The organism is Symbioplanes lichenis (genome assembly GCF_030709675.1).
GTDB lineage: Bacteria > Actinomycetota > Actinomycetes > Mycobacteriales > Micromonosporaceae > Actinoplanes > Actinoplanes lichenis.
This window is the reverse complement of sequence record NZ_JAUZQD010000001.1, coordinates 746439-861477: the sequence shown is the minus strand read 5'-3', so window position 1 is coordinate 861477 and position 115039 is coordinate 746439. Positions and strand designations below refer to the sequence as shown.

Annotated in this window: 92 protein-coding genes, 3 tRNA genes and 2 pseudogenes (2 of these 97 only partly in view); 59 read left to right on the top strand and 38 right to left on the bottom strand. The window is 72.4% G+C overall.

Annotated elements, in window-relative coordinates; genetic code table 11:
• Together RAN62_RS03875 and mce are read right to left on the bottom strand one after the other, a co-directional pair.
• Positions 1-1170: the 5' portion of a DivIVA domain-containing protein gene (locus tag RAN62_RS03875; RefSeq protein ID WP_305783013.1), read on the bottom strand. 180 nt of this gene lie to the left of the window's left edge; 1170 of the gene's 1350 nt are visible here — the first part of the coding sequence; it begins with the start codon at positions 1168-1170; the stop codon falls past the left edge of the window.
• A 219-nt stretch (positions 1171-1389) separates the two neighbouring features.
• A complete protein-coding gene (mce, locus tag RAN62_RS03870; RefSeq protein ID WP_305783012.1) occupies positions 1390-1842 on the bottom strand; it encodes a methylmalonyl-CoA epimerase in 453 nt (150 codons plus the stop codon).
• Between the two features lie 68 nt (positions 1843-1910).
• Here mce and RAN62_RS03865 point away from each other — a divergent pair, with 68 nt between their 5' ends.
• From RAN62_RS03865 to RAN62_RS03850, 4 genes and pseudogenes are all read left to right on the top strand, one after another.
• Entirely contained in the window at positions 1911-3092 is a 1182-nt protein-coding gene (locus RAN62_RS03865) for an acetyl-CoA C-acetyltransferase (RefSeq protein ID WP_305783011.1), read from the top strand.
• Positions 3089-4048: a methylmalonyl Co-A mutase-associated GTPase MeaB gene (gene meaB, locus RAN62_RS03860; protein WP_305783010.1), complete on the top strand. Its 960-nt coding sequence runs from the start codon at positions 3089-3091 to the stop codon at positions 4046-4048. Before RAN62_RS03865 ends, meaB begins: the two co-directional genes overlap by 4 nt.
• A gap of 170 nt (positions 4049-4218) precedes the next feature.
• Complete coding sequence (locus tag RAN62_RS03855) at positions 4219-5154, top strand: tetratricopeptide repeat protein (protein WP_305783009.1); 936 nt, start codon at positions 4219-4221, stop codon at positions 5152-5154.
• Between the two features lie 138 nt (positions 5155-5292).
• Positions 5293-6429, top strand: a pseudogene (locus RAN62_RS03850) (arginase family protein); the annotation flags it as partial.
• Between the two features lie 288 nt (positions 6430-6717).
• On the opposite strand, the gene RAN62_RS03845 reads toward RAN62_RS03850, so the two are convergent.
• Positions 6718-8646, bottom strand: coding sequence for a penicillin-binding transpeptidase domain-containing protein (locus RAN62_RS03845; protein WP_305783007.1), 1929 nt, complete (start codon positions 8644-8646; stop codon positions 6718-6720).
• A gap of 211 nt (positions 8647-8857) precedes the next feature.
• Here RAN62_RS03845 and RAN62_RS03840 point away from each other — a divergent pair, with 211 nt between their 5' ends.
• A complete protein-coding gene (locus RAN62_RS03840) occupies positions 8858-13789 on the top strand; it encodes an NAD-glutamate dehydrogenase (RefSeq protein WP_305783006.1) in 4932 nt (1643 codons plus the stop codon).
• On the opposite strand, the gene RAN62_RS03835 is transcribed toward RAN62_RS03840, so the two are convergent.
• On the bottom strand, positions 13767-14543 hold the full coding sequence (locus tag RAN62_RS03835) for an alpha/beta fold hydrolase (RefSeq protein ID WP_305783005.1): 777 nt from the start codon (positions 14541-14543) through the stop codon (positions 13767-13769). The two genes, RAN62_RS03840 and RAN62_RS03835, sit on opposite strands and share 23 nt — an antisense overlap.
• Positions 14544-14596: 53 nt before the next feature.
• On the opposite strand from RAN62_RS03835, the gene RAN62_RS03830 reads away from it, so the two are divergent.
• Positions 14597-15229, top strand: coding sequence for a TetR/AcrR family transcriptional regulator C-terminal domain-containing protein (locus RAN62_RS03830; protein ID WP_305783004.1), 633 nt, complete (start codon positions 14597-14599; stop codon positions 15227-15229).
• Here the strand turns inward: RAN62_RS03830 and RAN62_RS03825 are convergent.
• The gene (locus RAN62_RS03825) at positions 15156-16301 is read right to left on the bottom strand and encodes an MFS transporter (protein WP_305783003.1); all 1146 of its coding nucleotides are present in this window, start codon (positions 16299-16301) and stop codon (positions 15156-15158) included. The genes RAN62_RS03830 and RAN62_RS03825 overlap by 74 nt on opposite strands.
• A 50-nt stretch (positions 16302-16351) precedes the next feature.
• Between RAN62_RS03825 and RAN62_RS03820 the strand changes: the two genes are divergently transcribed.
• The gene (locus RAN62_RS03820) at positions 16352-18460 is read left to right on the top strand and encodes a heavy metal translocating P-type ATPase (protein ID WP_305783002.1); all 2109 of its coding nucleotides are present in this window, start codon (positions 16352-16354) and stop codon (positions 18458-18460) included.
• Between the two features lie 372 nt (positions 18461-18832).
• Here the strand turns inward: RAN62_RS03820 and icmA are convergent, their stop codons facing one another.
• The 5 genes from icmA to RAN62_RS03795 all read right to left on the bottom strand — a co-directional run bounded on the left by icmA (position 18833) and on the right by RAN62_RS03795 (position 27292).
• Positions 18833-20506, bottom strand: coding sequence for a coenzyme B12-dependent isobutyryl-CoA mutase large subunit (gene icmA / locus RAN62_RS03815; protein ID WP_305783001.1), 1674 nt, complete (start codon positions 20504-20506; stop codon positions 18833-18835).
• A gap of 44 nt (positions 20507-20550) precedes the next feature.
• Entirely contained in the window at positions 20551-23052 is a 2502-nt protein-coding gene (locus RAN62_RS03810) for a putative bifunctional diguanylate cyclase/phosphodiesterase (protein WP_305783000.1), read from the bottom strand.
• Between the two features lie 72 nt (positions 23053-23124).
• On the bottom strand, positions 23125-24237 hold the full coding sequence (locus RAN62_RS03805) for a sugar ABC transporter substrate-binding protein (RefSeq protein ID WP_305782999.1): 1113 nt from the start codon (positions 24235-24237) through the stop codon (positions 23125-23127).
• A gap of 69 nt (positions 24238-24306) precedes the next feature.
• Positions 24307-25821, bottom strand: coding sequence for a GGDEF domain-containing protein (locus RAN62_RS03800; protein WP_305782998.1), 1515 nt, complete (start codon positions 25819-25821; stop codon positions 24307-24309).
• Between the two features lie 64 nt (positions 25822-25885).
• The gene (locus RAN62_RS03795; RefSeq protein WP_305782997.1) at positions 25886-27292 is read right to left on the bottom strand and encodes a glycoside hydrolase family 3 N-terminal domain-containing protein; all 1407 of its coding nucleotides are present in this window, start codon (positions 27290-27292) and stop codon (positions 25886-25888) included.
• Between the two features lie 93 nt (positions 27293-27385).
• Here RAN62_RS03795 and RAN62_RS03790 point away from each other — a divergent pair, with 93 nt between their 5' ends.
• The 3 genes from RAN62_RS03790 to RAN62_RS03780 all read left to right on the top strand — a co-directional run bounded on the left by RAN62_RS03790 (position 27386) and on the right by RAN62_RS03780 (position 30372).
• Positions 27386-28567: an ROK family transcriptional regulator gene (locus RAN62_RS03790; protein ID WP_305782996.1), complete on the top strand. Its 1182-nt coding sequence runs from the start codon at positions 27386-27388 to the stop codon at positions 28565-28567.
• Positions 28568-28646: 79 nt separating this feature from the next.
• Positions 28647-29471, top strand: a complete 825-nt coding sequence (locus RAN62_RS03785; protein WP_438874456.1) for an ABC transporter ATP-binding protein — start codon at positions 28647-28649, stop codon at positions 29469-29471.
• Between the two features lies 1 nt (position 29472).
• On the top strand, positions 29473-30372 hold the full coding sequence (locus RAN62_RS03780; protein ID WP_305782994.1) for a ribokinase: 900 nt from the start codon (positions 29473-29475) through the stop codon (positions 30370-30372).
• 53 nt (positions 30373-30425) lie between these two features.
• Here RAN62_RS03780 and RAN62_RS03775 read toward each other — a convergent pair whose 3' ends face one another.
• The 4 genes from RAN62_RS03775 to RAN62_RS03760 form a co-directional block, all read right to left on the bottom strand.
• The gene (locus RAN62_RS03775; RefSeq protein WP_305782993.1) at positions 30426-31355 is read right to left on the bottom strand and encodes a methyl-accepting chemotaxis protein; all 930 of its coding nucleotides are present in this window, start codon (positions 31353-31355) and stop codon (positions 30426-30428) included.
• A complete protein-coding gene (locus RAN62_RS03770; RefSeq protein WP_305782992.1) occupies positions 31352-31894 on the bottom strand; it encodes a PAS domain-containing protein in 543 nt (180 codons plus the stop codon). The genes RAN62_RS03775 and RAN62_RS03770 overlap by 4 nt, the downstream gene beginning before the upstream one ends.
• An 87-nt stretch (positions 31895-31981) precedes the next feature.
• On the bottom strand, positions 31982-32350 hold the full coding sequence (locus RAN62_RS03765; RefSeq protein ID WP_305782991.1) for a DoxX family protein: 369 nt from the start codon (positions 32348-32350) through the stop codon (positions 31982-31984).
• Complete coding sequence (locus RAN62_RS03760; RefSeq protein ID WP_305782990.1) at positions 32347-32811, bottom strand: DUF6232 family protein; 465 nt, start codon at positions 32809-32811, stop codon at positions 32347-32349. Before RAN62_RS03760 ends, RAN62_RS03765 begins: the two co-directional genes overlap by 4 nt.
• A gap of 87 nt (positions 32812-32898) precedes the next feature.
• On the opposite strand from RAN62_RS03760, the gene RAN62_RS03755 reads away from it, so the two are divergent.
• Together RAN62_RS03755 and RAN62_RS03750 are read left to right on the top strand one after the other, a co-directional pair.
• Positions 32899-33672 (top strand): enoyl-CoA hydratase/isomerase family protein, encoded by a 774-nt coding sequence (locus tag RAN62_RS03755; protein ID WP_305782989.1) that lies wholly within the window; start codon positions 32899-32901, stop codon positions 33670-33672.
• Between the two features lie 724 nt (positions 33673-34396).
• Complete coding sequence (locus tag RAN62_RS03750; RefSeq protein ID WP_305782988.1) at positions 34397-36505, top strand: Hsp70 family protein; 2109 nt, start codon at positions 34397-34399, stop codon at positions 36503-36505.
• A 397-nt stretch (positions 36506-36902) separates the two neighbouring features.
• On the opposite strand, the gene RAN62_RS03745 is transcribed toward RAN62_RS03750, so the two are convergent.
• The 3 genes from RAN62_RS03745 to RAN62_RS03735 all read right to left on the bottom strand — a co-directional run bounded on the left by RAN62_RS03745 (position 36903) and on the right by RAN62_RS03735 (position 38155).
• Positions 36903-37241 (bottom strand): PLDc N-terminal domain-containing protein, encoded by a 339-nt coding sequence (locus RAN62_RS03745; RefSeq protein WP_305782987.1) that lies wholly within the window; start codon positions 37239-37241, stop codon positions 36903-36905.
• Between the two features lie 39 nt (positions 37242-37280).
• The gene (locus RAN62_RS03740; protein WP_305782986.1) at positions 37281-37628 is read right to left on the bottom strand and encodes a DUF202 domain-containing protein; all 348 of its coding nucleotides are present in this window, start codon (positions 37626-37628) and stop codon (positions 37281-37283) included.
• Between the two features lie 185 nt (positions 37629-37813).
• Positions 37814-38155, bottom strand: coding sequence for a YidH family protein (locus RAN62_RS03735; protein ID WP_305783065.1), 342 nt, complete (start codon positions 38153-38155; stop codon positions 37814-37816).
• 341 nt (positions 38156-38496) lie between these two features.
• Here RAN62_RS03735 and RAN62_RS03730 point away from each other — a divergent pair, with 341 nt between their 5' ends.
• The 6 genes and pseudogenes from RAN62_RS03730 to RAN62_RS03705 all read left to right on the top strand — a co-directional run bounded on the left by RAN62_RS03730 (position 38497) and on the right by RAN62_RS03705 (position 44826).
• On the top strand, positions 38497-39276 hold the full coding sequence (locus tag RAN62_RS03730; protein WP_305782985.1) for an electron transfer flavoprotein subunit beta/FixA family protein: 780 nt from the start codon (positions 38497-38499) through the stop codon (positions 39274-39276).
• 12 nt (positions 39277-39288) lie between these two features.
• The gene (locus tag RAN62_RS03725; protein WP_305782984.1) at positions 39289-40221 is read left to right on the top strand and encodes an electron transfer flavoprotein subunit alpha/FixB family protein; all 933 of its coding nucleotides are present in this window, start codon (positions 39289-39291) and stop codon (positions 40219-40221) included.
• Positions 40222-40353: 132 nt separating this feature from the next.
• Positions 40354-41532: a cysteine desulfurase family protein gene (locus RAN62_RS03720; protein ID WP_305782983.1), complete on the top strand. Its 1179-nt coding sequence runs from the start codon at positions 40354-40356 to the stop codon at positions 41530-41532.
• 157 nt (positions 41533-41689) lie between these two features.
• Positions 41690-42751, top strand: a pseudogene (mnmA, locus tag RAN62_RS03715) (tRNA 2-thiouridine(34) synthase MnmA); the annotation flags it as partial.
• 227 nt (positions 42752-42978) lie between these two features.
• The gene (locus RAN62_RS03710; protein WP_305782982.1) at positions 42979-44031 is read left to right on the top strand and encodes a methionine synthase; all 1053 of its coding nucleotides are present in this window, start codon (positions 42979-42981) and stop codon (positions 44029-44031) included.
• Positions 44032-44472: 441 nt separating this feature from the next.
• Positions 44473-44826, top strand: a complete 354-nt coding sequence (locus RAN62_RS03705) for a VOC family protein (RefSeq protein ID WP_305782981.1) — start codon at positions 44473-44475, stop codon at positions 44824-44826.
• Between the two features lie 107 nt (positions 44827-44933).
• Here RAN62_RS03705 and RAN62_RS03700 read toward each other — a convergent pair whose 3' ends face one another.
• The gene (locus RAN62_RS03700) at positions 44934-45383 is read right to left on the bottom strand and encodes a type II toxin-antitoxin system PemK/MazF family toxin (protein WP_305782980.1); all 450 of its coding nucleotides are present in this window, start codon (positions 45381-45383) and stop codon (positions 44934-44936) included.
• 127 nt (positions 45384-45510) lie between these two features.
• Here RAN62_RS03700 and ligA point away from each other — a divergent pair, with 127 nt between their 5' ends.
• From ligA to RAN62_RS03670, 6 genes are all read left to right on the top strand, one after another.
• Positions 45511-47763 (top strand): NAD-dependent DNA ligase LigA, encoded by a 2253-nt coding sequence (ligA, locus tag RAN62_RS03695; protein WP_438874455.1) that lies wholly within the window; start codon positions 45511-45513, stop codon positions 47761-47763.
• 350 nt (positions 47764-48113) lie between these two features.
• Positions 48114-50216: a putative bifunctional diguanylate cyclase/phosphodiesterase gene (locus tag RAN62_RS03690; protein WP_305782979.1), complete on the top strand. Its 2103-nt coding sequence runs from the start codon at positions 48114-48116 to the stop codon at positions 50214-50216.
• A gap of 39 nt (positions 50217-50255) precedes the next feature.
• A complete protein-coding gene (gatC, locus tag RAN62_RS03685) occupies positions 50256-50555 on the top strand; it encodes an Asp-tRNA(Asn)/Glu-tRNA(Gln) amidotransferase subunit GatC (RefSeq protein WP_305782978.1) in 300 nt (99 codons plus the stop codon).
• A gap of 23 nt (positions 50556-50578) precedes the next feature.
• Positions 50579-52036, top strand: a complete 1458-nt coding sequence (gatA, locus tag RAN62_RS03680) for an Asp-tRNA(Asn)/Glu-tRNA(Gln) amidotransferase subunit GatA (RefSeq protein WP_372338819.1) — start codon at positions 50579-50581, stop codon at positions 52034-52036.
• Positions 52037-52261: 225 nt separating this feature from the next.
• The gene (gatB, locus tag RAN62_RS03675; RefSeq protein ID WP_305782976.1) at positions 52262-53755 is read left to right on the top strand and encodes an Asp-tRNA(Asn)/Glu-tRNA(Gln) amidotransferase subunit GatB; all 1494 of its coding nucleotides are present in this window, start codon (positions 52262-52264) and stop codon (positions 53753-53755) included.
• 680 nt (positions 53756-54435) lie between these two features.
• Entirely contained in the window at positions 54436-54762 is a 327-nt protein-coding gene (locus RAN62_RS03670) for a DMT family transporter (RefSeq protein ID WP_305782975.1), read from the top strand.
• A gap of 267 nt (positions 54763-55029) precedes the next feature.
• Here RAN62_RS03670 and RAN62_RS03665 read toward each other — a convergent pair whose 3' ends face one another.
• The gene (locus RAN62_RS03665) at positions 55030-56634 is read right to left on the bottom strand and encodes a metallophosphoesterase (RefSeq protein ID WP_305782974.1); all 1605 of its coding nucleotides are present in this window, start codon (positions 56632-56634) and stop codon (positions 55030-55032) included.
• 51 nt (positions 56635-56685) lie between these two features.
• Positions 56686-57795, bottom strand: coding sequence for a PQQ-dependent sugar dehydrogenase (locus tag RAN62_RS03660; protein ID WP_305783063.1), 1110 nt, complete (start codon positions 57793-57795; stop codon positions 56686-56688).
• Positions 57796-57923: 128 nt separating this feature from the next.
• Between RAN62_RS03660 and RAN62_RS03655 the strand changes: the two genes are divergently transcribed.
• Complete coding sequence (locus RAN62_RS03655) at positions 57924-58844, top strand: 2-hydroxyacid dehydrogenase (protein WP_305782973.1); 921 nt, start codon at positions 57924-57926, stop codon at positions 58842-58844.
• On the opposite strand, the gene RAN62_RS03650 is transcribed toward RAN62_RS03655, so the two are convergent.
• Complete coding sequence (locus tag RAN62_RS03650) at positions 58819-59202, bottom strand: PH domain-containing protein (RefSeq protein ID WP_305782972.1); 384 nt, start codon at positions 59200-59202, stop codon at positions 58819-58821. The two genes, RAN62_RS03655 and RAN62_RS03650, sit on opposite strands and share 26 nt — an antisense overlap.
• A 60-nt stretch (positions 59203-59262) precedes the next feature.
• On the opposite strand from RAN62_RS03650, the gene RAN62_RS03645 reads away from it, so the two are divergent.
• The 4 genes from RAN62_RS03645 (at position 59263) to RAN62_RS03630 (ending at position 64881) form a co-directional block, all read left to right on the top strand.
• Positions 59263-60348, top strand: coding sequence for a WD40/YVTN/BNR-like repeat-containing protein (locus RAN62_RS03645; RefSeq protein WP_305782971.1), 1086 nt, complete (start codon positions 59263-59265; stop codon positions 60346-60348).
• Positions 60348-60623 carry a ubiquitin-like small modifier protein 1 gene (locus RAN62_RS03640; protein ID WP_305782970.1) on the top strand — a complete coding sequence of 92 codons (276 nt, stop codon included), beginning with the start codon at positions 60348-60350 and terminating at the stop codon, positions 60621-60623. The genes RAN62_RS03645 and RAN62_RS03640 overlap by 1 nt, the downstream gene beginning before the upstream one ends.
• Positions 60624-60807: 184 nt before the next feature.
• Complete coding sequence (locus RAN62_RS03635) at positions 60808-62004, top strand: MFS transporter (RefSeq protein ID WP_305782969.1); 1197 nt, start codon at positions 60808-60810, stop codon at positions 62002-62004.
• Positions 62005-62289: 285 nt separating this feature from the next.
• On the top strand, positions 62290-64881 hold the full coding sequence (locus RAN62_RS03630) for a putative bifunctional diguanylate cyclase/phosphodiesterase (RefSeq protein WP_305782968.1): 2592 nt from the start codon (positions 62290-62292) through the stop codon (positions 64879-64881).
• A gap of 138 nt (positions 64882-65019) precedes the next feature.
• Here RAN62_RS03630 and RAN62_RS03625 read toward each other — a convergent pair whose 3' ends face one another.
• From RAN62_RS03625 to RAN62_RS03605, 5 genes are all read right to left on the bottom strand, one after another.
• Positions 65020-66039 (bottom strand): LacI family DNA-binding transcriptional regulator, encoded by a 1020-nt coding sequence (locus tag RAN62_RS03625; RefSeq protein ID WP_305782967.1) that lies wholly within the window; start codon positions 66037-66039, stop codon positions 65020-65022.
• A 60-nt stretch (positions 66040-66099) separates the two neighbouring features.
• On the bottom strand, positions 66100-67443 hold the full coding sequence (locus tag RAN62_RS03620) for a methionine--tRNA ligase (RefSeq protein ID WP_305782966.1): 1344 nt from the start codon (positions 67441-67443) through the stop codon (positions 66100-66102).
• A gap of 324 nt (positions 67444-67767) precedes the next feature.
• Positions 67768-68958 (bottom strand): FAD-dependent monooxygenase, encoded by a 1191-nt coding sequence (locus RAN62_RS03615; protein WP_305782965.1) that lies wholly within the window; start codon positions 68956-68958, stop codon positions 67768-67770.
• Between the two features lie 146 nt (positions 68959-69104).
• Positions 69105-69842 carry a PadR family transcriptional regulator gene (locus RAN62_RS03610; RefSeq protein WP_305782964.1) on the bottom strand — a complete coding sequence of 246 codons (738 nt, stop codon included), beginning with the start codon at positions 69840-69842 and terminating at the stop codon, positions 69105-69107.
• Between the two features lie 121 nt (positions 69843-69963).
• The gene (locus RAN62_RS03605; protein ID WP_305782963.1) at positions 69964-70578 is read right to left on the bottom strand and encodes a TetR/AcrR family transcriptional regulator; all 615 of its coding nucleotides are present in this window, start codon (positions 70576-70578) and stop codon (positions 69964-69966) included.
• A gap of 90 nt (positions 70579-70668) precedes the next feature.
• On the opposite strand from RAN62_RS03605, the gene RAN62_RS03600 reads away from it, so the two are divergent.
• Positions 70669-71418, top strand: a complete 750-nt coding sequence (locus tag RAN62_RS03600) for an SDR family NAD(P)-dependent oxidoreductase (RefSeq protein WP_305782962.1) — start codon at positions 70669-70671, stop codon at positions 71416-71418.
• A 349-nt stretch (positions 71419-71767) separates the two neighbouring features.
• Here RAN62_RS03600 and ilvD read toward each other — a convergent pair whose 3' ends face one another.
• Positions 71768-73615, bottom strand: a complete 1848-nt coding sequence (ilvD, locus tag RAN62_RS03595; RefSeq protein ID WP_305782961.1) for a dihydroxy-acid dehydratase — start codon at positions 73613-73615, stop codon at positions 71768-71770.
• A 149-nt stretch (positions 73616-73764) separates the two neighbouring features.
• On the opposite strand from ilvD, the gene RAN62_RS03590 reads away from it, so the two are divergent.
• The 6 genes from RAN62_RS03590 to serA all read left to right on the top strand — a co-directional run bounded on the left by RAN62_RS03590 (position 73765) and on the right by serA (position 82682).
• Entirely contained in the window at positions 73765-76053 is a 2289-nt protein-coding gene (locus tag RAN62_RS03590) for a putative bifunctional diguanylate cyclase/phosphodiesterase (protein ID WP_305782960.1), read from the top strand.
• Between the two features lie 151 nt (positions 76054-76204).
• Positions 76205-78034: an acetolactate synthase large subunit gene (locus RAN62_RS03585; RefSeq protein WP_305782959.1), complete on the top strand. Its 1830-nt coding sequence runs from the start codon at positions 76205-76207 to the stop codon at positions 78032-78034.
• Positions 78035-78039: 5 nt separating this feature from the next.
• Entirely contained in the window at positions 78040-78555 is a 516-nt protein-coding gene (gene ilvN / locus RAN62_RS03580; RefSeq protein WP_305783062.1) for an acetolactate synthase small subunit, read from the top strand.
• 27 nt (positions 78556-78582) lie between these two features.
• The gene (gene ilvC / locus RAN62_RS03575; RefSeq protein ID WP_305782958.1) at positions 78583-79596 is read left to right on the top strand and encodes a ketol-acid reductoisomerase; all 1014 of its coding nucleotides are present in this window, start codon (positions 78583-78585) and stop codon (positions 79594-79596) included.
• Between the two features lie 175 nt (positions 79597-79771).
• Positions 79772-81034, top strand: a complete 1263-nt coding sequence (mpgS, locus tag RAN62_RS03570) for a mannosyl-3-phosphoglycerate synthase (protein WP_305782957.1) — start codon at positions 79772-79774, stop codon at positions 81032-81034.
• A 58-nt stretch (positions 81035-81092) separates the two neighbouring features.
• Positions 81093-82682, top strand: a complete 1590-nt coding sequence (gene serA / locus RAN62_RS03565; RefSeq protein ID WP_305782956.1) for a phosphoglycerate dehydrogenase — start codon at positions 81093-81095, stop codon at positions 82680-82682.
• A 1-nt stretch (position 82683) separates the two neighbouring features.
• On the opposite strand, the gene RAN62_RS03560 is transcribed toward serA, so the two are convergent.
• A complete protein-coding gene (locus tag RAN62_RS03560; RefSeq protein WP_438874463.1) occupies positions 82684-83019 on the bottom strand; it encodes a hypothetical protein in 336 nt (111 codons plus the stop codon).
• Between the two features lie 378 nt (positions 83020-83397).
• Here RAN62_RS03560 and RAN62_RS03555 point away from each other — a divergent pair, with 378 nt between their 5' ends.
• Both RAN62_RS03555 and RAN62_RS03550 read left to right on the top strand, forming a co-directional pair.
• Positions 83398-84435 (top strand): 3-isopropylmalate dehydrogenase, encoded by a 1038-nt coding sequence (locus RAN62_RS03555; RefSeq protein WP_305782954.1) that lies wholly within the window; start codon positions 83398-83400, stop codon positions 84433-84435.
• 848 nt (positions 84436-85283) lie between these two features.
• Complete coding sequence (locus RAN62_RS03550) at positions 85284-86381, top strand: branched-chain amino acid aminotransferase (RefSeq protein ID WP_305782953.1); 1098 nt, start codon at positions 85284-85286, stop codon at positions 86379-86381.
• On the opposite strand, the gene RAN62_RS03545 is transcribed toward RAN62_RS03550, so the two are convergent.
• Entirely contained in the window at positions 86378-87106 is a 729-nt protein-coding gene (locus RAN62_RS03545; protein ID WP_305782952.1) for a tyrosine-protein phosphatase, read from the bottom strand. The two genes, RAN62_RS03550 and RAN62_RS03545, sit on opposite strands and share 4 nt — an antisense overlap.
• 17 nt (positions 87107-87123) lie before the next feature.
• Positions 87124-87318 carry a hypothetical protein gene (locus RAN62_RS03540; protein ID WP_305782951.1) on the bottom strand — a complete coding sequence of 65 codons (195 nt, stop codon included), beginning with the start codon at positions 87316-87318 and terminating at the stop codon, positions 87124-87126.
• Positions 87319-87553: 235 nt separating this feature from the next.
• On the opposite strand from RAN62_RS03540, the gene cimA reads away from it, so the two are divergent.
• A complete protein-coding gene (gene cimA, locus RAN62_RS03535; RefSeq protein WP_305782950.1) occupies positions 87554-89143 on the top strand; it encodes a citramalate synthase in 1590 nt (529 codons plus the stop codon).
• A 121-nt stretch (positions 89144-89264) separates the two neighbouring features.
• Here the strand turns inward: cimA and RAN62_RS03530 are convergent, their stop codons facing one another.
• Genes RAN62_RS03530 through RAN62_RS03515 form a run of 4 tightly spaced genes read right to left on the bottom strand, consistent with a single transcriptional unit; the run spans position 89265 to position 94288 of the window.
• Positions 89265-90269, bottom strand: coding sequence for an endonuclease/exonuclease/phosphatase family protein (locus RAN62_RS03530; RefSeq protein ID WP_305782949.1), 1005 nt, complete (start codon positions 90267-90269; stop codon positions 89265-89267).
• Positions 90270-90327: 58 nt separating this feature from the next.
• On the bottom strand, positions 90328-91617 hold the full coding sequence (locus RAN62_RS03525; RefSeq protein ID WP_305782948.1) for a glucosidase family protein: 1290 nt from the start codon (positions 91615-91617) through the stop codon (positions 90328-90330).
• A 29-nt stretch (positions 91618-91646) separates the two neighbouring features.
• A complete protein-coding gene (locus RAN62_RS03520) occupies positions 91647-92981 on the bottom strand; it encodes a M16 family metallopeptidase (RefSeq protein ID WP_305782947.1) in 1335 nt (444 codons plus the stop codon).
• On the bottom strand, positions 92978-94288 hold the full coding sequence (locus RAN62_RS03515) for a M16 family metallopeptidase (protein ID WP_305782946.1): 1311 nt from the start codon (positions 94286-94288) through the stop codon (positions 92978-92980). The genes RAN62_RS03520 and RAN62_RS03515 overlap by 4 nt, the downstream gene beginning before the upstream one ends.
• Positions 94289-94360: 72 nt before the next feature.
• Here RAN62_RS03515 and RAN62_RS03510 point away from each other — a divergent pair, with 72 nt between their 5' ends.
• Genes RAN62_RS03510 through RAN62_RS03485 form a run of 6 tightly spaced genes read left to right on the top strand, consistent with a single transcriptional unit; the run spans position 94361 to position 101102 of the window.
• The gene (locus RAN62_RS03510; RefSeq protein ID WP_438874454.1) at positions 94361-95362 is read left to right on the top strand and encodes an AAA family ATPase; all 1002 of its coding nucleotides are present in this window, start codon (positions 94361-94363) and stop codon (positions 95360-95362) included.
• Positions 95359-96291: a DUF58 domain-containing protein gene (locus tag RAN62_RS03505; RefSeq protein WP_305782945.1), complete on the top strand. Its 933-nt coding sequence runs from the start codon at positions 95359-95361 to the stop codon at positions 96289-96291. Before RAN62_RS03510 ends, RAN62_RS03505 begins: the two co-directional genes overlap by 4 nt.
• Complete coding sequence (locus RAN62_RS03500; RefSeq protein ID WP_305782944.1) at positions 96288-97229, top strand: VWA domain-containing protein; 942 nt, start codon at positions 96288-96290, stop codon at positions 97227-97229. The genes RAN62_RS03505 and RAN62_RS03500 overlap by 4 nt, the downstream gene beginning before the upstream one ends.
• A gap of 14 nt (positions 97230-97243) precedes the next feature.
• Complete coding sequence (locus tag RAN62_RS03495; protein ID WP_305782943.1) at positions 97244-97921, top strand: response regulator transcription factor; 678 nt, start codon at positions 97244-97246, stop codon at positions 97919-97921.
• The gene (locus RAN62_RS03490; protein WP_305782942.1) at positions 97918-99087 is read left to right on the top strand and encodes a sensor histidine kinase; all 1170 of its coding nucleotides are present in this window, start codon (positions 97918-97920) and stop codon (positions 99085-99087) included. Before RAN62_RS03495 ends, RAN62_RS03490 begins: the two co-directional genes overlap by 4 nt.
• 38 nt (positions 99088-99125) lie before the next feature.
• A complete protein-coding gene (locus RAN62_RS03485) occupies positions 99126-101102 on the top strand; it encodes an ATP-binding protein (protein WP_305782941.1) in 1977 nt (658 codons plus the stop codon).
• A 3-nt stretch (positions 101103-101105) separates the two neighbouring features.
• On the opposite strand, the gene RAN62_RS03480 is transcribed toward RAN62_RS03485, so the two are convergent.
• Complete coding sequence (locus RAN62_RS03480) at positions 101106-101993, bottom strand: LysR family transcriptional regulator (RefSeq protein WP_305782940.1); 888 nt, start codon at positions 101991-101993, stop codon at positions 101106-101108.
• A gap of 66 nt (positions 101994-102059) precedes the next feature.
• On the opposite strand from RAN62_RS03480, the gene RAN62_RS03475 reads away from it, so the two are divergent.
• Entirely contained in the window at positions 102060-102917 is an 858-nt protein-coding gene (locus RAN62_RS03475; protein ID WP_305782939.1) for an EamA family transporter, read from the top strand.
• A gap of 36 nt (positions 102918-102953) precedes the next feature.
• The gene (gene arfB, locus RAN62_RS03470; RefSeq protein WP_372338814.1) at positions 102954-103391 is read left to right on the top strand and encodes an alternative ribosome rescue aminoacyl-tRNA hydrolase ArfB; all 438 of its coding nucleotides are present in this window, start codon (positions 102954-102956) and stop codon (positions 103389-103391) included.
• Here the strand turns inward: arfB and RAN62_RS03465 are convergent.
• A complete protein-coding gene (locus RAN62_RS03465) occupies positions 103388-104341 on the bottom strand; it encodes a 3-methyladenine DNA glycosylase (protein WP_305782937.1) in 954 nt (317 codons plus the stop codon). The two genes, arfB and RAN62_RS03465, sit on opposite strands and share 4 nt — an antisense overlap.
• Before the next feature lie 141 nt (positions 104342-104482).
• On the opposite strand from RAN62_RS03465, the gene RAN62_RS03460 reads away from it, so the two are divergent.
• From RAN62_RS03460 to RAN62_RS03445, 4 genes are read left to right on the top strand one after another with little or no spacing between them, the layout of a single operon-like run.
• Entirely contained in the window at positions 104483-105406 is a 924-nt protein-coding gene (locus RAN62_RS03460; protein WP_305782936.1) for an ABC transporter ATP-binding protein, read from the top strand.
• A complete protein-coding gene (locus tag RAN62_RS03455) occupies positions 105403-106251 on the top strand; it encodes an ABC transporter permease (protein ID WP_305782935.1) in 849 nt (282 codons plus the stop codon). Before RAN62_RS03460 ends, RAN62_RS03455 begins: the two co-directional genes overlap by 4 nt.
• A gap of 10 nt (positions 106252-106261) precedes the next feature.
• Complete coding sequence (locus tag RAN62_RS03450; protein ID WP_305782934.1) at positions 106262-106510, top strand: helix-turn-helix transcriptional regulator; 249 nt, start codon at positions 106262-106264, stop codon at positions 106508-106510.
• Between the two features lie 40 nt (positions 106511-106550).
• The gene (locus RAN62_RS03445) at positions 106551-107354 is read left to right on the top strand and encodes a fumarylacetoacetate hydrolase family protein (protein ID WP_305782933.1); all 804 of its coding nucleotides are present in this window, start codon (positions 106551-106553) and stop codon (positions 107352-107354) included.
• A gap of 3 nt (positions 107355-107357) precedes the next feature.
• Here RAN62_RS03445 and RAN62_RS03440 read toward each other — a convergent pair whose 3' ends face one another.
• A complete protein-coding gene (locus RAN62_RS03440) occupies positions 107358-108116 on the bottom strand; it encodes a TetR/AcrR family transcriptional regulator C-terminal domain-containing protein (protein ID WP_305782932.1) in 759 nt (252 codons plus the stop codon).
• Between the two features lie 55 nt (positions 108117-108171).
• Here RAN62_RS03440 and RAN62_RS03435 point away from each other — a divergent pair, with 55 nt between their 5' ends.
• The 5 genes from RAN62_RS03435 (at position 108172) to RAN62_RS03415 (ending at position 111001) form a co-directional block, all read left to right on the top strand.
• Positions 108172-108975 carry an NAD(P)H-binding protein gene (locus RAN62_RS03435; RefSeq protein WP_305782931.1) on the top strand — a complete coding sequence of 268 codons (804 nt, stop codon included), beginning with the start codon at positions 108172-108174 and terminating at the stop codon, positions 108973-108975.
• Positions 108976-109087: 112 nt separating this feature from the next.
• Positions 109088-109159, top strand: a tRNA-Gln gene (locus tag RAN62_RS03430).
• Positions 109160-109259: 100 nt separating this feature from the next.
• A tRNA-Glu gene (locus RAN62_RS03425) sits at positions 109260-109332 on the top strand.
• A gap of 526 nt (positions 109333-109858) precedes the next feature.
• A tRNA-Glu gene (locus RAN62_RS03420) sits at positions 109859-109934 on the top strand.
• Positions 109935-110296: 362 nt separating this feature from the next.
• On the top strand, positions 110297-111001 hold the full coding sequence (locus RAN62_RS03415) for an N-acyl homoserine lactonase family protein (protein WP_305782930.1): 705 nt from the start codon (positions 110297-110299) through the stop codon (positions 110999-111001).
• A gap of 157 nt (positions 111002-111158) precedes the next feature.
• On the opposite strand, the gene RAN62_RS03410 is transcribed toward RAN62_RS03415, so the two are convergent.
• Positions 111159-111845: an IclR family transcriptional regulator gene (locus RAN62_RS03410; RefSeq protein ID WP_305782929.1), complete on the bottom strand. Its 687-nt coding sequence runs from the start codon at positions 111843-111845 to the stop codon at positions 111159-111161.
• Between the two features lie 49 nt (positions 111846-111894).
• Here RAN62_RS03410 and leuC point away from each other — a divergent pair, with 49 nt between their 5' ends.
• From leuC to RAN62_RS03395, 3 genes are all read left to right on the top strand, one after another.
• On the top strand, positions 111895-113340 hold the full coding sequence (leuC, locus tag RAN62_RS03405) for a 3-isopropylmalate dehydratase large subunit (RefSeq protein ID WP_305782928.1): 1446 nt from the start codon (positions 111895-111897) through the stop codon (positions 113338-113340).
• Positions 113341-113351: 11 nt separating this feature from the next.
• On the top strand, positions 113352-113939 hold the full coding sequence (leuD, locus tag RAN62_RS03400; RefSeq protein WP_305782927.1) for a 3-isopropylmalate dehydratase small subunit: 588 nt from the start codon (positions 113352-113354) through the stop codon (positions 113937-113939).
• Positions 113940-114461: 522 nt separating this feature from the next.
• On the top strand, positions 114462-115039 hold the 5' portion of the coding sequence (locus RAN62_RS03395; RefSeq protein ID WP_305782926.1) for an HU family DNA-binding protein. It continues 223 nt past the right edge of the window; 578 of the gene's 801 nt are visible here — the first part of the coding sequence; its start codon is at positions 114462-114464; its stop codon lies off the right edge, out of view.

Below are 115039 nucleotides of genomic sequence, written 5' to 3'. Positions count from 1 at the left end.
GGGCACCAGGCCGGAGAGGCCGGAGAGCATCTGGCCGAGCTGGTTGGTGACGGCGTCCTTCTGCCGGGTGAGGTCCTCGACCTCGCGCTTGGCGGCCTGCGTGGTCAGCTCGGCCTCGGTGCGGGCCTCGTTGAGCAGCCGCGTCGACTCGCTGCGGGCCTCGGTGACCGTCTTCTCCGCGAGGGCGCGGGCCTTCTCCACCGTGTCGGCCGAGTGCCGCTCGGCCTCGAGCCGGCGGGTCTCCGCGCGCTGCTCGATCTCCTTGGCGCGGTCCTCGGCGGCCCGGGCGCGCTCCTCGGCCTCGGCCACCATCCGCTGGGCGGCACTGACCTGGGCGGCGTGCCGCTCGGCGTCCTCGCGCTCCGACTTCTCGCGGCGCTCGGCGACCTCGATGGCCAGCGACTGCAGGTCCTTGTCGCGCTTGTCGCGGGCGTCGGTGAGCAGCTTGGTCGCCTCGGCGCGCTTCTCCTCGGCCTCGCGGGAGGCCTTGGCCCGCAGCTGGGTGATCTCCCGCTCGGCGGTGGCGCGCAGCGAGGCCACCTCCCGCTCGACGGTCGACTTGAGCTCGGCGACCTCGTGCGCGGTGACCGTGCGCAGCTGCTTGGTCTCGCGGTCGGCGTCGGAGCGCAGCGTGTCGGCCTCCCGCCGGGCCTGCACCCGCGCCTCCGCGGCCTCGCGCTCGGCGTGCGTCCGGACCTGCCCCGCGTCGCGCTCCGCCGACGCCTTCATGGCGGCCGCCTCGGCGCGCGCCTTGTCCGTGATCTCCCGCGCCTCGAGCCGCGCCGCGGAGAGGATGCCCTCGGACTCCCGCTTGGCCTCGCTGCGGTGGTCGTTCGCCTGCTCCTCGGCCAGCCGCAGGATCTGCTCGACCCGGGTGCCCAGCCCGGACAGAGTCGGTCTGTTGTTCTCTTCCAGCAGCTTGTTGCTGTCGGCGAGCTTCTGCTCGAGCGCGTTGAGCCGCTGCTCGGCCTGGCGCAGGCGGCGCTGCGCGTCGTTCATGCGCTGCTCGGCCTCGCCGCGCGCCTGCTCGGACTGGTTGAGGGCGGCGATCAGCCGGCCGAGGTGGGCATCGACCTGCCCGCGGTCGTATCCACGCAGGACAACGGTGAAGTCGTGCTGCGAATTCGCGGTTTCGAAGAAGGCGAGATTGGCATCCTGCTGCTGGGGCATTGCGCCATATTGGCAGACCCCCCAGGGGGCTACGCAAGACTGTCCGGGCCGGAGTATTCCGGGCGAAGATCACCTTCGTCCTGCTCGCCGAGGCCCTCGCTCGGCCGTTCGGGTGGCCCCCGCCGCGCACCCCGAACAGCGTGTGGCCGCATCACTACGACCTGTGCCGATCAAGCGCGGGAAGGCGCCTCTTGATCCTGCCAGCCCCCGGCCGTCCCGTCAGGATGTTTCACCCGCAGGTTGACAAAACGGCTCGACCAGTTCGACGAGTACGCCGCCCGCGTCCTTCGGATGCACGAAATTGATCCGCGATCCCGCCGTGCCGCGCCGGGGCTTGTCGTAGAGCAGTCGCAACCCGCGGGCGCGCAGAGCCGCGCTCGCCGCCTCGACGTCCCGCACGGTGTAGGCGAGCTGCTGCAGCCCCGGGCCCTTCTTGCCGAGAAAGGCGGCGATCGTGGAATCGGGGCGCAGCGGGGCCAGCAATTGGATCCGGGCGCCGTCGTCGCCCGCGGTGAGCATGGCCTCGCGTACGCCTTGTTCCTCGTTGACCTCCTGATGCGCGCACCGCAAGCCGAACGTGTTCTCGTAGAAGGTGATCGCCTCGTCGAGATCGGGCACGGCGATGCCCACGTGGTCGATTCGGACGACGCCCACATCCGGTAGGGAGTTCATGCCCGAGAGTGTGACATTGTGAAAGTTGTTCCGGCAGATCCTCCCGGCGAATGTGAAGCGGAGACCCCGTGACCAGTTCGGTGATCGTGAGCGGCGCTCGTACCCCGATGGGCCGCCTTCTCGGCAATCTCAAGAACGTTCCCGCCACCGCGCTCGGTGGCCACGCCATCGCCGCCGCCCTCGAGCGCGGCGGGGTGGCCCCGGAGCAGGTGGAGTACGTGATCATGGGCCAGGTGCTCCAGGCGGGCACCGGTCAGATCACCGCCCGCCAGGCCGCCGTGGCCGCGGGCATCCCGATGGGCGTGCCGGCGCTGACGGTGAACAAGGTGTGCCTGTCCGGGCTGGACGCCATCGCGCTCGCCGACCAGCTGATCCGCGCGGGCGAGTTCGACATCGTGGTCGCCGGGGGCATGGAGTCGATGACCAACGCCCCGCACCTGCTGATGGGCCAGCGCCAGGGCAAGAAGTACGGCGACATCCTGGTCCGCGACCACACCGCCTACGACGGGCTCATGGACCCGTGGCTGGGCATCTCGATGGGCGAGTCGACCGAGCAGTCCGGCCGGGGCCTCGGCATCTCCCGGGCGGAGCAGGACGCCTTCGCCGCGCTGAGCCACCAGCGGGCCGCCGCCGCCCAGACCTCGGGCCGCTTCGCCGAGGAGATCGCCCCGCTGCGGGCCGGGCAGCGCGACACCGACCCGCTCATCGACACCGACGAGGGCGTACGCCCGGAGGCCACCGCCGAGTCGCTGGCCAAGCTGCGCCCGGCGTTCGCCAAGGACGGCACGATCACGGCCGGGAGCGCCTCACCGATCTCCGACGGCGCCGCGGCGGTCGTGGTCATGAGCCAGGCGAAGGCCGAGGAGCTGGGCCTGAGCTGGCTGGCCGAGATCGGCGCGCACGGCAATGTCGCCGGGCCGGACAGCTCGCTGCAGGCGCAGCCGGCCCACGCGATCCAGCACGCGCTCGGCAAGGCCGGGCTGGCGGTCGGCGACCTCGACCTGATCGAGATGAACGAGGCTTTTGCCCAGGTGGTCATCCACTCGATGCGCGAGCTCAAGGTGACCGAGGACATCGTCAACGTCAACGGCGGCGCGATCGCGCTCGGCCACCCGATCGGCATGTCGGGCGCGCGGCTGGTGCTCACGCTGGCCCTGGAGCTGAAGCGCCGCGGCGGCGGCACGGGCGCGGCCGCGCTGTGCGGCGGTGGTGGTCAGGGCGACGCGCTGATCATTACAGTCCCGGCATGAGAAAGGACGTGCCCGCGCTGGTGGCCGGCGCGCGGAACGGGGAGCCCCGATCCGTCGCCCGGCTGATCAGCATGGTGGAGGACGGCGACCCGCGGCTGCGCGAGGTCGCCGCGGCCCTGGCCCCCTATGCTGGCCGGGCCCAGGTCGTGGGGCTCACCGGGTCACCCGGCGTGGGCAAGTCCACCACCACGAACGAGCTGGTCCGCGCGCTGCGGGCGGAAGGTCACCGGGTCGGCGTGCTCGCCGTCGACCCGTCCAGCCCGTTCACCGGGGGCGCGATCCTCGGCGACCGGATCCGGATGCAGGAGCACACCACCGACCCGGGCGTCTACATCCGGTCGATGTCGAGCCGGGGCCAGCTCGGCGGGCTGGCCGCGGCGACCCCGCAGGCCGTCCGCGTGCTGGAGGGCGCCGGCTGCGACGTGATCCTGGTCGAGACGGTCGGCGTCGGGCAGGCCGAGGTGGAGATCGCCACGCTGGCCGACACCACGCTGGTGCTGCTGGCGCCCGGGATGGGCGACGCGATCCAGGCCGTCAAGGCGGGCATCCTCGAGATCGCGGACGTCTTCGTGGTCAACAAGGCGGACCGCCCGGGCGCCGACGCGACCTACCGCGACATCCAGGGCATGCTCGGCCTGGGGGAGCGGGCCCCCGGCGACTGGCGGCCGCAGGTCGTGCGGGCCACCGCGGTCAAGGGCGAGGGGATCGATGAGGTGGCCGCCGCGATCGCCAAACACCGCGCCTGGCTGGGCGCCGGCGACCGGCTGCGCGCCGCGCACGAGCGGCGGGCCGCCGTCGAGGTGGAGGCGATCGCGCTGGGCACGCTGCGCGCGCGCCTGGGCGACCTGCACGAGGGTACGGGCCTGAGCAAGCTGGCGGCCCAGGTCGCGGCGGGCGAGCTCGACCCTTACGCGGCGGCGGACACGCTCGTGGCCGACCTCGGCGACCGCTCCTGAGCCCCGGCTGGACACCACGGCGGACTCGCTCGTGACCGGCCGCGGCGACCGCGCGTGAGGCCCGGCAAAAGGTGCACTTCGCCCGGTTCGGCGGGGGCGGCTGTGACGTCCGATATCGCTCGCCCGGCGGCGCGGCGGACCGGGGGTTCAGCGTGCGAGACTAGGTAACCATGAGCGACCCACGGACCACTCCGTCGATCTTCACCCGCGGCGCGGTCGACCTCGGTGCCCTGCGCCCGGCGAGCAAGCCCGCGCAGCCCGCTCCCGCGAGCCCCGCGGGTGGCGCTGCCCCGGCCGGTGCCGCCCCCGCCGGCTTCCCGGGCGCCCCGGCCGCCGGTGCCTCGATCATCGACGTGACCGAAGAGAATTTCCAGACGACGGTGCTGCAGCTCTCGCTGACCACCCCCGTCATCCTCGATTTCTGGGCCGAGTGGTGCGAGCCCTGCAAGCAGCTCTCCCCGGTGCTGGAGAAGCTGGCCGCCGAGGGCGGGGGCAGCTGGATCCTGGGCAAGGTCGACGTCGACGCCAACCCGCGGCTGGCCCAGGCGCTGCGCGTGCAGGGCATCCCGATGGTCGTGGCGATCGTGGGCGGCCAGCTCGTCGAGGGCTTCACCGGCGTGCTGCCCGAGGTGGAGGTCCGCCGTTACGTCGACGCGGTGCTCAAGGCCGGCGGCGTGGAGGTGGCGGCGCCGGAGGACCCGCGGCTCGACGCGGCCGACGACGCGCTCATGACCGGCGACCTGGACGAGGCCGAGGCCGCGTACCGGAAGATCCTGGCCGAGTCCCCGCAGGACCACGCGGCCGAGTCGGGCCTGGCCCAGGTCGAGCTCTACCGGCGGATCACCGGGGTCGACCCGACGACCGCGCTGGCCAAGGCCGACGCCGACCCCGACGACGTCGCCGCGCAGCAGCTCGCCGCCGACATCGAGGTCCTCAGCGGACAGGCGCCCGAGGCCTACGAGCGGCTGGTCGCCGTGGTCAAGCGCACCGCGGGAGACGAGCGCGACGCCGTCCGCAAGCACCTGCTGTCTCTGTTCACCGTCGCCGGGCCGGACGACCCGGCCGTGGCGAGCGCGCGCCGCGCTCTCGCCCGCGCACTCTTCTAGAGAGGAGCCTCGTGGGCCATTGAGGCCGCCGGGAACGGGTATTGACCAGATCGCCGCAGCTCAAAAGACTGGTCAACGCCGAAACTCGAGCCGGGTCGCCGTGGTCCACGAGGTGATCTTCTTCGTTACGGGGGCTCCATGCGCCGGATAGCCGTACTCGACGCACCGTCCAACCTCGGCCTGCGCCCGCCCACCGCCACCTCGGTCCCGGGCGTCGCCAAGGCGCCCGGCGCCCTGCGCGACGCGGGGCTGCTGCGCCGGCTCGACGCGCGCGACGCCGGGTGCCTGACGCCGCCCCGCTACGACCCCGGCGACTGGCGCCCCGGCGACGGCGTCGCGCACGCCCGCGAGATCGGCGTCTACTCGCGCCGGCTGGCCGACCGGATCGGGGCCATCATCGACCAGGGCGAGTTCCCGGTCGTGCTCGGCGGCGACTGCTCGATCGTCCTCGGCTCGGCCCTGGCCATGAACAGGCTGGGCGAGGCGGTCGGCGGGCGCGTCGGGCTCGTCTTCGTGGACGGTCACTCCGACTTCCGGCACCCGGGCAACGCCTCCTACGTGGGCGCGGCCGCGGGCGAGGACCTGGCGCTGGTCACCGGGCGCGGCCAGGCCAACCTGACGGCGTTGGAAGGCCGCCGCCCCTACTACCGCGACATCGACGTGGTCGTCATGGGCATCCGCGCCCAGGACGAATACCGGCTCGACCTCCAGGCCGCCGGCATCGTCACCCGTCCGGTCCCGGCGCTGCGGGCCGAGGGCGCCGCCCGCAGCGCGCAGTGGGCGCAGGAGCAGCTGCTCGACTGCGCCGGTTACTGGGTGCATCTCGACGTGGACGTGCTCGACCCGGCCGTGCTGCCCGCGGTCGACGCGCCGGAGCCGGGGGGCATCGCCTTCCCGGAGCTGGAGATCCTGCTCTCCGGGCTGGTCGGCTCGCCGCACTGCCTCGGCGTGGAGATCACCGTCTTCGACCCGGACTACGACCCCGACGGCGTCTACGCCGAGGAGATCACCGCCGCCCTGGTGGCGGGTCTGCAGTCGGCGCACGCGGTCGACCTGCGCCCCGACCTCGTGGCGGCGCGGGCCGACCTGCTCGCCCCGGAGGCCCCCGGCGTGCTCGCGACGGCCGCGGTCCCGGTCCCCGACCCTCCGACGGTGGCGATGCCCCGCGACCCCGCGCCCGCGCGAGAAGAGCACGAAGAGTCGCAGCCGCAGGCCGCCTGGGAGCCCGAGCCGCAGGCCGCCCCGGAGCCGGAGCCGGTGGACGAGACATCCGAGCCGGCGCCCGAGGAGCCCGAGCCCCAGCCTGAGCCCGAGCCGCCGGCGGAGGAGGAGCCGGAGCCCGAGTCGCCGGTCGCGCTGCTGGAGCCGTCGGTCGAGGAGCCCGGGCCGGTGTCCGAGGAGGACGAGCACGAGCTGCGCCCCCTCGGCTCCCACCCGCTGCTCGACTCCGAGCCGCTGCCCGCCACCATGCCCGGCATGCTCCGGCCCCGGCGGACAGAGGACTTCTCCTTGCCCGCCCAGCGCCCCGCCTTCGAGATCAACCCCGAGGCGCTGACGTAAGCGCTACTTGTTCAGCGCGGTGAGGAAGCGCTGCACGATCGGCACGGCCGCCTCCGACCCGGCGCCGCCGTTCTGCACCATCACGGCGAAGGCGACGTCACCCTGCCAGCCGACGAACCACGAGTGCGTGTCCTCCGAGCCGGTCTTGAACTCGGCCGTCCCGGTCTTGCCGGAGACCGGGCCGCCGGGGACGGACTTGAGCTTGGTGCCCGTACCCTTCGTCACCACCTCGCGCATCATCGTGCGCAACGCCTGCACCGAGCCGTCCTTGAGGGCGGGCCCGTCGGCGGCGGGCGCGGCCGGCGCCGGGTCGAGCACCAGCCGGGGCTGCTTGAACTGGCCGCGGGCCACGGCGGCGGTCGCGGCGGCCAGGGCGAGCGGGCTCATCGCCGTGGCGCCCTGGCCGAAGGAGGCGGCGGCCAGCTCCTGCGGGGAGTCGGCCGGCGACAGCTTGCCGCTGAAGGACTCCAGGCCCAGGTCCCATTTGCCCTCCAGGCCGACCTCGGCGGCGGCGGCCTTCAGCCCGTCGGCACCCAGCTTGGACGACAGGCCGACGAAGGCGGTGTTGCACGACTTGGCGAAGTCGGTGCGGAACGGGACGGACCCGAGGGCCATGTCGTGCGAGTTGCCGAACTCCTGCCCGCCGACCTTGGCCGTCTTGGGGCACTCCACCTTGGCGTCGAGCGACACCGCGCCCTTGTCGAGCAGGCCCAGCGCGGTGACCATCTTGAACGTCGAGCCGGGCGGCACCTGACCGGTCATGGCGGTGTTCACGCCGGCGCCGTCGGGGCCGTTGGTGACCGCGAGCACCGACGAGTCGCTGATCCGGATCGCGACGAGGGCGCTCGGCTGCTTCTCGGGCACGACCGCGGCGTCGGCGGCGGTCTGGGTCTTCTCGTCGAGGGTCAGCTTGATCGGCTGACCGGCCACGGGCGCCGAGGTGAACAGGGCCGCGTCGTCCTCGACCTGGTCGTCGGGCGTCTTGCGGGCGATGACCACGTTCAGGCCGGCCGTGCCGCGCAGCCGGTCGTCGTACTTCTCCTGCAGGCCGCCGTGGCCGGCCTGGTCGCCCTGCGCGATCCGGTCGGGGTGCGCGTTGATGTCGTCGCGGGTCGCCGGGTCCGCCGTGCCGAGCACCGCCCGGGCGAAGGCCCGGTTCGGCGCCAGCTCCCGCTGTTCCTTCCGGAAGCGGGTGCCCTTCAGGTCGTACACCTGGGATCGGATCTTGGCGTAGTCCGCGTTGCGCAGCGTGATCACGTCGACGAAGGCGCCGGGATCCGCGTTGCGCAGCCGGGTCGTGAGGTCCTTCTGGTCGAGGTCCACCTTGACCGTCTTGAGCGCGGTGGCCAGGGCCTTGACCAGTTTCGCCTGGTCATCGACCGCCTGGGGCTCGATGCCGATCGTGGTGACCCCACGGGCGGTCACGAGCGCCTGGCCGTCGGGCCCGAGGACGTCGGCGCGGTCCGAGGTGGTGCGCCGCAGCTCCAGCCGGTCGCCGGCGGTCAGCTTCTCGTGCAGCACGGTCGGGTCCCAGACCACGCGCCAGCCGTCGGTGTTGCGCTTGGTGAGGCGCACGGTGCTCTGGTAGGACCACGGCACGTTGCCGGGCAGCGTCCAGTCCAGCTTGATCGGCTCGGTCGCGTCGTCGCCGGTCGCCTTGGCGTCGCCCGCGGCGCTGACCTTGAGCGCGGACTTCGTCAGGTCGCCGGTGAGCGCCTTGAGCTCGGTCTGCACGTCGGCGGCGGCGATCCGGCCGCCGGCGGCGGTGACGAAGCCGATCTTGCTCAGGTCGCCGCCCTGCCAGCCGGCGAGGAAGGTGTCGACCGTGTCCCCGGGCTTGTCCCCGCCCGAGCAAGCGGCGAGCCCGGCCCCGGCCAGGAGCAGGCTCGTAACGGCCGCGAGGGGTCGGCGGACCTTTCCGCTGCGGTGCATCAAGCTGCCCCTTTCCGGGTACGGCACAGAAACCGTACGGAACGGTAGCGCCTGGTGTCTCGTCCTGAGGTCCCCTGTTACCGGAGATGAAGCAAACCGTGTCCGGATCTTCTCCCGCACCCCCGGTCCGCACGCATGATCGAACGGGGGAACTAGGCTGAGGGCCGACACGTCGAACCCACAGTGTGGTGGGTGAGGGGAGCCGTCTGCCATGCCCGCAACCGACGAGGCTGCTCACGAAACCGATCCGGAGCTCGACTTCGGTCCCGGCCCCGGTCTCGCCCTGACGGGCCGGCTGGGTGCGTCCGAAGAAGAGCTCGACGAGCCGCTGCCCAACGCCGAGCGCCTGGTGGCGCAGGCGGTGGCCCGGGCCGGCGAGGACCACGCCACGGCCACCCTGGTCGACCGGTTCTGGCGCTTCGCCCCGGACGAGGAGCTTGTCGGCTACACGCCGGAGGAGATGTTCGACGCCGCCCGGGAGCACCGGGAGCTGGCCGCCGCCCGCCTCCCCGGCGAGCTGAAGCTCGACATCAGCGCGCCGTGCGAGGACCAGCCGCACACCGTCATCTCGATCGTCACCGACGACATGCCCTTCCTGGTCGACTCGACCACGGCGCTGCTCACCGCCCACCAGCTCCAGGTGCACCTGCTCGTTCACCCGCTGATCGTCGTGCGCCGCGAGCCGCTGGGCGCCCTCGCGCAGGTCGAGGCCAACGTCGAGCCCGACGACGCGATCGAGGGCGACCTCGTGGAGAGCTGGATCCGGGTCGAGATCGACCCCGTGCGTACGGTCGAGGCGCGCGACCAGCTGCACAACGAGCTGCGCCGGGTGCTGACCGACGTGCGGGACGCCGTCGACGACTGGCCCCGGATGCGCCAGCGGGCCCTGGTGATCGCCGACGAGCTGGCCACGGCTCGGGGCACGGAGTCGAAGCTCCCGGTGCCCGACAAGGACGTCACGGACTCGGTCGAGCTGCTCAAGTGGCTCGCGCACGATCACTTCACGTTCCTCGGCTACCGCGAGTACCACCTGGACGGCGATCTGCTGTCGGCCGTACCCGGGAGTGGTCTGGGCATTTTGCGGGGTGACCAGAGCACGCCGCGCAAGCTGTCGTCGATGGCGCCCGAGGCCCACCAGCGCGCGCTGGAGAAACGGCTGCTGGTGATCACCAAGGCGAACTCGCGGGCCACGGTGCACCGGTCGGCCTATCTGGACTACATCGGCGTCAAGGTCTTCAACGAGCGCGGCGAGGTGTGCGGCGAGCGGCGCTTCCTCGGGCTCTTCTCCAGCTCGGCCTATCGCACGAGCGTGCGCGAGCTGCCGGTCGTCCGCCGCAAGGTCATGGAGGTGCTGGACCGCTCGGGCCTGTCGCCGCGCGGGCACTCCGGCAAGGACCTGCTGCAGATCCTCGAGACCTATCCGCGCGACGAGCTCTTCCAGATCAAGACCGACGACCTGTACGAGGCCGTGATCGGCGTGCTCCGCATGGCCGGCCGCCGCCAGCTGCGCCTCTTCCTGCGCCGCGACGGCTACGGCCGGTTCATCTCGTGCCTGATCTATCTGCCGCGCGACCGCTTCACGACCGGCAACCGGCAGGCCATGCAGGAGATCCTGCTGCGCGAGCTGAACGGCGTCGGCGTCGACTACACGACCCGGGTGACCGAGCGGATGCTGGCCCGGGTGCACTTCATCGTGCGCACCGACCCGGCCGACCCGCCGGGCGGCGTCGACCCCAACGTGCTGGCCGAGCGGCTGGCCGACGCGACCCGGATGTGGGACGACGACTTCTCGCTGGTGCTCGAGCGCAAGGTGGGCGAGGAGCCGGCGAAGGAGCTGTTCCAGCGCTACACGGCGGCCTTCCCGGACAGCTACAAGGACGGTCACACGCCGTACGAGGCCGTGCTCGACATCGCCAAGCTGGAGTTGCTCGAGGAGTCGGGCCAGCTCGAGATGCACCTCTATCGCAAGCGGCGGCTCGACCGGGACGGCTGTGCCGAGCCCGACGACAGCGACGTGCGCTTCAAGGTCTTCCGCTACGGCGAGCCGATGATGCTCTCCGCCGTGCTGCCCGTGCTGCACTCGCTCGGCGTCGAAGTGGTCGACGAGCGGCCCTACGAGGTGCGGCGGGCCGACGGCACGGTCTATCTCTACGACTTCGGGCTGCGGCCGCCGTCGTCGCATCACGAGCTGGCCGAGGTACGCCCCCAGGTCGAGAACGCCTTCGCGGCGGCGTGGCAGAACGAGACCGAGGTCGACGGCTTCAACGAGCTCGTCCTGCGGGCGGGGCTCACGTGGCGGCAAGTGGTGGTGCTGCGCGCCTACGCGAAGTACCAGCGGCAGACCGGCAACGTGTTCTCGCAGCGCTACGTCGAGTCGACCTTCGTCGCGTACCCCGAGATCACCCGTCTGCTCGTCGAGCTCTTCGAGACGCGCTTCTCGCCGCAACTGGAGATCGGCGAGGAGGAGCGCACCCGCCGGGCCGAGGACCTGGTCGAGCGGATCACCGAGCTGCTCGACGGCGTGGAGAGCCTCGACCAGGACCGGATCCTCCGCTCGTACCTGCGGCTGATGCAGGCCACATTGCGCACCAGCTTCTTCCAGCGCGGTGCCGACGGGCGGCCCAAGTCCTACGTCGCCTTCAAGCTGGACCCGACGGCGATCCCCGACCTGCCGCAGCCCCGGCCGAAGTTCGAGATCTTCGTCTACTCGCCGCGCTTCGAGGGCGTCCACCTGCGCTTCGGGGCCGTCGCCCGGGGCGGCCTGCGCTGGTCGGACCGGCGCGAGGACTTCCGCACCGAGGTGCTCGGCCTGGTCAAGGCGCAGATGGTCAAGAATGCCGTGATCGTGCCGGTCGGCGCCAAGGGCGGCTTCGTGCTCAAGCAGCGGCCGGGCGACCGCGACGAGGCCGTGGCCTGCTACAAGCTCTTCATCGGCGCGCTCCTCGACGTCACCGACAACATCCACAGCGGCAAGATCGTGCCGCCGGTGGACGTGGTGCGCCACGACGGCGACGACCCCTATCTGGTGGTGGCCGCCGACAAGGGCACCGCGACGTTCTCGGACACGGCCAACGAGATCTCGGTCGGCCGCGACTTCTGGATGGGCGACGCGTTCGCCTCCGGCGGGTCGGCGGGCTACGACCACAAGAAGATGGGCATCACCGCCCGGGGCGCCTGGGAGTCGGTGAAGAAGCACTTCCGCGATCTCGGCACGGACACGCAGACCCAGGACTTCACGGTGGTCGGCGTCGGGGACATGTCCGGTGACGTGTTCGGCAACGGCATGCTGCTCTCCGAACACATCAAGCTGGTCGCCGCCTTCGACCACCGGCACATCTTCCTGGACCCGGATCCGGACCCGGCTGCTTCGTACGCGGAACGCCGTCGGGTCTTCGATCTGCCGCGCTCGTCGTGGGCCGACTACGACCCGGCCGTGATCAGCGCGGGCGGCGGCGTCTATCCGCGGTCGGCCAAGTCGATCCCGGTGTCCCCGCAGGTCCGGGCCGCTCTGGAGCTCGGCGACGCGACAGCGGTCAGCCCGGGCGAGCTGATGCGGGCCATCCTCGCCGCGCCGGTCGACCTGCTGTGGAACGGCGGCATCGGCACCTACGTCAAGGCCACCACCGAGACCCACGCCGAGGTCGGCGACAAGGCCAACGACGCGATCCGGGTCAACGGCGCCGACCTGCGGGTCAAGGTGGTCGGCGAGGGCGGCAACCTGGGCCTCACCCAGCGCGGCCGGATCGAGTTCGCCCGGGCCGGCGGCCGGATCTTCACCGACTTCATCGACAACGCGGCCGGCGTCGACTGCTCCGACCACGAGGTCAACATCAAGATCCTGCTCGGCGGCGCGGTGACCGACGGGGAGCTGACCATCCCCGAGCGCGACGAGCTGCTCGCGGCGATGACCGACGAGGTCGGGGCGCTGGTGCTGCGGGACAACTACGAGCAGGCCACGGCGCTCGGCAACGCCCGCCAGCAGGCCCACTCCCTGCTGCCCGTGCACCGCCGCATGCTGCTCGCGCTGGAGCAGTCGGGCCAGCTCAACCGCGAGCTCGAGGCCCTGCCCACCGACAAGGAGCTGGCCGCCCGCTACGACAACGGCGAGGGGCTGTCCACGCCGGAGTTCGCGGTGCTCCTCGCGTACGTGAAGATCTCGCTGGAGCGGCAGGTCCTGGCCGACCCGATCGTCGACGAGGAGTGGACCAGCGACGTCCTCGCGCGCTACTTCCCGACGCCGCTGCGCGAGCGCTTCGCCGCGCGCATGGCCGGCCACCGGCTGCGCCGCGAGATCATCTCGACCAGCCTGGTCAACGAGGTGGTCAACCGGGGCGGCACGTCGTTCGTCTTCCGCGCGATGGAGGAGAGCGGCGCGTCGGCGGCGGACGTGATCCGGGCCTATGTGGTGGTGCGCGACGTCTACGGCCTGAGCGACCTGTGGGCCGCGGCGGAGAAGCTGGACAACCAGGTGCCGACCTTCGCCCAGACGCTGGTCTATCTGGAGACCCGGCGGCTGCTCGACCGGGCGGTCCGCTGGCTGGCCGGCAACCGCCGCTCCCCGCTCGACGTGGCCGGCGAGATCGAGCGGCTGCGCCCCGGCGTCGCCTCCCTGCTCGAGCGGCTGCCCGAGGTCGTCATCGGCGCCGAGCGGCGCTCGCTCGAGGCCCACGCCGAGATGCTCGTCGGCAACGGCATGCCGGAGGAGCTGGCCCAGGGCGTCGCCCGCGTCGTCTACGGCTTCGGCATGCTCGACATCCTGGAGACGGCCAAGGCCACCGGCCGGGACCTGCGCGACGTCGCCGACGTCTATTTCGTCCTCTCCGAGCGCTTCCAGATCGACGTGCTGCTGTCGCACATCTCGCGGCTGCCGCGCGGCGACCGCTGGCAGACGCTGGCCCGCATGGCGCTGCGCTACGACCTCTACTCCGCGCTGGCGGGGCTGACGGCCGAGGTGCTGCAGACGGCCGCGCCGGACGCCTCGCCCGAGGACAAGGTCGCGGAGTGGGAGCAGGTCAACGCGGCGTCGCTGGCCCGCGCCGGGAACGCGATGGGCGACGTCGCCGAGTCCCCGGCGGACCTGGCGGCGCTCTCCGTCCTGCTCCGCCAGATCCGCACCCTGGTCAAGACGTCGTCGGCGGGCTGATCGCAGAGTCGACGAACCGCTCGATCGCCGCGGCCACGCGCCCCGGCGCCCGCATCTCGGCGTTGTGGCCCTGCCCGTGCATCACCAGTCGCGTGGTGCGCGGCAGGGCCCGCTCGAGGGCGTCCAGCCGGTCGCTCAGGTGGGCCGGTGACTTGTCGCCGCCGACGAGCAGCACCGGCAGATCCAGCTCGGCATAGGCCGGCAGCCGCACGCCCAGCGCGTCGATGGCGTCGTTGTCGTCGAGCTGCCGGACCACCCGGTCCCGGTAGCGGCTGTGGCCGATGATCCAGCCCAGCGTGACCGCCTGCCACGCGGGCGCCCCGACGATGTCGCGCGCGAAGATCGAGATCGCCCGGCCGGGGCTGCCCCGGTCGAGGGCAGCCCGGGCCGCGACCTGCGCCGCGCCGCCCAGCGGCTCTTTCACCACGACGGGCGGCTCGTAGAGCACCGCGCCCGCGTAACCCCGCGGATCGGCGGCCATCGCCTCCAGGGCCAGCACGGCGCCGGACGAGTGCCCGATCAGCACCGGCGGCCGGCCGAGGGTGCCGGCGACCTCCGCCACATGCTCGACCTCCTCGGCCATGGTCACCGGCCGGGGCAGATCCATCCGGTATTGCCGCCGGTGCAGCCGCACGGTCCGGAACCGGGGCCGCAGCCGGTCGGTGACCCGGTGCCAGGACGACGGGTCGCCCATGCCGCCGTGCAGCACCAGCAGGGGAAAGCCCAGCCCCTCGTCGATCGCTGTCGCTTGCATCAGAAGCCTCCTTAGCAGCGCTAAGGAAAATTTAGCACTGTTAAGGTGACGGCGTGAAGGGACTGAGCCGCGATGTGATCGTGCGGACAGCGCTGCGGCTGCTCGACGACACCGGCCTCGACGGGCTCACCGTGCGCAAGCTGGCGGCGGAGCTCGACGTGCAGTCGCCCGCGCTCTACTGGCACTTCCGCACCAAGCAGGAGCTGCTCGACGGCATGGCCGACGAGATCATCCAGCGGGCCGGGATGGGGCCGCCGCGCGCCGGGGAGTCGTGGGAGGACTGGCTGCGGCGGCGGGCCGGGGCCTATCGGGCGTCACTGCTGGCGAGTCGCGACGGCGCCCGGGTCGTGTCGGCGTCCGCCCGGGGCGGGAGCGCGGCCGGCGAGTTCGAGCGGGAGCTGGCCGCGATGGTCGGGCTCGGCTTCACGCCACGGCTGGCGCTGTGGACCATCGCCACCGTGAGCCACTACATCACCGGGCACGTGCTGCAGGAGCAGGCGGCGGTCGTGCCGGACACCGCGCCGGACCTGAGCGGCATGCCCACCCTGGCGGCGGCCGTCCGGGCCGGCGGCTTCCACGGCGACGATCTGTTCGAGCACGGGCTCGAGGTGCTCATCGCGGGGACGCGGGTTCAGGTGTCCGGAGCACCCGTGAGCCCAGCCCCATCACCACCGTCAGCGCCGTGACCACGATGAACGACGTGGTCAGCGAGGTCAGGTGGGCGATGCCGCCGAGGATGCCGGGGGCCACGAGCCCGCTGCCGTAGGCGATGCCGGCGACGCCCGCGAGGCTGCGGCCCGGGTGGTCGCCGATCCGGCCGGCCGTGGCGAAGACGAGCGGGACGACCACCGCGATGCCGACGCCGAGCAGGCCGAAGCCGGCGAAGGCGGCCGCCACATGCTTCGCCAGCACCACGGTGACGGCTCCGGCCGCCGCGCACAGCCCGGCGACCTGGACCGTACGGACCGGGCCCAGCCGCTGGATGACCTTGTCGCCGGCGAACCGGGCCACGGCCATGCTGATCGAGAAGACGGACACCGTCAGGGCCGCGACATCCGCCGAGCCGCCGACGACGTCGCGGACGTAGACGGCCGACCAGTCGAGACCGGAGCCCTCCGCGAAGACGGCGCAGAGGGCGACGAGCCCGATGGGCAGGACGGCCCGGGACGGCAGGGCGAAGGCGGGCGGCTCCTCGAGCGTGGGCTCGGGGCGGTGCCGGAGCAGCCAGAAGCTCGCGGTCAGGGCGATCGCGGCGAGGGCCACGGCGGTGAGCGTGAAGTGGATGCGAGCGTCGAGTCCCGTCGCCGTCGCCGCGACCGCCGAGCCCGCGAGGCCGCCGACACTCCAGTAGCCGTGGAAGCTGGACATCACGGAACGGCCGTAGCGCTCCTCGATCAGGACGGCTTCGGCGTTCATGGCCACGTCGGCGAGGCCCGCGGTGGCGCCGTAGACGATCAGAGTGGCGCAGAGGGCGTACACGTCGGCGGGAAGCGCGGGCAAAGCCAGGGCCGCGCACCAGAGCAGGATGAGCACCCGGGTCAGCGCCCGGAGGTCGAAGCGGTGCACGAGGCGTCCGGAGAGCGGCATGGCGAGCAGTGCGCCGACGCCGGGCATGAGCAGGGCCACGCCGAGGCCGCCGGCGCCCACCCCGACGTGGTCGGCGATCCACGGGACGCGGGCGGCGAAGGTGCCGGTGACCGCGCCGTGGACGGCGAAGATCACGGAGGTGGCGACGCGGGCGTGACGAAGGGCGTGCATGACGGGTCACACTACGGGTCGCGTACCCCCTGGGGGTATAGGCTGGGGGCATGACGCAGCGGATCGAGCTCGAGATCGGCGGCATGACCTGCGCGGCGTGCGCCAACCGGATCGAGAAGAAGCTGAACCGGCTGGCGGGCGTGACGGCGACGGTCAACTACGCCACCGAGAAGGCGCACGCCACCGTCCCGGCCGGGCTCGATGCGGCTGCTCTGATCGCGGTGGTCGAGAAGACGGGCTACACGGCGGCCGAGCCCGCCGCCGTGCCCCCGATCGCGCCGGCCGGCGACCCGTTGCGGAGCAGGCTGCTGATCTCGGCCGTCCTCAGCGTCCCGGTGATCGTCCTCGCCATGGTCCCGGCCTGGCAGTTCGACTACTGGCAGTGGCTGTCGCTGGTCCTCGCCGCGCCCGTCGTGGTCTACGGCGGCTGGCCGTTCCACCGCTCCGCGTTCGTCAACCTGCGTCACGGCGCCGCCACCATGGACACGCTCGTCTCGGTGGGCACACTGGCGGCGTTCCTGTGGTCGTTGTGGGCGCTGTTCCTCGGCGACGCCGGCATGCCCGGCATGACGCACCCGTTCGCGCTGCGCGCGGGCGGCGACGGCGACGCGATCTATCTCGAGGCGGCCGCCGGGGTGACGACGTTCCTGCTGGCCGGGCGTTATGCGGAGGCCCGGGCCAAGCGTCGCGCCGGGGACGCGCTGCGGTCGCTGCTGGAGCTGGGCGCCAAGACCGTGACCCTGCGCGGCGGCGTCGAGATCCCGGTGGACCGGCTCACGGCCGGTGACGAGTTCCTCGTACGCCCGGGCGAGAAGGTGGCGACCGACGGCACCGTGGTCGAGGGCGCCTCGGCCGTCGACCAGAGCCTGATCACCGGCGAGTCCGTGCCCGTCGAGGTGACCGCCGGTGACAGTGTCACGGGCGGCACGGTCAACGCCGGGGGCAGCCTCGTCGTCCGCGCGACCCGGGTCGGCGCCGAGACCCGGCTGGCCCAGATGGCGCGCCTGGTCGAGGAGGCGCAGGCGGGCAAGGCCGGGGTGCAGCGGCTCGCCGACCGGGTCTCGGCGGTCTTCGTCCCGGTGGTGCTGGCGCTGGCCGTGGCGACGCTGGGCTACTGGCTCGGGACGGGCGCCGGCGGGGCCGAAGCGTTCACGGCGGCGGTGGCCGTGCTGATCATCGCGTGCCCCTGTGCGCTCGGGCTCGCCACGCCGACGGCCCTGCTGGTCGGCACCGGGCGGGGCGCGCAGCTGGGCATCCTGATCCGGGGCGTGGAGGCGCTGGAGCAGGTGCGCCGCATCGACACCGTGCTGCTGGACAAGACGGGCACCGTGACCACCGGCGAGATGCGGGTCCAGGAGGTCGACGGGCCGGCCGGGCTGCTGCGGCTGGCCGGGGCGGTCGAGGCGCCTTCGGAGCATCCGCTGGGCCGGGCGATCACCGCGGCGGCCGGGGACGACCTGCCGCCGGTGACGGACTTCCGGGCCACGGCCGGCGTCGGGGTGCGCGGCACGGTGGAGGGTGCGCTGGTCGAGGTCGCGCGGGGCGCGGGCGAGGGGGCCTACACCTGGGTCGAGGTCCGCGTCGACGGCACGCCGAGCGGGCGGCTGGCCCTGGCCGACACCGTACGCCCGTCGAGCGCCCCCGCCGTCGCCCGCATGCGCCGCCTGGGCCTCGAGCCGGTGCTGGTCACCGGGGACGCTGCGGCCGTGGCCGAGCAGGTCGCCGAGGCGGTCGGCATCACCGCGGTCGAGGCCGGCGTGCGGCCCGAGGGCAAGGTCGAGGCGGTCAAGCGGCTCCAGGCCCGCGGTCGCCGGGTGGCGATGGTCGGCGACGGCGTGAACGACGCGGCCGCCCTGGCTCAGGCCGACCTGGGCGTGGCCATGGGTGCCGGGACCGACGTGGCCATGGAGGCGTCGGACCTGACGCTGATGCGCAACGACCTGTGGGCCGCCGTCGACGCGGTCCGCCTGTCGCGCCGGACCGTGCAGATCATCCACGGCAACTTGTTCTGGGCGTTCGCCTACAACGTCGCCGGGCTGCCGCTGGCCGCCGCCGGGCTGCTCAACCCGATGATCGCGGGCGCGGCCATGGCCCTGAGCTCGATCTTCGTGGTCGGCAACAGCCTGCGCCTGCGCACGTTCCAGCCACTCAGCGAGTGAGTGCCTGTCGCCCACATCATCGTCTTGGGGGCGACAGGCCGAGCGAACGCGTCAACTCAGCGACAGGCCGGGCGCTGAAAACCCCATGGATGCTCCCGAATCCATGGGAGCGCCCGGCCCGCCATCTGCACCGCCGGCCGGTCTCGGACTGGTCCCGAAGTCCGAGGCGCCCGGCGGTATCCCCAGATCCACCTGCGGACATGACGCTACGTGATGATCACCCGACGAGGGAAGCGGTGCGTGCGGGAATTGTCCGTTCGGCCGGGAGATCATGGGCGGAGGAGCGGCGCACCGAGTTGATCATCGGACGCTGCCGGACATAACGGACGACTCTCGGTCACGCTGCGTGCCTGACCGCACGATCACGCAGCGTCAGAAGCGGGCCGGTTCCCGATAGATGCCCCACTCCTGTTTGAGGGCGCCGCAGATCTCCCCGAGCGTCGCCTCGGCCCGGGCTGCCTCGAGCATCGCCGGAATCATGTTCTCGCCGGTGCGCGCGACCTCGACGAGCCGGGTCAGCGCCCGCGCCGCCCGCTCCTCGTCGCGGGCGGCCCGGCGGGCGCCCAGCTCGCGGTTCTGCTCGATCTCGACCTCGTGCGAGACGCGCAGGATCTCCAGGTCCTTGGCGACCGTGCCGGTGTGCGCGTTGACGCCGACGATCCGCTTCTCGTTCTTCTCCAGCGCCTGCTGGTAGGCGAAGGCGGCCTCGGCGATGTTCGCGGTGAACCAGCCGTCCTCGATGCCCCGCAGGATGCCCGACGTGATCGTGCCGTCCTCGCCGAGCTCGCGGATGCGGGCGAAGATCTCCTCCGCCTCGGCCTCGATGCGGTCGGTGAGCGCCTCGACGTACCAGGCGCCGCCGAGCGGGTCGGCCACGTTGGTCACGCCGGTCTCCTCCATGAGCACCTGCTGGGTGCGCAGCGCGATCTCGGCGGACTCGTCGGTCGGCAGCGCCAGCGTCTCGTCGAGCGCGTTGGTGTGCAGCGAGTTGGTGCCGCCGAGGACCGCGGCGAGCGCCTCGACCGCCGTACGCACGACGTTGTTGACCGGCTGCTGCGCGGTCAGCGACACCCCGGCGGTCTGCGTGTGGAACTTGAGCCACAGCGCCTTCTCGCTGGTGGCGCCGTAGTCCTCGCGCAGGTGCCGGGCCCAGATGCGGCGGGCGGCGCGGAACTTGGCGATCTCCTCGAAGAAGTCGACGTGGGCGTCGAAGAAGAAGCTCAGCCCGGGCGCGAAGGTGTTGACGTCGAGCCCCCGGGACAGGCCCAGCTCGACGTAGCCGAAACCGTCGGCCAGCGTGTACGCCAGCTCCTGCGCGGCGGTCGAGCCGGCCTCGCGGATGTGGTAGCCCGACACCGACAGCGGCTTGTAGCGCGGGATTTCGCGGGCGCACCACTCCATCAGGTCGCCGATCAGGCGCAGGTGCGGCTCGGGGGTGAAGAGCCACTCCTTCTGCGCGATGTACTCCTTGAAGATGTCGGTCTGCAGCGTGCCGTCGAGCTTGCTCAGGTCGGCGCCCTGCCGCTCGGCCGCCACGAGATACATGCAGAAGACCGGCACCGCGGGGCCCGAGATCGTCATGCTCGTCGTGACATCTTGCAGGGGGATGCCGTCGAAGAGCACGTCCATGTCGGCCGCCGAGTCGATCGCCACGCCGCAGTGGCCGACCTCGCCGAGCGACTGCGGGTCGTCCGAGTCGCGGCCCATCAGCGTCGGCATGTCGAAGGCCACGCTCAGCCCGCCGCCGCCCGCCGCCAGGATCATCTTGTAGCGCTCGTTGGTCTGCCGGGCGTTGCCGAACCCCGCGAACTGGCGGATGGTCCAGGTGCGTCCGCGATAGCCGGTGGGATAGAGACCCCGGGTGTACGGGAACTCGCCCGGCCAGCCGATCCGCTCGAACCCGGCCACGGTGTCGCCGGGGGCCGGCCCGTAGACGGGATCGACCGGCGTGCCGGAGAGGGTCGTGAAGTCGGCGTCCCGCTTGCGCGCACTGTCGTAGCGCCGTTGCCAGCGCTCGCGACCGGCGGCGATGTCGGCTGCGTCCATGCCGCCCATCGTAGGGCAGAACTGAACGATCCTTAAGGCACGGATCAGGCCGCTGTCGCGTCGGCCCGTTCGTTCTCCTCGGCGGCGGGCTTCGCCTCGGCGTCCTCGCCGTCCTCGGTGTCCTCTGGTTCCGCGACGGCCTCGGAGTCGGTGACGGGCTCCGGGGTGGAGGCGGCGGGCTCGGTGGCGAGCTTGGTCACCGCGGGCGTGAAGTCGGGCGCGGGCATGAGATCGGTCGCGATCGCGGCCCCCGACTTCACCGGCATCGCGGCGAACGCGGCCACCCCGGTCGGCGCCTTCGCCCCGGCGAGGACCCCGGTCTGAGTCCCGGCGGCCGCCCCGGCCTGCAGCGGCGCGGTCCGGGCTCGCGGCCGTTGCCCGCCGATCGGCACCAGGTCCGGCGTCACCGGCGGCGAGAACAGATAGCCCTGGCCGCGGGCACAGCCCATGGCCAGCAGCTGCCCGAGCTGCCGCGGCTCCTCGATGCCCTCGGCCACGCAGGTCAGGCCGAGCGCGTGCACCAGGTCGAGCACCGCCTTGAAGAGCACCTTGGCCTTGGTGTCCCAGGCCAGCTCGCGCACGAACGACCGGTCGATCTTGACCGTGTCGACGGGCAGCTTCCGCAGATAGGTCAGCGACGAGTAGCCGACGCCGAAGTCGTCGAGCGAGATCCGCACGCCGAGGGCCCGGATCTCGCGCAGCGTGTGCGCCGCGGCGTCCAGGTCGGCGATCAGCGACGACTCGGTGACCTCGACGGTCAGCGCCTCGCCGGGCAGGTCGTGCTCCTTGAGCGCCGCGCGCACGTCGTCGACGACCCGGCCCGAGACCAGGTACGCCACCGACAGGTTGACCGCGACCGTGAAGGCCGGGTCCTCCTTGCGCCACCGGGCGAGCTGCTCGGCGGCGGCGCCCAGGACCCAGCGGTCGATCTCGACGAGCAGGCCGGCGTCCTCGGCGGCGGGCAGGAAGTCGTCCGGGGCGATCGGGCCGCGCGCCGGGTGCTGCCAGCGGACCAGGACCTCGGCCGCGTGCGAGGCGCCGCTGCCGAGGTCGACGACGGGCTGGTAGGCGACGAAGAGCTGGTGCTCGGCGAGGGCCACGGCCAGCTCGGCCTGCAACCGGCGGCGGGCCTCGGCCTGGGCGGCGAGCTCCCGGTCGTACACCCGGTAGGTGCCCTTGCCGTTGTTCTTCGCCTCGTACATGGCCATGTCGGCCTCGTGCAGCAGCTGGTCCCGGTCGCCGGCCTCGACGGTGGCCGCGATGCCGATGCTCGCGCCCACCGCGGCGGGCAGACCGGGCTCGGCCAGCCGGTCGAGGATGCCCCGGGCCAGCAGGCGCGCGTCCTCCACGTCGCCGTGGCGCATCAGGACGGCGAACTCGTCGCCGCCGAGCCGGGCGGGCAGGGCCTTGTCGCCGGCCGCCGCCTTGAGCCGCTGCGCGACCGTGACCAGCAGCTCGTCGCCGGCCGCGTGCCCGAAGGTGTCGTTGACCGCCTTGAAGCCGTCGAGGTCGACCAGCAGCAGCGCGGTCACCGGGTCCTCGGCCAGCTCGGCGGTGAGCTTGGCCCGGTTGGCCAGCCCGGTCAGCGCGTCGTGGGCGGCGTCGTGGGCGAAGCGCTCCCGCTCGCGGACCAGGCTGCGGCTCAGCGCGGTGTTGAGGCGCAGCTCCACGAACTGGCGGCCGAAGACGGCACCGACCAGGACCACCACGGCGACCGCGGTCTCCGCGTCGAACGGGCGGCCCTGGACCATGTAGATCAGGCCGGCGACGACGAAGACCACGACCGGCCCGTACGGCGCCGCGTTGCCGAACTGCGTGGACGGCTGCCAGGTGCGCTCGTCCTCGCCGGGCGGCGGGGAGAGCGGCGCCACGGCCAGCACGGCCGCGGCGGCGAGGTACCCGCCCAGGACGGCCGGGTCGAGCCACCCCACGTCATGCAGCGCGGCCACCGCCTGGATGAGCAGGGTCACGCAGGCCAGGGCGACGGCCGCGGTCAGGTCGGTCATCGTGGTGCGGCGGCGCAGGGGCCGGCCGCTGCGCAGCACCAGGGCGACGGCCAGGACGCCGGCGGCGAGCACCGGACAGGTCAGGTCGGCCGTCGCGGAGCCGGGGGAGCGCAGCGGGCCGAGGAAGAGCATCCACGCGGCGCCCATGAGCGCGCAGGCGGCGACGAGCGAGTCGAGCACCAGGCGGAGGCGGCTGCCCAGCTCGCGGGGCACGCCCGTGCCGGCGAGCAGGCCCGCGACCACGAGCGCGAAGGCGATGAGCTCGAGGACCGCGGGAAGCGCCGAGGGCGGCGCCGCGGTGACGCCGACGGTGATCTCGGTGCCCGCCCACAGCGCCAGCCCCGCGCCGGTGAGGATCCAGATCCGCCGGGCGGGCCCGGGGCGCCGGACCGCCGCCACCGTGTGGACCACGGCCCCGGCCGTCGTGACGAGCACGATCAGCAGGGCGGCGACGGTGTCCGCGGACGACGGGAAGGCATACAGGCCGGCCAGAGCCAGGACGAGCGCCACCCACATCGCGGGGCGGAGGCGGCGTCGCATGCATTTCTCCCGTACGCAGTGGGGGGCTACCACTGCATCAGTCGGCGGGCGAGCCGCCGACCTTCGGAGAAATCAGATGCCGTTCGCCTCGCACAGGGGAGCGAAGCGGCCCGTGCAGACGGCGTCGCGCTCGACGAAGCCGTCCGCGATGACCGAACCGACGTCGGCCTTGAAGATCGCCCGCGGCTGGAGCAGGACGGCCGGGACGTAGGCGCCCGACTCGACGTCCTTCACCCGGTCCTTGGCCGCGGCGGTCACGCCCTGGTAGAGGCTGATCGCCAGCTTGGCCGCCGCGTCCGCCTCCTGCTTGATCGGCTTGTAGACCGTCATGCACTGGTCGCCGGAGAGCACGTTCTGCAGGCCCTGCACCGTGGCGTCCTGGCCGGTCACGGGGACGAAGCCGTTGCGCTTGGTCTTCTTGAGCTCCGCGATCGCCGCCGCGCCGAGCGTGTCGTTGGCCGCCAGTACGCCGTCGATCTCGCCCTGGGTCTGGGTCCACATCTCCTGGAAGATGGTGACGGCGGCCTCCTCCTTCCAGTCGTCCACGTCCTGGTCCGGGCCCTTGAGCATCTTGCCGTCGTCGAAGAGCGGCTGGATGACCTCGTTGTAGCCCTTCTTGAACAGGGTGGCGTTGTTGTCGGTGGGGGAGCCGTTGAGATAGGCGACCATCGGGTCCGCGATCCGGCGCTCGCGCAGGCACCGGATCAGCCCGTCGCCCTGCTGCCGGCCCACGGCCTCGTTGTCGAAGCTGACGTAGTAGTCGGCGCCGCCGTTGAGGGTCAGCCGGTCGTAGTCGATCGTCTTGACGCCGGCCGCGCGGGCCCGCTCGAGGACGGCGCTGCCGCTGGCCGAGTCGAGGTTCGCGATCATGAGCACCCGGGCGCCCGACTCGATCATGCTGTCGGCGATCCGGCCGAACTCCTCCTTGTCGCCCTGGGCGTTGCGGATGTCGACGGGCACGTCCTCGGCGTCGAAGGCGGCCTGGAGCAGCTTGGGGTCGTCGCTGCCCCAGCGCTGCGAGGTGGTGGTGTCGGGGAGGATCACGCCGACCTTGCCGGTGCCGGGGGCGCCCGCCCGGGCCCGGGGAGCGGCGCCGCCACTGTCGTCGTCGGCGGTGGTGCAGGCGGACACGGCGCCGGCGGCGAGCAGCCCGGCGGCGGTCAGGGCACAGAGTGTCGTACGCATCCTGAGCGGATCCTCTCGCCTGGAGTGCGGTCACGTTACCAGGCGTACGTGCAGCTCAGCCCCAAAAGTTCAACGGCTGATGTCGATGTGATCCTGGGAGCGTTCCCGGCGGCGGTCCTTGGCGGCGTACATCGCCAGGTCCGCCGCGTGGAGCAGGCTGTCCGGGTCGTGGGTGCCGGCGCTCCCCGTGGCGTGGCCGATGCTCGCGCTGAGTGCCACGTCGGCCGTACCGATGCGGACGGTGCCGCGCAGCGCGGTCGCCAGGATGTCCGCCAGCGCCGCGCGGCGGCTCTCGGGCAGCTCCGGGGCCAGGACGGCGAACTCGTCCCCGCCCAGCCGGGCCACCAGGTCGCCGTCGCGCACCGCGGCCCGCACCCGGACCCCCACCTCGACGAGCAGGCGGTCCCCGGCGGCGTGCCCGAAGGCGTCGTTGACCGGCTTGAAGGCGTCCAGGTCGAGGTGGAAGACGGTCACCGGCCCGGCCGCGAGCGCCTCCTCGAGCCGCTGCAGGAAGAGCCCGCGGTTGGCGAGGCCGGTGAGGCTGTCGTGGTAGGCGAGGTGGGTCAGCCGGGCGGTGAGCTCGTCGCGCTCGCGCAGCAGCTCCTCGATGTGCCGGAAGGCGGCGCGCTGCCGGACCACCACGAGGATCGTCGTGACCGTGGTGCCGCCCCACACCAGCCACGTGCGCGGGGTCAGCCCGTCGAGCGCCAGCAGGGTGCCGGTCAGCGCCCACACCACGGCCACCGCGCCCCAGGGCAGCAGGCTGTACGGGCGGCGCGCCGGGGCCACCCGCCGGTCCGGCGCCTGGATGTGCCGGGCCTGGACCCGCGCGGCGACGGCGAAGAGCCCGCTGCCCACGACGTTGAGCCCGTAGAGCCACGGCATCACGTCGTGGTCGAGATACACCGAGAACGGGACGGCCTGAAGCCCGCCCTGCAACAGCGCGCAGGCGGCGTAGAGGAGGCCGGCCGCCCGGCTGAACGGGGACCGCCCGGCGAGCGACATCTTCACCATCGCGAAGATCACCACGAGGAAGAGCCCCGGCTGGACGAGCAGCGAGGCGGCCAGCGTGACCGCCCAGCCGACCGAGTGCGGGCCGTCCGGCAGCGTGAAGGTCCACAGGCTGACGGTCGTGGCCGCCGCCATCACGGTGGCGGCGTCGACGGCCAGGCGCCGGCGCTCGGCCCGGTCGGGCGAGGCGAGCGGGAAGCGCAGGAGCCCGTGGAGCAGCACGACGATGGCGACCACGATCAGCACGAGCTGGGCGCCGGTGCCGTTGATCGCGCCGTTGGAGAGCGGGTCGCGGAAGGTGGCGCCGAGCTGCACGAGGTCGCCGAGCACCAGCACACCGGCCGTGGCGGCGAAGGACTCGAAGAGGCGGCGCTCCGGTCGGCGGGTGCGGGTCAGCCGGGCGATCTGCCACGAGAGGGCGACGGCGGCGGTCTGGACGGTCGCCATGAGCGTCCAGAACATGCCGACCTGGGTGGCCGCGGCGGCGTGGCCGAAACCGAACGCCGGCACGCTGACGACCAGCAACGTCACCAGGGCGGCGAGGATCGGGTCGGCACGTGTCGGCCGCTCCATGATCACCCCGTCCCTCGCTTGTCGACGCGCGTCCCATCGGCCGCGGGGCAGGGGGCATGAGGAGTCAGAGTGTGTCCAGCGCCTCGCTCGCGGCCCGGGCGTTGGCGGGGCCGGCGCCATAGGTGAGCAGGAAGGCGCGCACCCCGGCCGGTCGCCAGCCGGACGGCCAGCCCATCTCCACCACGGCGACGGGGTGCCGGGCCGCCAGCGCCTCGATCAACTCCTGGACCCCGGGGTCCCGGTGCAGCCGCCGCCCGCAGAGCACGACGGGCCGGCCGCCGGCCCACGTGAGCAGCTCTTCCGGGGTGGCCGCCGCGGTGATCTCTCGCTCGGCCGGCAGGCCCCACGGGACGCGGCCCTCGACGATCGTGCGGCCCGCGTGCACCCGGACGACCAGCGCACCCGCGAATCCGGCCGGGTCACCCTCCACGCGCAGCGCGCGGCGGGCGGCGGCGAGACCGATGTCGGGGCGTTCGGCCAGGGCGGCCGTACGGGCGGCGGCCTCCTCGAGTCGGGACAAAGGCAAGCGGCCGTCGGTGGTCGCCTCGGCGATCTCGGTCACCACGCGCTCGACGAGCGGGCGGTCGACGCGGGCGCCGAGGCAGAGGAGGTCGGCGCCGGCGCTCAGGGCGAGGACCGCCGACTCGCCCGGGGCGGTGGTGAGGGCGCGCATCTCGAGGGCGTCCGTGAGGATGGCGCCGCGGTGGGCGTACTCGTGGCGCAGCAGGTCGCCGACGGCCCGGCTGAAGGTCGCGGGGTTGTCGCCCGTCAGGGCGGGGACGCGCAGGTGGCCGGTCATGATCGCGCGGGCGCCCGCCGCGACCGCCGCGGCGAAGGGCGGCAGGTCCCGGCGGCGCAGCAGGTCGAGGGGCGCGTCGACCGTGGGCAGGGCCAGGTGCGAGTCGGTGACCGTGGCGCCATGCCCCGGGAAGTGCTTGGCGCAGGCGGCCACCCCGGTCGACTGCAGGCCGGTCACCGCCGCCGCCGTGTGCCGCGCCACCAGGGCGGGATCCGAGCCGAACGACCGCGTGCCGATCACCGGGTTGTCGTCGGTCGTGTTGACGTCCGCGACGGGCGCGAGCCCCAGATTGATCCCGGCGGCGGCCAGGTCCGCGCCGAGCGCCGCGTACACCCCGCGGGTGAGATCCACGTCGTCCACCGCGCCCAGGGCGGCATTTCCCGGGTACGGGCTCCCGCGCCGATGGGCGAGCCGCGTCACGTCCCCGCCCTCCTCGTCGGCCGCCACGAGCACGTCCGCCTTCACCGCCCGCAGCTCCGCCGTCAGCCGCGCCGGCTCGCCGATGTTGGTCGCCGTCAGCCGCGCCGGCTCGCCGATGTTGGTCGCGAAGAGGGTGACACCGGCGAGACCGTCGCTCAGCAGCTCACCGATCGGATCCGGGAGCGCCGGGCCCGCGAAGGCGGCGAGCACCGTGCCGAGGGCCAGCCGGCGCAGGCCGGGGTCGGTGGTCATGCGGTCCTCGATTCGGCCGTACGCGGGTCAGCCGTCCGCCGGGCCGACCGATACGCTGCGCGTACGACGCCGCTGAATATAGGGGACGGAAACATGGCCGCGACCCGCTTGCCGGGTACTCCCAGGCTGTTGCGCGCGCTCAACGACCGGGCCGCGCTCGAGCTGCTCCTCTCCCGGGGGCCGCTGACCCGGGCCCAGCTCGGCGAGCTGACCGGCCTGAGCAAGGTGACCGCCTCCCAGCTGGTCGAGCGGCTCGAGGAGCGGGGTCTCGTCCGGCGCGTCGGCGAGCAGGCCGGCGGGCGCGGGCCCAACGCGCAGCTCTATGCGGTGACGCCCGGCAGCGCGTACGTGATCGGGGTCGAGGTCCTGCCCGACCGCGTGATCGCCGCCTGCGCCGACATCACCGGGGCCGTCGTGGGCCGCAGCGAGCAGTCGACCGTGGGCGGCAGCGCGGATCCCGTGCGGGCGGTGCACGCGGCCGTGGTCGAGGCGGCGACGGCCGCCGGGACCACCCTCGACGCCGTCCGGCGCGTGGTCATCGGCACGCCTGGCCTCGTCGACCCCGAGACCAACGAGATCTCCTTCGCCTTCGACCTGCCCCACTGGCACCGCGGGCTCCTCGCCGAGCTGCGCAAGGACCTGAGCACGCCGGTCGTCTTCGGCAACGACGTCAACCTGGCCGCGGTCGCCGAGCAGCACGCCGGCGCGGGCAAGGACGTCGACGACTTCGTGCTCATCTGGGTCGACCGCGGCGTGGGCCTGGCCACGGTGATCGGCGGGCGGCTGCACCAGGGCGCCACCGGGGCGGCGGGCGAGATCGGCTATCTGCCCGTGGCCGGCACCGAGGTGCCGCACAACGCCTCCGGGCGCGGGGTCAAGGGCGCCTTCCAGACCCTGGTCGCGGCGGACGCCGCCAAGACCCTGGGCGAGGAGTACGGCTTCAGCGGCGCCGAGTCGCCCGACGTCGTGCGGGCCGCCGTCGAGGCGGGCGAGGCGGGGGAGGCGTACCTGGACGAGCTGGCCCGGCGGCTCGCGCTCGGGGTGGGCGCCACGTGCGTGGTGCTCGACCCGCCGCTCGTGGTGCTGGCCGGCGAGGTGTCGCAGGCCGGGGGCGCGCGGCTGGCGGAGAAGATCGAGGCCGAGGTGGCGTCGATCACGCTCGTGACGCCGAAGGTCGTGATCAGCGAGATGGCGACCGAGCCGGTGCTGAACGGGGCGCTGCTGTCCGCCCTGGACGCCGTGCGCGACGAGGTGTTCGGCTCGACGACGGGCTGACGCCGCCATCCCCCCTGCGGCTTGCTTCTTTCCCGGCCGGCTGCGGTGGCGTGCGTGCGGGTCGCGGCCGGCTGCGTGATTGGATGGGAGCGTGCCCGAAGCAGCTGTCACGCCCCCTGACGAAGACACCGTCATCTCGTTCGACCGCGTCAGCATCGTCCGCGCCGGCAACCATCTGGTGCGCGACCTGAGCTGGCAGGTCGAGCTGGACGAGCGGTGGGTGATCCTCGGTCCCAACGGGGCCGGCAAGACGACCCTGCTCAACCTGGCGTCGGCGCGGCTGCACCCGACCCGCGGCGTCGCGTGGGTGCTGGGCGAGCGGCTGGGCAAGACCGACGTCAACGAGCTGCGCACCCGGGTGGGCATCACGACCGGCCGGCTCGCCGACCGCCTGCCGCCCGACGAGAAGGTGCTCGACGTCGTCGTCACCGCCGCGTGGTCGGTCGTGGGCCGCTGGCGCGAGAGCTACGACCCGCAGGACGAGGGCCGCGCCCGCCAGCTGCTCGGCCAGCTGGGCATGGGCCACCTGCTCGACCGCGAGTTCGGCACGCTGAGCGAGGGCGAGCGCAAGCGCACCCAGATCGCCCGGGCGCTGATGACCGACCCCGAGCTGATGCTGCTCGACGAGCCGACCGCCGGCCTCGACCTGGGCGGCCGCGAGGACCTGCTGGCCCGCCTGACCGAGCTGGCCGAGGACCCGGACGCCCCGGCCATGGTGCTGGTGACCCATCACGTGGAGGAGATCCCGCCCGGCTTCACCCACGCGCTGCTGCTGCGTGAGGGCTCGGTCGTCGCCGCCGGCCTGCTCGGCGAGACGCTCACCGCGGACAACCTGTCCAAGACCTTCGGCCTGCCGCTCGTGGTGCAGCGCACCGGCGACCGTTACACCGCGCGGGCCGCCTGAGATGGCGCCGCGCATCGTGGTCGCCGGCAGCGCCAACATGGACCTCGTCGGGCTGGCCGAGCGCCTGCCGCAGCCCGGCGAGACCGTGCTGGGCGACGACTTCCTGATGACCCCGGGCGGCAAGGGCGCCAACCAGGCCATCGCGGCCGCCCGCGCCGGCGGCGACACCACCTTCCTCGGCGCGATCGGCTCCGACGCCTTCGGCGTGACCATCAAGGCGCGTCTCAACGCGTCGGGTGTGGACACCGAGAACGTCCGCACCAGCTACGGCTCGTCCGGCGTGGCCGTGATCATGGTCGACCGCCGGGGCGAGAACTCGATCCTGGTCAGCCCCGGCGCCAACAGCACCTTCGCCGGCCTGAGCGCCGCCGAGGAGACCGTCATCGCCGACAGCGACGTGCTCCTCTGCCAGCAGGAGATCCCGCTGGAGACGGTGACCGCCGCCGCCCGGGCCGCCCGCGCCGGCGGCACGCTGACGATCCTCAACGCCGCGCCCGCCCGCGAGCTGCCGGCGGAGCTGCTCGAGGTCGTCGACCTGCTGGTCGTCAACGAGAGCGAGGCCGCCACGATCACCGGCCGGGCCGAGCCCGACATGGGCGCGCTGCTGGCGCTGGTCCCGCGGGTGGTCCTCACCCTGAGCGGGAGCGGATCCTGGTACGCGGACCGCGACGGCCGCGACGAGCGGGTGCCCCCGTTCGTGGTCGACGTGGTCGACACGACCGCCGCGGGCGACGCCTTCACCGGTGCGCTGGCCGTGGCCTGGGGCGAGGGGCGCGACCTGATCGAGGCCGTGCGCTGGGCCAATGCCGCCGGCGCCGCCTGCGTCACGAAGATGGGCGCCTCGAACGCCCTGCCCGCCCGGGCCGACATCGACGCCGTCTACGCCCGCGGCGCCGGGTAGGACAGGTCCCGGCCTGGCGGGCCATCTCGCTCAGCCCTGGCGGGCCATCTCGCTCAGGCCTGGCGGGCCATGGACACGAAGCGGTGGACCTCGGCGCGCAACACCTCGGCGAGGTTGCTGAGGCCCGCCGTGCCGGAGTCGTGACCGCCGTCGACGGCCGCGGCGATGCCGTTGACCAGGCTGGCCATCTCGCGGATGCTGCCGGTCACGGCGTCGAGGACGGTCACGGCGTCGGCGGCGGCGGACTGCACCGTGCTGACCTGGCCCATGATCTCCTCGCTGGAGGCGCTGGTCTCGTTGGCGAGCGTCTTGACCTCGCCCGCCACCACGGCGAAGCCCTTGCCCATCTCGCCCGCCCGCGCCGCCTCGATCGTCGCGTTGAGCGCGAGCAGCCGGGTCTGCGACGCCACCTGGTTGATCAGGTCGACGGCGTGCCGGATCTGGTCCGACGCGTTGCGCAGCGAGGTCACCGTGTCGAGGCCGCGCTCGGCGTCGCCCACCGCCTCCCGCGCGAAGTCGGCCAGCCCGTTCGCGGACGCGCCCATCTCCGTCGCCGCCGTCGCGACCTGCTCGGAGACCGTCAGCACGGCGGACTCCAGCTCGTCGGCCAGCCGCAGCCGGGACTGGGCGGCCTCGTTGACGCGCGCCGCCGACGCCGCCATCTGCTCGCTCGACTGCGAGATGCGCGTGGCCGCGTCGCGGAAGGCGCCCCGCATGCCGCGGGTGAGGAAGCGGCGGTGGAAGCGTTCCTCGGCGGCCGCCCCGAGCGCCGCCCCGGACTCCCGGACGAACGCGTCGGTCACGTCGAGCAGGCGGTTGAGGGCGGCCCGGGCGGCCTTCGCCTCCTCGGACTCCCCGATGGACGGCAGCCGCGACTCGAAGTCACCGGCGGCGGCCTGGCCGCAGACCTCCGCGACCAGGCGCAGCACGGCGTCGTCGGTGGCGGTCCGGCCGGCGCCGGCCGGGGACTGCCGGCGGATCATGCGGCGGTTCCGTTCGTCAGCTCCCACACGAACTCGTCGTACGTCCGGCCGCGCCCCCGAAGCGTCTCCTGCAGCATCGCCCAGCCCGCGTCGAGGGCGGCCGGCGAGCTGTCGTGGCGGCGCTCCTCGGCCCGCAGCCGGCCGTAGAGCTCGGCGGCGGCCTGCACGGCGGCCGGTTCGGGCCTGCGCCGGCTCGAGTGGTAGCCGGCCAGCTGACCGTGCTGGTCGAACGAGGGAGTGACGTGCGCCAGGACCCAGTAGTGGGCGCCGTCGGAGGCGAGATTCACGACGTACGCGAAAAGCTCCTGCCTGGTCTTGAGGGTGTCCCACAGCAGCTTGAACACGGCCCGGGGCATGTCGGGATGCCGGATCAGGCTGTGCGGCTGCCCGATCGCCTCGTCCTCGGTGAGCGCCGAGATGCGGAGGAAGACCTCGTTCGCGTACGTGATGACACCGCGCGGATCGGTCTTGGTGACGATGAGCTCGTCCTCGCCGAATGTCCGCTCGACGCCGGTCGGGGCAACCCTGGTGGCCTTCATGATGCTCTGATGGTGGCCGAGCGGGCCTGTTTCGCGGGCGAAGTCGCGGAAAATGCCTCGCGTCTGACTTTTCTTTGTGGCGCTTTTCTATGTCGCTGATCGGGCGACTCGCAGGGCCCAGAGGACGAGCGGGACCTGCATCGGCAGCCGGCCGTAGGCGATCGCCCGGCGCCCGGCGCTCTGGTGCCGCCAGTCGACGGCCATCTTGACGTTCGCGGGGAAGACCGCCGCGAAGAGTCCCGCCGCGGCCAGCCCGCCGAGGCGCCGGGTGGCGGGCACAGCGACTGCGGCGGCCACGGCCAGCTCGGCCACCCCGCTGACATAGGTCCACGTGCGTGGCTTGCCGGGCAGCGAGCGGGGCACGATGCGGTCGAAGGGGCGCGGCGACGCGAAGTGCAGCAGACCCGTGGTGGTCAGCGCGGCCGCCATGACGAGGGCTTCCCGGTCGCGGCTCATCGGCGCACGGAGTCCTGCTCGACGGCGCGGTGCAGGGCGCGGTAGATCTGGCCGAAGCGCTGCCGGTTGGCCGTGCGGAGCAGGAGCGTCGGGGTGCCCCGGACGTCGGCCCAGATCTCGAGGTCGTGACTGCCCCGGTCGTACGAGCGGTCGACGTGCTCGAGCAGCACGTCGGAGAGCGGGATCGCGGCCAGGCCGAGCAGCACCCCGCCCCCGCCGACGGCGACGGTGACCGAGGCGGAGAGGTCGAGGGTGAGCGCCACGGCCAGCGCGAGCGCCCCGAGCACCAGCGGCGCGACCATGGCCAGCCCGAGGAAGCCCCGGCCGGCGACCGTGCCCCACTGGCGGCGGCCCCGGCTGTGCCAGACGCGGGTCAGCTCGTGCAGCCGGAACTCCTGCCCCGGCACGCGGAGGGCGGCCGACGTGACCTGCACGTCCCGGTCCCGGTAGTACGTGGTCATCGTCCTCCCTCCGTCCGCATGCTACTTACCCCGGGCGTACACGTCCTAGTCTGTCGGGGTTGACCGAGCGACCGGGAGGTTTCGCCGATGGGCGAGTTCGTGCGGCTGGAGAGCAAGGACGGGATCGGCACCATCCGCCTCGAGCGGCCCCCGATGAACGCGCTGAACACCCAGGTGCAGGAGGAGCTGCGGCGGGCCGCGCACGAGGCCGCGGACGATCCGGACGTACGGGCGGTCATCGTCTTCGGCGGCGAGAAGGTCTTCGCGGCGGGCGCCGACATCACTGAGTTCACGCGGCTGACTTACCAGGAGATGACCGTGCGGGCGGGCGCCCTGTCCAGCGCGTTCGACGCGATCGCCCGGATCCCCAAGCCGGTGGTGGCGGCCATCACCGGGTACGCCCTCGGCGGCGGCTGTGAGCTCGCCCTCGCCTGTGACTGGCGCGTGGTGGCCGACGACGCGAAGCTCGGCCAGCCGGAGATCAAGCTCGGCCTCATCCCGGGCGCCGGCGGCACGCAGCGGCTGGCCCGGCTCGTCGGCCCCGCGCGGGCCAAGGACCTGGTCTTCTCGGGCCGCATGGTCGACGCCGCGGAGGCCCTGGCGATCGGTCTCGCCGACCGGGTGGTTCCGCCTGCCGAGGTGTACGCGGCCGCGGCCGAGCTGGTCCGCCCCTACGTCACTGGTCCGGCCCTCGCCCTGCGCGCGGCCAAGCAGGCGATCGACGGCGGGCTGAGCGTGGACCTCGCGTCGGGGCTGGCGCTGGAGAGCCAGTTGTTCGCGGGGCTGTTCGCGACGGACGACCGGATCGAGGGCACGACGGCGTTCGTGGAGAAGCGGAAGCCGGGCTTCACCGGGAAATGACACGGCCCGGCCCCGATGTGGCATGTCAGGATCTCGCGCCCATCGATCCGTTGCCATAAAGTCTCCCTCTGTGACGGGAGCCGGGCGGAACGCGACGTCGGGGCGCCGGACCATGACCGTCGCCGTGGGGCTGCTGGCCGGGCAGGCGGTGCTCGGAGGCGTCATCGCGGCGGTGACGTTCGGGGTCGGTTCCTCCTCTTCGCCGGCCGGGCGGCTGGCTGATCCGCCCGCTGTCGCTCTGCCGTCCCGTCCGGCGCCTCCGTCGCCTTCGCCATCGTCTCTGCCGTCGTCCTCGTCCTCGTCGTCTTCGGCCGGGGACGAGGGGCCGGGCGTTTCGGTGCGGCGGTCGGAGCGGCTGTTGCCGCAGAGTGTCGATTCGGACATTTCCCCTTCTTCTCGGGCTCCTTCGCCTGTTGTTTCGTCGGCGCCGGCCACTTCCGCTCCCGTTTCGTCGGCTCCGACTGTTGTGGTTCCCCCTCCCACTACGCCCGTGTTCCTGCCGCCACCGCCCTTCGCGCCTTCCTTCTCGCCTGGTTTCGTGCCGCCGGCTCCTTCGGCGGGGCAGCGTTGCCGGCGGGAGGGGGCTGTCCGGTTCGACCCGGAGGGGGAGAAGTTGCGGTGTTCCCGCGGGCGCGACGGACACCTCCGCTGGCGGGCGGTCTGAGCGCGGTGCCGCCTTTGTGCGGTGATCAACGCGTACGGCGGACCCCCTAGACTGGCGGTCATGTCCATCGACCAGGGTCGGCACGCGCTCGGTGTCGACTTCGGCACGTCCAACACGGTCGCGGTGGCCCGCTGGCCGGACGGCCGGGCCCGCCCGATCCTCGTCGACGGTTCGCCGCTGCTGCCCTCGGCCGTCTATGCCGAGTCCAGCGGCATGCTCGCGGTCGGCCGCGACGCGGTGCACAGCGCCCGCCGCGACCCCGCCCGCTTCGAGCCCAACCCGAAGCGCCGCATCGACGACGGCACCGTCCTGCTCGGCGACCGCGAGGTGGAAGTCGCCGACCTCATCGCCGCGGTCCTGGTGCGCGTGGTCGAGGAGTGGCACCGCGCGGTCGGCCCGGTCCGCCCCGACGTCACCCTCACCTGCCCCGCCACGTGGGGCTCGACCCGCCGGGGCCTGCTCGCCGAGGCGGCCGCACGCGCCGGGCTGGAGCGGGTCCGCCTGGTCGCCGAGCCCGTGGCGGCGGCCACATACTTCGCCGACGTGCTCGGTCGTGATGTCCCGATCGGGTCGGTGGTGGTCGTCCACGACTTCGGGGCCGGCACGTTCGACGCCAGCGTCGTCGCGCGTACGGCGGAGGGCTTCGAGGTCCTCGCCGTCGACGGCCGCGACGATCTCGGCGGCCTCGACATCGACGCCGCCCTGGTCGAGCATCTGGGCGAGGGCATCGCCGCCCTCGACGCCGGGGTCTGGCAGCGTCTCACCGAGCCGGCCACCCTCGAGGACCGCCGGGCCCAGCGCCAGCTCTGGGACGACGCGCGCATCGCCAAGGAGCGCCTCTCCCGCACCCAGAGCGCCGACGTCATGATCCCGATCCTCGACACCGAGCTCCACGTCACCCGCGACGAGCTGGAGCGCCTGGCGCGCCCGATCCTCGACCAGACGGTCCAGGTCACCAGCGACCTGCTGCGCTGGGCCGACCTGCCCGAGGGCCGGCTGGCCGGCGTCTTCCTGGTCGGCGGGGCCAGCCGCATCCCCCTGGTCGCGACCCTCCTGCACCGCGCCCTGGCCGAGCCGCCCGTGGCCATCGAGCAGCCCGAGCTGGTCGTGGCCGAGGGCAGCATCCTGGCCGACGCCGCCCTCCTGGCCAGCGAGCCCGCCGCGCCGGGGCCGACCTCGGAGATGCGCTTCCCGCTCGTCTCCCGCCCGTCGTCGCCCGTGTCTCCGGCCGCGCCCTCGTCCGTCTCGCCCGCCGCGGCTTCGTCCGTCGCGCCTGCCGCGCCGTCGTCCTCGCCTCCGTCCACCGCTGCGGGGTCTGCGGGGCGTTCCTTGGGGGCGCCGCCGTCCTCGGGGCCGCCCTCTTCCTCGGGGCTGCCGTCTTCCTCGGGGCTGCCGTCTTCTTCGGGGGCGCCGTCTTCTTCGGGGGCGCCGTCTTCTTCGGGGCTGCCGTCTTCTTCGGGGGCGCCGTCTTCTTCGGGGCTGCCGTCTTCTTCGGGGGCGCCGTCTTCCTCGGGGTCGTCCGTCGATGACATGGAGACCGTGCCGCAGTCCCGGAGCAGCCTGCTCAACGGCGACGGCGGTGGCGCCATGCCGCCGGCGGTGGACCCGTGGCCGGACGCGGAGCACGACTGGGTCCCCGACCCGGACGCCACCGTGCCGTCACCCATGTCCCCGGCGATCCTCGGCCGCCCGTCGCCCGGCTCGCCCTATCCGGGCGCGCCCGGCCAGTCCGCGTCCGCCGGGTCCGGCACCGTCGTCCCGCGCCGCTTCCGCTCGGGCACCCCACCCGCCGGCTCGCCGCCCGCCCCCGGTGCCGCGGGCCGGTCGTCCGCCGACCACTCCGCTGCCGGTCGTTCGGCCGCCGGTCGTTCATCCGCCGGTCGTTCGTCCTCCGGCTTTGTCTCTCCCGCAGCCGGAAGCACCAGACCACTCGCCGGCGGCCGGCAGCCCTCCGCCGCGCCGCGCCGCTCCGCACCACCGGCGGCACCCGCCCAGTCCGCCCGGCGCCGGACCGGCCGGGGCCTCCGCGCCTTCCAGATCGTGCTCAGCGTCCTGGTCCTGATCGCCGCGCCGATCCTCGCCCTGCTGGTGGCCTACAGCTACACCTCGGGCGTCGACCCGGGCTCGGCCCTCACCTCACTCTTCGACGACCTCAGCAACCTCTTCTGACCCCGCGCGTTCCGATCCCGCGCGGTTTGCTCCGATCCGCGCGCGGTTTGCTCCGATCCGCGCGTGGTTTGCTCCGATCCGCGCGCCCACCTGTTCCGATCGCCCGTCCGCCTGCGCTGACCTGCGCGTCTGCCTGCGCTGACCTGCGCGTCCGGCTGCGCTGACCTGCGCGCCCGCCGGCTCCGGTGCGCGCGCCTGAGCGGTGCCACTCGGCGGCCTTTTCCGGGCGGCCTTCTTCGGCGGACCTTCTTCGCGGCCTTGTCCGGTGGCCTTCTGTCGCAGGCGCCGGCCGGCCTTTTGTCGCAGGCGCCAGCTGGCTTTTTGTCGCAGGCGCCAGCTGGCTTTTGTCGCAAGCGTCGGCTGGCCTTTTGTCGCGGCGCCGGCGCGGATCCGGTCCTCAGGGGTCGTTGCGGTCCTCGAGGTCGCGCTCCCACTGGGCGAGCAGCTCACGATCGCGGCGGGACTGCTCCGTGTCGACCGAGCGGAGGAACTCCGGGTCGTCGTCGGGGGAGAGGGGGCGGGAGGCCGGTCGGCGCACCGTGCCCTCGCGCGGCGCCGGCAGCGGGCGGCCCCACAGGAAGTACGCGATCGGACCCAGCAGCGGCACGAGCAGGATCACGAGAACCCAGAGCGCCCGCGGCATCGAGCGCACCCGGTCGGCGGACAACGAGGCGATGAGCGCGAGCACCAGAAGGACGAGCTGCACCGCAGCCAAGAACACGAACACCCGGACCATGAGGCAATAATGACGCGCCACCCGGGGCAACGGCGACGATCAGAGCATGACAAGCATCGTCCCGGTCGCCGCGAGAACGACGGTGACGAGTGCGTAGGCGCGTACGGTGCGTTGTCCCGGCCGTGGTGGCCAGGCCCGCAACCCGCGGGCGCGCCGGTAGGCGATGCCCACCAGCATGGCCCATCCGAGGAGCGCCACTGCCACCATGAGGAAAATTGCGCTTCCCGCCCCGGGCTCGAAAGCGTGTCGCAACATCAGCAGCGCCACCGCACTCGCCGACAGTCCGGTCCGGCGCCAGGCCAGACCGGTCCGCTCGGCCGACACCCCGGCATCGCGCTCGTCCGCCGGGCCGGCATCCCGCTCGGCCGACATCCCGTCGGCTGACACCCCGGCGTCCCGCCCATCCGCCGGCCCGGTTGTTCCGCCACCCGGATCGGTCGCCGCCCGGGCCTGATCAGCGTCGCTCACCGCCCGGCCCCGATCAGCGCCGCCCACCGCTCGGCCCTGATCAGAGTCGCTCACCGCCCGGCCCCGATCAGCACCGCTCACCGCCCGGCCCGGACCGGCATCGCTCACTGCGCCGCCTTGATCAGCACCGCGACCGTGAGAAGGACGGCGCCCACAGCCACGATCAGCGCCAGGATTGCGGGGAAGCGTGACCGCGGCAGATCCGTACCCAGTCGCATGGCCCGCTCGGTCCGCGCCCAGTGGTCCACGGCCCGCACCGCGACCACGCCCCCGAGCAGCAGCAGCGCCACCGCGATGATCTCGCGCAGGTGGTCGACGGGCAGCGGCGGCAGGAACTGCGCGCAGGCCAGGCCGCCGGCGATCAGGGCCAGGCCGGTGCGGATCCAGGCGAGGAAGGTCCGCTCGTTGGCCAGCGAGAACCGGTAGTCGGGCTTGTCCCCGGCCATCGGTGTCTTGTGCGGGTCGAACCACTGGAGCGGCACCTCCCGATTATTGACCTTCCCGGTGCAGAAGGCGCCGGTGGGGACGCGGCCCCGGCTCGCGTCTCACGGGCAGTGGGGGAGTATGGGGCAGGAGCGGGCCGTTCCCGCTCGACGAAGAACCGGATCAGCCGGAGAATTCGCGACATATCCTCGTCCCGGGCCCGGCGGAGGCGCCGGTCGTCACGGGTGAGGTGAGTCACTCTCGGTGGCCGGAGACTCGTAAGCTACCCATGGGTAACATCGGGTGGAAACGCGGAACCCGGCTGCAGGCGTGCGTCCATATACAGGAGGGTCGTCGAAGCGCGATGAACATCGTCGTACTGGTCAAGCAGGTGCCCGACTCCGGTGCCGAGCGCACCCTGAGCGCGAGCGACAACACCGTCGAGCGCGGCTCGGCGAGCAACGTCATCAACGAGATGGACGAGTACGCCATCGAGGAAGCGCTGAAGATCAAGGAAGCGCACGGCGGTGAGGTGACCGTGCTGACCATGGGTCCCGCCGGCGCCACCGACTCGATCCGCAAGGCGCTGTCGATGGGGCCGGACAAGGCGGTCCACATCTCCGACGACGCCCTGCACGGCTCCTGCGCCGTCGCCACCTCCAAGGTGCTCGCGACCGCGCTCGGCACGCTCAACGCCGACCTGGTCCTCTGCGGCGCGGAGTCGACCGACGGCCGCGTCCAGGTCATGCCGCACATGATCGCCGAGCGGCTCGGCATCGCCGCGCTGACCGGTGCCCGCAAGCTGACCGTGGACGGCTCGCAGCTGACCGCCGAGCGGCAGACCGACGAGGGCTACGAGGTCGTCACGGCCGCCACGCCCGCCGTGGTGAGCGTCTGGGACACGATCAACGAGCCGCGCTACCCCTCCTTCAAGGGCATCATGGCCGCCAAGAAGAAGCCCGTGCAGACGCTGTCGCTCGGCGACCTGGGCATCGCGGCCGACGAGGTCGGTGCGGCCGGTGCCACCAGCGCCGTGCTGGAGTTCGCGCAGCGCCCGCCCCGCAGCGCCGGCGCCAAGGTCATCGACGAGGGCGAGGGCGGCGTGCAGCTGGTCCAGTTCCTCGCCACCGAGAAGTTCGTCTGAGAGGGGCCGGTCATGGCTGAAGTTCTGGTTGTCGTCGAGGCCGGCGTCAAGAAGGTCACGCTCGAGATGCTGACCATCGCCCGCGGCCTCGGCGAGGTGTCGGCGGTGGTGTTCGGCGAGGCCGAGACCGGCAAGCTCGGCGAGTACGGCGCACAGAAGATCTACCACGCGCAGGGCGAGGAGGTCGACGGCTACCTCGTGGCGCCCAAGGCCACCGCCGTCGCGGAGCTCGTCAAGCGGGTCCAGCCCGCCGCGGTCCTGCTGGCCTCCTCCCAGGAGGGCAAGGAGATCGCCGCCCGGCTGGCCGTCAAGCTGGACAACGGGCTGCTCACCGACGCGGTCGAGGTGGCCGCGGACGGCACCGCCACGCAGGTCGTCTTTGCCGGCGCCACGATCGTCAAGTCCAAGGTCACCCGGGGCCTGCCGATCGTCACCATCCGCCCCAACTCGGTGACCCCTTCGCCCGCCCCGGCCACCCCGGCGGTCGAGCCGCTGACGGTGGCCGCGACCGAGGCCGACAAGCTGACGAAGGTCGTCGAGCGCGTCGCCGAGCAGAAGGGCTCCCGCCCCGAGCTGACCGAGGCGTCGATCGTCGTCTCCGGCGGCCGCGGTGTGGGCAACGCCGACAACTTCAAGCTCGTCGAAGAGGTCGCCGACCTGCTCGGCGGGGCCGTCGGGGCCTCCCGCGCGGCCGTCGACTCGGGCTACTACCCGCACCAGTTCCAGGTGGGTCAGACCGGCAAGACGGTCTCCCCGCAGCTCTACGTGGCTCTCGGCATCTCCGGCGCGATCCAGCACCGCGCCGGCATGCAGACCTCGAAGACCATCGTCGCCGTCAACAAGGACCCCGAGGCGCCGATCTTCGAGCTCGCGGACTACGGCGTGGTGGGCGACCTGTTCAAGATCGTGCCGCAGGCGGCGGAGGAGATCCGCAAGCGCAAGTGACCCGTACCAGGTGATCTGCCTTACGGCCCGGCCCCTCGGCCGGGCCGTTTGCCGTGTTCGGGGGCCGGTGTGATTTCCCGGCTGGCGGACGGGCACGTTCGGTTGACGCATCAAGGCATAAGCTTCATGACGATGGTTTACCTGGATCACGCGGCGACCACGCCCATGCTTCCCGAGGCGCTCGACGCTTACGTCGCGGCGGCCCGGGAGATCGGCAATCCCTCGTCGCTGCACGCTGCCGGCCGCGGCGCCCGCCGCCTGGTCGAGGAGTCCCGTGAGCGGATCGCCGCGGTGCTCGGCGCCCGCCCGTCCGAGGTGGTGTTCACCAGCGGCGGCACCGAGAGCGACAACCTCGCGACCAAGGGCATCCACTACGCCCGCCGGGACGCCGATCCTCGCCGCAACCGCGTCGTCGCCTCCGCGGTCGAGCACCACGCCGTGCTCGACTCCGTCGACTGGCTCGGCGCGCACGAGTCGGCCGACATCTCCTGGCTGCCCGTGGACGCCACCGGGCGGGTCGATCCGGCGTCGCTCGCCGATCTCCTCGCGGAGCACGGCGACACGATCAGCGTGATCAGCGTCCAGTGGGCCAACAACGAGGTCGGCACGGTCCAGCCGATCGCCGAGCTGGCCACGCTCGCGACCCGCGCCGGCATCCCGTTCCACACCGACGCGGTGCAGGCCGTGGGCCAGATCCCGGTCGACTTCGCGGCCAGCGGCGCCGCGGCCCTCACCGTCACCGGCCACAAGCTCGGCGGCCCGGTGGGCGTCGGCGCCCTGCTCCTGGGCCGCGACGTGCCCACCACCCCGCTGCTGCACGGCGGCGGCCAGGAGCGCGACGTGCGCTCCGGCACTCTCGACACCCCCGGCGTGGTTGCTTTCGCCGTGGCGGTCGAGGCCGCGATCAAGACCCAGCTTGAGAATGCGGCCCGCGTCTCCGCCCTCCGCGACGGCCTCGTGGCCCGCGTGTGCGCCGCCGTCCCCGACGCCATCGTCAACGGTGACCCGGCCCACCGCCTCCCCGGCAACGCCCACTTCTCGTTCCCCGGTTGCGAGGGCGACGCGTTGCTGCTCCTCCTCGACGCCCAGGGCATCGCCTGCTCGACGGGCTCGGCCTGTTCCGCCGGCGTCGCGCAGCCGTCCCACGTGCTGCTGGCCATGGGCGCCGACGACGACCGGGCGCGCTCGTCGCTCCGCTTCACCCTCGGCCACACGTCGACGAGCGCGGATGTCGACGCGCTCCTGGCGGCCCTGCCCGGCGCGGTCGAGCGGGCCCGCCGCGCGACGGCGTGGAAGTCGCCCCGGTCCTGACCACCCCGCGCCTTCCCTCATCTCCCTGTTCTGGCGCCTTCGTTGTCTTTCCCGGCGGCTCCCGTTGCCGGCTGCCGGGCTCGCGTGCCGGTTTTCGTGGCTTACGGCACCATGCTGCCGGTGTGGGTTCGCGGGGGCCGGCGGCTAGGCTTGCCGCGTGCGAGTGCTAGCAGCTATGTCGGGCGGTGTCGACTCCGCCGTTGCCGCCGCGCGCGCCCGGGAGGCCGGCCATGACGTGACCGGCGTGCACCTGGCGCTGTCGCGGAATCCACAGACCTTCCGGACCGGGGCGCGCGGGTGCTGCACGCTCGAAGACTCCCGTGACGCCCGGCGCGCGGCCGACGTCATCGGCATCCCGTTCTATGTGTGGGACATGGCCGAGCAGTTCCACGAGAGCGTCGTCGACGACTTCGTCGCCGAGTATGCCGCCGGCCGCACCCCCAACCCCTGCCTGCGGTGCAACGAGAAGATCAAGTTCTCCGCCGTCCTCGACCGCGCGATCGCCCTCGGCTTCGACGCCGTCGTCACCGGCCACCACGCCCGCCTCGGCGCCGACGGCCTGCTGCGCCGCAGCGTCGACCTGGCCAAGGACCAGTCCTACGTGCTGGCCGTGCTCACCCGCGCCCAGCTCGACCGCGCCATGTTCCCGCTCGGCGACTCGACGAAGGAGCAGGTCCGCGCGGAGGCCGCCGCCCGCGGGCTCGCCGTCGCCGACAAGCCCGACTCCCACGACATCTGCTTCATCGCCGACGGTGACACCCGCGGCTTCCTGGCCGACCGGCTCGGCGAGAGCCCGGGCGACATCGTGGACGGTCGCACCGGGGCGGTCCTCGGGCAGCACTCGGGCGCCTATGCGTACACCATCGGTCAGCGCAAGGGCCTCGACCTCCGCGTCCCCGCCCCCGACGGCCGCCCGCGCTACGTGCTCTCGATCACCCCCAAGACCAACACCGTCACGGTCGGCCCCCGCGAAGATCTGGCCGTCGACACGGTGACCGCCACCCGCCCGATCTGGCACGGCGCCGACACCCCGGCGGAGTGCGACGTCCAGCTGCGCGCCCACGGCGAAGTGGTCCAGGCCGTCGTCGCCCTGACCGACGGCGAGCTCACCGCCCACCTCCGCAGTCCCGCCCGGGGCGTCGCCGCGGGCCAGGCCATCGTCGCCTACCGCCCCGACCCGGCCGGCGACATCGTCCTCGGCTCCGCCACCATCACCGCCGGCGCCGCGTCCTTCCCGGAAGCCGCCACTTCGCCGGGCGCCGCCTCTCCCTCGGGCGTCTCTCCGTCGGGCGCTTCTGCGTCGGCTGTCGGTTCTCTGCCGGCGGCCGGTTCCTCCGCGGATGCCGCGACCTCCTCCGCGGGTGCGGCGACCTCCTCTGCGGGTACCGCGACTTCTTCCGCGGGTGCCGCAGTCGCGAGCGCGCCGGGTGTCGCTGGGCCGGTGCGATGAGCCTTCTGCCGGGCGCCGAGCCGGAGGAGCTGGTCCTCGGCGATCCGGCCGCGGGGCGCTTCCCGTGGCCGTCCGGTGCCGCGACGGGCGTCGGCTCGCTGCCGGGCACCGACGTCGAGGAGGCCCAGCGGCTGATCCTCGGCGAGCTGCCCGAGCTGCCGCACCTGGCCGAGCTGCCCGCCCGGGGCCCCGGCGCCGACATGATCGGCCGCAGCGCCGGTTTCCTGGTCGAGCTGCCGGTCCAGCTCTATGCCGGCCGCTGGCAGGTGGCGCCCCGCCCCGGCAAAGACCTGCGCCGCACGGCCGACCTGCTCGAACGCGACCTGGACCAGCTGACCGAGCAGGGCGAGGGCTTCGCCGGCTCGATCAAGATCCAGTCGGTCGGCCCGTGGACGCTGGCGGCCTGCCTCGACCTCCCCATCGGCGGCCGCATGCTCCGCGACCCCGGCGCTGTCCGTGACCTCACCGGCTCCCTGGCCGAGGGCCTGCGCCGGCACGTGGAGGACGTGCGCAAGCGGCTCCCGCGCGCCACGGTGCTCCTGCAGCTCGACGAGCCGTCGCTGCCCGCGGTGCTGGCGGGCCGGGTGCCCACCGAGAGCGGACTAGGCGCCTACCGGCCGGTCGACGCCCCCGACGCGGCGAGCGCCCTGCGGAGCGTCGTGGAGGCCGCCGGGGTGCCCGTGATCGTGCACAGCTGCGCTCCGGACGTACCGATGCAGGTCATCCGCGACGCCGGAGCCACCGCCGTCGCCCTCGACCTCACCCTGCTCAAGGAGCTCGACCCGCTGGGCGAGGCCCTCGACGCCGGCCTCGGCCTCTTCGCCGGCGCCGTAGGCACCCGCCCGCCGTCGTCCGGCCGCCCGCCGACGTCGGCCCAGGTCGCCGAGCGTGTCCGCACACTGTGGACCAAGCTCAGCTTCCCCGCGGCCCAGCTCCCCGAGCAGGTCGTGATCACTCCGGCGTGCGGGCTCGCCGGTGCGTCCCCGGCCTACGTACGAGCCGTCCTGAAAGCCTGCCGCGACGCCGGCCGCCGCCTGTCCGAAGTCTGATCCGCCAGCCGCCGCTGGTCCGAACTCTGCCCCGCCGCCCGCCGCTGGTCCGAAGTCTGCCCCGCCAGCCGCCGCTGGTCTGGAGTCTGACCCGCCGCCCGCCGCCGCCTGTCCAAAGGTCTGACCCGCCGCCGTGGCCGGCCGCGCGCCGCGACCGGCCCGCGCGCGTCGGACGGTTCCTCGTGGCTTGACCGACGTGTTGCTCCAAGGAGTGGCCGCCGCGTGCTCCGCGCTCCGGAAGCACAAGGTCCGCCGCGCGTTTGCGTCCTCGGAGACATGGCGCCGGTCACCGGACGTTCGCTGTTTCGGGGCGGCGGGCGTTCGCTGGTTCGTGATGGCGGGTGTTGCTGCTTCGTGGCGGCGGGCGTGCGCGGGTGATGCTTGCGGGGGAAGTCCGGCGAATGGTCCGTTCCGGGGCGCCCCGGCGGGCATCATGCAGTCATGATTGGTCGTCTTGACACCGTCGTCATCGACTGCCCCGATCCGCGGGCGCTGGCCGGCTTCTACGGCGAGCTGCTCGGCATGCACGTCGTCCACGACGAGGACGGCTGGGTCACCATCCGGACCGACTCGGACGCGCCGAGCCTGTCCTTCCAGAAGGCGCCCGACCTGCTGCCGCCGCGGTGGCCCGATCACGACCGGCCGCAACAGTTCCACCTGGACGTCCGGGTCGCCGACGTCGAGCAGGCCGAGGAGCGGGTGCTCGCGGCGGGCGGCAAGCGGCTGGACGGCGGCGGTAAGACCTTCCGGGTGTACGCGGATCCCGTCGGCCACCCGTTCTGCCTCGTGTGGTGACGGCTCGCCCGGCGTCGCTGCCCCCGGCGAGTCCGCGCGTGTCAGCTGTTCTGCCTCGTGTGGTGACGGCTTGACGTGCGTTGCTGCCCCCGGCGAGCCCGGGCGGGTCAGCCGTTCTGCCTGGTGCGGTGACGGCTCGCCAGCTCGCGGAGCCGTGATTCGGTGAGGTTGCGTCGCGTGCGCACCTGACGGCGTACGGTCCAAGCAGCCGTCCCCGCCCGCCGGTGGAAAGCGGTGTGCTGGACCAGGATCGGCTCGCCGAGATTGAGGTACGAGTCGTGGTCGGCGTGCCGGTCCCAGTGGCGCGTCGGGATGCGGACGTGGTCCCGGCGGTGGCTCTTGTCCTGGCTGGTGATCTTGAGTACGACGACGCCGTTGCGGTCGTTGAGCAGTACCAGGCAGGGCCGCAGTTTCGCGCCGCGGCCCCGGGCGAAGGGCACGTCCGCCCACCAGATGTCGCCCCGCATGGGCTGCCCGGCGGCTCGTCGCCGGCGCCACATCACCGCAGCACCCGCCGCGACCAGGACCGTGAGGCCCGCTGCCAGCCATTGCGCCATTTGCCATACCGTACGCGACCCCGCGCACGACATTTCCCCCGGCGCGGGCGTGATCGCCGGGCGGGTCGGCGGTTTTGTCGTAGGGGACGACTAACGTGCCTGTCGAAGACGAAACACGGAGGTCCCGGTGCCCGAGAAGCAGTCCGTTGATGCCGAGACGCCCGCGGGCGAGGAGCTCGCCGTGGGGCAGCCGAGCGCCGCTCAGGTCGCCGCGGCCGGCGCCGAGCCCACACCCGAGGCGGCGGGGCGGCATGCCGAGTTGAGCGACGAGGTGCGTGGTCACCAATATCGCTACTACGTGCTGGACTCGCCGACGATCCCGGACGCCGACTTCGACAAGCTCCTGCGTGAGCTGGAGGCGCTGGAGCAGCAGTTCCCGGCCCTGCGCACGCCCGACTCGCCGACGCAGAACGTGGGCGGCACCTTCTCCACGCTGTTCACGGCGGTCGAGCACGCCGAGCGCATGATGTCGCTGGACAATGTCTTCGACGCCGCCGAGCTGGCCACTTGGGCCGAGCGCACCGAGCGGGACGCCGGCGGCGCGGTGGAATACATCTGCGAGCTCAAGGTCGACGGGCTGGCCATCAACCTCACGTACGAAAAGGGTCGCCTGGTCCGCGGCGCGACGCGGGGCGACGGGCGCACCGGTGAGGACGTCACGCCCAACGTGCGCACCATCCGCGAGATCCCCGAGCGGCTCGCCGGCGACAACCCGCCCGATCTGCTCGAGGTGCGCGGCGAGATCTACTTCCCGGTGTCCGCCTTCGCCGATCTGAACGCCTCGCTGGTCGAGCAGGGCAAGGCACCCTTCGCCAACCCGCGCAACGCCGCCGCGGGCAGTCTCCGGCAGAAGGACCCGCGCATCACCGCCACTCGTGGCCTGCGGATGGTCGTGCACGGCATCGGCGCGCGTCAGGGGTTCACGCCCGACTCGCAGTCCCACGCCTACGACGCGTTGAAGGCGTGGGGGCTGCCCACCAGCGAGCGGTGGCGGCGCGTCCAGGACATGAGCGGCGTCCGCGAATACATCGACTACTACGCCGAGCACCGGCACGACGTCGAGCACGAGATCGACGGCGTGGTCGTCAAGGTCGACTCGGTGGCCATCCAGGGCCGCCTGGGCTCGACCAGCCGCGCGCCCCGATGGGCCATCGCCTACAAATATCCGCCCGAGGAAGTCACCACCAAGCTCCTGGACATCGACGTCAACGTCGGCCGGACGGGGCGCGTGACGCCCTTCGCGGTGCTGGAGCCGGTGCGTGTGGCCGGGTCGACCGTCGCGCTGGCCACGCTGCACAACGCCCGCGAGGTCGAGCGCAAGGGCGTCTGGATCGGCGACACGGTCGTGCTCCGCAAGGCCGGCGACGTGATTCCCGAGGTGCTCGGCCCGGTGATCGACCTGCGCCCCGGCGACGCCCGCCAGTTCGTCATGCCGACCGTCTGCCCCGCCTGCGGCACCAAACTCGCTCCCGCCAAGGAGAGCGACATCGACATCCGGTGCCCCAACACCCGCTCGTGCCCGGCGCAGCTGCGGGAGCGGGTCTTCCACCTGGCCGGCCGCGGCGCCTTCGACATCGAGGTGCTCGGCTACAAGGCAGCCCAGGCGCTGCTCGACTCCGGCGTCATCACCGACGAGGGCGACCTTTTCGGGATCACCGCCGACGATCTCGCCCGCTCGCCCTTCTTCGTCAACAAGGACGGCAGCCTCGGCAGCAACGCGACCAAGCTCCTCGAGAACCTCGCCGAGGTCAAGGCCCGCCCGCTCTGGCGAGTGCTCGTCGCCCTCTCGATCCGGCACGTGGGCCCGACGGCCGCCCAGGCGCTGGCCCGCCAGTTCGGCGCCATGGAGGCCATCGAGGAGGCGGTGGCCGCCGAGACCGCCGAGCAGCTCTCCGAGGTCGAGGGAGTGGGCCCGACGATCGCCGACAGCCTGCGCGAGTGGTTCGCGGTCGACTGGCACCGCGACATCGTCCGCAAGTGGCGTGAGGCCGGTGTGCAGATGGTCGACGAGCGCACCGACGACGGCCCCCGCCCGCTCGAGGGTCTGACCGTCGTCGTCACCGGCACCCTCGCCTCGCACTCCCGCGACGCCGCGACCGAGGCTGTGGCCTCCCGCGGCGGCAAGGTGAGCGGCTCGGTCTCGAAGAAGACCGGCTTCGTGGTGGTCGGCGACAATCCCGGCAGCAAGTACGACAAGGCGCTCCAGCTGCGGGTGCCGGTCCTGGACGAGGAGGGCTTCGCGGTCCTGCTGGCCGACGGCCCCGATGCCGCCCGCGCGGTGGCGGAGATCGCGCCCGAGCCGGAGAAGCCCGCGAAGAAGGAGAAGGCCGCCAAGAAGGAACCCGAGGCAGCCGAGACGCCTGAGCCGCAGGGCGAGTGACGAGCGGGCCGGGGTGGGCATCACTGCTCACCCCGGTCAGCGGAACGTCGCGGAGCGCCGTGCCCGGCCGGGCCCAGCCGCCGGCGAAGGCGGGCTGACGCGATGCTGATCCGGCGCCCGCGTACGTGGCCACGATCCACGCCTGCCCGGGAAGCGCGGGGCTGTCGCGCGGGTGAGGCGGCCGACCCCAACGGGTGATCTTTGTTTGATGTCCAGCGGGGACGCATATGGCATTTTGATAACGACGAGTCGGATTCGCGGCGTTTTGTGCATCTCGATCTATCGTGGGGTGATCGGTCGGTCGCCGCCATCGTGGAGGTCGCATGGGCGCCGCACACTTGCGCAGGTCCATGCTGGACGATCGGCGTGTCCGGGCCGCCCGCCGCGGCACGGTGGTCGCCGTCGGGTGTGCGGTGATCGCCGACGGCGCGCTCTGGGCGGTCTTCCCCCGAACCTTCGCCGCGCTGCCGCCCGCCTTCTGGGTCATGGCCGCGCTGGCACTCGCCGTGGACACCCGGCCCTACGTGCTCGCCAACCGGCGGGTCAGCTCGGTGGTCCTGCCCTCGATCTGCTTCACCTTCGGCATCGTGCTCGCCTGGGGTTACGTGCCGGCCATCGCCGTCCAGCTGGCCGCGCTGGCTGTGGCCGGCGTGCGGATGCGGCACTCGGCGCGCCGGGCGCTCTATCTCGCCTTCCAGCAGGCGTGCGCGCTCGGCGCCACGGCTTGGCTGGCCGCACTGGCGGGCTGGCGGGGCGTCGCCGGGCCGGGCTGGACAGATGCGCTGCTCACTGTCGCCGCGGCGGGCGTCTGGCTGACCGTACGGTGGATGGTCGATGTCCTCGCCGCAGGTCTCGCCGGCGAGGAGCGTCGCCCGCGCCGCCCGCAACGGTGGGGTCTGGAGCTTTTCGCCAGCGCGGCGCTGCTGTTGCTCGGTCCCGTCGTGCTCGCCGCCGCGCGGGTCGGGATCGCGGTGGTCCCGCTGGTCCTGCTGGCACTGCACGCGGTGCACCGGATGGTCCGCTCGGCCGGGGAGTTCGAGCGGGCGGCACGCACCGACGAGCTGACCGGCCTGCCGAACAGGCGAGCGCTGCAGGCGACCGCGGGCCTGATGGACCCCCGCTGGCAGATGGCCCTGCTGCTGCTCGACCTCGACCGCTTCCGCACTGTGAACGACGCGCTCGGCCACGCCGTCGGCGACAGGCTGCTCGTCGAGGCCGGACGGCGGCTCGCCGAGTCCGTACCGGCGCATGATCTTGTCGTCAGGCTCGGCGGTGACGAGTTCGCCGTGCTGGCGACCCGGGTGGACGGGCCCGCGACCGCCCGCCGGATCGCGGCGCACCTGGCCGACGTGCTGGGGACGCCCTTCGCGCTGAACGGGCTGCCGGTCGGGGTCAGCGCGACGATCGGCATCGCGCTCGGGCCGGGACGCGGGGGAGACGGCGAGACCTTGCTCCGGCAGGCCGAAGCCGCGATGTACGACGCGAAGCGCCGCGGCGCGCCGATGGCCGTCTGGACGCGTGACGCCGACCACCCCGCGCCGGATCTCGCGCTCCTCGCCGACCTGCGCGAGGCCCTGCGCGGGGACGACACCGGCATCATGCTCTTCTATCAGCCGCAGATCGCCGTCGCGACCGGCGAGGTGGCCGGCGTCGAGGCGCTGCTGCGCTGGCGGCACCCGGAGCGGGGCATGGTCGGGCCGGAGGCGCTGCTGCGGGTCGCCGAGCAGACCCCGGTGATGCGCCTGCTCACCGCGCGGGTGCTGCGTGAGGTCATCGCGCAGCTCGCCGACTGGCGTGCGGCGGGCCGGCCGCTGCGGGCCTCGGTCAACGTCAGCGTGCGAGACCTGCACACGCCCGGCATCGCGGGGGAGATTCACGACCTGCTCCAGAGGTACGCCGTCCCGGCCGACCTGCTCCAACTGGAGATCACTGAGAGCGCCCTCATGGCGGATCCGCATCGGGTGCTGGACACGATCACGCGGCTGGACCGGCTCGGGGTGGCCATCTCGCTCGACGATTTCGGCACCGGTTACTCCTCTCTGCAGCATCTGCGGCGGCTGCCGATCTCCGAGGTGAAGATCGATCGTTCCTTCGTGCTGGGCATGGCCGTGGATCGCGGGGACGCCGCGATCGTGCGGTCCGTGATAGATCTGGCCGCGTCGCTCGGACTGCGCGTCGTGGCCGAGGGGGTCGAGGACGAAAGGACATGGCGGCTGCTCGCCGCCGACGGGTGTCACGCCGCGCAAGGCTGGTTTCATGCGCGGCCGATGCCCGCGGCGGACTTCGACGACTGGCTGGCCCGGTATCGCCCCCTGCGACCCGGCCGGGAACCGGAGCGCTGGCGGCCACCTGAGTCTCACAGAGCCGCCGGACCGATCCCGGAGTTATCCACAGGCCGGGGTTATCCACAGACCAGGGGAGCCGCGCGACAAACCGCTCGCCGGGCTGAATAGAATTTCCGGGTCCGCATCACCGAGCACCCAGGGGGCACGATGGCCGCCATCTCCCGCGAAGAGGTCGCGCATCTCGCGCGCCTGTCGCGGCTCGCCGTGACCGACGAGGAGCTGGACAGGTTCGCCGGCCAGCTCGACGTCATCCTGCAGTCGGTCGCCCGGATCGGTGATGTGGCCGCCGACGACATCCCGCCCACCTCGCACTCCGTGCCGCTGACGAATGTCTACCGCGACGACGTCGTGCAGCCGTCCCTCAAGCAGGAGGACGTGCTGGCCGGCGCCCCCGACGCCGCCGAGGGCCGCTTCCGGGTGCCCCGCATCCTCGACGAGGAGGAGTGACCGCCGTGAGTGACGTCACCAAGATGACGGCGGTGCAGATCGCCGGACTGATCGCTTCCGGCGAGGCCTCCGCCGTCGAGGTCGCCACCGCGCACCTCGACCGGATCGCCGCCGTCGACGAGCGCGTGCACGCCTTCCTGCACGTCGACCGGGAGGGCGCGCTCGCCGCCGCCGCCGAGGTCGACGCGAAGCGCAGCCGGGGCGAGGAGCTCGGGCCGCTGGCCGGCGTGCCGGTCGCGGTCAAGGACGTGATCGCCACCCGCGGCGTCCCGACCACCGCCGCCTCCAAGATCCTCGAGGGCTGGAAGCCGCCCTACGACGCGACCATCGTCGAGCGGCTGCGCGCCGCCGGCACGGTCTCGCTGGGCAAGACCAACATGGACGAGTTCGCGATGGGCTCGTCGACCGAATACTCGGCCTACGGCCCGACCAACAACCCGTGGGACCTCGGGCGCATCCCCGGCGGCTCCGGCGGTGGCAGCGCGGCGTCGCTGGCCGCCTACGAGGCCCCGCTCGCCATCGGCACGGACACCGGCGGTTCGATCCGTCAGCCCGGCGCCGTCACGGGCACGGTCGGTGCCAAGCCAACCTACGGTGGCACCTCGCGCTACGGGCTGATCGCCTTCTCGTCGTCGCTGGACACGCCCGGCCCGTGTGCCCGTACGGTCGAGGACGCCGCACTGCTCCACGCGGCCATCGCCGGGCATGACCCGCGCGACTCGACCTCGATCCCGCAGCCGGTGCCGGACGTCGTGGCGGCCGCCCGACGCGGCGCGACCGGCGATTTGACCGGGGTCAAGCTCGGCCTGGTCAAGGAGTTCAGCGGCGAGGGCGCCGAGGCCGGTGTCACGGCCGCCTTCCGCGAGTCGGTCGAGGCGCTGGTCAAGCTGGGGGCCGAGGTCGTCGAGATCTCCTGCCCCCACTTCGAGTACGCGCTGCCGGCCTACTACCTGATCGCCCCGAGCGAGGCGTCGTCCAACCTGGCGCGCTTCGACAGCGTCCGCTACGGCCTGCGGGTCGGGGACGACGGCAACCGCTCGCTCGAGGAGGTCATGTCGCTGACCCGCGAGGCCGGCTTCGGCCCCGAGGTCAAGCGCCGGATCATCCTGGGCACCTATGCGCTGTCCAGCGGCTACTACGACGCTTACTACGGCCAGGCGCAGAAGGTGCGCACGCTGATCACGCGGGACTTCACCAAGGCGTTCGAGCAGGTCGACGTGCTGATCTCGCCGACCACGCCGTTCGTGGCGTTCCCGTTCGGGTCGCGCACCTCGGATCCCTATCAGATGTATCTGGCCGACCTCTACACGATCCCGACCAACCTCTACGGCGGTCCGGCGATCTCGGTGCCCTGCGGGCTGTCCGAGGGTCTGCCGGTCGGCCTGCAGGTCATGGCCCCGACGATGGCCGACGACCGGATGTACCGGGTCGCCGCGGCGCTGGAGTCGGCGGTCGGCACGTTCACCCCTCCGGAGCTCTGAGCCGCTGACCTTCCGGGTGCGGCGCAAGTCTCGCCCGGCGGGTCGGCTCCCAGCCGCTGACCGCTCGGATGCGGCGTATTTCGCACCCGGGAGGCCGGCTCTCAGCCGCTGATCGCCCGGGTGCGGCGCACGCCACACCCGGGAGGTCCGAAATCGAGCGGATTCCTGTCGGACCCGCTCCCTAAGCTTGTTCCGTCGGATCTCGCAGTCACCAGGAGTCCACGCATGAGTACGACCGTGCTGCCCACCTACGACGACGCCGTCGCCCGCTACGAGCCGGTGATCGGCCTGGAGACGCACGTCGAGCTCGGCACGAACACCAAGATGTTCTGCGGGTGCCCGACCGAGTTCGGCGCGGAGCCCAACACCCAGACCTGCCCGGTGTGCCTGGGCCTGCCCGGTGCCCTGCCGGTCGCCAACCGGGCCGGCATCGAGGCGACGATCCGCATCGGCCTCGCGCTCAACTGCGACATCGCCGAGTGGTGCCGGATGGCCCGGAAAAACTACTTCTACCCGGACATGCCGAAGAACTTCCAGACCTCGCAGTACGACGAGCCGCTGTGCGTGGACGGCTACGTCGACGTGGACGTGGACGGCGAGACGTTCCGCATCGAGATCGAGCGCGTGCACCTCGAGGAGGACACCGGCAAGTCGCTGCACGTGGGCGGGGCCACCGGCCGCATCCACGGGGCGACCGAGTCGTTGGTCGACTACAACCGGGCCGGCATTCCGCTGGTGGAGATCGTCACCAAGCCGGTGACTGGGCTCGGCGCGCGCGCCCCCGAGGTCGCCCGGGCCTACGTCACTGAGCTGCGGGACATCATCCGCTCCCTCGACGTCTCCGACGTGCGCATGGAGCAGGGCTCGCTGCGCTGCGACGTCAACACCTCGCTCAACAAGCCGGGCGAGGAGTGGGGCACCCGCACCGAGGCGAAGAACGTCAACTCCCTGCGCTCGGTCGAGCGCGCGGTCCGCTCGGAGATCATCCGCCAGTCGGGCATCCTCGACGCCGGCGGCTCGATCCTGCAGGAGACCCGCCACTTCCAGGAGGACACGGGCGACACCCGCCCGGGGCGCTCCAAGGAGACGGCGACCGACTACCGCTACTTCCCCGAGCCCGACCTGGTGCCGATCGCGCCCGACCCGGCCTGGGTCGCCGAGCTCAAGGCCGCCCTCCCCGAGAAGCCGAGCGTCAAGCGCGCCCGCCTGCGCGAGGAGTGGGGCATCAGCGAGGTCGACATGCAGTCGGTGGCCAACGCCGGCGCCGTCGAGCTGATCGAGGAGACCATCGCCGCGGGCGCCAGCCCGGCCGGGGCCCGCAAGTGGTGGATGGGCGAGCTCGCCCGCCGCGCGAACGAGACCGGCGTCGAGCTGGCCGCGGTCGGCGCCAGCCCGGCTCAGGTCGCCCAGCTGCAGGCGCTGGTCGACGAGGGCAAGATCAACGACAAGCTGGCCCGGCAGGTGCTCGAGGGCGTCGTCGCCGGCGAGGGCGACCCCGCCCAGGTGATGAGCGCCCGCGGGCTTGAGGTCGTCTCCGACACGGGCGCGCTCCAGGCGGCCGTCGACGAGGCCATCGCGGCCAACCCGGACGTCGCCGCCAAGATCCGCGACGGCAAGGTCGCCGCGGCGGGCGCCCTGGTCGGCGCGGTCATGAAGACCACGCGCGGCCAGGCGGACGCCAAGACGGTGCGCGAGCTGATCCTGGCCCGCCTCAGCTGAACCCCACGCGACCAGCCTGCCCCGACTGGCCGTCACAGCTCGGCCCGCTCGGCCCGCTCGGCTCGGCCCGCTCGGCTCGGCTCCGCCCGGCTCGGCCCGGCCGCCCGGCTCGGCCCGGCCGCCCGGCTCGGCCCGGCCGCCCGGCTCGGCTCCGCCCGGCTCGGCCCGGCCGCCCGGCTCGGCTCGGCCCGGCCGCCCGGCTCGGCTCGGCTCGGCCCGGCCGCCCGGCTCGGCCCGGCCGCCCGGCTCGGCCCGGCTCGGCCTGGCGGGCTCGCTACGGCTGGCCGTCTTGGCTGATCTGGTGTGACTGACCCGTTGCGTCTGGGCCGGTGCTCGGCCTGTTTGAGTGAGTTGTTCGCGTTTGGCTCTTCGGCGCCCCGACTGATTGTCGGGGCGCCGTTGTCGTTGGGGCTGCTTCGGGAGAGGCGCGGCAAACTTGGCGACCGTGAACTCGGCGACTTGGTACGGGGGACTTGGAGCCACGTAGGCGGTAGGTTTCGGCGAGTTGGACGGGGCTGGGGATGAGTCGGCTTGGTCGAGCCGAAGCCGGTCGGGTTGGTGGGTGGGGAGGGCGGCGTCGAGGATGGTGGCTGACTTGGTCGGCACGAGGGGCCCGGGCGCCTTGTGGGGTGGTGAGCTGTGACTGCCGGCTGGTCAGGGCGGCGACGGGACGGTGGGGGATGGCTTACGTTTGGCTGGTTGGGGCGATCGCGGCCGAGGTGTTCGCGACCAGCATGTTGAAGGCGACCGACGGGTTCAGCCGGCTGTGGCCCACCGTGGTGTGCCTGGGGGCGTACGCGGCGTCGTTCGTGCTTTTGTCGCAGGCGATCAAGGGTGTGCAGGTCGGCGTGGCTTACGCGGTGTGGTCGGGGCTGGGCACCGCGGCCATCGTGGCGATCGGGACGATCTTTCTCGGGGAGCCGTTGAGCTGGGTCAAGGTGATCGGCGTCGGTCTCATCGTCGCGGGTGTCGTGGTGCTCAACGTGGGCGGGGCGGCCGGCCACTGATCAGGAGTGGCGGACCGGACGGCGGCTGACGAGGGCAAGGAAAGCGGCGGGGGCGGGCAAGGAAAGTGGCGGGTCGCGGGCGACGCCGGAAAATAGGTGAGCCAGGAAGACGCGGGTCGCGGGCGACGCCGGGAAGTAGGTGAGCCGGGAAGAGGCGGGGCGCGGGCGACGCCGGGAAGTAGGCGAGCCAGGAAAGGCGGCCCGCACGAGGGCGCCCCCGCACCAGACAAGGCGGCACGGGGGAGAAAGCGGCGGGCGAGCGTACGGCTATCGGCTGATCTGCGGGCTCGGCTGGACGGGCGTGACGCCGGTGCTGACGGAGGGGTTGGTCGTGGGCTCCGGGTCGTTGATGCCGATCACGTTGCGCTGGACCTCGACGTTCGACTCGCCGGTGCCGCCCAGGGTGATGTCGTCGTACGCCTTGAGGGCCTGATTTTCGTCGAAGTAGAGCACCGACATCGCCAGCGGCGTCGGCTCCTCCTTCTCGAGGCCGCGCAGCCCCGCGCCGCCCGTCGAGCCCTGCACCATGAGCAGCGTCTGTTCGGCGGCGGTCGCCGAGGACGCGGACGGCGCGGGGGAAGGACTGGCGGACGCCGCCGGCGCCGGGTTCCAGGCCGGCAGCTCGCTCACCTCGCGATGGTGCTTGTGCCCGGCGAGGACGAGCGGAACCGTCCCGGCCAGCGGCGGCGCCATCGCCGGGTCGTGCACGAGGGCGATGCCGACCTTGGTCTGCGAGGCGCGGACGGTCGCGGCCAGGCGGTCGCCCGCGGCGAGGAGCGGGTTGCCGGCCGGGTCGTCGGCGTTGTCCGGCGGCGGGGTCTCGCTCTTGTCCGGCGTGAACTCGGGGTCGCCGATGCCCGCGATGGTCAGGCCGCCGACGGTGACCGTGGCGTTGTCCAGGACCTTGGCGTTCTTCTGGCGGGCCACGGCGGCCTGGATCGCGGTGGAGTCGTGGTTGCCGCGGACATAGATGTACGGGACCCCGACCTGCGCGATGTTGTTCACGTACGTGGTCTCGGCGCTCGTCCCCCAGTCGACCATGTCCCCGGTGTCGATCACGGCGTCGATGTCCCACTGCTTGACGACGGTTCGGATGACGCCCCAGGACGCGGGGTTGAGGTGCATGTCGGAGATGTGCAGGACGCGCGTGGTGTTACCGGCGGGCTGCACGGGGAGTGACGAGACGGTGGTGTAGATGCGGCTCACGTTGCTGACGAGCTCGGCGAGCTGGTCGGCGTACCGTCCGTAGTTGTCCGCGATGCGGCGGGCGTCACCGACGACGGCGGGCGCGTTGACCAGCAGGCCCTCGTAGCGTGGCTCGCTGATCGACTTGGGACGGATGGTGCCGGCGGCCAGGCCGAGGCTGCCGCCGGTGACGACCAGGGCGAGGACGCCCGCGGCCGCGACCCGGCGGATGTTGCGGAAGATCAGGGCGGAGAGCAGCAGCGCGCACACGATCGCCGCACCGAGGGCGCGCAGGCCGAGCTTGAGGACGCCCTGGGTCACGTCGTCGACGGCGGACTGGCCGACCGTACTGATGGCGGTGGGGTCGTCGACGAGGGCCTCGGTGCGTTCCTGGTCGAGCGAGCCCAGGTCGACCTTGAGGTGGATCGGGCCGTCGTGGCTGTCCAGGTGGAGCGAGCCGAGCGGGGGGATGTCGATCTCGGTGCCGCCCTCGATCGACGGGGTGACCGACATGTCGGCGCGGAACGGGCCGACCGCGACCTCGGAGTGGGCCAGCAGCATCGTGCCGACGACCACGCCCGCGACGCTGACCAGCAGCACGGCGGCATAGATGCGGAGACGATGGGTCCAGTGGTGGCGCCACACGCGGCCTGCCGCGGCGGTGATCCTGGCGATGTGCGTAGTCATGGTCAGCCGTTTCCGTGCCCCTGGGCGTGGACCCCCAAACTGTTACGCGCGTTAACTCCGTCCCGCGCCACCACTGGAGAAGACCAGCCGGATGATGCGGTCGTCCTCCGCCTCCGGGGTGCCGCCCGGCTCCTGGTTGGAGGTGGTGGCCCAGAGCGAGCCGTCGGGGGCGGCGACCAGGCCGCGCAGCCGGCCGTACTCGCCGTCGAGCAGCTGCTGGGGCTGGCCGATCAGCGTGCCGGTGCCGGTGACCTGGGTGATCCACAGGCGTTCGCCGCCCAGGCAGGCGGTCGCGATCATGCGGTCGAGCACGGCGACACCCGAGCAGTACGACTCCGCGATCGGCCACGTGACCAGCGGATTCGTGAACTTGGCGTCGGTGGACTTGCCCTCCGCGGCCGCCCAGCCGTAGTTCTTACCCTTCTGGATGACGTTGAGCTCACCGGACGTGGGCTGGTCGGACTCGCTCGCGTACATCCGCTTGCCCGAGTCCCACGCGATGCCCTGCACGTTGCGGTGCCCGGACGACCAGACCGGCGAGTCCTTCACCGGGTTGCCGGGAGCGGGCTTGCCGTCCGCGGTGATGCGCAGGATCTTGCCGCCGAGGCTCTTCGCATTCTGCGCCTGGGTGCCGCGCGTGGCGTCGCCGGTCGTGACGTAGAGATAGCCGTCCGGCCCGAAGGCCAGCTGCCCGCCGTTGTCGTTGCGCGAGCGCGGGATGCCCGTGAGGATCGGCTTGGGGTCGCCCTTGAGCTGGAGTTTCGCGACGCGGTTGTCCTTGTCCGTCGAGTAGTAGACGAACACGGTCTTGTCGGTGTCGTACTTCGGCGACACGGCGATGCCCAGCAGGCCGCTGTCGCCGCCGGTCGCGACGCCGGTGATCTGCTGCACCTCGGTGACCTTGAGCCCGTCGGCGTCCGACTCGGGGCCGACCTCGAGGATGCGGGCGCTGTCGCGCTCGGTGACCAGGGCCGTGCCGTCGGGCAGGAAGGCGACGCCCCACGGGATCTCCAGGCCCTTGGCGAGGACCGTGACGGCGACCTCCTGGCTGCCCTCGTCGCCGCCGCTGTCGCCCGCCCCGGCCGAGGCGGAGGGCGTGGGGAGGTTCGGCGGCTCGCCGGCGACGTCCGGGTCGGGCGGCCCGAAGCTGCACGCGGTCATCAGCCCGAGCACGGCGACGAGAGTCCCGAACACGCGTCCCTTAATCACCAGACCAGGGTAGCCGCGCTCGCTGGGACGTCCGGCACACCCGCGGGACGCGGGCGCCGGGCCGGACTACCGTTCATCGGGTGAAGGTTTGGATCGCGCACGAGCGGGGCCGTGGCCTCCTGGGCGAGCTGCCCGCCGGCGTCGAGGTGGAGGTCTGCCGCGACGCCACGGCCTGGCCCTCCGACCCCGCGGAGGTCGAGTTCTGGGTGCCGCCGTTCGCGTCGGTCGGCCGGGCCGCCGACCAGCTGCCCAAATTCGCCGGCCTGCAGGTGGTCCAGCTGCTGTCCGCGGGCGCGGACGCGTGGGTGGATCAGATTCCCGATGACGTACGCCTCTGCGACGCCCGTGGCGTCCACGACAAGCCCGTCGCCGAGTGGGTCGTCGGCGCGGCGATCAGCTCGCTGCGCCAGTTCCCGGGGCTGGTCCTGGCCCAGGCGCGCGGTGAGTGGGCCACGCCCGGGGCGTCGCGGGAGCTCACCGGCAAGCGCGTGCTGATCGTGGGTGCGGGCTCGATCGGCCGGGCGGTCGAGGAGCACCTGGCGCCCTTCGGGGTGACGATCACCCGCGTGGCGCGCACGGCCCGGCCCAAGCAGGGCGTGCACGGAGTGGAGGAGTTGCCCCGGCTGCTGCCCGACGCCGAGGTGGTCGTGCTGCTCGTGCCGCTGACCGAGCAGACCCGGGGGCTGGTCGACGCGGCGTTCCTGGCGGCGCTGCCGGACGGGGCTCTGCTGATCAACGCCGCCCGGGGTCCGGTCGCCGACACCGCGGCGCTGGTCACCGAGCTGGCCACCGGCCGCATCGCGGCGGCGCTCGACGTCACCGATCCCGAGCCGCTGCCGCCGGGTCACCCGCTGTGGCAGCTGCCCAACGTGCTGATCACCCCGCACATCGGCGGCTCGGTCGCGGGTCTGCTGCCCCGGGCCTATGGGCTGGCGGGCGACCAGCTCCGGCGCTACGCCGCGGGAGAGCCGTTGATCAACGAGGTGACTCAGGGTTATTGAGCTCCTGACCGCCGGCGGCGAGGACGGCGGGCAGGTTGTCCTGCGTCACGGCCGTGAGCTCCACCGCGTTGCCGTCGTTGAGCAGGGCCTGGATGCGGCCGTTGGCGTCCGGCGCCAGCTCGATGACGCGGGACCACGCGATGTCGGTGCTGCCGAAGAGCGCCCGCACCTTGAGGCCCTCCGGCGTCACGTCGGTGCCCGCCCGCCACGCCCAGACGATGACGGCGAGGGGGATCAGCAGCAGCGGCGCGAGCTCCCACTTGGCGCCGGCGAAGGGCACGGCGCCCACGAACGCGATGACGGCGGCGATGACGAGTGCGCCGGACCGGCGTACGCGGAAGACGGGTTTCCTGCTCACATTCCCATCCTCGCACTCGCGTCACGCGGATCTGTCGTACCCCCGGCGGATACTGCCTCCATGACAGTTCACCTCGCCATCGGCACCCAGAAGGGCCTTTTCCTGGCCACCTCCACCGACGACCGGCGCAGCTGGGAGATCAGCCCCGCGCATCACGCGGGCCTCGGCATCTACTCCGTGGCTTTCGACACCCGGGGGCCCACCGTCCGCGTGCTCGCGGGCTTCGAGAGCTCCCACTTCGGGCCGAGCGTCGCCGTGACGGACGACCTCGGGCAGAGCTGGCAGGAGCCCGAGAAGGCGCCGCTCGCCTTCTCCGCCGGGGAGGAGGCCGCCGTCGAGCGCGTGTGGCAGCTCGTGCCGGCCGGCCCCGAGCAGCCCGGCGTGGTCTATGCGGGCACGCAGCCGTCCGCGTTGTGGCGCTCGGCCGACGGCGGCCTGACCTTCGAGCTGATCCGCGGCCTGTGGGACCACCCGCACCGCCCGGAGTGGGGCGCGGGCTTCGGCGGCCAGGCCATCCACACGATCCTGCCCCACCCCGCCGACCCGTCACGGCTGCTCGTGGCCATGTCGACCGGCGGGGTCTATCGCACCACCGACGGCGGCGCGACATGGGCGCCGGCCAACCGGGGCATCAAGGCCGCCCACCAGCCCGATCCGTGGCCCGAGTTCGGCCAGTGCGTCCACAAGGTCGCCCGCGACGCCGCCGACCCCGACCACTATTACGCCCAGAACCATCACGGCGTCTATCGCACGACCGACGGCGGCGACAGCTGGCAGTCGATCGCGAACACGCTGCCCGCCGACTTCGGCTTCCCGATCGTCGCCCACCCGGCCCGGGGCGGCACGCTGTGGAATTTCCCGCTTGTCGCCGACAGTCAGCGCCAGCCCGTCGACCTGCGGTGCCGCGTCTTCCGGTCGACGGACGCGGGGGACACGTGGGAGCCGCAGCAGTCGGGCCTCCCGCAGGACCCCTACTACCCGGTGGTCCTCCGCGACGCCATGTGCACCGACAACGCCGACCCCGCGGGTGTCTACTTCGGCAGCCGGGCCGGCGAGGTCTATGCCAGCCGCGACGAGGGCGAGACGTGGAGCACGGTGGCCGCGCACCTGCCCGACGTGCTCTGCGTGCGGGCGGTGGCCGTCTGATGCCGACGATCCTGGTGCCCGGGGTGCTCCGCGCCGAGGCGGGCGGCGAGTCGCACCTCACGGTGGCGGCGGAGGGATCGCTGCGCGCGGTGCTGGACGAGATCGGGGCGCGGTGGCCGCAGCTGGAGCGGCGGGTGCGCGACGAGAAGGGCGAGGTCCGGCGCTATGTGAACGTCTATGTCGACGGGGAGGACGCGCGGCGGACGGGGGGCCAGGAGACGGCGGTGAGCGCGGGCGCGGAGATCCAGATCCTGCCGTCGGTCGCGGGCGGCTGAGCGGCGGGCGGTCGGCGGCGGTCGGGCGGACGGCGGGATCGGTGGCTTGGGCGGTGTCCGATGAAAACCATTTGACAGGCCACATATTCTGATCCTCCGTGCCTGCGGACGGTCGGATCGGTAGGACAGCCGGTCGGTCGTGAGTCGCGAGGGGGCCCAGCCCTCTCCCGACTCAGGAGTTTCGATGCGCCGGGCACCTGCCCTCTCCTTCCTGCTCGTCACCGTCTTCGTCGACATGCTCGGGCTCGGCCTGATCGTGCCGATCGTGCCGGCCCTCATGACGGCCGTGACCGCGGATCCGGCCGCGGCCGTGTTCTGGTCCGGTCTGCTCGGGTCGACCTTCGGACTGTTGCAGTTCGCCGTCGCGCCGCTGCTCGGGCGGCTCGCCGATCGCTACGGCCGGCGGCCCGTCCTGCTCACGGCGCTGGCCTGCCTCGGCGCCGACTGGCTCGCCCACGCCACCGCGACCACCCCGTGGACCCTGCTGATCGTCCACGCCCTCGCCGGGGCGTGCGCGGGCACGACGACAGTGGTCAACGCCTACATCGCGGATGTCACCGAGCCCGGCGACCGCGCCCGGGCCTACGCGCTGATCGGCTCGGCCTTCGGGCTGGGCTTCGTCGCCGGCCCGACGATCGGCGGCCTGCTCGGGGCGGTCGACGTGCGGTTGCCGTTCTTCGCGGCGGCGGGCCTGTCGCTGGCCAACGTGGCGTACGGCTGGTTCGTCCTGCCCGAGTCCCGCCCCGGCGACCGCACGACCCCGCTGACCCTGCGCACGGCCAACCCGGTCGCCGCCGTCCTCGGCGTCCTGCGCAGGCCGCTGCTCGGGCGCCTCGCCCACGCCCGCCTGTGGGCCGACATCGCGCGGATGACGCACCAGTCGATCTGGACCTTCTTCCTCGCCACCCGGTTCGGCTGGAACACCGCCCACATCGGCCTGGTCATGGCCGCGTCCGCCCTGGCCGGCGCGATCTTCCAGGCCCGCGCCACCGGCCCGGTCGTCCACCGGCTCGGTGACAAGCGCGCCGCCGTGGCGGGCACATTGATCAGCGCCGGAACGCTCGGCGCCATCGCGGTCGTCTCCGAGCCGTGGATGCTCTACGTCGTCCAGGCCGTCGCCGTGCTGGGCTCGATCGGCGGCGCGGCGGCCCAGTCGTGGATCTCCCGCCACGTCGGCGCCGGCGAGCAGGGCACCGTGCAGGGCGCGCTGACCAGCATCGGCGCGGCGGCCGAGATGCTCGTGCCGATCGTGGCCGGCACGGTCTTCGGCTGGTCGCTGACGCACGGGGGCCCGGGGCTGGTCTTCGCCGGGGCGGCCGCGTGCACGGCGATCTCCGCCGTGTTGCTCGCCACGACACCGCCCTTGACGCCGGCCGGCTGACAAGAGCGCCGGCCGGCTGACGAAAGCGTCGGCCGGACAACGGTGACCCGCCGGAACAGCCCGGCGGCCGCGCGCGGGGCGGGACCACCCACCCCGCCGGGCGGCCGCCAGTCCCGGCCGGGTTGCTTTTGTCGCGCTTGCCGCCCGTACTCGGAAAAAGAGCGTCCATACCAGACCGTCCGGCCCTGCCAAGCCTGACAGGCCACACGTAACCTGTCCGGGGGACGATCGTTACCCCTCGTGGACCGTCCCTGTCAGCCCCTGCCCCACAGAGGATTCGTCACCGTGGCCGTGCCGCCCCTCGCGCGCCCCGCTTTTCTCGCAGTCCCGCTGGTCAGTGCCCTGGTGCTGGCCGCGGGCATCGCCGGGCTGGTGCCCGGGCTCGCCGCCGTCGCCGCCGGAGCCGGCCTCGCGTCCGTCTTCGCGGCCGCCGTGCTCTGGCGCACCGCCCTCGCCATCCACCGTGACTCGGGGGTCTTCGCCGCCTGCCGCGGTGCCGGCTTCATCGGGTGCGGCGCGCTCGGCCTGGCGCTGACGTGCGGCATCCTGCTCTGGTACCCGCCGGGCGTCGCCTTCTGGGCGCCGGGCGGCATCGTGGTTTCCGGCGCCTTCTTCGTCCTCGGCACGATGCTGCTGCCCGGCGCGGCCACCACGATCACGACCCGGCTGCGGCGGCTCTTCGACGGGCTGGGGCTGGGGGTGAGCATCGGCTTCGCGGCGTACCTGCTGACGCCGATGCCCGACACCCCCTACTCCGCGCTGGCCTGCACCTTCGTCACCGCGACGGCGATCTCCATGGTGATCGTCATCGTGCTGCGGGCCCGGGTGCACCGGGGCGCGGCGCTGCGCTGCGGGGCCGGCGTGGTCATGGCCCTCATCGCCGTCTGCATCATCGCCAACCTGGTCCTGTCGCACATCGGCGGCTGGCTGCCGCCGTTCTTCGCGCTCTTCGTCGTGGCGGGTCTCACGCTGAGCGCCGAGGGCGGCTCGCGCAACGACGACCCGGGACGCCCCAAGCCCGCCGGCCCCGACCAATATCTGTCGAGCTACCCGCTGCTCGCCGTCCCGGCCGCCGTCGGCGTGGGCGCGGCCGCGTTCCACCTGCTCACGGTCGGGGACTTCGACCGGTTCGCGATAGTGCTGGGCCTGTCCATGGTGGCCCTGCTCACCATGCGCGAGCTGCTCGTCGTCAAGGACATCCGGCAGTACACGCGGCGGCTCATGACCAAGGAAGCCCACTTCCGGTCGCTGGTCGCCGGCGCCACCGACCTGACGCTCGTGCTCGACGACCGGCTCACGATCAAGTGGCAGTCGCCGGCCGCCGCGCGGCTCTTCGGGCTGGCCGACAGTGAGGTCGTCGGCCGGACGTTCCTCGAGCTGATCCACCCCGACGACGCCCCGGGCGCCCGCGCGGGCATCGAGGCGCTGCTGGAGGGTGAGCACCACGACGGCCCGCCGGCGCTGCTCAACGCCCGGCTGCGCGACGGGCACGGGATCTGGCGCGACACCGAGTCCACGGTCGCCGACCAGCGCGGCGTGCCCGAGGTGGCCGCCCTGGTGGTGCACGTCCGCGACGTCGGTGAGCGGCGTCACCTGGAACGCACGCTGCACCGCCTGTCCTACACCGACCAGCTCACCGGGCTGGCCAACCGGCGGGCGCTGATGCGGGACCTGCTCGAGTTCCGGCGCCGCGCCGGGCAGCAGGGCACGCTGCTCGTCATCGACCTGCACGGACTGGCCGAGACCAACGACAGCCGCGGCCGCGAGACCGGCGACGCCGTGCTCATCGAGGTCGGCCGCCGGATCAAGGCCCTGCTCGGCGCCGACGACGTCCCGGCCCGGCTCGGCGGCGACGAGTTCGCGGTGCTCACGACCGACGGCGCGGTGCTGGCCTATGCGCTGGCCACCCGGATCGTCACCGCGCTGGTCGAGCCCTATCAGCTGCCGGGGGCCATCGTCCAGCTGCACACCAGCATCGGGCTCGCGGAGCTGGCCGGCGGCAAGGACTCGGACGAGGTGCTGCGCCACGCCGACCTGGCCCGCAAGCGCTCGCGCCAGCTGGGCACCGACCGCGTCGAGTGGTACGACACCGACGTCGAGATCCAGCTCCACCGCCGCATGGACCTCGAACGCGAGCTCCTCGGCGCCGCCGACCGCGGCGAGCTCGACCTGGTCTTCCAGCCCGTCACGAGCCTGCGCGACCGCCGCCCCGCCGGCGTCGAGGCCCTGCTCCGCTGGCGCCACCCGCGCCTCGGCACGATCCTGCCGGTCGAGCTGCTGCCGATCGCCCGGGCCGTCGGCTGCGCGGCCGAGCTCGACGAGTGGGTCCTCGACGCGGCCTGCCGCCACCTCGCCGGCTGGTCCCCCGGCGACGCCTGGCTCTCGGTCAACGTCGCCCCGCGCGAGCTGCTCACCGCCCGCTTTCCCGAGCACGTCGCGGAGATCCTCGCCCGGCACGCCATCGCCCCGGAACGCCTGGTCGTCGAGGTCCAGGAGACGTGGGTGGCCGAGGACGTGCCCGCGATCGTGGCCGCGCTGGCCGCGCTGCGCAAGCTCGGCGTCCGCGCGGCGCTCGACGACTTCGGCGCGGGCAGCGCATCCCTCGCGCACCTGCGGCGGCTCCCGGTCGACATGCTCAAACTCGACCAGACGCTGGTCAACCAGCCGCCGCAGCCGGGCACGACGCCCGCGGTGATCGACGTCGTGGTCAGCCTGGGGCGGCGGCTCGGGCTGGAGATCGTCGCGAAGGGCCTCGAGACCGCCGACCAGATCGAGCGGGCCGCGCAGGCCGGGTGCCACTACGGGCAGGGGTTCGCGCTGGGACGGCCCGCTCCCGCCGAGCGGACCGAGGCCTATCTGGAAAATCACCGAGCATGAGTACGAGCTAGGCCCGCAACAACCGCAGCCGTGGGGCGACCGTGGCTGCCGCCCGGCTGAGTGGGTGGTCCCGCTCCGCGCGCAGCCGCCGGGCTGTCCCGGCGGGTCACCGGTCTGGCGTCAGCGCCGGCGCGGCAGTCAGGGCTTGGGCGGCGCGGTGCTCAGCCGGGGGGTCAGATGCGCTGGGATCTCCTCCGCGTCCACGACCGGCTCCCCGGCGATGGCGGCGAGAAGCTGCCGCGCGGCGTGCGCCCCGTAAGCGGTCACATCCCGGGTCAGCGCCGTCAGCGGCGGATGCACCAGCGAGCACAGCGGCGAGTCGTCCCACGCCACGATCGACAGGTCGGCCGGCACGGACAGCCCCATCTCCTGGGCCACCGACAGCCCCGCCACGGCCATGACGTCGTTGTCGTAGATGATCGCCGTCGGCCGGTCCGGGCCGGAGAGCAGCGTGCGCGTGGCCCGCGTGCCCTCCTCCCCGGTGTAGTCGGACGGCACCGTGACCGCCGCGGGCAGCCCGAGCGCCGCGCACGCCTCGGCGAACGCCCGGGTCCGCGTCTGCGTGTGCACCATCTCGGGCGGCCCGCCGACCCGGGCGATGCGCCGGTGACCGAGACCGATCAGGTGCGCCACGGCGTCGCGGATCGGGCCGGCGTTGTCCGAGCGGACCTGCGGCAGCCGCCCGGTGTCGCCCGGCCCGCCGATGACCACGGCCGGCAGCTGCAGCTCGTCGAGCACCGGGATGCGGATGTCATTTTCCCGGAGGTCGGTGACGAACACCCCGTCGACGCGGCGCTCACCCCACCAGCGGCGATAGACCTCGATCTCGGTCTCCGGGCTCTGCACCACCTGGAGCATCAGCGCGTAGGACCGGGCCGCCAGCTCCTGCTCGAAGCCGCTGATCAGGCCCATGAAGAACGGCTCGAGGCTGAGCATCCGCGCCGGCCGGCACAGCGTCAGCCCGACGGCCCGCGCGCTCGCCCCGGAGAGCGCCCGCGCGGCACTGTTGGGATTGAAGCCGATCTCCCGGGCGATCGCCACGATGCGCTGCCGGGTCGCCTCGGAGACGCCCGGCTGGCCGTTGAGCGCGTAGGACACGGCGCCCTTGGACACCCCGGCGCGCCGGGCGATGTCCGCGATCGTGGGGCGTTTGACCATGACGGCTCCGGAAGCTGCGTGGGGGAGACTCCACGCTACCGTGCCGGTAAAGCCCCCCGATCATGGCCGCAGCTTCGCGAAGACCGGCGACGGCGGATCCTGGAACGTGATCTGGGCCCGCAGGCGCTCGGCGGCGCCCGGGAGCAGGGGTGTCAGCTGCTCGACGATCGAGTGGCATTGCCGGAGCAGCTCGGTGATCACCTCGGTGCGGCGCGGCTCGTCCAGCTGCCACGGGCGTTCGGCCTCGACCAGCTGGTTTCCGCGCGCGACCCCGTCGAGGACGGCCAGGCAGAGAGCCCGGAAGTCGTGCCCGATTTGTTCGTGACGCTGATCAAAAGCTGAGCGGGCCCCGTACCGATGCGCCAGCGTCACCGTCCGATGCACCAGGTTCCCGACGCCGTGGGCGAGATCACTGTCGTGCCGGTGGATCAGCCGGTCGACGGTGAAGTCGGTGTCGCCCAGCGGGGCCACGTCGCGCAGCAGCCACCAGCGGACGGCGTCGGTCCCGTACGTGGCGGCGAGCTCGACCGGATCGACGGCGTTGCCCGCGCTCTTCGCCAGCTTCGCGCCGCTCACGGTCAGATAGTCGTGCACCAGGATCGTGGTCGGCAGCGGCTCCCCGGCGGCGAGCAGCAGCGCCAGCCAGTGCACCGCGTGGAAGCGCACGATGCCCTTGCCGACCACGTGCACCCGCTCGCCGGCGCCGGCCCAGGCCGCCGGGTCGGCCGTCAGATAGTTGGCCAGCGCGTCCCACCAGACGTAGATCACCTGGCCGGGGTCGCCGGGCACCGGAATGCCCCAGCCGCCGGCGCGGGCCGCGGGGCGGGAGACGCTGATGTCCTCGAGCCCCGCCCGCACGAAGGCCAGCACCTCGTTGCGCCGGGCCGCGGGCTCGACCGTGACCGTGCCGTCCTCCAGGAGCGCGAGGATCCGCTGCTCATAGCGGCTCAGCCGGAAGAACCAGTTCTCCTCCCGTACGGTCTCCAGCGGCGCGTCATGCTCGTCACAGCTGTCCTTGAACTGCTCGCACCCGAGGCAGTAGCTCCCCGTGTACGAGCGCCGGTAGAAATCCCCGGCGGAACGCTGCCACAACTCGGCGACCTTGACGCGGTGCCGCTCCTCGGAGGTGCGGACGAAGTCGTCGAAGGACAACCCCAGCGGCTCCTTCAACGCGGCGAAACGGTCACCGTTCGCGGCGACGAAAGCCCCGACGGGTACGCCGGCCCGGCGCGCGGCGGTGACGTTCTTGAGCGCGTTGTCGTCCGTACCGGTCAGGAAGCGCACTTTCTCCCCGCGGGCCCGGCGCTGCCTCGCGAGCACGTCGGCCTGGACGAGCTCGAGGGCGTGGCCGAGGTGCGGGGCCGCGTTGACGTACGGGATCGCGGTGCTGACGAAGAAGGACATGACTGCTCCTCACGCCCGCCCACGAGCCGGAGTCCCCGCCGCGTGGGCGGGGACTCGTGGCTACTGCACGCCAGAGGGCCCCGCGAGGGGGCGCATCATGACGGCGTGACTGGACATGGCCCGCAGCTTGCCGCGCCCGCGTCCGGCCGTCCAGCGGATTCAGGGGCTGTCTCGACGTGGTAGCCGGGCTGCGGCGGGCCCGGACGCCGCCTGGCCGCACGCCGCGATCACCCACATCCAACACCGGGATGCGGGCGACCACGGCGCACACCCAGCCAACGCCTGGGCCTCGCCTCGCCGGCGCCCCCCACGTCGAGACAGCCCCTAGACCCCCACCCGCTCGTCCCAGTCGATCCGGTAGCGCAGGGCCGGAGCCAGCGTCCGCTCCGGCTTCATCGCCGTCCGCAGCAGCACCCGCATCATGAGCGGCATGAGCGCCCGCCCGACCGCGCCGGGCGCCTTGGTCTGGTTGACCCGGGCGGCGCGGGCGGCGATGCCTTCGACCCGCCTGCGGCGCAGTTGCTCGTACGCCCGGAAAGCGCCCGGCAGTTCGTTAACGTCCCGCAGACAGCGCGCGAGCTGGATCGCGCTTTCGACGGCCAGCGACGCGCCCTGCCCCGAGCTGTTGGACGGCGCGTGGACGGCGTCGCCCACGAGCACCATCCGGCCGCGGTGCCAGTGCGGCACCGGCGGCATGATGTGCAGCGCCCCGTTGACCTGCAGGGAGGCCGGGTCGGTCCCGCTGATCAGCTCCCCGCCGGGCACATCGTCGCCGTACGTCTTCCGCAGCACCGCCGCCCACTCGGCGACCGGAACCTGCCGCGCCTCGGTCAGCGACATCGGCGCGGGCCGGGGCAGGTTGATGCCGTAGCCGGTGCCGCCCCCGGGCGTGGCCCAGTAGAGGTAGTACGCGCGTTCCCCGAAGGCGAACACCATCGTCCGCTCGTCGCTGTCCACCTCGACCGGCGCCCAGCCCTCGAAGGCCAGCATTCCCGTGTACGCGGGCCCGGGCGCCTGGGGATCGATCAGCTCCCGCACCACGGAGTGCACGCCGTCCGCCCCGACGAGCACGTCCGCCGTGGCCTCCGACCCGTCCCGGAACACGGCCGTGACCGAGCGCTCGTCCTCGCGGGCGGCGGTCAGGTGCTTGCCGTGCTCGAACCGGACGCCGCTCGCGATCGCCCGCTCCCGCAGGATCCGGGACACCTCGGCTCGCGTGATCGCCTGGTAGGACCCGGCGCCGGGCAGCCCGGGCAGCTCGACGCGCCGGTCGCCCAGGGCCATGACCTGCCGGTCGAGCCGCTGGCCGGTCTGCTCGACGGCGTCCCCGGCCCCGAGCAGGTGCAGGGCCGCCACGCCGTTGGGGGCCAGCGCGATCGTGCCGCCGGTGAACTCGTCGCGGACGGGATGCCGCTCGTAGACGGTCGCCTCGATCCCGGCCTTGTGCAGGGCCAGGGCCACCGCGGGCCCGGCGATGCCGCCACCGATCACGGCGGCGGTCCGTACTGCGCTCATGTCTCCTCCTGTGCGCTCGATCGCGCCACGGGGAGACCCGGATACTCTTGGCTTGCCGCTCGCGAGCCGGGGTCCTCGTGGCATCGGTTTCGTGGGTCCAGGTCCTGGCGGGGTGCTGCAACACCTCGCCAGGACCGCTCTCTGTCTCAGCCGGTCGTCTCCGGCCTGATGCTCTCGTTCTCCTCTTTCGCCGGGGCGACGTCTTTTGCCGCGGGCTCGGCGTCTGTTGTCGCGGGCTCGGCTTTTTCTGTCGCCGGCCACGCCAGCTGGGCGATGTCGGAGGGCATCTCGCCGGTCTCGTGGAAGCGCCGCCACTGCCCGATCCAGGGCTCGGCGCCGGCCTCGAGCTCGCCGAGGAACCCCCGCATCCAGGCCGCCTCCGCCGTGAGCAGCGCCCGGTCGTACTCCTCCTCGATCAGGAACAGCCGCGGCACCGTCGCGCCGAACTCCGCGAGCGTCGCCTCCACCGTGGCCAGCGCCGCCTCGACCCCGTCGAGCCGCCGGCGGAGCAGGGCGGCCACCTCGTCCGGCCCGAGCAGCGACATCACGGACAGCCCGGCCCGGAACCGCGGGAACTCCCGCTCCGCGACGGACAGCAGCTCCCGGGTCCAGTCGACGAGTTCGGCCCGCCCCTCGTCGGTGATCCGGTAGACCGTGCGCTCCGGCCGCCGCCCCTCACGCGCGCTGCCGACCTCGGCCAGCAGCCCGTGCTTGGCCAGGTTGCGCACGACGGTGTAGAAGGACCCCCACTTGATCTGGAGGTCCTGCTCCTTGCCCCAGCCGCGCAAGGTGCCCGCCATCTCGTACGGATGCATGTCGCGGAACGCCACGGCGGACAGCACCCCGAGGGCGGTCAGGTTCGCCACCCGTCGTCGCTTGGCCATGTCGACTCCTCGCATCCGATTACTCGCCTACGAGTATGCGCCGGGCGCGCAGTCCCGTCAAAGACGCGTATCCGACGGGCCCGTGTCAGCGGGCCGTTCCGGGCGGGCCGTTTCCGGCGGCTCAGCGGCCGGCGGCGGGCCAGTTCTGCACGGCGAAGTCGGCCACTTGCTGGAGCTCGTCGCGGCTCGCGCCCCCGGCGGCCTGGACACCGATGCCATTCGCCGTGGTCATGAGATAGCGGGCGAGCACGTCCGGATCGGCCTCCGCCGGCAGGTCACCCTCGGCGACGGCTCGCCGGAACCGGTCGCTCAGCCGGGCCCGGTCGGCGGCGGCCCACTCGTCGAGCGACGCGCGCAGCGCCTCGGCCAGGTGCGGGGCGGCCACATAGCCCTGCACGCCCAGGCAGCCGGTCGGCCCGTCGAATTGCGTCGACGCGTGGACCGAGCCGGTGAGATAGGCCCGGGCGACCTCGCGGGCGGTCGGCTCGAGCACCGCGCGGGTGGCATAGGCGGCGGGTCCCTCGCGGTAGCGCTCCAGGGCCCGGCGGAACAGCTCGTCCTTGGAGCCGAAGGCCGCGTAGAGGCTGGTCTTGGTGATGCCCATGGCCCGGGTCAGGTCGGTCAGGCTGACGCTGTCGTAGCCGTGCCGCCAGAAGACGAGCATGGCCTGCTCGAGGGCCTCGTCGATGTCGAACTCACGCGGCCGGCCGATCGGCGCTCGCTGCTGGGCTTCCACGCGTCGATCCTACCCCTTCTGTTCTAGGCGGAACAGAACTGCTACGGTTCTGTTCTGTTCCGACCGGAACATAACTATGGGGAGGTCGCAGTGGGTTCACTCAAGGGAAAGACCGCCGTCGTCACCGGAGGCGGCACGCACGGCATCGGCCGGGCCACCGCGGCGCGGCTGGTGGCCGAGGGCGCGCACGTCTTCATCACGGGCCGGCGCAAGACCGAGCTCGACGACGCGGTCGAGGCCATCGGCGCCGGCGTCACGGCGATCCCCGGCGACATCACGGACGAGGCCGACCTCGACCGGCTGTACGACGCCGTCCGCGCCCGGGGCCGGGGCCTGGACGTGGTCTTCGCCAACGCCGCGGCGGCCTCGTTCGCCACGATCGAGCAGCTTGACGTGGCCGAGTTCCAGCGCATCTTCGACGTCAACGTCAAGGGCACCCTGCTGACCGTGCAGAAGGCGCTCCCGCTGCTCAACCCGGGCGCGTCGGTGATCCTCAACGCGTCGACCGCCGCCGACCACGGGACCGCGGCGTTCGGGGTCTACGCGGCGTCCAAGGCGGCGATCCGGTCCTTCGCCCGGACGTGGGCCGCCGAGCTGCGGCCCCGCGACATCCGGGTCAACGCCATCTCGCCGGGACCGATCGACACCTCGGGCATCACCGAGCTCGTCGGCGCGGAGAACGACGCCGCCTTCAAGGCCCGCGCGGGCGCCCGCATCGCGATGGGCCGCATGGGCCGCCCCGACGAGGTCGCCGCCACGGTCGCCTTCCTCGCCTCCGCCGACAGCAGCTTCATCCTCGGCGCCAACCTCTACGTCGACGGCGGCGAGAACCAGATCTGACCGCCCGCCGGGCCCGCCGCGATGCGGAGACTCGGCGACGTGTGCGCCTCGCCGTGGCCGACGACTGCGCCGGGGCGAGGTGGCGTGCAGTCCGGTCCGGTAGCGCGCGGTCCGGGCGAAGCGGCGTGCGGTCCGGGGCGAGGCGACGCTCCGGACCGGTCGTCACGGGCGTGCGGCGGCGGCGATCACTCTGCTGCGCGGAACCACCCCGGACAGCCCGGCAGCAGCGCGAGGGGCCCTGCCACGCACGCACCTCGGCGTCGCGGCAGGGCCCCTCGTGTGCTGTTGTCCGGCTCCGGCACGCGTACTCGAAAAAGCGGCGTGCGCGGCGAGAACCCGGCGGCAAGTCTTACTCGGGCACCCGCCGGTAGGCGCCGTCGCTCGCGCTCGTGGCCATGGACGCGTAGGCCCGCAGCGCCGCCGACACCGGGCGGGCGCGGTCGACCGGCGTGTAGGGCTTGGGCCGCTGCTCCTCCTCGTGGCGGCGCTGGGCCAGCTCCTCGTCGGAGACGTTGAGGGTGATGCTGCGGCCGGGGATGTCGATGGTGATCTCGTCGCCGGTGCGGACCAGGGCGATCAGCCCGCCGCCCGCCGCCTCGGGGGAGACGTGGCCGATCGACAGGCCGGACGTGCCGCCGGAGAAGCGGCCGTCGGTGATCAGCGCGCACGCCTTGCCGAGGCCGCGGCCCTTGAGGAAGCTCGTCGGGTAGAGCATCTCCTGCATGCCGGGCCCACCCTTGGGGCCCTCGTAGCGGATCACCACGACGTCGCCCTCGACAACCTGCTTGCCGAGGATGCCCTGCACCGCGTCGTCTTGGCTCTCGTAGACGCGGGCCGGGCCGGTGAACTTCCAGATCGACTCGTCGACGCCGGCGGTCTTGACGACGCAGCCGTCCGGGGCGAGGTTGCCGAAGAGGATGGCCAGCCCGCCGTCCGCCGTGTACGCGTGCTCGACCGACCGGATGCAGCCCGCCTCGCTGTCGGTGTCGAGCGTGGCCCAGCGGTTCTCCGTGCTGAACGGCTGCGTGGTGCGCACGCCGCCGGGAGCCGCGTGGAACAGCTCGAGGGCCTCGGGGCTGGGCGACCCGCCGCGGATGTCCCACGCGTCGAGCCAGCTGGTGAGGTCGGGGGAGTGCACGCTGCGCACGCCGGTCTTCAGCGCGCCGCCGCGGTTCAGCTCGCCGAGCAGGGCGGGGATGCCGCCGGCCCGGTGGACGTCCTCCATGTGGTACTTCGGGCTGTTCGGCGCGACCTTGCTCAGGCACGGCACCCGGCGCGAGATGGCGTCGATCTCGGTGACGCTGAAGTCGAGCCCGGCCTCGCGCGCGGCGGCCAGCAGGTGCAGCACCGTGTTGGTCGAGCCGCCCATCGCCACGTCGAGCGCGACCGCGTTCTCGAAGGCGTCGCGGTTGGCGATGCTGCGGGGCAGGACGCTCTCGTCGTTGTTCTCGTAGTACTGCTTGGCGATGTCGACGATCAGCGCGCCGGCCTTCTCGAAGAGGGCCTTGCGCGAGGCGTGCGTGGCCAGCGTCGAGCCGTTGCCGGGCAGGGCCAGGCCGATCGCCTCGGTCAGGCAGTTCATCGAGTTGGCGGTGAACATGCCGGAGCACGACCCGCAGGTCGGGCAGGCCGACCGCTCGATGGTGTCGAGCTGCTCGTCGGTGACGTTGTCGTTGGCGCTGGCGGACATCGCGTCGACGAGGTCGAGCTTCTCGTGGACGACGCCCTCGATCGCGATCGTCTTGCCGGCCTCCATCGGGCCGCCGGAGACGAAGACCGTCGGGATGTTGAGCCGGAGCGCGGCGATGAGCATGCCGGGCGTGATCTTGTCGCAGTTCGAGATGCAGACCAGGGCGTCGGCGCAGTGCGCGTTGACCATGTACTCCACGGCGTCGGCGATCAGCTCGCGGCTGGGCAGCGAGTAGAGCATGCCGCCGTGGCCCATGGCGATGCCGTCGTCGACCGCGATGGTGTTGAACTCGCGGCCCACCCCGCCGGCCTCGGCGATCGAGTCGGCGACGAGCCCGCCGAGGTCCTTGAGATGTACGTGCCCGGGGACGAACTGGGTGTAGCTGTTGGCAATCGCCACGATGGGCTTGCCGAAGTCGTTGTCGGTCATACCGGTGGCGCGCCACAGGGCGCGGGCGCCGGCCATCGTCCGACCGTGTGTCGAGGTCCGGGAACGCAGCTCTGGCATTGCTCCATACTGCCACCGGCTCCTCTCAGCGGCGGTGTGTCAGTAGTCATGCGTCCACTTCGCGGGACGCGATCTGGTTTCTTTCGGTTTTCCGCCGCGGGCAGGTAGAGCCCCTTCAAGAATTGATCGACATAGTGCAGAGTGTTCCCGTGCACTCACCGTCCGGCGTGGAGCTGGCCGGGCTGGCGAGCCTCCTGGCCGCGGTCCCGGCCGTCGCGCTGCTGGCCCGGTCCGGCCGGCAGCACACCGGCGCCGCCCGCCGCGCCCACCAGTTGCTCGCCCTGGGCGGGGCGATCGCCGCCGCGGCTGCGCTCGCCGGGCTGCTCAGCGCGCTGCAGACCCACAACCACCGGGCCCTGGGCCAGGCGGTGGCCGTGGCGACCGCGCTCGGCACGCTCACCCTGCTCACCGGCACGCTCATGCTCCCGGGCGCGGCGGAGGACCGGCGGGCGGCCCTGCGCCATCTGCTCGACGCGCTCATCATCGCCGCCGCGCTGTGGTTCGTGGGCGGGATCGCGGTCGGGACCAGGGTCGAGGCCTGTCTCGCGGTCCTGCTGCCGGCCGGGGTCACCGCGCTCGCCGTCGGCGTCACCACCATCCTGGCGATGCACGCACACCGGCCGCGGCACATCACGGTCCGGGTCGCCGCCGGGGTCACGGTCGTCGCCGTCGCGGCCACCGCCCTGTCCGCCGGCATCTGCCTGGAGAACAAGCTGCTCATGCTGGCGGGCGCCGTGCTGCTCCCGGCCGGGCTCCTGCTCATCGCGCACGCGGTGAAGATCGCGGACCGGCCGGTCACGATGACCGGCGACATCATTCAGCGCGGCTCCGGCTACGCCTTCGTGCCCATGGCCGCCATGGTCATCGCCGGCACCTACCAGGCCTTCACGGGCGGCGAGGTCACCGTGTACGGCTTCGCGGCCGCCTGCGTCGAGGGATTCGCTCTCGTCGGCCGCCAGTACCTGGCCCTGGGCGACGTCCGCAGTCACACCCTCGAGCTGCGCCGGCGCGAGGCGCACTACCGCGAACTCGCGCACACCGATCCGCTCACGGGGCTGGCCAACCGGCGTGGCCTCTTCCGGGCCCTGGCCGACAAGAGCGGCAGCACGCTCATCACCCTCGACCTCGACGGCTTCAAGAACGTCAACGACATGCGCGGTCACGACGTCGGCGACGCGGTGCTGGCCGAGGTGGGCGACCGGCTGCGGGCCAACCTGCGCGAGGGCGACGTGGCGGCCCGGCTCGGCGGGGACGAGTTCGCCGTGCTCATGGCGGGCACCCCGGAGGAGGCGATGACGGTCGGCAAGCGGCTGCTCGCGGTGCTGCGGGAGCCGTACGGCACAGTCTTTCTCTCCGCGAGCGTGGGCGTCGCGGCCGGCGGCGAGCTGATGCGCGACGCCGATCTGGCCCTGCGCTATGCCAAGCAGCGCGGCAAGAACCGCGTGGAGAGCTACGAGAAGCGCTTCGACGAGCTGCTGCGCCGGCACAGCGTGCTGGAGAACGAGCTGCGCCACGCCATCGAGCGCGATCAGCTGCGGCTGGTCTTCCAGCCGGTCGTCGCGCTGCCGTCCGTACGCCCGGTGGGTGGCGAGGCCCTCCTGCGCTGGACGCATCCGGAGCTCGGGGCCGTCCCGCCGGCGGAGTTCATCCCCGTGGCCGAGGAGTCGGACCTCATCTGCGAGCTCGGCGCCTGGGTCCTCGACCAGGCCTGTCGCCAGCTCGCCCAGTGGCTGCTGGCGGGGCACGACGTCTGGGTGTCGGTCAACCTCTCACCCAAGGAGCTGCACGCCCCGGACTACGCCTGCCGGGTCGCCGAGGTGCTCGACAGGTACGGCGTCCCGCCCCAGCGCATCGTGCTGGAGGTCACCGAGCACGCCGTCGCCACGGACCTCGACGAGCTGGTGCGGCGGCTGACCGAGCTGCGCTCGACGGGCGTACGCATCGCGCTCGACGACTTCGGCGCCGGGTACTCGTCCCTGGGGCAGCTGCGGAACCTGCCCGTGGACATCCTGAAGATCGACCATGCGCTGGTGGCCGAGCCCGAGTCGCGTACGGGCACCGCGGCGCCCCTGGTCGACGTGGTCGTCCGCCTCGGGCACCGCCTGGGGCTGGAGGTGCTGGCCGAGGGCATCGGGACGCCGGGGCAGCGCGACGTCGTCGAAGAAGCCGGATGCCGGCTGGGCCAGGGCTCCCTCTTCGGCTGGGGCGTGCCCGCCGAGCACTTCGAGGCCCAGCTCACCGCCCGGCAGACGGTGTCCCGGCCGGTCCCCAAAGCGCGGGCCGCCAATGTTTCGCCGAGCGCACCCGCCCGCAGCCAGATCGTCATGCTCGGACCGGGGATGCGGCAGGTCCGCGCGGTGCTGCCGACCGACCCGGCCTTTTCGAGTGACCAAGATGTGAGATCAGTTGACGCACAACGTGAGATGGGGCAGTCTTAGCCGCATGTGTTCGTCGTTCCTCGTAGTACTTAGTTGAGCGCGCTGCCCTCCACCGACTTCTGGGCAGTGCGCTAGGTCCCGTGCGAAAGCACGTGGGCCTTTTTTGTTGCGCGAGTAACGACATCCGAACCCGAACGAAGGCCGAATCGTCATGACGAGACCCACGCCCGAGACCCTCGCGAACCGTGCCACTCCCGCTACCGTCGCGGCCGCCGCCGCGGCCCCGTCCGTAGCCACGAGCCCGACCCCGGCCACCGGGGCGCAGTCGCTCGTGCGGTCGCTCGAGGCGCTCGGCGTCGACGTCGTGTTCGGCCTGCCCGGCGGGACGATCCTGCCGGCCTACGACCCGCTCTACGACTCGAAGGTGCGGCACATCCTGGTCCGCCACGAGCAGGGCGCGGGTCACGCCGCCACGGGCTACGCCCAGGCCACCGGCCGGGTCGGCGTGTGCATCGCCACCTCCGGCCCGGGCGCCACCAACCTGGTCACCGCGATCGCCGACGCGTACATGGACTCGGTGCCGATCGTGGCGATCACCGGGCAGGTCACGCGGGCCTCGATCGGCACGGACGCCTTCCAGGAGGCGGACATCCAGGGCATCACGCTCCCGATCACGAAGCACAACTTCCTGATCCAGACGCCGGAGGAGATCCCTCAGGTGCTCGCGGAGGCGTTCCACCTGGCGTCGACCGGCCGGCCCGGCCCGGTGCTGGTCGACATCCCCAAGGACGTGCAGCAGGCGCAGACCACGTTCGCCTGGCCGCCGGTGCTGGACCTGCCGGGCTACCGCCCCACCCTGCACCCGCACGGCAAGCAGATCCGCGAGGCGGCCCGGCTGATCGCCGCGGCCAAGCGCCCGGTGCTCTACGTGGGCGGCGGCGTGCTCAAGGCCGGCGCCACCGAGGGCCTGCGCAAGCTCGCCGAGCAGACCGGCATCCCGGTCGTCACCACGCTGATGGCGCTCGGCGCGTTCCCCGACTCGCACCCGCAGCACCTGGGCATGCCCGGCATGCACGGCACGGTCCCGGCGGTCTACGCGCTGCAGAAGGCCGACCTGCTGATCACGCTGGGCGCGCGCTTCGACGACCGGGTGACCGGCAAGCTCGACTCGTTCGCCCCGGACGCCAAGGTCGTGCACGCCGACATCGACCCGGCCGAGATCGGCAAGAACAGGCACGCCGACGTCCCGATCGTGGGCGACGCCCGGCACGTGATCGACGAGCTGATCGCCGCGGTGTCCGGCACGGCGACCGGCGCGGAGGCGTACAAGGCGTGGTGGTCCTCGCTCAACGACCTGCGCGAGCGCTACCCGCTCGGCTACGACGAGCCCGACGACGGCACGCTCGCCCCGCAGTACGTGATCGAGCGCATCGGCGAGATCGTCGGCCCGGACGCGATCTACGTGGCCGGTGTCGGGCAGCACCAGATGTGGGCGTCGCAGTTCATCAAGTACGAGAAGCCGGGCACCTGGCTCAACTCCGGCGGCGCCGGGACCATGGGCTATGCCGTGCCCGCGGCGATGGGCGCCAAGGTGGGCCGCCCGGAGACCGCGGTGTGGGCGATCGACGGCGACGGCTGCTTCCAGATGACCAACCAGGAGCTCGCGACCTGCGCGATCGAGGGCATCCCGGTCAAGATCGCGGTAATCAACAACGGCAACCTGGGCATGGTGCGCCAGTGGCAGACCCTGTTCTACGAGGGCCGCTACAGCAACACCGAGCTGGGTACGCACAAGCACCGCATCCCCGACTTCGTCAAGCTGGCCGAGGCGCTGGGCTGCATCGGGCTGCGCTGCGAGAGCAAGGCCGACGTGGACGCCACGATCAAGGCCGCCATGGAGATCAACGACCGCCCGGTGGTCATCGACTTCACGGTCGGCAAGGACGCCATGGTGTGGCCGATGGTCGCCGCCGGCACGAGCAACGACGAGATCATGTTCGCCCGGGACGTGCGCCCCGACTTCGACGAGGACGACCTGTGACCTCCATGAACAAGCACACCCTCTCCGTGCTGGTCGAGAACAAGCCGGGTGTCCTCGCCCGGGTCAGCGGCCTCTTCTCGCGGCGGAGCTTCAACATCGAGTCCCTGGCGGTGGGCGAGACGGAGAACCCGGACGTCAGCCGCATCACGATCGTGGTCAACGCCGACTCCTCACCCCTGGAGCAGGTGACCAAGCAGCTCAACAAGCTGGTGAACGTCCTGAAGATCGTCGAGCTGGACCCGCACCAGTCGGTCCAGCGCGAGCTCCTGCTGGTGAAGGTGCGCGCCGACCGCACCGTCCGCAGCCAGGTGCTCGAGACCGTCGAGCTGTTCAGGGCGAAGGTGATCGACGTCGCACCGGACACCCTCACGATCGAGGCGACCGGCAACCCCGACAAGCTGGACGCGTTGCTGCGCGACCTCGAGCCGTACGGCATCAAAGAAATGGTGCAGTCCGGGCTCGTGGCCATCGGCCGCGGCTCTCGTTCCATCACCACCGGCCCGGCGCTGCGCGCCGCCTGACCCACCGTTAGCACTAGAGAGGTAGCAATGACCGTCGAGACCTTCTATGACGACGACGCCGACCTGTCCATCATCCAGGGCAAGAAGGTCGCCGTGATCGGCTACGGCAGCCAGGGCCACGCCCACTCGCTGTCGCTGCGCGACTCCGGCGTCGAGGTCGTCATCGGCCTCAAGGAGGGCTCCAAGAGCCGGGCCAAGGCCGAGGAGCAGGGCCTGAAGGTGCTCACCCCGGCCGAGGCGTCCGCCTGGGCCGACGTGATCATGGTGCTCGCGCCGGACACCGCGCAGCGCAAGATCTACTCCGAGTCGATCGAGCCGAACCTGTCCGCCGGCAAGGCGCTGTTCTTCGGCCACGGCCTGAACATCCGCTTCGAGCTCATCAAGCCCCCGGCCGACGTCACCGTGGCCATGGTCGCCCCGAAGGGCCCGGGCCACCTGGTCCGCCGCCAGTACGTGGACGGCAAGGGCGTCCCGGCGCTGGTCGCCGTGGAGCAGGACCCGACCGGCGAGGGCCTCGCGCTCGCGCTCTCCTACGCGAAGGCCATCGGCGGCACCCGCGCCGGCGTCATCAAGACGACCTTCAAGGAGGAGACGGAGACCGACCTCTTCGGCGAGCAGGCGGTGCTCTGCGGTGGCACGGCCGCCCTCGTGCAGACCGGGTTCGAGGTGCTGACCGAGGCGGGCTACGCCCCGGAGATCGCGTACTTCGAGTGCCTGCACGAGCTCAAGCTGATCGTCGACCTCATGTACGAGGGCGGCATCCAGCGCATGCGCTACAGCATCTCCGACACCGCCGAGTTCGGTGACTACACCCGCGGCCCGCGCGTGATCAACGCGTCGGTCAAGGAGGAGATGAAGAAGATCCTCTCCGAGATCCAGTCTGGGCAGTTCACCCGCGAGCTGATCGAGGACGACGAGGCCGGGGGCCCGCTGCTCGCGAAGTATCGCGAGCAGGGCACCCAGCACCCGATCGAGGTCACCGGGGCCAAGCTGCGCGGCATGATGAGCTGGGTCGACCGGCCCATCACCGAGACCGCCTGATCGTCCATTTCTCCGGCCCGGGACCGTCCGCGCGACGGCCCGGGCCGGTGTCTTTGTGACCGGACGATTACCTGAAACGCGGGCGTTACGTCCCGCTTACCTCGGATTGGCGTCGTCATCGAATTGTGCACTGTAAGGGTGCTTCGAGGTGGTGCGGAACAGGTAGCCTCGCCGCATGCGACTGGCTGATTCTTTCCGGAGTGAGCGCTTCGGCGCTGTCCGGATTCATGAGCTGCAGAGGGTGATCGAGCTTGACTCGGGTGCCGTGCCCGACGCCGGCCAGCCGAATCGTTCGGCCGGCAGCCGTGTGGTCCCGCCGGATGCATTACGCGCCGTCGAGTCGCAAATGGTAATCGTCGTCCCCTGCATGAATGAGACGCGAAGCGTCATCGAAGGCGTGCTCTCCGGAATTCCGCACGACTGTCTCATTGTGCTCGTCTCGAACAGCGACAAGCGTCCCGTGGATCGCTACGAGATCGAGGCGCAGACCCTCGAGCAGTTCTGCCGGCTCGCCGGACGGCCCGCCGTGGCCGTGCACCAGAAGGACCCGGGGCTCGCGGCCGCGTTCAAGGCGGCGGGCATGGCCGAGCTGATCGGCGAGGACGGGCTGGTCCGCAACGGCAAGGGCGAGGCGATGCTGATCGGCATGGCGGTCGCCGCGATGACCGGCCGCCGCTACCTCGGCTATGTCGACGCCGACAACTACGTGCCCGGCGCCGTCCACGAGTACTGCAAGGCGTACGCCGCGGGGCTGGCCCTGGCCGACAGCCCGTACTCGATGGTCCGCATCTCGTGGCACTCCAAGCCCAAGCTGCGCGACGGGCGGCTCTTCTTCAGCCGCAAGGGCCGCAGCTCGCAGATCACCAACGAGTGGCTCAACCGCTTCCTCGCCGAATACTCCGGCTTCGGCACCGAGGTCATCGCCACGGGCAACGCCGGCGAGCACGCGATGAGCCTCGACCTCGGCCTCAAGCTGCGCCTGGCGGGCGGCTTCGCGGTCGAGCCGTACGAATACCTCGACCTCTTCGAGCAGTTCGGCGGCGTGCTGGAGAGCAACGACCCGGACGTCATGGCCGGCTCGGTGCCGATCCTGCAGATCGAGACCCGCAACCCGCATTTCCACGACAACAAGGGCGAGGACCACGTGCAGGGCATGCGCATGCAGGCCCTCAACGTGATCTACCACTCGCCCGTCACGCTGCCTGCGGTCCGGCAGGCCATCGTCGACTTCATGGTCTCGCAGGGCGCGCTCGAGCCCGGCCAGGAGCCGCCGCGCGAGCGGGTCTACCCACCCGTGGGCAGCCTCGACCTCGAGCTGCTCTACGACGGCCTGGACGCGGAGGCGACGACCTTCCGTCAGTTCGGCGGGGAGGAGGCGGCCGGTCTGCCGCCCTTTCCCCCGATCGCTCGGCACACGGTCCCGCGCCAGAAGGTCTGACTGCTGACGGCCGGCTCCCGGTCGGCGATCATGGGCCCAGGCGTAGATACTTGTCGATGTGATGCCTGTGGTGGTGGTGGCCGAGGAGCTGGCCCCGGCGGCGATCGATGTGCTCGCCGCCGATTTCGAGGTGCGGACCATTGACGGTACGGACAGAGCAGCCCTGCTGGCGGCGCTGACCGACGCCGAGGCGCTCGTTGTGCGCAGTGCCACCCGCGTGGACGCCGAGGTGCTGGCCGGGGCGCCCCGGCTCAAGGTCGTCGCGCGGGCCGGCGTGGGGCTCGACAACGTCGACGTGGCGGCGGCCACGGCCCGGGGCGTCATGGTCGCCAACGCGCCCACCTCGAACATCGTGTCCGCCGCCGAACAAGCCGTCGCCCTGCTGCTCGCCGTCGCCCGGCACACCGCGAGCGCGAGTGCGGCCCTCAAGCGCGGGGAGTGGCAGCGCTCCCGTTACACCGGCGTCGAACTGCAGGGCAAGACCGTCGGCGTCGTCGGGCTCGGCCGGATCGGCGTCCTGTTCGCTCAGCGCATGGCGGCGTTCGGGACCCGGCTGATCGCGTACGACCCCTATCTCCAGCCCGCGCGGGCCGCTCAATTGGGCGTACGCCTGGTGGGGCTGGACGAGCTGCTGCGCGAGAGCGACTTCGTCTCCCTGCACCTGCCCCGCACCCCGGAGACGGTGGGCCTGATCGGGGAGAAGGAGCTCGCCCACGTCAAGCCGGGCGTCCGCATCGTCAACGCCGCCCGTGGTGGCCTGGTGGACGAGGAGGCGCTTGCCGCGGCCCTCGCCGACGGTCGCGTCGCGGGCGCCGGGCTGGACGTCTTCGCCACTGAGCCGACGACCCGGTCACCGCTCTTCGGCTTCGACACCGTGGTCGTCACCCCGCACCTGGGCGCGTCGACGGCCGAGGCGCAGGACAAGGCCGGGCTCGCCGTCGCGCGCAGCGTCAAGCTCGCACTCCAGGGCGAGTTCGTGCCCGATGCCGTCAACGTGCAGGCCGGCGGCGTGGTCGACGAGGACGTGCGCCCGCTGCTCGGACTGGCCGAGCGGCTGGGCAAGGTCTTCACCGCCGTGGCGGGCGGCATCGCGGCGAACGTGACGGTCGAGGTGCGCGGGGAGATCGTCAGCCACGACGTCGCGGTGCTCAAGCTGGCGGCGACGAAGGGGCTCTTCGCGTCGGTGGTGGAGGAGCGAGTCACGTACGTGAACGCACCCCAGCTGGCGGCGGCCCGCGGCGTCGACGTCTCGCTCGAGGTCGATCGCGCCCTCGACGATCCGCACAACCTGGTGACCGTACGGGGGGCCCTGCCCGACGGCCGCAGCGTGAGCGTCGCCGGCACGCTCGGGTCCCGGGGCGCGCGCAAGCTGACCCGGCTGGACGAGTTCGACCTCGAGCTCGACGCCGGCGGGGTGCTGCTCTTCCTCCGCTACTCCGACCGGCCGGGCATGATCGGCCGGATCGGCACGCTGCTCGGCGAGGCCGGCGTCAACATCGCCGGCATGCAGGTCGCCCGGCGTGAGGCCGGGGGCGAGGCGCTCATGGTCCTGCTCCTCGACTCGTCCGTGGACGCCGAGCTGCTGTCCGCCGTCGCCGGGGCGATCGACTCCCCGCGGGCGAGCATCGTCGACCTGCGCGACGAGTAGCTCAGCGGGTCTTCACCGGCGGCGGGTAGACCGTGCCGTCCTGAAGATCGAGCAGGTCGAGGTTGAGCTCGGCGGCGAGCCGCTCGATCGTCTCCAGCACCGCGTCGGGGCACCGCTCGTCGAGCCGCATCTTGATGTGGTCCGCGGCCGCGTGCAGCGGCGCCGTCGCCCAAGGCGTGCCGGGCAGCGTGGCCCGCGGCCCCCGATCCGGATAACTGCTGGTCAAAGCGTCGTAGAACGCGACGACACGGGGGTCGGCCGGGCGCTGCGGGTGCTCACCGCGGGCACACCGCTCATTGGCGGCGCGCACGTCGTCCGGCAGGTCCGCGTTGTCCATGGCCCACACCACGAGGTCGAAACTCACCGGCGCATGGTGCCATATCGCCGGGCGAGACATCCCATTGTCGTCCCGACACGCGGGGGATGCGTCTTGCGCGAGATTAGTCCGCATCGCTAGCGTTGGTCCTTGCCGCACGGGCGAGGCGGATATGTCTTCGGGTGACATCTCCGCGGCTGCTCCGCGCGGTGATGCAACCCCCGGCGGGCGCGAAGCCACGCGTACTCGTCGTGACAACCCCCGCGATCGTTGCCGCGATCCGCGGGGGTTGTTCGCGTTCGGGCCCTGGTCATCGCGGATCCATGATGTGGGACCGGCGTACCGGAGATCGGGACGGCGGGCTACTCTCGACCGGTCGGAACGATCGAGGGAGTGGACGTGACGGTGGCGCGGATCGCGGTGGTGGCCGGCGACGGCATCGGGACCGAGGTGACCGCGCAGGCCCGCAAGGTGATCGAGGCCGTCCTCCCCGGCGCCGAGTTCCAGGACTACGACCTGGGCGCCCGGCTCTACCACCGCACCGGCGAGGTGCTGCCGCAGTCGGTGCAGGACGAGCTGGCCGGTCACGACGCCATCCTGCTCGGCGCCATCGGCGACCCGAGCGTGCCGCCGGGCGTGCTCGAGCGCGGGTTGCTGCTCAAGCTGCGCTTCGACTTCGACCAATATGTGAACCTGCGGCCGTCGCGGCTCTGGCCGGGGACGGTCAGCCCGCTCGCCGGCGTCAAGCCCGGCGAGATCGACATGGTGGTCGTGCGGGAGGGCACCGAGGGGCTCTACGTGGGCGCCGGCGGAGTGCTGCACAAGGACACCCCGGCCGAGATCGCGACCGAGGAGAGCCTGAACACGCGGCACGGCGTCGAGCGGGTCGTGCGGGACGCCTTCGCGCGGGCCCAGCGGCGCGAGCGCCGGCATCTGACGCTGGTGCACAAGACCAATGTGCTCACCCACGCAGGCGGGCTGTGGGCGCGCACGTTCAAGGCGGTCGCCGCCGAGTTCCCCGACGTGACGACCGAATACCAGCACATCGACGCGGCGAGCATGTTCATGGTGAGCAACCCGCAGCGCTACGACGTGATCGTGACCGACAACCTCTTCGGTGACATCCTCACCGACATCGCCGCTGCCGTCACCGGTGGCATCGGCATGGCCGCGAGCGGCTCCGTCAACCCGGAGCGCAAGTACCCGTCGACCTTCGAGCCGGTGCACGGCTCCGCGCCGGACATCGCCGGCCAGGGCATCGCCGACCCGGCCGCCGCCATCCTGTCCGCGGCGCTGCTGCTCGAGCATCTCGGCCACCCCGACCAGGCCCGGCGAGTATCCGAGGCGGTCGCGGCCGAGGTGGCCTCCCGTGCCCCGGGAGCCTCGCTGCGCACCGCCGAGGTCGGGGACCGGGTCGCTGCTGCTGCGGCCGCCTGATCCCGCTCGTTCCGCCGTTCGCGTCGCCAGGCTTTGTCCGCAGACGGACGTTGTCCCTAACCGGGCTTCGGCCACGCAGGTGGGCGTTGTCCACGGCGGGGCTTCGTCCATGGGCGGGCTTTGTCCACCGGCGGTCGCTGTCCACAGTTGGTCGTTGTCCACAGCTGGGCTTTGTCCACAGCTGGGCTTTGTCCACAGGGCGGTCGCCGGGGCTGGCGCGTTTTCGCGACAATGGGTGCGGGGGCCTGCCCCCAAGGGTGGGCGGGCCGTGCCCGGCGCGCGGTGGGCGGGCCGTGCCCGGCGCGCGCAGACAAGCGCGACCAGCACGCACGCCGAGCCGCGAGCAGCCTCCACGATCGGGCCGCGAGCAGCTCACACGATCGGGCCGCGATCAGCATGGCCTTGCCGCGAGCAGCCCCCACGATCGGGCCGTGGCCGGCAACCCCGGCCGGACTTGAAGCCGTCCCACCCGGGACCGAAGAGCAGCGACCCCGGCGACCCGGCCGACCACGTGACCGGGCACCACGGCCTCGGGACCCCGAGCCCCCAGCCCGGCTACGCGGCATGTCACGGCGGGTCGCGTGCACGCGGCCGGCACCGCGCCTGGCTCGCGTCCCACGACGGGCGCCCGCCCCGGGCGAACGCTCGACAAGCAGCCCGTACAGAAAAAAGACGTGCCGCCGTACAGAAAAGACGTGCCACCTGTACAGGAAAGACTCGCCGCCCGTACGGAAAAGACGTGCGGCAAAAGGGGCCCCCGGCTTTGAACGGTCGTTCGGGGTAAGTTCATGGGGCGTCGCGGGCGCCCTGTTCCGACAGAAACGACATACGAGAGAAAGCAGGCTGCCATGAGTGGTGGTGACAACCTCGACTTCGAGATCCGTCCGCATGCGGCGCCCGTAAGCGACGCGGATCGCGCGACCCTGCTGGCGAATCCCGGCTTCGGGCGGATCTTCACCGACCACATGGTCACCATCCGCTATGCCGAGGGCAAGGGGTGGTACGAGCCGCGCGTCGAGGCGCGGGCCCCGATCGCCATGGATCCGGCCGCGGCCGTGCTGCACTACGCGCAGGAGATCTTCGAGGGGTTGAAGGCCTACACGCTGCCCGACGGCGGGGTCGCGATGTTCCGGCCGGACGCCAACGCCGCGCGCTTCGGGGAGTCGGCGAAGCGGATGGCGATGCCGGTGCTGCCGCCGGCGACCTTCCTGGAGTCGCTGAAGCAGATCATCACCGTCGACCGGAAGTGGATCCCGGAGAGCGACGAGGGCAGCCTCTACCTGCGGCCCTTCGCGTACGCCAGCGAGGTCTTCCTCGGCGTGCGCCCGGCCATGGAATATCTCTACCTGGTCATCGCGTCCCCGGCCGGCGCCTACTTCAGCGGGGGCGTCAAGCCGGTCACCGTCTGGGTCACGCCGGACTACACCCGGGCGGCGCCGGGCGGCACGGGCGCCGCGAAGTGCGGCGGCAACTACGCCGCCGGGCTCTCCGCGCAGGCCGAGGCCATGGAGCACGGCTGCGACCAGGTGGTCTATCTGGACGCGGTCGAGCGGAAGTACATCGACGAGCTCGGCGGCATGAACGTCTTCTTCGTCACCGACGACGGGACGCTGGTCACGCCGCCGCTGGGCGGGACGATCCTGCCGGGCATCACCCGCGACTCGGTGATCAAGCTGGCCGGGCGGGCGGGCCGCCGGGTCGAGGAGCGCCCGGTCAGCATGGACGAGTGGCGCGAGGGCGCGCGGTCCGGCCGGATCCGGGAGGCCTTCGCTTGCGGCACCGCCGCGGTGATCACCCCGATCGGGACCGTCCGTTCGCAGGACGGCGAGTTCACCGTGGCCGACGGCGGCTCCGGCGAGGTCACCATGGGCCTGCGCAAGGAGCTCACCGACATCCAGCGCGGCCGCGCCGAGGACCCGTTCGGCTGGGTCCAGCGAGTGCTTTAGTCGCCGAGCAGGTGGTCGCGCAGAGCGGCCACCTGCTGCCCGGTGATGCCGATCGACCGGACGTAATCGCCGACCGACCCGTGAAGAGCCCGCAGGTCGGTGAGGAACATCAGGATCGCCTCGGGCGGGCACTCGAACATGTGGTACTTGTCCGTGACCGGCGAGGGGTTGACCCGCTGCAGGTACTCGCTAAGCGAGTCCATCGACGCCTCGGTCAGGTGGTAGTCGGCGGCGATGTCCTCGTCCGACACCCCGAGCAGCGCCAGGGTCAGGGCGCACACCACACCCGTGCGGTCCTTGCCCGCCATGCAATGCACGACGGCCGGCGCCGCCGCCGGGTCGGCGATCAGGGACAGCGCCGTGCCGATGCCCGCGGTGCCGTCGGCCGCGAAGTTGAGATAACGGTCCGCCAGCCACCGGGCGCGGGGGACGCCGTCGAGGAGCGGTACGTCGTTCCACTCGACGTGCTCGATGACGGGATTGTGATAGGTCAGCCCCGGCGCCGCGGGCACCCGCCCGTGCCGCTCGACCTCGCGGGTCCGCCGCAGGTCGATGACCGTGCGCACGCCCAGCTCGCCGAAGGTGACCAGGTCGTCGCCCTTGAGCCGGTGCAGTGAGTCGGCCCGGAAGAGCCGGCGCCACCGCACGGTGCGGCCGTCGAGCCCCGCATAGCCGCCGACGTCCCGGAAGTTGAAGTTCGACGCGAAGGTCAAGGAGCGCTGCACGGCTCCCAACCTATCGCTCAATCGGAGGAAGGATCAGGTACGGACGACGGGTCGGGCGCCGCCTCGGCGGGAGCGGGCACGGGTGGTGTCGCCGGGCCGGCCCGGAAGGCACGCGGGTCGAACACGCTGCCCGGCTCCTCCAGGACGAACTCGCCCTGCGCGTCGGTGATCAGGCCGCCGGCCTTGTCGGGATCGTTCTGCAAGTCGCTCATGTCCCTCGGCATACCCCGTCCGGGGGATGCTTTATCGTCTCGCAGTCTGGACTTCTGTCCCATCCTCCGGCGGACAGTGGCATGCTCTGGAACGTGACCCGCACCCTCGTGCTGATTATTCGCACCTCGCGCGCCGGCTGACCGCTCCCCGCCGACGCGCAGACCTCCCGCATTCGCGGGGGGTCTTTTTGTTGGGCGACCCCGGGTGACAAGTCCTCGAAAGGAAGACAGCAGCATGACCTATCAGGTGTTCGACACAACGCTCCGCGACGGCGGGCAGCGCGAGGGCATCAGCTACTCGGTCGTCGACAAGCTGGCCGTCGCGCGGCTGCTGGACGAGTTCGGGGTCGGGTTCATCGAGGGCGGCTGGCCCGGCGCCATGCCGAAGGACACCGAGTTCTTCCGGCGCGCCCGGACCGAGCTGGATCTCAAGCACGCGGTGCTCGTCGCCTTCGGCGCCACCCGCAAGGCCGGCGTCGACGTGGCTCAGGACCCGCAGGTGCAGGCGCTGCTGGACGCCGAGACGCCGGTGGTCTGCGTCGTCGCCAAGTCGGACATCCGGCACGTCGAGCGGGCCCTGCGCACGACCGGCGACGAGAACCTGGCGATGGTCCGCGACACGGTCGCCCACCTGGTCGCCAACGGCCGCCGTGCCTTCGTGGACTGCGAGCACTTCTTCGACGGCTTCCGCTACGACCCCGACTACACCGCCTCCGTCGTCAAGGCGGCGTTCGAGGCCGGCGCCGAGCGGGTCGTCATGTGCGACACCAACGGCGGCATGCTCCCGTCGATGATCACCGCGGCGATCCAGGACGTCGTGGCGCGCACCGGCGTCACCGCGGACCGCCTCGGCATCCACTGCCAGAACGACACCTCCTGCGCCGTGGCGAACACCATCGCCGCGGTCGAGGCGGGCGTCGAGCACTTCCAGTGCACGGCCAACGGCTACGGCGAACGGCCCGGCAACGCCGACCTCTTCGCCGTCGTCAGCAACCTGCAACTCAAGCTCGGGCTGAAGGTCCTACCGGACGGCTGCCTCGAGAAGGCGACGCGCGTCTCGACCGCGCTCGCCGAGATCGCCAACATCGCCCCCGACACCCACCAGGCCTACGTCGGGGCCGCGGCATTCGCCCACAAGGCGGGGCTGCACGCGAGCGCGATCAAGGTGGATCCGCTGCTCTACAACCACGTCGATCCCGCGGTGGTGGGCAACGACATGCGGATCCTCGTGACCGAGATGGCCGGCCGGGCCAGCATCGAGCTCAAGAGCCGCGAGCTCGGGCTCGACCTGGCCGGCCATCCGGACACGCTCACCGAGGTGACCCGCAAGGTCAAGGATCTCGAGGCCGGCGGCTGGTCCTTCGAGGCCGCCGACGCGTCCTTCGAGCTGCTGGTCCGCGACGAGCTGCCGGGCGCGGCCTACGCCCGCCCGTTCACCCTGGAGTCGTGGCGGGCCCAGACCGAGCACCGCGAGGACGGCTCGGTCATCTCCGAGGCGACCGTCAAGGTCCGCGTCCGGGGCGAGCGCGTCATCGCCACGGCCGAGGGCAACGGCCCGGTCAACGCGCTCGACGAGGCCCTGCGCGCCGCCCTCACCCAGCACCACCCGGAGCTCAAGGACTTCCAGCTGGCCGACTACAAGGTCCGCATCCTGGAGGGCTCGCACGGCACCAACGCCATCACCCGGGTCCTGCTCGAGACCAGCGACGGCACGACCGACTGGACCACGGTCGGCGTCCACGAGAACATCGTCGAGGCGAGCTGGAAGGCCCTGATCGACGCCCTGACCTACGGCCTGGCCCGCATGAAGGCCGCGGCGAAGTAATCACGCTCGCCTGGTCATCACGCGCATCGTGATGGCCAGGCCCGCTTCGCCATGGCCTTCTGCGAGCTGTGGCTGCACGGCATGCGCGACGAGGACGATGTCGAGACGATCGTGCGGGCGTTCACGCCGGAGGGAGAACGACCTCCGCGATGACCGCCCGGTGGTCGCTGTCCCGGATCGTGTGCACCGACGTCGAGACCACGCCCAGCCGCTTGTCGACCAGCACGTGGTCGATGGTCACGGGCGGGATCGGATCCCCGTCGTACGGGCCCCAGGTCGCCACGAGCCCGGACCCGGTGGCCGCCGCGGCATCCCGGTAGCCGCTGCCGATCAGGTCCCGCAACGGCTTGTGGTCGAGGGTCGAGTTGAAGTCGCCGAGCAGGATCCGCGGCCCCTTCCCGTCGTCGGCCCGGGGCTCGGCCGCCAGGTCCTCGCGCCAGTCGTCGATCACCGACAGGGCGGAGGGCGCGGCGGGGTGCGCCGACTCCACCTGCACGGCGATCGCCCCGGCCGGCTGGATGGTCCCGTACGCCTGGTTGAACCGCCACCCGGCCCCGTTGCGCTGCGCTCCCGCCGCCGTGAGCGGGAACCGCGAGTAGAGCCCCGACCCGGTGGCGCCCGGCTCCGGGGCGAGCGACGAGTACGGCAACAGGTCGCCCAGCCCGGCCGCGGCCAGGTTCGCCTGTGCCTCGGCGGTGTATTCCTGCACGGCCAGCACGGACACGTCGTTGTCGCGGACCAGCCGGACGAGCTCGGCGGCGTCGGCGCCCCCGAAGAGCATGTTCGAGGTCATGACGTGCAGCTTGACGCCGGTCTGCGGGCCCTTGTCGTTGTCGGCGATCGCCCGGGGCAGCACGGCGATGGCGAAGAGCACCGCGGTCACCGTGGCGACGGCGGCGACGGTCCAGCGGCGGCTCACCAGGGCGAGGACGGCGGCCAGGACCGACCACGCCGCGACGAACGGGGTGAAGGCGAGCAGCTGGACCAGCAGGCCCCGCTCCCAGCCGCAGAGCCGGACGATCACCCACGCCGCGCCGGGCAGCACGAGCAGCCAGAGCAGGACGTGCCAGAGCACGCGGCGGGCCCGGACCGGTCGCGCGACGGGCTCGGAGGTGGTGATCGTCATGGCGGCGACGGTATCCGCCGGGAGCCACCGGCACCGAGGATCCCGGCGCTACATCACATCATTCAAAGGGATTGAAGTGTTGCGCCGCCATGAGGAACCAGGCCGTGGTGCCGACGTGCTGCCGGGGGAAATGCCCGTACTCGAAGCCGGTGTCGAACGCGTTCGTGGCGGCGACCAGGCCCGACGCGGCGGGCAGCGGGCGGCCGCCGATGGTCTGCCCGGCGCCCAAGGTCTCCTGCGCCCGGGTCAGGGCGAAGAGCAGCCGCCGGGCGAGCTCCGAGTCGCCGCGCTCGAGCAGGGCCAGGGCGGTGTGTGCGGTGCCCTCCAGCCAGACCGCGCCGTCGACATGCGGGAGAGCGCTGGCGGGAGCCAATCCGGCCGGACGGCAGAAAGAACTGTAAGAAACGCCGGAAATGTCCGCGTCGGTGGTCCGCAGGCTCCGCGTCACCCAGTCCACGGCGCCGTCGAAGCGCGGGTCGCGGAGCGCCAGGACGGCCCACGACTGGGCGTCCTCGGGCACGTTCGCGGTGTTGACGACGTTCGGGTCCTCGTCCGGCAGCCCGCCCAGCGTCCCGGTCCAGAAGTGCCGGCCGCGCCGGTTCCACATCGCGCGCACGAAGGCGGCGGCGCGCTCGGCCCGGCGCTCCCACTCGCGGCCCTTGGTCAGCTTGGCGAGCAGCTCGAACAACGCGTACGCGTCGAGGTTGTGCTCGGTCGACGCCCAGCGCTGCGGCGTCTCCCCGTCGCTGCGCACCCCGCCGTGATAGCCGCCGTAGTGGTACGGCGACTCCTGCCGCCCGATCCACCGCCCGAGCGCCACCGCGCCGTCGAGGTACTTGCCGATCCGCGTGTCGATGTAGAGCTGGGCCAGCGCGATGCCCGCCCAGGCCGTGTCGCCGGTCGACGAGCCGCCGAAGCCGAACCCGTCGAGCGCGGCCGCCCGGCCGTCGGCCGCGTACGCCTGCCGGAGCCGCCCGTCGTCCTGGGCCAGGGCCCGCAGCAGCGCGTCGCCCACGAGCCGCACCCGCCGCACGTTGGCGATCGTCGGGCTGGCCAGCCAGGCCAGCATCGCCAGCGCGTTGTCGTAGACGAACGCCGTGGTCGACAGCTCGCTCTCGTCGTTGTAGCTCTGCAGCAGCCGGGGCTCCCCGCCCCGCTGGTAGGCGTCGTGCACCACGTCGAGGTAGTGGTAGGCGCGGGCGACCGGCTCGGCCAGCGCCGGATCCACGAGCTGCCGGGCGGCATAGGCGTTGGCCGGGGCGGACGGCGCCAGCAGAGGCGCCGCCGCCCGGGACCGCCGGATCGGAACGCGCCGGCCACTGAACGAGGCGGTCAGGTTGGTCGGCATGCGCGTCCCTCCTCAGTTAAGTTTGTTCGTTATAACAGCTCGCCCAGCTTCGCCGCGACCAGCTCGTCCCGGATCGCGGCGGCGTCGCCCTCGACCACGAGCGTGAGCGCCTCGGGGTGCAGGTGCTCGGCCGCGGCCGCGGAGACCTGCTCGACCGTGGTCTCCAGCAGCTGCCGGCGCAGCGTGGCGTAGTAGTCGTCCGGCAGGCCGTGGATGACCAGCGTGGCGAGCGCCCCGGCGATCGAGCCCGGGGTCTGCATGTCGACCGAGAGCGACCCCGCCCGCCAGGTCCGCGCGACCGCCAGCTCCTCCTCGGTCACCCCGTCCTGCTGCGTACGCGTGATCTCGCCCACCGTGTCGGTCAACGCCGGCGCGGTGACGGCCGTCTGCACCGACGAGCTGACCCCGAACCGGCCGAAGCGGCGGCTCATCGCGAAGTCGGCCCGGATCCCGTACGTGTAGCCCCGCACCTCGCGGATCAGGTGGTTGAGCCGCGACGTGAACGCCCCGCCCAGCACCGTCGCCGCGAGCGTGATCGGCACGTAGCCGGGGTGCGCGCGCTCCGGCGCCCGGTGCCCGAGCCGCAGCGTCGACTGCACCGAGCCGGGCCGGTCGACCAGGATCAGCCGGCGGGCCGGGGACAACGGCACGTCGAGCGGCCCCTCGACCGGAAGCGGCGCGCCGGAGGTGCCCGCGAACGCGGCCTCGCCGAGCTCCCGCAGGTCGAGCTTCTCCAGGTCGCCGGCGACGAGCAGCACGCCCGGCCGCTTGAGGTAGGCCTCGTGGAAGGCGGTCACGTCCTCGACGGTCACCGCCGCCATCGACTCCGGGTCGCCGTGCAGCGGGCGGCCGTAGCGCTCGCCCGGCTCGAAGAGGCTGACCCGCAGCGCGGCGTCGGCCTGCGGCCCGGGCTGGGCCCAGTCCATGCGCAGCGCGGTCGCCTCGTCGTCGCGCACCCGCTCGACGTCGGCCGGGTCCAGCCGCGGGGTCCGGGTCGCCTCGGCGAGCAGGGCGACGGCCCGGGGGAGCAGCCCGACGGGCACGGACACCCCGGTGCGGAACGCCTCCCAGTCGACGGACGTGCTCAGCTCGGCGCCGAGACCCTCCAGGGCCAGCGCGTACGCCGCGGAGTCGCGCGTGGCCGTCCCCTCCTCCAGGGACTTGGCGAGGACCGCGGCCGTGCCCTCGCGGCCGATCGTCTCGTAGGCGGCGCCCGCGTCGAGCAGCAGCGTCGCCGTGGCGAGCAGCTGGCCGGGCATGTGCGCGGCGACCACCTCACCACCGGCGACCGAGAGCCGCTGGATGCCGGGGAACGTGTAGGGCCGGGCGTCTCCCGGATCCGGCCGCGTGGCAACGAGCGTCACTTGTCGTCCCCTTCCGGGAGGTAGGTCAAGGTCACCCGGGACTCCGGGTTCAGAGTGCGGGCGGCGTCGGCGATGTCGTCGGCCGTGACGGCGAGCCACTGCGGGAGCCGGTACGCGGCCGCGCCCGGGTCGCCGAACTGGGTCGCGTACCGGCTGAGGGTGTCGGCCCGACCGGCCACCGTGGACACCTGCCGCCACCACGAGGTGGTCAGCAGCGCCTTGGCCCGGTCGAGCTCCGCCGCGGTGACCGGCTCGGTGGCCATGCTGTCCAGCACCTCGGCCACCCCGGCGGTCAGCGTGCCGATGTCCACGCCGTCCTTGGCGGTCGCCGTCACGATCAGCGGCGCCGGCGCGTGGGCGAGATCCACCCCGTACGAGCCGATGTAGTCCGGCTGCGCGATCCGGGCGCCGTCGGCCAGCCGCTGGTAGAGGCGGCTGCCCCGGCCGCTGCCGAGCACCGTGGCGAGCACGGTCATGGCGTCGTAGCCGGCCGTGCCGAACGGGTGCGTGCGGTGCGACAGATAGACGCGCGGCGCCGGGACGTTGCCGACGACCGTCTCCTGCACCGGGGCGGTCGCCGGACCGCTCAGGTGCCCGTGCGGCGCGGCCGTCACCGGTACGGCCTCGATCGCCCCGAAGTACTTCTCGGCGAGCGCGAACACCTCCGCCGCCGTCACGTCCCCGGCCACGGTCAGCACCGCGTTGTTCGGCGCGTAGTACTGCGCGTGGAACGCCTGGAACGTCTCCAGGCTCGCGGCGTTCAGGTCCTCCATCGACCCGATCGTCGCGTGGTGGTAGGGGTGCCCCGGCGGGTAGAGCAGCGGCAGCAGGCGCAGCCACGCGTCGCCGTAGGGCACGTTGTCGTAGCGCTGGCGCCGCTCGTTCTTGACGACCTCGCGCTGGTTGTCCAGCGTCTCCTGGGTCAGCGCCGGCACCAGCCCGCCCATCCGGTCCGCCTCGAGCCACAGGGCCAGCTCCAGGTGCTCGGCCGGCAGCGTCTCGAAGTAGTTGGTGCGGTCCGGGTTGGTGGTGGCGTTGAGATTGCCGCCCGCACCCTGGACATAGCGCATGTGCTCGGTCTTGGCGACGTGCGCGGAACCCTCGAACATCAGGTGTTCGAAGAGGTGCGCGAAACCCGTCTGGCCGGCCGGCTCGTGCCGGCTGCCGACGTCGTACCACAGATTGACGCCCACCACGGGCGCGGTGTGGTCCTCACTGACGACGACGCGCAACCCGTTGTCCAGGCGCGCGGTTTCGATGGGCCACGGATAGCCGGTCTCGGCGACCGGCGCGGGCTGAGCAGTCACGCAACCTCCCTTGTCAGCTCCCAGTATCGCGTGGGGCCGCGTTTCGGCTCACTTTCGGTGCGGATTGCTGTCATGCAGGACATGACGGAAGCTGACACCCGGCTGCTCGAACAGGCCCTCTTCGAGGTGAAGAAGGTCGTCGTCGGGCAGGACCGGCTCATCGAACGCCTGCTCACCGCGCTGCTGGCCGACGGGCACATCCTGCTCGAGGGCGTGCCCGGGGTGGCCAAGACCCTGGCCGCCGAGACGCTGGCCACGGCCGTCGGCGGAGCCTTCCACCGCATCCAGTTCACGCCCGACCTGGTGCCGTCGGACATCCTGGGCACCCGGATCTACCGGGCCGGCAAGGAGACCTTCGACGTCGAGCTCGGCCCGGTGATGGCCAACCTCGTGCTGGCCGACGAGATCAACCGGGCGCCGGCCAAGGTGCAGAGCGCGCTGCTGGAGGTCATGGCCGAGGGGCACGTGTCGATCGGCGGGCGGACCTATCCCGTACCGAAGCCGTTCCTGGTCCTGGCGACGCAGAACCCGATCGAGAGCGAGGGCGTCTACCAGCTGCCCGAGGCGCAGCGCGACCGCTTCCTGATGCGGGTCGTCGTCGGCTATCCGAGCGACCAGGACGAGCTGGGCATCCTCTACCGGATGGGCGGCGTGCGCCCGGTGGCCGAGCGGGTCCTCGATCCGGATTCGGTACTGGCCCTGCAGGCCCGGGCCCGCGCGGTGTTCGTGCACCACGCGCTGGCCGAGTACGTGGTCCGGCTCGTGCTGGCCACGCGCGACCCGGCGCGGTTCGGCCTGCCGGAGATCAAGGACCAGCTGGCGTACGGGGCCGGCCCGCGCGCCACGCTCGGCCTGGTGGCCGCCGGCCGGGCGCTGGCCCTGCTGCGCGGCCGCGAGTACGTGCTCCCCGGCGACATCCTCGACATCGCCCCGGACGTCCTGGCGCACCGGCTGGTCCTGTCCTTCGACGCCGTGGCCGACGGGATCGCGCCGGAGTCGATCGTCCAGCGCGTCCTCGAAGCCGTGCCGCCGCCCGTGATCGCCCCCGCGCAACCGCTGGGCGCCGCGGCATGACGCTGCTCACCGCGGAACAACGGCTGCGGCGGCTGGAGCTGACCGTGACACGGCGGCTCGACGGGCTGCTCCACGGCTCGTATCTCGGGCTGGTGCCGGGGCTGGGCAGCGAGCCCGCCGGCAGCCGCGAATATCGCCCCGGCGAGGACGAGGTGCGCCGCATGGACTGGTCCGTGACCGCGCGCACCACCGTGCCGCACGTGCGGACCGTCGACGCCGACCGTGAGCTGACCACGTGGGCGCTCGTCGACGGCACCGCGAGCATGGACTTCGGCACGGCGGAGTACGAGAAGCGGGAACTCGCGGTCGCGGCCGTCGCGGCGGTCGGCTTCCTGTCCGCCGGTACGGGCAACCGGCTCGGCGCGCATGTCGTGTCCGGCACGGGTGTCCGGCGATATCCGGCGCGCGGGGGGCGTACCCCTCTGCTCGGGCTGTTGAGCACCCTGCTGGCCGCACCTCGCGGCGTCCCCGCGACGGACGCCGTGTCGCTCGCCACCGCGCTGGACGGTCTGCACCGCGCGGTGCCTCGCCGGGGTCTGGTCGTGGTCGTGTCGGACTTCCTCGACGGGCTCGACGACGACGGCCTCGGCCCGGGCGCGCCCGCCTGGGAGCAGCCGTTGCGCCGGCTGGCCGCCCGGCATCAGGTGCTCGCCGTGCGGGTGATCGATCCGCGCGAGCAGGAGCTGCCGGACGTGGGCATGCTCACGATCGTCGACCCGGAGACCGGCACCCTGCGCGAGGTGGCCACGGCCAGCCGCAAACTCCGCGAGCGCTATGCCGCCGCGGCCGCTCAGCAACAGGCGTCCATCACCGGCGCCATCCGCCGGGCCGGGGCCACGCATCTGCTCCTGCGCACCGATCGTGACTGGGTCGCCGACATCGTCCGCCACGTCCACGCCCAACGCTTTTTCCGACGGAGGAAACCGTGACCTGGCTTTCGCCCGAAAGGCTCTGGCTGCTGCTCGCGGTGGCCGGTCTGGCGGCGGCTTACGTCGTGGCCCAGCGCCGCCGCAGCCGGTACGCCGTCCGCTTCACCAATCTCAAACTGCTCGACCGCGTCGCACCCCAGCGCCCCGCGTGGCGGCGCCACGTGCCCGCCGGCCTGTTCCTGGCCATGCTCGGGCTGCTCGTGGTCGGCTTCGCCCGGCCGCAGGCGGAGGTGCGGGTGCCCCGCGAGCAGGCGACCGTGCTGGTCGCCGTGGACGTCTCCCGCTCGATGCTGGCCGACGACGTGGCTCCCGACCGGCTCACCGCGGCGAAACAGGCGGCCCGCACGTTCGTCGCCGACCTCCCGTCGCAGTTCAACGTCGGCGTTGTCGGCTTCGCCGGGTCCGCGTCGGTGTTCGTGCCGCCGACCACCGACCGGGACACCGTGGCCGCCGGCATCGACCGGCTCGCCGAAGGGGTTGCCGGAGAAGCAGGAACGGCGATCGGGGATGCCATCGGTGCGTCGCTGGGTTCCCTCGCGGACGAGGTTCCGGCGCGAGTGGTGGTGCTCTCCGACGGCGCGAACACCTCGGGGCAGGATCCGGCGCAGGCTGCCGCGGCCGCCGCGCAGCGGGGAGTGCCGGTCGACAGCATCTCGTTCGGGACGGCCGGCGGCACGATCGGCGGGGACGGTCCCGGGGCGGGGCAGGCGGTTCCGGTGGACGGCGCCACCTTGCAGTCCGTCGCCTCGGCCACGGGCGGGAGCTATTTCACCGCTTCCGATGCCGACGAGCTGCGGTCCGCGTATTCGGACATCGGCAGCCTGATCGGCTACGAGACCGAGGTGCAGGACGTCTCGGCCCACTTCATCGGCATCGGGCTCGTGCTCGCCGTCCTGGCCGCGCTGGCGTCGTTGTTCTGGTTCGCCCGGTTGCCCTGATGGAAGATCGGGGCATGCGGTTGCTGGTGGTGGAGGACGAGGAAGACCTCGCGGAGGGCCTGCGCGTCGGCCTGTCGCGCAACGGATACGCCGTGGACGTGGCGACCGGAGTGGCGCAGGCTCACGACCGGCTGACCGTCAACGAGTACGACCTGATGCTCCTCGACGTCAACCTGCCCGACGGCGACGGCTTCGAGCTGTGCCGGGCGTTGCGGACAGGCGCGCTCGTGACGCCGGGGGAGGCGGACGTCCGCGTGCTCATGCTCACCGCCCGCGGCGCCCTCGACGACCGGGTCCGCGGGCTGGACGAGGGCGCCGACGACTATCTGGTCAAGCCGTTCGCGCTCGCCGAGCTGCTGGCGCGCATCCGGGCCCTGCTGCGCCGCGACACCAACGGCGGCACCGCCCGGCTGGTCGTCGGCGACCTGGAGCTCGACACGGCCCGGCACACGGTGACCCTGGCCGGCGCGCGGCTGGCGCTGACGCCCAAGGAGTTCGGCGTCCTTGAATACCTGATGACCCGGCCCGATCACGTGGTCGCCAGCGAGGAGCTGCTCGAGCACGTGTGGGACGCCAACGCCGACCCCTTCACCCAGACCGTACGCGTGACCGTCGGCACGTTGCGCCGCAAGCTCGGCGAGGGCTGGATCGAGACCGTGGTCGGCCGCGGATATCGGCTGACCGGATCATGAAGAACTCCATCCGCGTCCGGCTCACCGTGCTGTACTCGACGCTGCTGTTCGCGCTCGCCACCGCCGCGCTCGCGATCACGTACTTCTCGGTGGCCGCCGCCACGGACCCGCAGCCGGTCACCGAGCTGCAGGCCACCGTCAAGAAGTACGGCGTGAAGGTCGACACCATCACGGTCGCCGACGTCAACCAGATCGAGGCGGCGGTCAACTACCAGGCGCTGCAGACCCTGCGCACCTACTCGCTCCTCGCCCTCGGCGGCCTCTTCGTCGCCAGCCTCGGCATCGGCTGGGTCCTCTCCGGCCGCGCCCTGCGGCCGGTCGGCGCCATCACCCGCACCACCCGCGAGATCCAGGCCACCGACCTGTCCCGCCGCATCCACCTCCAGGGCCCCCGCGACGAGCTGCGCGACCTCGCCGACACCATCGACTCGATGCTCGACCGCCTCGACCGTGCCTTCCAGGGCCAGCGCCAGCTGATCGACGACGCGTCCCACGAGCTGCGCAGCCCGCTGGCCATCATCCGTACGCACCTCGACGCCACCCTGACCGCGCCCGAGGCCACCGACGAGGAACGCGCCCGCGCCGTCGCCGTCGTCGACCGCGCCACCACCCGCATGTCCCGCCTCGTCGAGGACCTGCTCGCCACCGCCCGCCGCGACGCCGGCGCACTCACGGACACCGACGTCGACCTCTCCGTCCTGGCGGCCGAGGCGGGCGAGGACGCGGCGCCCTTCCGCTTCACGTACGCCCTCGGCGCCGGCCTCCACCTCATCGGCGACGCCGACGCCCTCCGCCGCGCCGTCGGCAACCTGTTGTCGAACGCCGTCCGCCTCGCCCCGCCCGCCTCCACCGTCACCATCGCCACCGGCCGCACCGCCGCCTGGCTCTGGGTCGCCGTCGCCGACGAAGGCCCCGGCATCGCCCCCGCCGACCTCCCCCACGTCTTCGACCGCTTCTGGCGCGGCTCCCCGACCCTCCCCGGCGGCGAACGCCGCACCGGCCTGGGCCTCGCCATCGTCCGCCAGATCGTCGAGTCCCACGGCGGCCAGGTCGCCGCCTTCTCCACCGAGGGTGAGGGCAGCACCTTCGTCCTCTGGCTCCCCGCCGCCGACCGCGCCGACGACACCCCGCCCCCGGCCACGAACCCCTTGTCTCCTGACCTCTAGCGGCATGCTCGGATGGACGCGAGGCAAGGGAGATCACCGTGCATCTCAGCGCGTCACTGTCCGGCCGTCTGCGCAACACCGTCCTGCCCCGGAGCCATGGGCTCCTGCCGCTGTTCGAGGCGGTGGTGAACGCGATCCAATCGCTCGACGCCGCCTCCGGCGATGCCGGCTCCGGTCTGGTCACTGTCGAGATCGGCCGGGCTCACCAGATGATCCGGTCGTTCACCGTCACGGACGACGGGGCAGGCTTCCACGAGGAGAACGCGGAATCCTTCGCGACGCTCGACACCGAGTACAAGGCCGGGCAGGGCTGCCGTGGTGTCGGCCGGCTGTTGTGGCTCAAGGCCTTCGACGACGTGGAGATCTCGAGCGTCTTCCGGACCCGCGACGGGCGGTGCATGGAACGCTTCTTCACCTTCTCGGCCGAGCACGGCGTCTCCGGTGGCGATGCGGCCGACATCGGCTCGGGCCGCACCGGCGCGGTCGTGACGCTGCGCGGCTTCCGCAAGCTCTACCGCGAAGCTTCTCCGAAGACGGCTGAGGCCATCGCCAGGAGCCTGCTCGAGCACTGCCTCTGGTACTTCGTCCGGCCGGGCGGCTGTCCGCCGATCGTCGTGATCGACGGCCCGGAGCGGATCGGCCTCACCGAGCTCTTCCATGACTTCCTGGTGGCTCCGGCCGAGGCCGAGTCCCTGGACGTCCGCGGCAGGCGCTTCGAGGTCGTGCATCTGCGCACCGCGCCGAGGGGCGGCGGCGAGCCGCGACTGCTCTGGTGCGCGGCCGGCCGGGTGGTCACCCTGGAACGTCTGGCGGGAAAGATCCCGGGACTGTACGGCCCGCTCGATGCGGGCTTCGGCTACTCCTGTTACGTGACCGCACCCTTCCTCGACGGCAATGTCAGGTCCGAGCGGACGGGTTTCGATGTCCCCGAGACCGTCCGGGAGACGCTCTTCGACGACGAACTGACCATGTCCGAAATTCGGGCAGCGATCCTGACAGCCGCCGAGCGACATCTGGGCGGCCTGCTCGACGAGGCGAAACGAGCCGCCCGCGCCCGGGTGGAGGACTTCGTGCGCCACCGAGCTCCCCGCTACCGCCCGATCCTGCGGCACATCGATCTCGACCAGCTCGGTGTCGGTCCAAGAACGTCCGAGCAGGATCTGGAGTCGCTGCTGCACCGGCAGCTGTGGGAGCTCGAGTCGGACCTGCTGGCGCGGGGCCGGCAGGCGCTCGACGTGGACGTCTTCGACGACTCGCACGAGAATCGGCGGCGGCTGGCCGACTATCTGGCGAAGATCGACGACATCAAGAAGTCGGATCTCGCCGCGTACGTCTTTCGGCGCCGGGTGGTCCTGGACGTGCTGGCGAAGGCGATCCAGGCGGACCGGGCCGGGAAGTACGTCCGGGAGGACGTGATCCACAACCTGATCATGCCGATGCGGACGACCTCCGACGACGTCTCCCCGGATGTCTGCAACCTGTGGATCCTGGACGAGCGTCTCGCCTTCCACGACTTCCTCGCTTCCGACAAACCGCTCGCCGGCTACTCGATCATCGACTCCGCCGGCCGCGAGCGGCCGGATCTGGTCGCCCTGCGGGTCTGGGATGCGCCGGTCCTGGTGTCCGAGGGGAAGCGGTTGCCGCTGGCGTCGCTGGCCGTCGTCGAGATCAAGCGGCCGATGCGGGCCGATGCGAAGCAGGACGACGGGCCTGCCCTCCAAGCGCTCGACTACCTCGAGAAGATCCGGCAAGGGAAGGTGCGGACCGCGCAGGGGCGGCCGATTCCGGCGTCCGACGACATTCCCGGATTCTGCTACGTGCTGTCGGACCTGACGCCCTCGGTCGTGCGGGAGTGCAAGCGGATGGGTCTCAAGCGAACCCAGGACGGCCTCGGCTTCTTCGGGCACAACGAGAACTATCAGGCCTACATCGAGGTGTTCTCGTTCGACCGGTTGCTCAACTCGGCGCACGAGCGGAACCGGGCCTTCTTCGACAAGCTCGGCCTGCCGGTCTGAAGGTCAGGTGACCTGGTCGCGGAGGGCCCGGCGGAAGGCGCGGATGGCCGGCTGGTCGGCGGAGCCGGTGCGGACGCCGGTGTAGAGGCGGCGGCGGGGGCGGCCGGGCAGGGGGTGGAGGTGGACCGCGCTGGGGTCGCGGCCGGTCCACAGGAGATCGGGGACGAAGGCGACCGCGTGGCCGGTCTCGACCAGGCGGATCTGCAGGAGGAGGTCGCCGGAGACGAAGCGGACGTCGGGTTCGAAGCCGGCGGTGCGGCAGACCTGGCGGGCCCAGTCGCCGGGCACGATGCCCGCGGGGTCGAAGACGAACGGGGCGTCGGCCAGGTCGGTCAGGGCCGGCCGGGACCACGGGCCGCTCGCCGGCACCACGCAGAGCATCTCGTCGCGGATCAGATCCTCCTCGTCGACGCCGGGCAGCCGGGGCTGGGCCAGGCCGGGATAGTCCTCGCCGAGCACCACGTCGAACTCGTGCGCCAGCAGCCCCGCGAAGGCCGGCCGCGCCTCGACCTGGGTGATCTCCACGCGCAGGCCGGCGTGGGCGGCGGCGAGGCCGGACAGGGCGCCGGGGACCAGGGCGAGCAGCACCGACTGGAAGGACGCGACCCGCAGGGTGCCCGTGACGTTCGTCATGGCGGCCGCCAGTTCGGCCTCCGCGAGCTCCATCCGGGCCAGGATCGCCTCGGCGTGGCGGACCAGGATCCGGGCCTGCGCGGTGAGCCGGACGCCTCGGCCGACGTGCTCGAGCAGAGTGGCGCCGGTCTCTGTCTCCAGCAGGCTGAGCTGCTGCGATATCGCCGAGGGGCTGTAGTTGAGGGCGCGCGCGACGGCCGCGAGGGTGCCGAGGCGGTCGAGCTCGCGGAGCAGGCGCAGGCGGTGAACGTCCAACATTTCTGACGATTATTCCTCAGAAAGGTTCGCTGGACTTCTCGATCCCGGCCGCTGGACGCTGGGCGCATGTCCACCGCCACTCTGGCCCGGCCGGGATCCGCCCGGCCCGCCGTCCTCATGATCCTCGGCTCCTGCGCGTCCCTGCAGGTCGGCGCGGCCCTCGCGGCGCGCCTGTTCCCGGTCACGGGCAGCGCCGGGGCGACGCTTCTGCGACTCGGACTCGCGGCCGGTGTGATGGTGGCGGTCGCCCGTCCGGCCGTACGGGCGTGGCGCAGCCATCAGTGGCGGGCAGTGCTGCTGCTGGGTCTCACCCTCGCGGGCATGAACGGGTTCTTCTACGCGGCGATCGCGCGGATCCCGCTCGGGCCGGCCGTGGCCATCGAGTTCCTCGGGCCGCTGACCCTCGCGGCGGTCCTGTCGCGCCGCGTCCGGGACATCGCCTGGGTGCTGCTCGCCATGGCGGGCGTGGCCCTGCTCGGCTTCGCCGACGGCGCCGGGGCGCTGGACCCGCTCGGCGTCTTCTTCGTCCTCGTGGCCGCGGCTTTCTGGGCGTTCTACATCCTGGCGAGTGCCCGGGCGGGAGCCGCCATCCAGGGGCAGGGCGGGCTGGCGATCGCCATGGCTGTCGGCGCGGTGGTGCTGCTGCCGGTCGGGGTCACCGGCGCGGAGAAGGCGCTGACGTCGCCGACGGTCCTGCTGCTGGCGCTGGCGACCGGGGTGCTGGCGTCCGTCATCCCGTACTCGCTGGAGCTTTCCGCCCTGCGCCGGTTGCCCCAGCGGGTCTTCGGTGTCCTGCTCAGCCTGGAGCCGGTGGTCGCGGCCGTCGCGGGATGGGCGCTGCTCGGTCAGCCCGCGACCTGGGTGACCGCCGTCGCCGTCGGCGTGGTGGTCGCCGCGAGCGTGGGATCCACCGCGTTCGCTTGATCACATACTGCGTGGCGGGAGCGGGCCGGTGATGCGATGCTGTGGCGCGTGGCCGACGACGTGCAGGTGAACGAGCGGCTCGTCATCCCCGCGGCCGAGCTGTCCTGGCGGTTCTCGCGCGCGAGCGGGCCGGGCGGGCAGGGTGTGAACACGACCGATTCCCGGGTCGAGCTCTCCTGGGACCTGGGCGGCTCCGACCTCCTGCCGCCTTCGCTCAAGGAGCGCGCGGCCGAGCGGCTCGCGCATCGGCTGGTGCACGGCGTGCTGACCGTGGTGGCGTCCGAGCATAGGTCCCAGCTGCGCAACCGGGAGGCCGCCGCGGCCCGGCTGGCCGGCCTGGTGGCGGGGGCGATCGCACCCCCGCCGAGGGTGCGCCGGGCCACCCGGCCGTCGCGCGGATCGGTCGAGCGGCGCATCGCCGACAAGAAGCGCCGCAGCCAGACCAAGCGCAACCGGCGCCCGGACGATTACTAGACGTTGTGCGGGGCCACGGCCTCACGGTTCTCGGCGGCGAGCGCGGGGCCCAGCAGCTCCTCGCAGACCCGGATGAGCCGGGCGCGCAACGCGGCGGCCCGCCGGGCGAACTCGCGCTGCCGGGCCACGTACTCCTGCTTGCCCTCGGGGGTTTCGATCTTGACCGCGGGCTGGTCGTACGAGCTCAAATCGTAGGGGCTCGCCTGCATGTCCAGCAGCCGGATGTCGCCGGCCAGCGCGAAGCAGTCGAGGGCCAGCGCGCCCGGCACCGCGGGACCGAGCTTGCTCGCCCACTTGTGACAGTCCATCGCGGCGTGCAGGCAGCCGGGCTGATCGAGGTCGACCTGGGTGGCCCGGGTCGGCTGCAGCCGGTTGAGCCCGACGGCCTCGGGCGTGAAGAACCGGAACGCGTCGAAGTGGGTGCACCGGATCGGGTGCGTCTCCACGACCTTGTTCGTCCCCTCCTGGCCCAGGCGCAGCGGAAGCTGGTGGCGGTGCTCCGGCTGGCGGTAGACCATGGCCCACTCGTGCAGCCCGAAGCAGCCCGAGAAGGCGGGCCGGGACGCCGTCGCGGTGAGCAGGCCGTGGATGTAGCGGACGCTCTCCCCGCGGGCCTGCATGTAGGCCTCGACGTTCAACGTGACGACGCCGTCGGGCAGCGTCGTGTAGAACTTCCAGCCCGCGTGCTCGGCCGGACCGTCGGGCGTGGGACCGAGACCCGCGCCGACGCCGGGATGCCAGCGGCGCAGCTGGGCCGGGCGGGTGCCGTAGTAGTCGTACAGAAAATCCTCTATGGCGTGCTTCTCGCCGGCCGCCTTGCGTGCCCGGTGCCCGGCCGTCATCCCGTCGGCCCGCTCGGCATGGGCGAGCGCCAGCGGGACCCAGCTCACACTCGGCAGCACGGTGGTCAGCGCGTGTGCCGCGCCCGGTGCCCCCTCGCCGATCCCCATCGCTCCAGCGTATCCAGGTCGGCCACTTCTATCGAGCGCTGATCGCCCCGGGTGTGAGGAACGCCCGGATGAGGGGTCGGCCGATATCTGACATGCTGAGGAATGTAGTAGTTCTACTACATCCTTGATAAGGTGCTGGACATGAACGCATCGACGGGGGTGCTCGACGTCCGCGACCTGCGGATGCGCTACGGCAGCGTCGACGTGCTGCGCGGCGTCACTTTCGCCGCCCGGCGCGGCGAGGTGGTGGTCCTGCTCGGGCCCAACGGCGCCGGCAAGACGACGACCATCGAGATTCTCGAGGGCTTCCGGGTGCGGTCGGCGGGGGAGGTGTCCGTGCTCGGCGCCGACCCCGCGCAGGCCGGTGAGGCGTGGCGGGCCCGGCTCGGCGTCGTGCTGCAGTCCTGGCGCGACCACGGCAAGTGGCGGGTGCGGGAGCTGCTGCAGCACCTCGGCTCCTACTACGCGGCCTATGCCACGCCGCTCGTCCGGCGGCCGTGGCCGGTCGACGACCTCGTCGCGGCCGTGGGGCTGACCGGCCAGGCGCAGCGCCGGGTCGCGCAGCTCTCGGGCGGGCAGCGCCGCCGCCTCGACGTGGCCATCGGCATCGTGGGCCGGCCCGAGCTGCTCTTCCTCGACGAGCCGACGGTCGGCTTCGACCCGGCCGCGCGCCGTGAGTTCCACGACCTGGTGCACCGGCTGTCCGATGTGGACGAGACGACGATCCTGCTGACCACGCACGATCTCGACGAGGCGGAGAAGCTCGCCGACCGCATCCTCATCCTGGCCGGCGGCCGGATCATCGCCGACGGCTCGGCGGACCAGCTCTCCCGCCGGGTCGCCGCCGAGTCCGAGATCCGCTGGAGCCGCGACGGCTCGCGCTATGTGCACGCGGCGGCCGACGCGACCACGTTCGTCCGGGAGCTGTTCGAGCAGCACGGCGCGGCGATCACCGATCTCGAGGTGCGCCGGTCCAGCCTCGAGGACACCTACATGACCCTGGTCCGCGAGTCCGAGGCCGGTCGCGCGAGTGCCGCGGCGGCCGCTTTCGAGGGGGCGCTGTGACTTCCTTGCGTACGGTCGGCCGCGCCGGATTCGCCCGCGGCGTCATCGAGCTGCGGCAGTCCTTCACCACCGCCCAGGATCTGTGGGCCTATCTCTTCCCGGCGGTCGCCTTCGTCGTCACGATCTTCTTCATGCGCGACCACGAGCTGGCCGGCACCGGGGTCTCGCTCGGCGCCCGCACCCTGCCCAGCGTGCTCGGCATGGGGCTGGCCTTCGCCGGCGTGCAGACCATCGCCGCGCAGCTGGCGGTCGAGCGCGAGGACGGCACGCTGCTGCGGGCCAAGGCGACGCCCGACGGCATGTCCGGCTATCTGGTCGGCAAGATCGTGCTCGTCGGCGGGATGTCGTTGATCAGCATCCTGCTCCAGCTGGTGCCGAGCCTCTTCCTGGTCGACGGCGTGCGCCTCGACGCGGTCGGCTGGCTGACCCTGATCTGGCTGGTGCCGCTCGGCCTGGCCGCCACCCTGCCGCTCGGCGCGGTCGTCGGGTCCCTGGTCGACAACCCGCGCAACGTCGGCTTCATCACGCTGCCGCTCTTCGGGCTGGTCGCGATCTCCGGCATCTTCTACCCCATCACGGCGATCCCCGGCTGGCTGCAAGCCGTGGCGCAGGGCTTTCCGGTCTACTGGCTAGGGTTGGGCATGCGGTCCGCGTTTCTGCCGGACTCCTTGACCGTGGTCGAGCTGGGTCACTCGTGGCGGCTCGGGGAGACCGCGGGAGTGCTGGGCCTGTGGGCTGTCGCCGGCCTGGCGCTGGCGCCGGCGGTCCTGCGCCGGATGGCCCGCCGCGAGTCCGGCTCCGCGGTGGCCCGCCGCCGGGAGCGGGCCCTGCAGCGGGTCACGTGAGAAGGGGCACATGGGTTCCGAGGTCACCTACAACCGCATCGCGATGCTCCGCGCCGAGCGGGGCGTCTCACGGCGGCAGCTCGCGGAGGCCGTGGGCGTGCACTACCAGACGGTGGGCTACATCGAGCGCGGCGAGTTCAGCCCGTCGCTGCACCTGGCCCTGCGGATCAGCGGCTACTTCGAGGTGCCCGTCGAGGTCGTCTTCGCGCTGGAGCCCTTCCCCCGGCTCGGCACCGATCCGGCCGCCCGCAGCGCGTAGCCTCGGACGTGAATCACAGCTTCGAGGATGGGGTTGACCCGTGCGTTTCGCTCGTTTTGTTCATGCCGGTGGCGTGTCCTTCGGCGTCGTCGAGGGGGAGGCGCAGTCCGGCGCCGGCGGCCTGACGATCGCCGAGATCGACAGCATCCCGTTCCAGAACGTCCGCTTCACCGGCAACCGCTGGGCCCTCGCGGACGTCCGGCTCCTCGCCCCGATCTTCTCCAGCAAGGTCATCGGGGTCGGCCGCAACTACGCCGACCACGCCGCCGAGCTGGGCAACGAGGTGCCCAAGGAGCCGCTGCTCTTCATCAAGCCCTCGACCTCGGTGATCGGCCCCAACGACGCCATCCGCATCCCGGCCGTCACCAGCCAGGTCGAGCACGAGGCCGAGCTGGCCGTCGTCATCGGCCCGAGCGGCGCCCGCCGGGTCGACCGCGCCGGCGCCGAGAAGGCCATCTTCGGCTACACCGTGGGCAACGACGTGACCGCCCGCGACCTGCAGCGCACCGACTCGCAATGGACCCGGGCCAAGGGCTTCGACTCGTTCTGCCCGCTGGGCCCGTGGATCGAGACCGAGCTCGACGTGAGCGACCTCGAGGTGCGGTGCGAGGTGGGCCGCAACCCCGACGAGATGGAGGTCCGCCAGCTCGGCCGGACCAAGGACATGGTCTTCGACGTCCCGACCCTGGTGTCCTACGTGTCGCACGTCATGACGCTGCTGCCCGGCGACGTGATCCTCACCGGCACGCCGGCCGGGGTGAGCCAGATCGTGTCCGGCGAGACGGTGTCCGTGTCGGTGCAGGGGATCGGCGAGCTGCGAAACCCGGTCGTCTCGCTCGACTGATTCTCATCCGGCGGCCATGCCGTCCAGAATTTTTTGCAGGCCGTAGTCGAACGCGACTGCGGCCTGCTCCTCTGTGCCCCCGCCGTAGCCGTCCGCCTCCCAGACGCGGGTCATCGTCGGATGCTGCTCGACGTCGAACCAGTTCTCCCAGAAGCTCGTCCGCTCCTGCCACCAGGCGTCCGTGGACTTGCCCGTCGCCTGGCGCAGCAGCACGCTCTCGCCCACTTGCCGGGCCCCCGCCGTGACGAACGTGGTGAACGCCACCGCCGCCGGGTTCACCTGCTCCAGCGGCAGCCCCGCGTCGGCCATGGCGGCCAGCACGAATTCGCGTTCCCGGAACGTGCCCGGCCCGAGCGGCGGCCGGGCGGCCGAGACCTGACTCAGCCACGGGTGCAGCCGGTAGATCTCCCGGGTGCGGTGGGCGTAGTCGACGAGCCGCCGGCGCCACTCCGCCGGGCCGCCGCCGATCGTGGCGAGATGCCGCTGTTCCAGTGCCTCGTCGACCATCAGATCGACCAGGGCCGCGCGCGACGGGACGTACGTGTAGAGCGTCATCGTCGCCACCCCCAGCCGCTCGCCCACGCGGGCCATCGAGGCCGCCTCGAGCCCGTCGGCGTCGGCGATCGCCATCGCGGCGGCGATCACGTCGTCGAGGCCGAGCCGGGGCTTGCGGCCGGTGCGCGCGGGCGCCGGGGGAGCGGTGCGGCGCCAGAGGAGGGACAGCAACCGGTCGAGGTCGGGGGCTTCACTCGGCTCGCTCATCTCGTATACCCTACGAGAACTGTTTCCGTATGGCCTACGAGAACGGGGCGGCGCGATGAAGATCCTGGTGACGGGCGCGACCGGCAATGTGGGGCGGCTGGTCGTGGACGAGTTGCTGGCCCTGGGCGCGACGGACGTACGGGCGCTGACCGCCAAGCCCGGAGCGGCCCGCCTGCCAGCCCCGGTCGAGGTCTTCCGCGGCTGGATCGGCCGCCCCGAGACCGTCGCCCCGGCCCTGCGTGACGTCGACCACCTCTACCTGGCGCCCCACCTCCCCACCAACGCCGAGGTCTGCCGCCTGGCCGCCGCCGCCGGAGTCCGCCGCATCGTCGACCTGGCCGGCGCCAAGGACGGCGAGTGGCGCCCGATCGAGGAGGGCGTCGAGGCCACCGGCGTGCCCTACGTGCACCTCGAACCGGGCGAGTTCATGCCCAACGCGCTCATGTGGGCGGCCCAGCTCCGCGCGGGCGACGTCGTCCGCGACGGCTACGGCGAGTCCCGCAGCGCCCTCATCGCCCTCGAGGACATCGCGGCGGTGGCGGCCCGCTGCCTGGTCGAGGAGGGTCACGAAGGCCGGTCGTACGAGCTGACGGGCCCCGCCACCCTGACCCGCCGCGAGCGGGTGGCGCAGCTCGGGGTGGCCCTCGGCCGGGAGCTGCACTACGTCGACCTGCCGCGCGAGACCTTCATCGCGGAGCTCACGCCGGCGATGGGCGAATACGCCGCCTGGTACGTGGACGGCCTCGAAGCCCTCGTCGACCATCCGCAGCCCGTGTCGCCGGCCGTTGCGGAGGTGACCGGACGGGCGGGGACGACGTTCCTGGAGTGGGCCCGGGCGAACATGGCGGCCTTCCGCTGACCCCTTCTTCGTGTCCCCGCAGCGCCGGGTCCGGGGGCCCGATTTGGCGCCCACTGGAGGCTCGGGTAGAGTTCGTTCTCGGCACGGAACACCGCAAGGTGGGAAGCGCCGATGGGGTATGGGGTAATTGGCAGCCCGACTGATTCTGGTTCAGTTAGTCTAGGTTCGAGTCCTGGTACCCCAGCGCTGAGGTCTCACGAGGCCGGCGGCGCTGGAGCTCTGAAAAACGAGTGGCAGCGCTGCTGGATCGGTAAGACCATGGCAGGAGCAACACGGCAAGGCCTGGTCCCGTCGTCTAGCGGCCTAGGACGCCGCCCTCTCAAGGCGGTAGCGAGGGTTCGAATCCCTTCGGGACTACAGAGCAGTGACAACAGCTCGCCTCACTCGAGGCGGGCTGTTCTCGTTGTTGCCCCCGTCCGCGGTCGCGGCTGGAGCTGCGGCTCCGATCCCGCCTCCCTGCCGACGCTGACGCCGCCCTCGTTCTCGCCCCGCGCCGCGCCGACGCCGCCCTCGTTCTCGCCCCGCGCCGCGCCGACGCCCTTGGCCACTCTCCTCGTCTCGTGGTCGCCCGCCGCGCCTGCCGGCCCCGCGATGCCCGCGCCTCGCCCCTGGCCCCGGCGCGCTTCTGCCACACTTCCAGCCCCAGCGCTCCGGCTCCGCCCCGCGCCCGCCACGCTCCGCCCCCGGTCCCGCCGCACCTCTGGTCCCGTGACGTCCTGCCGCAACCGCCGCGCTTCCGCATTGATCGGGCCGGCCGGTGCTCGTCCGGGTGGTTGATGTGGGGCGGCCCACCCTGGCTGGCGGGCGCGATGGGGCAGACGATAGAGTTCCACTCCGTTGCTCCGCGATGCAGGTCGTCGCGGCGGCGACGAAAGTCCGGCCCGGTCCCGTCGTCTAGCGGCCTAGGACGCCGCCCTCTCAAGGCGGTAGCGAGGGTTCGAATCCCTTCGGGACTACCACCGCCGAGCCCGTGTCACGCGACACGGGCTCGCTGCGTTCCGGGCCTCCGCCTCTCGCGCCAGGTGTCGGTGAAGCTCATCGCGTCCTCCTCGGCCGGTGCCAGGGCTCTGCGTTCGCGGCTTCTGCGCCTCATTCGCCCGTCTCGGCCGCGGCCTTTCGGGCTTCTGCGCGCCTGGCCCCGCGTTCGACGCCCGGCCTTTCGAGCTTCCGTGCTTCACCCACGCGTCCCGGGCCCCGGCTTTTCGGGCTCCCGGGCGTCGGAGCCGCAGCAGGTCTCGTGGCTTCGGTGCAAGGTTCTCTGCGGTGGGCAGATCCGCGCCGGGCGTAACGCGGGCGGGGCGGCGGGACCGAAGATGGAGGGATGACGGATCTCTCGGTGCGACGGGTCGACTTCGGATACTTCGTGCGGCCGGCGGCGGAGACGGGCACGGGTGCGCCCCGGGTGGAGCCCTGTCTCGGCTACCTTGTCGCGCATCCGGACGGGCTGCTGCTGATGGACACGGGCATGGCGAGCAACGCGGACGTGGACGCGCACTACCGGCCCACGCGGATCGGGTTGCACGAGGCGTTGCGGGCGGCGGGCGCGCGACCGGACGAGGTGCGGTGGGTGGTGAATTGTCACCTGCACTTCGATCACAGCGGGGGCAATCCGTTGCTGCCGGGGCGGCCGATCTTCACGCAGCGGGTGGAGCTGGCGACGGCCCGGCGCTCCGATCAGTATCTGCTCGACTGCGTGGACGCGCCCGGCGTCACCTACACCGAGCTCGACGGCGAGACGGAGATCTTGCCGGGCGTCCTCGTCGTGCCCACTCCCGGCCACACCGCCGGCCACCAGTCGCTCGTGGTGCGGCGCAAGGACGGCACGGTCGTCGTCGCCGGGCAGAGCCATGACCACGCGACCGCGTTCGCCGGGGACGTGCTCGCCCACCGGGCCGCCGGGGAGGGCGCCGGGCCGCCGTTGCCGGTCGCCCCGGAGTGGATCGCGCGCCTGCTCGACCTCGATCCGGCCCGAGTGGTGTTCGCGCACGACAATTCGGTCTGGGAGCCCCGCGACGCCGCCTGGTGAAGGAGCGACGCCGTCCGGTCAAAGAGCGGCGCCGCTTGGTGAAAGAGCGACGCCGCCTGGTGAAAGAGCGACGCCGTCGCGTCAAAGAGCAAAGCCGCCTCACACAAGAGCGGCGCCGCCTGGAAGGGCGACGCCGCCTGGTGAGAAGGGAGCCGGATCAGAGGCCGCTCAGCCGCTGCCCCGCCCGCACCACAGCCATCGCGTGCCGCTCGCCGGGACGACGACCCAGCCGTTCGATCGGACCGCTTATCGAGATGGAGGCGATGACCCGGCCCGTCCGGTCGCGGATGGGGGCCGAGACGCTGGCCACACCCGGCTCGCGCTCGGCGACGCTCTGGGCCCAGCCGCGCCGGCGGACCTCGGCGAGCGTGCGGCCCGTGAACTTGCACCGGGGGAGCAGCGGCATCACGGCCTCGGGCGGCTCCCAGGCCAGCAGGATCTGGGCCGCGGAGCCGGCGACCATCGGGAGGACCGAGCCGACCGGCACGGTGTCGCGCAGGCCGCTCGCCCGCTCGGCCGCGGCCACGCAGATGCGCTCGTCGGCCCGCCGCAGGTAGAGCTGTGCGCTCTCGCCCGTCGCGTCCCGCAATGCGGTCAGCAGCGGCTCGGCCGCGGTCAGCAGAACGTCCGGGGCGGCGTTGGCGAGCTCGCCCAGCCGCGGGCCCGGGCGCCAGCGGCCCTGGGTGTCGCGGACCAGCATCCGGTGGATCTCCAGGGCCTGGGCCAGGCGATGTGCGGTGGCCCGCGGCAGCTTGGTCCGGTCGACTAATTCGGCCAGGCTGGCGCCGTCGACACAGGCCGCGAGGATGACCACCGCCTTGTCGAGAACGCCGACACCGCTCATACTGTGTCCCACAAGCCGAAACATACCTCCCAGAATTTAGGATGTCCAGATGGTGGGAGTCACTCCGAAGCCGAGGACCTTGGCCGAGAAGGTCTGGGACGACCATGTCGTGCGAAGCGCCGAGGGTGAGCCTGATCTGCTCTTCATCGACCTGCACCTGCTGCACGAGGTGACCAGCCCGCAGGCCTTCGACGGCCTGCGCATGGCGAACCGACCGGTCCGGCGCACCGACCTGACGCTCGCGACCGAGGATCACAACACCCCGACCGGGTACGCGGATCCGGCCTTCAACACCCGCCGCGGCGACCTGCTGACGATCGCCGACACGACCTCGCGCACCCAGATCGAGACGCTCCGCAAGAACTGCGCCGAGTTCGGCGTGCAGATCCGCTCGCTCGGCCACGTCGACCAGGGGATCGTGCACATCATCGGCCCGCAGCTGGGGCTCACCCAGCCCGGCATGACTATCGTGTGCGGCGACTCGCACACCGCGACCCACGGCGCGTTCGGCGCGCTGGCGTTCGGCATCGGCACCAGTGAGGTCGAGCACGTGCTCGCGACCCAGACGCTGCCGCAGGCGAAGCCGAAGACCATGGCCGTGACCGTGACCGGCGAGCTGCGCCCCGGCGTCACCGCGAAGGATCTGATCCTTGCGCTCATCACCCAGGTCGGCACCGGCGGCGGCAACGGCCACATCGTGGAGTACCGCGGGGAAGCCATCCGCAAGCTGTCGATGGCGGGCCGGATGACCATCTGCAACATGTCGATCGAGTGGGGCGCCAAGGCCGGCATGATCGCGCCCGACGAGACCACCTTCGAGTACCTGAAGGGCCGCGAGCACGCGCCGCAGGGCGAGGAGTGGGACGCCGCCGTCGCGTACTGGAAGTCGCTGGCGACCGACGAGGACGCGGAGTTCGACACCGAGGTCATCCTCGACGCCGCCACGATCAGCCCGTTCGTCACCTGGGGCACCAACCCGGGCCAGGGCGCCCCGCTGGACAGCGCCGTGCCGGACCCGGAGGAGTTCGTCGACGAGACCGAGCGCAACGCCGCCCGCCGCGCCCTGGAATACATGGACCTGCGGGCCGGCACGCCCCTCAAGGACGTCGCGGTCGACGTCGTCTTCGTCGGATCCTGTACGAACGGCCGCATCGAGGACCTGCGCGCCGCCGCCGACGTGATCCGGGGCCACCGGGTGCACGAGGGCGTGCGGATGATGATCGTCCCGGGGTCGTACCAGGTGCGTGAGGCCGCCGAGCAGGAGGGCCTCGACAAGATCTTCACCGACGCCGGGGCCGAGTGGCGCTTCGCCGGCTGCTCGATGTGCCTGGGCATGAACCCGGACACGCTCAGCCCCGGCCAGCGCGCCGCCTCCACGTCCAACCGCAACTTCGAGGGCCGGCAGGGCAAGGGCGGGCGCACCCACCTGGTCTCGCCGGAGGTCGCCGCCGCCACCGCCGTGGCGGGCAAGCTGGCCGCCCCCGCCGACCTGTAAAGGACCTGACGATGGACAAGTTCACCACCCACAGCGGCAAGGTCATGCCGCTGCGCCGCTCCGATGTGGACACGGACCAGATCATCCCGGCGGTCTACCTGAAGCGGGTCACCCGCACCGGCTTCGAGGACGGGCTGTTCAGCGCCTGGCGCGAGGACCCGTCGTTCGTGCTGCACAACCCCGCCCACGCGGGCGCCACGATCCTCGTGGCCGGCCCCAACTTCGGTACGGGCTCCTCCCGCCAGCACGCCGTCTGGGCCCTGCGCGACTGGGGCTTCAAGGTCGTCATCGCCGCCCGCTTCGGCGACATCTTCCGGGGCAACGCCCTCAAGGAGGGGCTGCTGCCCGTCCAGCTCGACCAGAAGGCCGTCGAGGCGCTCTGGGACCTGGGCGACAGTGAGCCGGAGAAGGAGGTGACCGTCGACCTCGGCGCCCGTGAGGTGCGCGTGGACGAGGCGCACTGGTCCTTCCCGATCGACGACTTCAGCCGCTGGCGCCTCATGGAGGGTCTCGACGACATCGGACTGACCCTGCGCCACGCCGACGCCATCGCCGCCTACGAGCAGGGCCGCCCGTCCTTCAAGCCCGTCACGGTCTGAGCCGGGAGCCGGGAGTCTGAATCCGGAGCCGGGCGCCGGGAGCTGGGTGCCGAACGGCGGGAGCCGGAAGGCGGGACACGGCAGCGGAAGCCGGAAAACGCTACGGGGAGCCGGATCGCGCCCCCGGCACCCCCGGAAGGGCCTGCCAGGCACCGGATCCGGCCCTCGCGACCCCGGAAAACCTGCCCGCGCCGGGGGTTCCGCGACCCGGAGGCCCCCGATCCGTTGCGCGGAAGGGCCATCGGGAGGCGGAAATCACTCACCGCCCGCCCGGCTCGCCGCTCCGGCCGGAAAGGCGCGAAAACCCAAGCCCCGCACCGAATTTCGCCCTCGCCGGGTCACCGGTGAGGGCGAATTCCGTTGCGACACAACGAATTTTTTCCAGCGAATGTTTGTGTCTGCTGGTCAGCGGGCATACGGTGCGCGCAGAATGGCTCGCATTGGGCCGATGATGCTTGTTCACGAGGATGGCAACCTCCTGCGTGGCCGCAAGCGTCAGTTCTCACGTTCGGGAGGAAAACCGTGAACAAGGCCGAGCTCATCGAGGCGCTCGCCGCCCGACTGGGGGACCGGAAGACGGCTACGGCTGCTCTGGATGCGGTCATCAGCGAGGTGCAGACCGCCGTCACCAAGGGCGACCGGGTGGCCATCACCGGTTTCGGAGTCTTCGAGAAGCGCGCTCGTAATGCGCGTACGGCGAGGAATCCACGCACCGGCGAACCAGTCAAGGTGAAGAAGACGTCCGTCCCCGCTTTCAAGCCCGGCACGGGCTTCCGGGAGATGGTCGCCAGCGGCAAGGTGGCCAAGGCCACCGCCGCGAAGAAGACCACCGCGGCGGCGAAGTCCACTGCTACCAAGGCGGCCCCGGCCAAGGCCACCGCCACCAAGACCACCGCGGCCAAGGCCACCACCGCCACGAAGGCGGCGCCGGCCACCAAGACGGCCGCGGCCAAGAAGACCACGGCGACCAAGGCCACGGCGGCGAAGTCCACGGCCGCCAAGGCCACCACCGCGACCAAGGCGGCGCCCGCCACCAAGACGGCCGCGGCCAAGAAGACGACGGCGACCAAGGCGGCTCCGGCCACCAAGGCCACCACGTC

Bases quoted from the DNA above. Each gene is read 5' to 3' on its own strand.
- mce (WP_305783012.1), bottom strand. From the start codon at position 1,842: ATGAACTCCCTACCGGATGTGGGCGTCGTCCGAATCGACCACGTGGGC.
- meaB (WP_305783010.1), top strand. From the start codon at position 3,089: ATGAGAAAGGACGTGCCCGCGCTGGTGGCCGGCGCGCGGAACGGGGAG.
- RAN62_RS03855 (WP_305783009.1), top strand. From the start codon at position 4,219: ATGAGCGACCCACGGACCACTCCGTCGATCTTCACCCGCGGCGCGGTC.
- RAN62_RS03845 (WP_305783007.1), bottom strand. From the start codon at position 8,646: ATGCACCGCAGCGGAAAGGTCCGCCGACCCCTCGCGGCCGTTACGAGC.
- RAN62_RS03840 (WP_305783006.1), top strand. From the start codon at position 8,858: ATGCCCGCAACCGACGAGGCTGCTCACGAAACCGATCCGGAGCTCGAC.
- RAN62_RS03835 (WP_305783005.1), bottom strand. From the start codon at position 14,543: ATGCAAGCGACAGCGATCGACGAGGGGCTGGGCTTTCCCCTGCTGGTG.
- RAN62_RS03825 (WP_305783003.1), bottom strand. From the start codon at position 16,301: ATGCACGCCCTTCGTCACGCCCGCGTCGCCACCTCCGTGATCTTCGCC.
- RAN62_RS03820 (WP_305783002.1), top strand. From the start codon at position 16,352: ATGACGCAGCGGATCGAGCTCGAGATCGGCGGCATGACCTGCGCGGCG.
- icmA (WP_305783001.1), bottom strand. From the start codon at position 20,506: ATGGACGCAGCCGACATCGCCGCCGGTCGCGAGCGCTGGCAACGGCGC.
- RAN62_RS03810 (WP_305783000.1), bottom strand. From the start codon at position 23,052: ATGCGACGCCGCCTCCGCCCCGCGATGTGGGTGGCGCTCGTCCTGGCT.
- RAN62_RS03805 (WP_305782999.1), bottom strand. From the start codon at position 24,237: ATGCGTACGACACTCTGTGCCCTGACCGCCGCCGGGCTGCTCGCCGCC.
- RAN62_RS03800 (WP_305782998.1), bottom strand. From the start codon at position 25,821: ATGGAGCGGCCGACACGTGCCGACCCGATCCTCGCCGCCCTGGTGACG.
- RAN62_RS03795 (WP_305782997.1), bottom strand. From the start codon at position 27,292: ATGACCACCGACCCCGGCCTGCGCCGGCTGGCCCTCGGCACGGTGCTC.
- RAN62_RS03790 (WP_305782996.1), top strand. From the start codon at position 27,386: ATGGCCGCGACCCGCTTGCCGGGTACTCCCAGGCTGTTGCGCGCGCTC.
- RAN62_RS03780 (WP_305782994.1), top strand. From the start codon at position 29,473: ATGGCGCCGCGCATCGTGGTCGCCGGCAGCGCCAACATGGACCTCGTC.
- RAN62_RS03775 (WP_305782993.1), bottom strand. From the start codon at position 31,355: ATGATCCGCCGGCAGTCCCCGGCCGGCGCCGGCCGGACCGCCACCGAC.
- RAN62_RS03770 (WP_305782992.1), bottom strand. From the start codon at position 31,894: ATGAAGGCCACCAGGGTTGCCCCGACCGGCGTCGAGCGGACATTCGGC.
- RAN62_RS03765 (WP_305782991.1), bottom strand. From the start codon at position 32,350: ATGAGCCGCGACCGGGAAGCCCTCGTCATGGCGGCCGCGCTGACCACC.
- RAN62_RS03760 (WP_305782990.1), bottom strand. From the start codon at position 32,811: ATGACCACGTACTACCGGGACCGGGACGTGCAGGTCACGTCGGCCGCC.
- RAN62_RS03755 (WP_305782989.1), top strand. From the start codon at position 32,899: ATGGGCGAGTTCGTGCGGCTGGAGAGCAAGGACGGGATCGGCACCATC.
- RAN62_RS03750 (WP_305782988.1), top strand. From the start codon at position 34,397: ATGTCCATCGACCAGGGTCGGCACGCGCTCGGTGTCGACTTCGGCACG.
- RAN62_RS03745 (WP_305782987.1), bottom strand. From the start codon at position 37,241: ATGGTCCGGGTGTTCGTGTTCTTGGCTGCGGTGCAGCTCGTCCTTCTG.
- RAN62_RS03735 (WP_305783065.1), bottom strand. From the start codon at position 38,155: ATGGCCGGGGACAAGCCCGACTACCGGTTCTCGCTGGCCAACGAGCGG.
- RAN62_RS03730 (WP_305782985.1), top strand. From the start codon at position 38,497: ATGAACATCGTCGTACTGGTCAAGCAGGTGCCCGACTCCGGTGCCGAG.
- RAN62_RS03725 (WP_305782984.1), top strand. From the start codon at position 39,289: ATGGCTGAAGTTCTGGTTGTCGTCGAGGCCGGCGTCAAGAAGGTCACG.
- RAN62_RS03720 (WP_305782983.1), top strand. From the start codon at position 40,354: ATGGTTTACCTGGATCACGCGGCGACCACGCCCATGCTTCCCGAGGCG.
- RAN62_RS03710 (WP_305782982.1), top strand. From the start codon at position 42,979: ATGAGCCTTCTGCCGGGCGCCGAGCCGGAGGAGCTGGTCCTCGGCGAT.
- RAN62_RS03705 (WP_305782981.1), top strand. From the start codon at position 44,473: ATGATTGGTCGTCTTGACACCGTCGTCATCGACTGCCCCGATCCGCGG.
- RAN62_RS03700 (WP_305782980.1), bottom strand. From the start codon at position 45,383: ATGGCGCAATGGCTGGCAGCGGGCCTCACGGTCCTGGTCGCGGCGGGT.
- RAN62_RS03690 (WP_305782979.1), top strand. From the start codon at position 48,114: ATGCTGGACGATCGGCGTGTCCGGGCCGCCCGCCGCGGCACGGTGGTC.
- gatC (WP_305782978.1), top strand. From the start codon at position 50,256: ATGGCCGCCATCTCCCGCGAAGAGGTCGCGCATCTCGCGCGCCTGTCG.
- gatA (WP_372338819.1), top strand. From the start codon at position 50,579: ATGACGGCGGTGCAGATCGCCGGACTGATCGCTTCCGGCGAGGCCTCC.
- gatB (WP_305782976.1), top strand. From the start codon at position 52,262: ATGAGTACGACCGTGCTGCCCACCTACGACGACGCCGTCGCCCGCTAC.
- RAN62_RS03670 (WP_305782975.1), top strand. From the start codon at position 54,436: ATGGCTTACGTTTGGCTGGTTGGGGCGATCGCGGCCGAGGTGTTCGCG.
- RAN62_RS03665 (WP_305782974.1), bottom strand. From the start codon at position 56,634: ATGACTACGCACATCGCCAGGATCACCGCCGCGGCAGGCCGCGTGTGG.
- RAN62_RS03660 (WP_305783063.1), bottom strand. From the start codon at position 57,795: ATGACCGCGTGCAGCTTCGGGCCGCCCGACCCGGACGTCGCCGGCGAG.
- RAN62_RS03645 (WP_305782971.1), top strand. From the start codon at position 59,263: ATGACAGTTCACCTCGCCATCGGCACCCAGAAGGGCCTTTTCCTGGCC.
- RAN62_RS03640 (WP_305782970.1), top strand. From the start codon at position 60,348: ATGCCGACGATCCTGGTGCCCGGGGTGCTCCGCGCCGAGGCGGGCGGC.
- RAN62_RS03635 (WP_305782969.1), top strand. From the start codon at position 60,808: ATGCGCCGGGCACCTGCCCTCTCCTTCCTGCTCGTCACCGTCTTCGTC.
- RAN62_RS03625 (WP_305782967.1), bottom strand. From the start codon at position 66,039: ATGGTCAAACGCCCCACGATCGCGGACATCGCCCGGCGCGCCGGGGTG.
- RAN62_RS03620 (WP_305782966.1), bottom strand. From the start codon at position 67,443: ATGTCCTTCTTCGTCAGCACCGCGATCCCGTACGTCAACGCGGCCCCG.
- RAN62_RS03615 (WP_305782965.1), bottom strand. From the start codon at position 68,958: ATGAGCGCAGTACGGACCGCCGCCGTGATCGGTGGCGGCATCGCCGGG.
- RAN62_RS03610 (WP_305782964.1), bottom strand. From the start codon at position 69,842: ATGGCCAAGCGACGACGGGTGGCGAACCTGACCGCCCTCGGGGTGCTG.
- ilvD (WP_305782961.1), bottom strand. From the start codon at position 73,615: ATGCCAGAGCTGCGTTCCCGGACCTCGACACACGGTCGGACGATGGCC.
- RAN62_RS03585 (WP_305782959.1), top strand. From the start codon at position 76,205: ATGACGAGACCCACGCCCGAGACCCTCGCGAACCGTGCCACTCCCGCT.
- ilvN (WP_305783062.1), top strand. From the start codon at position 78,040: ATGAACAAGCACACCCTCTCCGTGCTGGTCGAGAACAAGCCGGGTGTC.
- ilvC (WP_305782958.1), top strand. From the start codon at position 78,583: ATGACCGTCGAGACCTTCTATGACGACGACGCCGACCTGTCCATCATC.
- mpgS (WP_305782957.1), top strand. From the start codon at position 79,772: ATGCGACTGGCTGATTCTTTCCGGAGTGAGCGCTTCGGCGCTGTCCGG.
- RAN62_RS03560 (WP_438874463.1), bottom strand. From the start codon at position 83,019: ATGGACAACGCGGACCTGCCGGACGACGTGCGCGCCGCCAATGAGCGG.
- RAN62_RS03550 (WP_305782953.1), top strand. From the start codon at position 85,284: ATGAGTGGTGGTGACAACCTCGACTTCGAGATCCGTCCGCATGCGGCG.
- RAN62_RS03540 (WP_305782951.1), bottom strand. From the start codon at position 87,318: ATGAGCGACTTGCAGAACGATCCCGACAAGGCCGGCGGCCTGATCACC.
- cimA (WP_305782950.1), top strand. From the start codon at position 87,554: ATGACCTATCAGGTGTTCGACACAACGCTCCGCGACGGCGGGCAGCGC.
- RAN62_RS03530 (WP_305782949.1), bottom strand. From the start codon at position 90,269: ATGACGATCACCACCTCCGAGCCCGTCGCGCGACCGGTCCGGGCCCGC.
- RAN62_RS03525 (WP_305782948.1), bottom strand. From the start codon at position 91,617: ATGCCGACCAACCTGACCGCCTCGTTCAGTGGCCGGCGCGTTCCGATC.
- RAN62_RS03510 (WP_438874454.1), top strand. From the start codon at position 94,361: ATGCAGGACATGACGGAAGCTGACACCCGGCTGCTCGAACAGGCCCTC.
- RAN62_RS03505 (WP_305782945.1), top strand. From the start codon at position 95,359: ATGACGCTGCTCACCGCGGAACAACGGCTGCGGCGGCTGGAGCTGACC.
- RAN62_RS03495 (WP_305782943.1), top strand. From the start codon at position 97,244: ATGCGGTTGCTGGTGGTGGAGGACGAGGAAGACCTCGCGGAGGGCCTG.
- RAN62_RS03490 (WP_305782942.1), top strand. From the start codon at position 97,918: ATGAAGAACTCCATCCGCGTCCGGCTCACCGTGCTGTACTCGACGCTG.
- RAN62_RS03480 (WP_305782940.1), bottom strand. From the start codon at position 101,993: ATGTTGGACGTTCACCGCCTGCGCCTGCTCCGCGAGCTCGACCGCCTC.
- RAN62_RS03475 (WP_305782939.1), top strand. From the start codon at position 102,060: ATGTCCACCGCCACTCTGGCCCGGCCGGGATCCGCCCGGCCCGCCGTC.
- arfB (WP_372338814.1), top strand. From the start codon at position 102,954: ATGCTGTGGCGCGTGGCCGACGACGTGCAGGTGAACGAGCGGCTCGTC.
- RAN62_RS03465 (WP_305782937.1), bottom strand. From the start codon at position 104,341: ATGGGGATCGGCGAGGGGGCACCGGGCGCGGCACACGCGCTGACCACC.
- RAN62_RS03460 (WP_305782936.1), top strand. From the start codon at position 104,483: ATGAACGCATCGACGGGGGTGCTCGACGTCCGCGACCTGCGGATGCGC.
- RAN62_RS03450 (WP_305782934.1), top strand. From the start codon at position 106,262: ATGGGTTCCGAGGTCACCTACAACCGCATCGCGATGCTCCGCGCCGAG.
- RAN62_RS03440 (WP_305782932.1), bottom strand. From the start codon at position 108,116: ATGAGCGAGCCGAGTGAAGCCCCCGACCTCGACCGGTTGCTGTCCCTC.
- RAN62_RS03435 (WP_305782931.1), top strand. From the start codon at position 108,172: ATGAAGATCCTGGTGACGGGCGCGACCGGCAATGTGGGGCGGCTGGTC.
- RAN62_RS03415 (WP_305782930.1), top strand. From the start codon at position 110,297: ATGACGGATCTCTCGGTGCGACGGGTCGACTTCGGATACTTCGTGCGG.
- RAN62_RS03410 (WP_305782929.1), bottom strand. From the start codon at position 111,845: ATGAGCGGTGTCGGCGTTCTCGACAAGGCGGTGGTCATCCTCGCGGCC.
- leuC (WP_305782928.1), top strand. From the start codon at position 111,895: ATGGTGGGAGTCACTCCGAAGCCGAGGACCTTGGCCGAGAAGGTCTGG.
- leuD (WP_305782927.1), top strand. From the start codon at position 113,352: ATGGACAAGTTCACCACCCACAGCGGCAAGGTCATGCCGCTGCGCCGC.